The 115,343-nt window shown below is 32.3% G+C and carries 94 protein-coding genes and 1 pseudogene (1 of these 95 only partly in view); 51 read left to right on the top strand and 44 right to left on the bottom strand.

Features of this window, described 5'->3' with window-relative positions; all coding sequences use genetic code 11:
- From miaA to FHK87_RS22125, 8 genes are all read right to left on the bottom strand, one after another.
- A protein-coding gene (gene miaA, locus FHK87_RS22090) for a tRNA (adenosine(37)-N6)-dimethylallyltransferase MiaA (protein ID WP_140596865.1) crosses the window boundary here: on the bottom strand, window positions 1-883 show its 5' portion. Its footprint begins 23 nt before the window's first position; 883 of the gene's 906 nt are visible here — the first part of the coding sequence; the start codon lies at window positions 881-883; its stop codon lies off the left edge, out of view.
- Window positions 876-1,715: an ion transporter gene (locus FHK87_RS22095; RefSeq protein WP_140596867.1), complete on the bottom strand. Its 840-nt coding sequence runs from the start codon at window positions 1,713-1,715 to the stop codon at window positions 876-878. The genes miaA and FHK87_RS22095 overlap by 8 nt, the downstream gene beginning before the upstream one ends.
- 39 nt (window positions 1,716-1,754) lie before the next feature.
- Window positions 1,755-3,125, bottom strand: a complete 1,371-nt coding sequence (locus tag FHK87_RS22100; protein WP_140596870.1) for an exonuclease domain-containing protein — start codon at window positions 3,123-3,125, stop codon at window positions 1,755-1,757.
- A gap of 98 nt (window positions 3,126-3,223) precedes the next feature.
- The gene (locus FHK87_RS22105) at window positions 3,224-3,886 is read right to left on the bottom strand and encodes a YggS family pyridoxal phosphate-dependent enzyme (protein ID WP_140596872.1); all 663 of its coding nucleotides are present in this window, start codon (window positions 3,884-3,886) and stop codon (window positions 3,224-3,226) included.
- A gap of 114 nt (window positions 3,887-4,000) precedes the next feature.
- A complete protein-coding gene (locus FHK87_RS22110; RefSeq protein WP_140596875.1) occupies window positions 4,001-5,251 on the bottom strand; it encodes a DUF1015 domain-containing protein in 1,251 nt (416 codons plus the stop codon).
- A 64-nt stretch (window positions 5,252-5,315) separates the two neighbouring features.
- Window positions 5,316-6,203, bottom strand: coding sequence for a 3-hydroxybutyryl-CoA dehydrogenase (locus FHK87_RS22115; protein WP_140596878.1), 888 nt, complete (start codon window positions 6,201-6,203; stop codon window positions 5,316-5,318).
- Window positions 6,204-6,403: 200 nt separating this feature from the next.
- Complete coding sequence (locus FHK87_RS22120) at window positions 6,404-6,967, bottom strand: hypothetical protein (RefSeq protein WP_226294375.1); 564 nt, start codon at window positions 6,965-6,967, stop codon at window positions 6,404-6,406.
- A gap of 76 nt (window positions 6,968-7,043) precedes the next feature.
- A complete protein-coding gene (locus FHK87_RS22125; protein WP_140596882.1) occupies window positions 7,044-8,009 on the bottom strand; it encodes a Gfo/Idh/MocA family protein in 966 nt (321 codons plus the stop codon).
- 149 nt (window positions 8,010-8,158) lie between these two features.
- On the opposite strand from FHK87_RS22125, the gene FHK87_RS22130 reads away from it, so the two are divergent.
- Window positions 8,159-8,800, top strand: a complete 642-nt coding sequence (locus FHK87_RS22130; protein WP_140596885.1) for a protein-L-isoaspartate(D-aspartate) O-methyltransferase — start codon at window positions 8,159-8,161, stop codon at window positions 8,798-8,800.
- 15 nt (window positions 8,801-8,815) lie between these two features.
- Window positions 8,816-9,391 carry a GldL-related protein gene (locus tag FHK87_RS26420; RefSeq protein WP_226294376.1) on the top strand — a complete coding sequence of 192 codons (576 nt, stop codon included), beginning with the start codon at window positions 8,816-8,818 and terminating at the stop codon, window positions 9,389-9,391.
- Between the two features lie 3 nt (window positions 9,392-9,394).
- Here FHK87_RS26420 and smpB read toward each other — a convergent pair whose 3' ends face one another.
- Both smpB and FHK87_RS22145 read right to left on the bottom strand, forming a co-directional pair.
- Complete coding sequence (gene smpB / locus FHK87_RS22140) at window positions 9,395-9,862, bottom strand: SsrA-binding protein SmpB (RefSeq protein ID WP_140596888.1); 468 nt, start codon at window positions 9,860-9,862, stop codon at window positions 9,395-9,397.
- A gap of 90 nt (window positions 9,863-9,952) precedes the next feature.
- Entirely contained in the window at window positions 9,953-10,309 is a 357-nt protein-coding gene (locus tag FHK87_RS22145) for a DUF3887 domain-containing protein (protein ID WP_140596890.1), read from the bottom strand.
- A 204-nt stretch (window positions 10,310-10,513) separates the two neighbouring features.
- Here FHK87_RS22145 and FHK87_RS22150 point away from each other — a divergent pair, with 204 nt between their 5' ends.
- Window positions 10,514-11,272, top strand: a complete 759-nt coding sequence (locus FHK87_RS22150; protein ID WP_226294377.1) for a DUF6503 family protein — start codon at window positions 10,514-10,516, stop codon at window positions 11,270-11,272.
- A gap of 77 nt (window positions 11,273-11,349) precedes the next feature.
- Here FHK87_RS22150 and FHK87_RS22155 read toward each other — a convergent pair whose 3' ends face one another.
- The 6 genes from FHK87_RS22155 to clpB form a co-directional block, all read right to left on the bottom strand.
- The gene (locus FHK87_RS22155; RefSeq protein ID WP_140596893.1) at window positions 11,350-12,825 is read right to left on the bottom strand and encodes a hypothetical protein; all 1,476 of its coding nucleotides are present in this window, start codon (window positions 12,823-12,825) and stop codon (window positions 11,350-11,352) included.
- 255 nt (window positions 12,826-13,080) lie between these two features.
- Window positions 13,081-13,206, bottom strand: coding sequence for a hypothetical protein (locus FHK87_RS26555; protein WP_262711277.1), 126 nt, complete (start codon window positions 13,204-13,206; stop codon window positions 13,081-13,083).
- Window positions 13,207-13,260: 54 nt separating this feature from the next.
- Entirely contained in the window at window positions 13,261-13,743 is a 483-nt protein-coding gene (locus tag FHK87_RS22160; RefSeq protein ID WP_140596895.1) for an acyl-CoA thioesterase, read from the bottom strand.
- Window positions 13,744-13,791: 48 nt separating this feature from the next.
- Window positions 13,792-14,388 (bottom strand): TetR/AcrR family transcriptional regulator, encoded by a 597-nt coding sequence (locus FHK87_RS22165; RefSeq protein WP_140596897.1) that lies wholly within the window; start codon window positions 14,386-14,388, stop codon window positions 13,792-13,794.
- Between the two features lie 88 nt (window positions 14,389-14,476).
- On the bottom strand, window positions 14,477-15,124 hold the full coding sequence (locus FHK87_RS22170) for a hypothetical protein (protein ID WP_140596899.1): 648 nt from the start codon (window positions 15,122-15,124) through the stop codon (window positions 14,477-14,479).
- Window positions 15,125-15,332: 208 nt separating this feature from the next.
- The gene (gene clpB, locus FHK87_RS22175) at window positions 15,333-17,933 is read right to left on the bottom strand and encodes an ATP-dependent chaperone ClpB (RefSeq protein WP_140596901.1); all 2,601 of its coding nucleotides are present in this window, start codon (window positions 17,931-17,933) and stop codon (window positions 15,333-15,335) included.
- A gap of 217 nt (window positions 17,934-18,150) precedes the next feature.
- On the opposite strand from clpB, the gene ytxJ reads away from it, so the two are divergent.
- The 13 genes and pseudogenes from ytxJ to FHK87_RS26610 all read left to right on the top strand — a co-directional run bounded on the left by ytxJ (window position 18,151) and on the right by FHK87_RS26610 (window position 28,704).
- Complete coding sequence (gene ytxJ, locus FHK87_RS22180) at window positions 18,151-18,546, top strand: bacillithiol system redox-active protein YtxJ (RefSeq protein ID WP_140596903.1); 396 nt, start codon at window positions 18,151-18,153, stop codon at window positions 18,544-18,546.
- A gap of 434 nt (window positions 18,547-18,980) precedes the next feature.
- Window positions 18,981-19,604 (top strand): TerD family protein, encoded by a 624-nt coding sequence (locus FHK87_RS22185; protein WP_140596906.1) that lies wholly within the window; start codon window positions 18,981-18,983, stop codon window positions 19,602-19,604.
- A gap of 10 nt (window positions 19,605-19,614) precedes the next feature.
- Window positions 19,615-20,169 (top strand): TerD family protein, encoded by a 555-nt coding sequence (locus FHK87_RS22190; RefSeq protein ID WP_140596908.1) that lies wholly within the window; start codon window positions 19,615-19,617, stop codon window positions 20,167-20,169.
- Between the two features lie 11 nt (window positions 20,170-20,180).
- Complete coding sequence (locus FHK87_RS22195) at window positions 20,181-20,855, top strand: TerD family protein (protein ID WP_140596911.1); 675 nt, start codon at window positions 20,181-20,183, stop codon at window positions 20,853-20,855.
- A gap of 29 nt (window positions 20,856-20,884) precedes the next feature.
- Entirely contained in the window at window positions 20,885-21,562 is a 678-nt protein-coding gene (locus tag FHK87_RS22200) for a TerD family protein (protein ID WP_140596913.1), read from the top strand.
- Complete coding sequence (locus FHK87_RS22205; protein WP_140596915.1) at window positions 21,559-22,197, top strand: vWA domain-containing protein; 639 nt, start codon at window positions 21,559-21,561, stop codon at window positions 22,195-22,197. Before FHK87_RS22200 ends, FHK87_RS22205 begins: the two co-directional genes overlap by 4 nt.
- Window positions 22,198-22,218: 21 nt before the next feature.
- Complete coding sequence (locus FHK87_RS22210) at window positions 22,219-22,602, top strand: TerB family tellurite resistance protein (RefSeq protein ID WP_140596917.1); 384 nt, start codon at window positions 22,219-22,221, stop codon at window positions 22,600-22,602.
- Between the two features lie 6 nt (window positions 22,603-22,608).
- Entirely contained in the window at window positions 22,609-23,244 is a 636-nt protein-coding gene (locus FHK87_RS22215) for a vWA domain-containing protein (protein ID WP_140596920.1), read from the top strand.
- Between the two features lie 250 nt (window positions 23,245-23,494).
- Window positions 23,495-24,553 (top strand): TerY-C metal binding domain-containing protein, encoded by a 1,059-nt coding sequence (locus FHK87_RS22220; protein ID WP_140596922.1) that lies wholly within the window; start codon window positions 23,495-23,497, stop codon window positions 24,551-24,553.
- A gap of 2 nt (window positions 24,554-24,555) precedes the next feature.
- Window positions 24,556-26,007 (top strand): PP2C family serine/threonine-protein phosphatase, encoded by a 1,452-nt coding sequence (locus FHK87_RS22225; RefSeq protein WP_140596925.1) that lies wholly within the window; start codon window positions 24,556-24,558, stop codon window positions 26,005-26,007.
- Window positions 26,008-26,017: 10 nt separating this feature from the next.
- Complete coding sequence (locus tag FHK87_RS22230) at window positions 26,018-27,535, top strand: helix-hairpin-helix domain-containing protein (RefSeq protein ID WP_140596927.1); 1,518 nt, start codon at window positions 26,018-26,020, stop codon at window positions 27,533-27,535.
- A gap of 17 nt (window positions 27,536-27,552) precedes the next feature.
- Window positions 27,553-28,002, top strand: a pseudogene (locus FHK87_RS26605) (sodium:calcium antiporter); the annotation flags it as partial.
- Between the two features lie 168 nt (window positions 28,003-28,170).
- Window positions 28,171-28,704 (top strand): sodium:calcium antiporter, encoded by a 534-nt coding sequence (locus FHK87_RS26610; protein WP_394344950.1) that lies wholly within the window; start codon window positions 28,171-28,173, stop codon window positions 28,702-28,704.
- Window positions 28,705-28,884: 180 nt separating this feature from the next.
- On the opposite strand, the gene FHK87_RS22240 is transcribed toward FHK87_RS26610, so the two are convergent.
- Window positions 28,885-30,072, bottom strand: a complete 1,188-nt coding sequence (locus FHK87_RS22240) for a hypothetical protein (RefSeq protein WP_140596933.1) — start codon at window positions 30,070-30,072, stop codon at window positions 28,885-28,887.
- A 107-nt stretch (window positions 30,073-30,179) separates the two neighbouring features.
- The gene (gene fahA / locus FHK87_RS22245; RefSeq protein ID WP_140596935.1) at window positions 30,180-31,460 is read right to left on the bottom strand and encodes a fumarylacetoacetase; all 1,281 of its coding nucleotides are present in this window, start codon (window positions 31,458-31,460) and stop codon (window positions 30,180-30,182) included.
- A gap of 364 nt (window positions 31,461-31,824) precedes the next feature.
- On the opposite strand from fahA, the gene glyA reads away from it, so the two are divergent.
- Both glyA and FHK87_RS22255 read left to right on the top strand, forming a co-directional pair.
- Complete coding sequence (gene glyA, locus FHK87_RS22250; protein WP_140596937.1) at window positions 31,825-33,099, top strand: serine hydroxymethyltransferase; 1,275 nt, start codon at window positions 31,825-31,827, stop codon at window positions 33,097-33,099.
- 93 nt (window positions 33,100-33,192) lie between these two features.
- A complete protein-coding gene (locus FHK87_RS22255) occupies window positions 33,193-34,329 on the top strand; it encodes an MBL fold metallo-hydrolase (RefSeq protein ID WP_226294378.1) in 1,137 nt (378 codons plus the stop codon).
- A 38-nt stretch (window positions 34,330-34,367) separates the two neighbouring features.
- Here FHK87_RS22255 and FHK87_RS22260 read toward each other — a convergent pair whose 3' ends face one another.
- The 3 genes from FHK87_RS22260 to FHK87_RS22270 all read right to left on the bottom strand — a co-directional run bounded on the left by FHK87_RS22260 (window position 34,368) and on the right by FHK87_RS22270 (window position 37,327).
- On the bottom strand, window positions 34,368-34,901 hold the full coding sequence (locus FHK87_RS22260) for a GNAT family N-acetyltransferase (protein ID WP_140596939.1): 534 nt from the start codon (window positions 34,899-34,901) through the stop codon (window positions 34,368-34,370).
- A 270-nt stretch (window positions 34,902-35,171) separates the two neighbouring features.
- The gene (locus FHK87_RS22265; RefSeq protein WP_140596942.1) at window positions 35,172-35,765 is read right to left on the bottom strand and encodes an SH3 domain-containing protein; all 594 of its coding nucleotides are present in this window, start codon (window positions 35,763-35,765) and stop codon (window positions 35,172-35,174) included.
- A gap of 11 nt (window positions 35,766-35,776) precedes the next feature.
- Window positions 35,777-37,327, bottom strand: a complete 1,551-nt coding sequence (locus FHK87_RS22270; protein WP_140596944.1) for a hypothetical protein — start codon at window positions 37,325-37,327, stop codon at window positions 35,777-35,779.
- Between the two features lie 248 nt (window positions 37,328-37,575).
- Between FHK87_RS22270 and lpdA the strand changes: the two genes are divergently transcribed.
- Complete coding sequence (lpdA, locus tag FHK87_RS22275; protein WP_140596947.1) at window positions 37,576-38,982, top strand: dihydrolipoyl dehydrogenase; 1,407 nt, start codon at window positions 37,576-37,578, stop codon at window positions 38,980-38,982.
- Between the two features lie 63 nt (window positions 38,983-39,045).
- Here lpdA and FHK87_RS22280 read toward each other — a convergent pair whose 3' ends face one another.
- Window positions 39,046-39,756: a LytR/AlgR family response regulator transcription factor gene (locus tag FHK87_RS22280; RefSeq protein ID WP_140596949.1), complete on the bottom strand. Its 711-nt coding sequence runs from the start codon at window positions 39,754-39,756 to the stop codon at window positions 39,046-39,048.
- Complete coding sequence (locus tag FHK87_RS22285; RefSeq protein WP_140596952.1) at window positions 39,753-40,802, bottom strand: sensor histidine kinase; 1,050 nt, start codon at window positions 40,800-40,802, stop codon at window positions 39,753-39,755. The genes FHK87_RS22280 and FHK87_RS22285 overlap by 4 nt, the downstream gene beginning before the upstream one ends.
- Before the next feature lie 231 nt (window positions 40,803-41,033).
- On the opposite strand from FHK87_RS22285, the gene FHK87_RS22290 reads away from it, so the two are divergent.
- The 4 genes from FHK87_RS22290 (at window position 41,034) to FHK87_RS22305 (ending at window position 45,232) form a co-directional block, all read left to right on the top strand.
- Window positions 41,034-42,482: an alpha/beta hydrolase gene (locus tag FHK87_RS22290; protein WP_140596956.1), complete on the top strand. Its 1,449-nt coding sequence runs from the start codon at window positions 41,034-41,036 to the stop codon at window positions 42,480-42,482.
- Window positions 42,483-42,701: 219 nt separating this feature from the next.
- Window positions 42,702-42,932, top strand: a complete 231-nt coding sequence (locus FHK87_RS26425) for a MotA/TolQ/ExbB proton channel family protein (RefSeq protein ID WP_226294379.1) — start codon at window positions 42,702-42,704, stop codon at window positions 42,930-42,932.
- Window positions 42,933-43,332: 400 nt separating this feature from the next.
- A complete protein-coding gene (locus tag FHK87_RS26430) occupies window positions 43,333-43,854 on the top strand; it encodes a TlpA family protein disulfide reductase (protein WP_226294380.1) in 522 nt (173 codons plus the stop codon).
- Window positions 43,855-43,912: 58 nt separating this feature from the next.
- The gene (locus FHK87_RS22305; protein ID WP_140596964.1) at window positions 43,913-45,232 is read left to right on the top strand and encodes a serine hydrolase domain-containing protein; all 1,320 of its coding nucleotides are present in this window, start codon (window positions 43,913-43,915) and stop codon (window positions 45,230-45,232) included.
- Window positions 45,233-45,313: 81 nt separating this feature from the next.
- Here FHK87_RS22305 and FHK87_RS22310 read toward each other — a convergent pair whose 3' ends face one another.
- Both FHK87_RS22310 and FHK87_RS22315 read right to left on the bottom strand, forming a co-directional pair.
- Window positions 45,314-45,553, bottom strand: a complete 240-nt coding sequence (locus FHK87_RS22310) for a CDGSH iron-sulfur domain-containing protein (RefSeq protein WP_140596966.1) — start codon at window positions 45,551-45,553, stop codon at window positions 45,314-45,316.
- Window positions 45,554-45,642: 89 nt separating this feature from the next.
- A complete protein-coding gene (locus FHK87_RS22315) occupies window positions 45,643-47,019 on the bottom strand; it encodes a DUF3179 domain-containing protein (RefSeq protein WP_140596969.1) in 1,377 nt (458 codons plus the stop codon).
- Between the two features lie 246 nt (window positions 47,020-47,265).
- Here FHK87_RS22315 and FHK87_RS22320 point away from each other — a divergent pair, with 246 nt between their 5' ends.
- Both FHK87_RS22320 and FHK87_RS22325 read left to right on the top strand, forming a co-directional pair.
- Complete coding sequence (locus FHK87_RS22320) at window positions 47,266-48,087, top strand: carboxypeptidase-like regulatory domain-containing protein (RefSeq protein WP_140596971.1); 822 nt, start codon at window positions 47,266-47,268, stop codon at window positions 48,085-48,087.
- Between the two features lie 161 nt (window positions 48,088-48,248).
- On the top strand, window positions 48,249-48,854 hold the full coding sequence (locus FHK87_RS22325) for a M949_RS01915 family surface polysaccharide biosynthesis protein (RefSeq protein ID WP_140596974.1): 606 nt from the start codon (window positions 48,249-48,251) through the stop codon (window positions 48,852-48,854).
- A gap of 17 nt (window positions 48,855-48,871) precedes the next feature.
- Here the strand turns inward: FHK87_RS22325 and FHK87_RS22330 are convergent, their stop codons facing one another.
- The 4 genes from FHK87_RS22330 to FHK87_RS22345 form a co-directional block, all read right to left on the bottom strand.
- Window positions 48,872-50,635, bottom strand: a complete 1,764-nt coding sequence (locus FHK87_RS22330; protein WP_140596977.1) for an ABC transporter ATP-binding protein — start codon at window positions 50,633-50,635, stop codon at window positions 48,872-48,874.
- Window positions 50,636-50,822: 187 nt separating this feature from the next.
- Window positions 50,823-51,815, bottom strand: a complete 993-nt coding sequence (locus FHK87_RS22335) for a DUF1028 domain-containing protein (RefSeq protein WP_140596979.1) — start codon at window positions 51,813-51,815, stop codon at window positions 50,823-50,825.
- Window positions 51,816-51,886: 71 nt separating this feature from the next.
- Window positions 51,887-52,516 (bottom strand): hypothetical protein, encoded by a 630-nt coding sequence (locus FHK87_RS22340; RefSeq protein WP_140596982.1) that lies wholly within the window; start codon window positions 52,514-52,516, stop codon window positions 51,887-51,889.
- A gap of 10 nt (window positions 52,517-52,526) precedes the next feature.
- The gene (locus FHK87_RS22345; RefSeq protein WP_140597399.1) at window positions 52,527-53,888 is read right to left on the bottom strand and encodes a DEAD/DEAH box helicase; all 1,362 of its coding nucleotides are present in this window, start codon (window positions 53,886-53,888) and stop codon (window positions 52,527-52,529) included.
- 92 nt (window positions 53,889-53,980) lie between these two features.
- On the opposite strand from FHK87_RS22345, the gene FHK87_RS22350 reads away from it, so the two are divergent.
- On the top strand, window positions 53,981-54,514 hold the full coding sequence (locus tag FHK87_RS22350; RefSeq protein WP_140596985.1) for an NADPH-dependent FMN reductase: 534 nt from the start codon (window positions 53,981-53,983) through the stop codon (window positions 54,512-54,514).
- A 6-nt stretch (window positions 54,515-54,520) separates the two neighbouring features.
- Window positions 54,521-55,837 (top strand): aminodeoxychorismate synthase component I, encoded by a 1,317-nt coding sequence (gene pabB / locus FHK87_RS22355; RefSeq protein ID WP_140596988.1) that lies wholly within the window; start codon window positions 54,521-54,523, stop codon window positions 55,835-55,837.
- Window positions 55,838-55,882: 45 nt separating this feature from the next.
- Here the strand turns inward: pabB and FHK87_RS22360 are convergent, their stop codons facing one another.
- Window positions 55,883-56,398, bottom strand: a complete 516-nt coding sequence (locus FHK87_RS22360) for a hypothetical protein (protein ID WP_140596991.1) — start codon at window positions 56,396-56,398, stop codon at window positions 55,883-55,885.
- Window positions 56,399-56,661: 263 nt separating this feature from the next.
- Between FHK87_RS22360 and FHK87_RS22365 the strand changes: the two genes are divergently transcribed.
- Both FHK87_RS22365 and FHK87_RS22370 read left to right on the top strand, forming a co-directional pair.
- Window positions 56,662-57,783, top strand: coding sequence for a sensor histidine kinase (locus FHK87_RS22365; RefSeq protein WP_140596993.1), 1,122 nt, complete (start codon window positions 56,662-56,664; stop codon window positions 57,781-57,783).
- Window positions 57,780-58,514 carry a LytR/AlgR family response regulator transcription factor gene (locus FHK87_RS22370; RefSeq protein WP_140596997.1) on the top strand — a complete coding sequence of 245 codons (735 nt, stop codon included), beginning with the start codon at window positions 57,780-57,782 and terminating at the stop codon, window positions 58,512-58,514. Before FHK87_RS22365 ends, FHK87_RS22370 begins: the two co-directional genes overlap by 4 nt.
- 54 nt (window positions 58,515-58,568) lie before the next feature.
- On the opposite strand, the gene FHK87_RS22375 is transcribed toward FHK87_RS22370, so the two are convergent.
- Window positions 58,569-59,270 carry a hypothetical protein gene (locus tag FHK87_RS22375; RefSeq protein WP_140596999.1) on the bottom strand — a complete coding sequence of 234 codons (702 nt, stop codon included), beginning with the start codon at window positions 59,268-59,270 and terminating at the stop codon, window positions 58,569-58,571.
- Between the two features lie 149 nt (window positions 59,271-59,419).
- Here FHK87_RS22375 and tilS point away from each other — a divergent pair, with 149 nt between their 5' ends.
- The 6 genes from tilS (at window position 59,420) to FHK87_RS22405 (ending at window position 70,001) form a co-directional block, all read left to right on the top strand.
- A complete protein-coding gene (gene tilS, locus FHK87_RS22380; protein WP_140597001.1) occupies window positions 59,420-60,745 on the top strand; it encodes a tRNA lysidine(34) synthetase TilS in 1,326 nt (441 codons plus the stop codon).
- Window positions 60,745-62,727, top strand: a complete 1,983-nt coding sequence (locus FHK87_RS22385) for a protein-disulfide reductase DsbD family protein (RefSeq protein ID WP_140597004.1) — start codon at window positions 60,745-60,747, stop codon at window positions 62,725-62,727. Before tilS ends, FHK87_RS22385 begins: the two co-directional genes overlap by 1 nt.
- Window positions 62,728-62,827: 100 nt before the next feature.
- Window positions 62,828-63,472, top strand: coding sequence for a Crp/Fnr family transcriptional regulator (locus tag FHK87_RS22390; RefSeq protein ID WP_140597006.1), 645 nt, complete (start codon window positions 62,828-62,830; stop codon window positions 63,470-63,472).
- A 199-nt stretch (window positions 63,473-63,671) separates the two neighbouring features.
- Window positions 63,672-66,041 carry a spondin domain-containing protein gene (locus FHK87_RS22395; protein WP_140597008.1) on the top strand — a complete coding sequence of 790 codons (2,370 nt, stop codon included), beginning with the start codon at window positions 63,672-63,674 and terminating at the stop codon, window positions 66,039-66,041.
- A 202-nt stretch (window positions 66,042-66,243) separates the two neighbouring features.
- Window positions 66,244-68,094 carry a CocE/NonD family hydrolase gene (locus FHK87_RS22400; RefSeq protein WP_140597010.1) on the top strand — a complete coding sequence of 617 codons (1,851 nt, stop codon included), beginning with the start codon at window positions 66,244-66,246 and terminating at the stop codon, window positions 68,092-68,094.
- A gap of 26 nt (window positions 68,095-68,120) precedes the next feature.
- Window positions 68,121-70,001, top strand: coding sequence for a DUF885 domain-containing protein (locus FHK87_RS22405; RefSeq protein WP_140597012.1), 1,881 nt, complete (start codon window positions 68,121-68,123; stop codon window positions 69,999-70,001).
- Between the two features lie 66 nt (window positions 70,002-70,067).
- On the opposite strand, the gene FHK87_RS22410 is transcribed toward FHK87_RS22405, so the two are convergent.
- The 7 genes from FHK87_RS22410 to FHK87_RS22440 form a co-directional block, all read right to left on the bottom strand.
- Window positions 70,068-71,240, bottom strand: a complete 1,173-nt coding sequence (locus tag FHK87_RS22410) for a hypothetical protein (RefSeq protein ID WP_140597014.1) — start codon at window positions 71,238-71,240, stop codon at window positions 70,068-70,070.
- A 209-nt stretch (window positions 71,241-71,449) separates the two neighbouring features.
- Window positions 71,450-72,742: an HlyD family secretion protein gene (locus FHK87_RS22415; protein WP_140597016.1), complete on the bottom strand. Its 1,293-nt coding sequence runs from the start codon at window positions 72,740-72,742 to the stop codon at window positions 71,450-71,452.
- 19 nt (window positions 72,743-72,761) lie between these two features.
- Window positions 72,762-74,966, bottom strand: a complete 2,205-nt coding sequence (locus tag FHK87_RS22420; protein WP_140597018.1) for a peptidase domain-containing ABC transporter — start codon at window positions 74,964-74,966, stop codon at window positions 72,762-72,764.
- 197 nt (window positions 74,967-75,163) lie between these two features.
- The gene (locus tag FHK87_RS22425) at window positions 75,164-77,935 is read right to left on the bottom strand and encodes an alpha-amylase family glycosyl hydrolase (RefSeq protein WP_140597020.1); all 2,772 of its coding nucleotides are present in this window, start codon (window positions 77,933-77,935) and stop codon (window positions 75,164-75,166) included.
- A gap of 75 nt (window positions 77,936-78,010) precedes the next feature.
- The gene (locus tag FHK87_RS22430; protein WP_140597022.1) at window positions 78,011-79,105 is read right to left on the bottom strand and encodes a SusE domain-containing protein; all 1,095 of its coding nucleotides are present in this window, start codon (window positions 79,103-79,105) and stop codon (window positions 78,011-78,013) included.
- A 30-nt stretch (window positions 79,106-79,135) separates the two neighbouring features.
- The gene (locus tag FHK87_RS22435) at window positions 79,136-80,779 is read right to left on the bottom strand and encodes a RagB/SusD family nutrient uptake outer membrane protein (RefSeq protein ID WP_140597024.1); all 1,644 of its coding nucleotides are present in this window, start codon (window positions 80,777-80,779) and stop codon (window positions 79,136-79,138) included.
- Window positions 80,780-80,789: 10 nt separating this feature from the next.
- On the bottom strand, window positions 80,790-83,804 hold the full coding sequence (locus FHK87_RS22440) for a SusC/RagA family TonB-linked outer membrane protein (RefSeq protein WP_140597027.1): 3,015 nt from the start codon (window positions 83,802-83,804) through the stop codon (window positions 80,790-80,792).
- Between the two features lie 326 nt (window positions 83,805-84,130).
- Between FHK87_RS22440 and FHK87_RS22445 the strand changes: the two genes are divergently transcribed.
- The 9 genes from FHK87_RS22445 (at window position 84,131) to FHK87_RS22485 (ending at window position 96,513) form a co-directional block, all read left to right on the top strand.
- Entirely contained in the window at window positions 84,131-85,159 is a 1,029-nt protein-coding gene (locus FHK87_RS22445) for a LacI family DNA-binding transcriptional regulator (protein ID WP_140597029.1), read from the top strand.
- 126 nt (window positions 85,160-85,285) lie between these two features.
- The gene (locus FHK87_RS22450) at window positions 85,286-86,635 is read left to right on the top strand and encodes an MFS transporter (RefSeq protein WP_140597031.1); all 1,350 of its coding nucleotides are present in this window, start codon (window positions 85,286-85,288) and stop codon (window positions 86,633-86,635) included.
- A gap of 11 nt (window positions 86,636-86,646) precedes the next feature.
- The gene (gene pgmB / locus FHK87_RS22455; RefSeq protein ID WP_140597033.1) at window positions 86,647-87,306 is read left to right on the top strand and encodes a beta-phosphoglucomutase; all 660 of its coding nucleotides are present in this window, start codon (window positions 86,647-86,649) and stop codon (window positions 87,304-87,306) included.
- A gap of 85 nt (window positions 87,307-87,391) precedes the next feature.
- Window positions 87,392-89,698: a glycoside hydrolase family 65 protein gene (locus tag FHK87_RS22460; protein ID WP_140597036.1), complete on the top strand. Its 2,307-nt coding sequence runs from the start codon at window positions 87,392-87,394 to the stop codon at window positions 89,696-89,698.
- A 188-nt stretch (window positions 89,699-89,886) separates the two neighbouring features.
- Complete coding sequence (locus FHK87_RS22465) at window positions 89,887-91,752, top strand: glycoside hydrolase family 13 protein (protein WP_140597038.1); 1,866 nt, start codon at window positions 89,887-89,889, stop codon at window positions 91,750-91,752.
- Between the two features lie 33 nt (window positions 91,753-91,785).
- Window positions 91,786-93,183, top strand: coding sequence for an alpha-amylase family glycosyl hydrolase (locus tag FHK87_RS22470; RefSeq protein WP_140597040.1), 1,398 nt, complete (start codon window positions 91,786-91,788; stop codon window positions 93,181-93,183).
- A gap of 250 nt (window positions 93,184-93,433) precedes the next feature.
- Window positions 93,434-94,420, top strand: a complete 987-nt coding sequence (gene pfkA / locus FHK87_RS22475) for a 6-phosphofructokinase (RefSeq protein WP_140597043.1) — start codon at window positions 93,434-93,436, stop codon at window positions 94,418-94,420.
- 45 nt (window positions 94,421-94,465) lie between these two features.
- The gene (gap, locus tag FHK87_RS22480; RefSeq protein ID WP_140597045.1) at window positions 94,466-95,467 is read left to right on the top strand and encodes a type I glyceraldehyde-3-phosphate dehydrogenase; all 1,002 of its coding nucleotides are present in this window, start codon (window positions 94,466-94,468) and stop codon (window positions 95,465-95,467) included.
- 158 nt (window positions 95,468-95,625) lie between these two features.
- On the top strand, window positions 95,626-96,513 hold the full coding sequence (locus FHK87_RS22485) for a BadF/BadG/BcrA/BcrD ATPase family protein (RefSeq protein ID WP_140597047.1): 888 nt from the start codon (window positions 95,626-95,628) through the stop codon (window positions 96,511-96,513).
- Here the strand turns inward: FHK87_RS22485 and FHK87_RS22490 are convergent.
- From FHK87_RS22490 to FHK87_RS22510, 5 genes are all read right to left on the bottom strand, one after another.
- A complete protein-coding gene (locus tag FHK87_RS22490; RefSeq protein WP_140597048.1) occupies window positions 96,500-98,317 on the bottom strand; it encodes a sensor histidine kinase in 1,818 nt (605 codons plus the stop codon). The two genes, FHK87_RS22485 and FHK87_RS22490, sit on opposite strands and share 14 nt — an antisense overlap.
- A gap of 12 nt (window positions 98,318-98,329) precedes the next feature.
- Window positions 98,330-98,914, bottom strand: coding sequence for a DUF4202 domain-containing protein (locus FHK87_RS22495; RefSeq protein ID WP_140597049.1), 585 nt, complete (start codon window positions 98,912-98,914; stop codon window positions 98,330-98,332).
- 62 nt (window positions 98,915-98,976) lie between these two features.
- Entirely contained in the window at window positions 98,977-99,354 is a 378-nt protein-coding gene (gene nirD / locus FHK87_RS22500; RefSeq protein ID WP_140597050.1) for a nitrite reductase small subunit NirD, read from the bottom strand.
- Window positions 99,355-99,416: 62 nt separating this feature from the next.
- The gene (nirB, locus tag FHK87_RS22505; RefSeq protein WP_140597051.1) at window positions 99,417-101,933 is read right to left on the bottom strand and encodes a nitrite reductase large subunit NirB; all 2,517 of its coding nucleotides are present in this window, start codon (window positions 101,931-101,933) and stop codon (window positions 99,417-99,419) included.
- Window positions 101,934-102,103: 170 nt separating this feature from the next.
- On the bottom strand, window positions 102,104-103,411 hold the full coding sequence (locus FHK87_RS22510) for an alginate export family protein (RefSeq protein WP_140597052.1): 1,308 nt from the start codon (window positions 103,409-103,411) through the stop codon (window positions 102,104-102,106).
- Between the two features lie 393 nt (window positions 103,412-103,804).
- Between FHK87_RS22510 and FHK87_RS22515 the strand changes: the two genes are divergently transcribed.
- Window positions 103,805-104,488, top strand: coding sequence for a response regulator transcription factor (locus FHK87_RS22515; protein WP_140597053.1), 684 nt, complete (start codon window positions 103,805-103,807; stop codon window positions 104,486-104,488).
- Between the two features lie 26 nt (window positions 104,489-104,514).
- Here the strand turns inward: FHK87_RS22515 and FHK87_RS22520 are convergent, their stop codons facing one another.
- Entirely contained in the window at window positions 104,515-105,345 is an 831-nt protein-coding gene (locus tag FHK87_RS22520; RefSeq protein WP_140597054.1) for a type IV pili methyl-accepting chemotaxis transducer N-terminal domain-containing protein, read from the bottom strand.
- 412 nt (window positions 105,346-105,757) lie between these two features.
- On the opposite strand from FHK87_RS22520, the gene FHK87_RS22525 reads away from it, so the two are divergent.
- The 6 genes from FHK87_RS22525 (at window position 105,758) to FHK87_RS22550 (ending at window position 115,244) form a co-directional block, all read left to right on the top strand.
- A complete protein-coding gene (locus tag FHK87_RS22525) occupies window positions 105,758-107,152 on the top strand; it encodes a CmpA/NrtA family ABC transporter substrate-binding protein (RefSeq protein WP_140597055.1) in 1,395 nt (464 codons plus the stop codon).
- Between the two features lie 155 nt (window positions 107,153-107,307).
- Window positions 107,308-108,405 (top strand): ABC transporter permease, encoded by a 1,098-nt coding sequence (locus tag FHK87_RS22530; RefSeq protein WP_140597056.1) that lies wholly within the window; start codon window positions 107,308-107,310, stop codon window positions 108,403-108,405.
- Between the two features lie 13 nt (window positions 108,406-108,418).
- Entirely contained in the window at window positions 108,419-109,282 is an 864-nt protein-coding gene (locus FHK87_RS22535; protein WP_140597057.1) for an ABC transporter ATP-binding protein, read from the top strand.
- Between the two features lie 14 nt (window positions 109,283-109,296).
- Entirely contained in the window at window positions 109,297-110,121 is an 825-nt protein-coding gene (locus FHK87_RS22540; RefSeq protein WP_140597059.1) for an ABC transporter ATP-binding protein, read from the top strand.
- Between the two features lie 160 nt (window positions 110,122-110,281).
- Window positions 110,282-113,833 (top strand): nitrate reductase, encoded by a 3,552-nt coding sequence (locus FHK87_RS22545; RefSeq protein ID WP_140597061.1) that lies wholly within the window; start codon window positions 110,282-110,284, stop codon window positions 113,831-113,833.
- Window positions 113,802-115,244, top strand: coding sequence for a rubredoxin (locus FHK87_RS22550; protein ID WP_140597063.1), 1,443 nt, complete (start codon window positions 113,802-113,804; stop codon window positions 115,242-115,244). Before FHK87_RS22545 ends, FHK87_RS22550 begins: the two co-directional genes overlap by 32 nt.
- Window positions 115,245-115,343: the final 99 nt, after the last annotated feature.

Genomic DNA, 115,343 nt, shown 5'->3' on the forward strand with positions numbered 1-115,343 from the left:
GATCGATTATTGCAGAATCCTTTTCTGCATAGTCGAACCATTTTATTTCAAGGTCTTTTCTAAACCATGTAAGCTGTCTTTTTGCAAAACGTCGGGTATTCTTTTTTATTTCAGAAATTGCAAAATTCAGATCCCAGGTGGTATCAAAATGACAAAATAACTCTTTGTATCCTACAGTATTGAGTGCATTATAATTTTTAAAAGGATATAAACTCTTTGCTTCATCTATTAATCCTTCTTTGACCATTATGTCTACTCTCTGATTAATCCGGTCATAGATAATATCTCTTTGTGCAGATAATCCCACTTTTATAATATTAAAAGCTCTCTTGTCTTTTGGTTTGGTTAAAAAAGAAGAGTACGGTCTTCCACTACCAATACAAACTTCTAAAGCTCTCATAACTCTATGAGGATTTTGAATATCTACTTGATCATAATACCTTGGATCAAGGTTTCTTAATTGTTGCTGTAAACTTTCGATGCCATTAGTCTCAAATTCCCCTTGAAGCTTTTTTCTAATCTTAACATCAATATCAGGGAAATAGTTTAAACCTTTGGTAACTGCATCAACATATAAGCCTGATCCGCCTACCAGAATCACATAATCATTCTTTTTAAATAATTGTTCTATCAGTTTTAAAGCATCATCTTCAAAATCTCCTACTGTATATGGATCTTTTATACTGATATGTTGAATAAAATGATGTTTAGCTTGCTTAAGTTCTTCAGAAGAGGGAACAGCAGTACCGATATTCATTTCTTTATAAAATTGCCTGCTATCTGCCGATATGATTTCGCAATCAAAATGATTTGCTAGTTTTATGCCTAAGCTTGTTTTTCCTATCGCTGTAGGTCCTGCGATAACAATAAGATGTTTATTCATTATATAAATCTTCTCCGCATTTATAACAAAACTTAGCATCATCTTTATGCTCAGAAATATTACAATTAGAACACGTTTGCGTATTTAAATCGATTTTTTTTCCATGTTTTTTGTCTGATGCATATTCTGCTGAAACAATACCTGTAGGTACTGCTATAATACCATATCCTACAATCATAATTAACGCTGCTATAAACTGCCCTAGAGCAGTGGTGGGGGCAATATCTCCATATCCAACAGTAGTCATTGTAACAATGCACCAATATACACTAGTTGGGATACTTGTAAACCCACTATCTTCACCTTCGATAAGGTACATAACTGTTCCCATAATGATACAAAGCACCAAAACGGCAAATAAGAATACCAAAATTTTGGCAGCGCTATCTTTTATTGCTTTTGCTAATCTATTTGATTCTCCGATATAGCGAGAGATTTTAAGGATTCTAAACACTCGTAGTAACCTTAAGGCTCTAACAGTCAATAGAGCGCTGGTACCTGTTAGAAAGAAAGAAAGGTATAATGGTAATGTAGACAAAAGATCTATAATACCATAAAAACTAAAAATATACCTAAACGGTTTTTTGATTGCTATAATACGGGCAATATATTCAAAAGTAAAAAATATTGTTATCAACCATTCTGCATAATATAAATACTCATACGCAATATCAGGTAGGCCTTTAATACTTTCTAGCATTACAAAAATGATACTTAGTATAATCAGTATTAGTAATACGAGATCAAATAATTTACCGGCAGGAGTATCAGCTTCATAGATAATATCGTGCAGTCTGTTTTTAAAACTCCTATGTGATGAGTTAGTAGTCAAACGAAATAATTTTGGATTAAAAATACTAAAACTTAATAATTAGCTTTCTTTAAGGTGAATAATTTTTAATCTTTTGTGTTGTCTCACATAGCTTTGTATGATATGTTGAGCATCTCTGTTATGAGACATTGGTGTAATAATGGACCTTAAAATATCAATATTATTGATTTGATGATTTAGATTAAAATATCCAATCCCTTTAAATACTCCTTCTTCTATCAAAATAACACTCTGCTCATCTATATCTCTTCCTCTATCAAGTATGATCATATTTTTACTATCAAAAGAATGTTTCGCAATCAATTCCAGAACCCTTGTATTATATTCTTCTGCACTTTCATCCCCAATGCAAGCTCCGTAACATTGTTTTATTGTATAATTGAAACAATTACTTTTGCCCTTGTCTAAACCGGTAAACTTTTGGCATAGACCATATTTTTCAATCCATCTATGCATAAAAGATCTTGCTTGTTGACGATTAGTAAACGTTGTAATACTATTTTTTTTACGATCAACTTTTGCTATGGTAAGATTTATGTATCCATTTTGATCTGTAAATTGATATAAAGCTTGATCAAATTTACTTTTACGTAAAGCTCTGTTATATTTAGGCTTATTACGTTTGATTTCTTCACTTTCCTTTAAAAGTGCTACAAGTTCACTGCCTGTAATTTCATAAGTTACATCGGCTACTTCTTCTTGTATTCTTTTGGATTTAATATTATCGTTTGTGAAGTGTTGCGTTAGCCTTTTTTTTATGTTTTTACTTTTTCCAATATAAATAATTTTTCCATCTTCTCGATGCATATAGTATATGCCTGTCGCAGAAGGTGCCGCTTCAATTAATCTTAAAAGCTTATTATCGACTTGTTTTTTGGTTTCTGTTCTAACGGTTTCGGTAATAATCTTTTTTTCAAGATCTTTGGTAAGTAAAAGTTTAAAAAGTTTTACCGTGGCTTGCGCATCACCATTAGCTCTATGCCGATCTGATAATGGAATCCCTAGTCCTCGTACTAATTTGCCAAGGCTATACGATTCTCTATCAGGAATAAGTTTTTTTGAAAGCTCTACGGTACATAGAGATTTTCTTTCATACTCAAATCCTAATCTGGAAAATTCTGTTCTCAAAATTCTATAATCAAAACTTGCATTGTGGGCAACAACTACACAATCGGTAGTGATTTCAACAATTCGTTTTGCTACTTCATAGAATTTGGGGGCATTGCGTAGCATTTCTGTATTAATTCCCGTAAGATTAGCTACAAATGGTTGTATTGGGCGTTCCGGATTGATTAGGCTGATAAACTGATCAATAACTTCATGACCATTAAATTTATAAATAGCAATTTCTGTGATTCCTTCTTCATTATATTTTCCTCCTGTAGTTTCTATATCTAAAATTGCATACATATCTATTTATGCTTGGTAGCCTTTACTTAAAATTAAATCTTTACAATAATACTGCTTTACTTTGTGCTGAGCATGAGTTTCTAAACTTTAATCGTTGCTTAACTATAATTTCTAGCTCCAAAAATAGAACTTCCTATGCGTACCATAGTACTATTATGGTCAATTGCAATTTTATAGTCTCCGCTCATACCGATTGATAATTCCTTTAATTGAGGATATTTAGGTTGTAATTCTTTGAAAAATAGAGAGATGTTTTCAAATTCTTGATTGATCTGTTTTTCATCATTGGTAAAAGAGGCCATCCCCATTAATCCTACAATTTTTACATGATCTAGAGCGCTCAGTTCGTTATCAGCTAATATTTCGATAGTATCTTCTTTACTTAAACCGAATTTACTCTCTTCTTCAGCAATCTTTATTTGAAGTAAGCAGTTTATGATTCGATCATTTTTTTTTGCTTGTTTGTTTATTTCTTTTAACAGTTTCAAGCTATCTACAGCATGAATAAGATGTACAAATGGAGCCATGTATTTGACTTTATTGGTTTGTACATGACCAATCATATGCCATTCGATATCCTTAGGAAGCATTTGCCATTTTTCTGCCATTTCTTGAATCTTATTTTCACCAAAAATACGCTGTCCGCTGTCGTAAGCTTCTAAAATATCAGATGCTGGTTTTGTTTTGGAAACAGCAACAAGAGTTGTATGATCAGGTAAGGATTCTTTTATGCGTTGAAGATTTTGATAAATATCGCTCATAGTTTGCAAATATAATTTAAAATCATTGTATATCTAATTTGAAACGATTAAGATCAAAATCATGTAATGATATTAAAAAAAATGAAAACTATAGTTTGTTGAATTAGTAAATGTTTAAAAGGAATTTTCAAATTCGTATATAGTAATACCACTTCTCAACTTTGGTTCAATATAAGTACTCTTTGGAGGCATGGTTAGACCTTCTTTTGCAATATTTTTCATTTGAGATATTGTAGCAGGAAATAAACTAAATCCTAATGTAAAATTGCCTTTATCTACCTCATTTTTCATATACACAATATCATTTTTACCATGAGAATACTCAATTCTGGTATCTGTTCTCAAATCAACAATGTTTAGTATCGGATTTAATACCGCTTGATAAAGAATCTGAGCATCTAGTTCGTCTAGAGAGGTTTTAAACTGATATCTTGTTTTTCTCAAATACAGAGAATAAAATTCTCCATCAAGATACATACTAAAATGATGAGGTTTTGACGGTTTGTATACATGAGTACCTCTGTTTTCAATCCTAAACCATTCATCTAGTCTAATGAGAAACTCTTCTTTTGATAATCCGTTAAGGTCTTTGATAAGCCTGTTAAACCCATATATTTTCACATGAGATTCAGGAATGAGGTAACTCATAAAAAAATTATAAGCTTCTTTGCCACTATGATTATTATTTTCTTTTTCTAAATCTTTTGCAAGGAGATAAGAAGAAGCAGATCTATGGTGTCCATCTGCAATGTAAATAGTTGAAATTTCTGAGAATGCAGATTTTAATTTTTCTATAATAGTCATATCATCTATCTTCCAGAGATAGTGGGTATCCCTATATGTCGTAGTGAATTCATATTCTGAACGAGCTTGAGTTACCTTATCGATAACTTCTTTGATAGTACTATTATCAGGATAGGTGAGGAGCACAGGTTCTGCATTGAAACCAACTGTTTTAAGGTATTCTTTGAACGTATTTTCGCGATGTGTTATCGTGTCTTCATGTTTTTTAATATGATCAGCTTCATAATCATCAGCGCTTGCAGCTGCGATAATACCACAAAAAGACTCTTGATCTCTATTTACAATTTTATACACATAATAACATGGCGTTTGATCTTGTACAAAAATTTCATCCTCTTTAAACTCATGATACCGATTACGAACTAATTTATAACGTTCTTCGCCAGATATTTGTTTTTGATATTTGTATCCGGGATTTACAATATGTAAAAATGAATATGGATTATAATCCATTCTAGAATCTCTTTCAAAAGGTGTATAGCTTTGGTATGATCTTGATGCGACAAGACTCACTTTGTCTCTGGTAGGTCTAACTGCTTTGAAAGGATATATTTTTGCCATAAATGATCATTTGATAACAGATGTAGTAGTAATGCATTACTACTACATCTTTATTATCTATAGGTTAACTGAATTGTTTGGCAACTTTTTCTGCTTTTTTACTTTCGGAATAGTCGTAAAAGCCTTCTCCACTTTTCACTCCTAATTTACCGGCTCTTACCATGTTTACTAATAATGGGCAAGGCGCATACTTAGGGTTTTTGAAACCGTCATACATCACATTCAATATAGAAAGACAAACATCCAAACCGATAAAATCAGCCAATTGAAGTGGTCCCATAGGATGAGCCATACCTAATTTCATCACTGTGTCTATTTCTGATACTCCGGCTACATTGTTATAAAGTGTTTCTATAGATTCATTGATCATAGGCATTAGAATTCTATTGGCAACAAAACCGGGATAGTCATTTACTTCTACAGGAACTTTATCTAGTTTTTTAGAAAGCTCCATGATAGCAGTAGTCACTTCATCAGAAGTGTTATATCCTCGAATAATTTCTACTAGTTTCATGATCGGTACAGGATTCATAAAATGCATCCCAATAACCATATCCGGTCTCTTGGTTACAGAAGCTATTTGTGTTATCGATATAGACGAAGTATTACTGGCCAAAATAGTTTCTTCAGAACAAGCTTCACTTAATTCTTTGAAGATATTTAATTTTAAGTCAATATTCTCAGTAGCTGCTTCTACAACAAGTTCTGCATATTCAACACCTTCTTTTATAGAGGTAAAAGTAGAAATATTACCTAGTGTGTTATTTTTATCCTCTTCAGAGATCTTTTCTTTAGCGATCATCCTGTCAAGGTTTTTAGTTATCGTAGCAATACCTTTGTCCAAAGCTTTTTGCGAAATATCTATAAGTTGTACTTTGAAGCCTTTTTGCGCAAAAGTATGGGCTATACCATTACCCATAGTTCCTGCACCAATTACTGCTATATTTTTCATATGTGTATTGTGTTTTGAGATGTTATTTATTTAAATAAAATTGTGTTTGCAGTATGTTTATCGTCTTAGTTATAATGATTACACAAGTGAGTGCTTAAATTTGCAAAAGTGTACCAATTTTGAAATTCTGCAATAGTTTTCAAAGTAGATGAAGACACGCAATCATTTATAGCCATTGTTACTGCTGTTATATTCTTGTTTTATGCAATTTTTACTATTCGGCACTTTTCACATAATGGATATTCATTTAAAAAAGGTTCAATAATTTTGTGTATTTCATCAAAACTTTTTCCGTAAAGATATAATGCCGTTTCTTCTCCTTCCCAATAACTTTCGATACGTCCTAATTTCTCTTCTTCTAAAAGCTTCTGGATTTCATCATAAACGACATTTACATCACATTCTTCGTAAACTTTATCCTCTAAATCATTACTTAAATATAATCCTAATCCTTCGTGCTTTCCAAAATGAACTACTTTTGGATCAGTATTTTTATCCTCTGAAAAAATCGTGATTTTTGAACCATTTGGGGCAAGTATTTTTTCTAATAAATTAATAATTTGTTTAATCAATTCGTCAGAAAACTCCTCTAAATTAACTTCTAAATCACAATAAGCAATTTCCCCATTTCTTTCTTGTCCTGTTCCACCACCTGTAATTTGGGCTTTAATATTTTCTTTTTCAAAAATTTCATTCAATGCATCCTCCAAATCGTGTCGGTGCATAGGTTGTAATTTTGCATTTAATGTTATTTGGATATACATTTTCTTTTATAATTGATATTTATAATTTAATCTCTACTCTAATTTGCAGATATAAATAAAATATATGTACTTATTTTTAATTACTGAAACAATCAATAATTTTAAGAGCTACTTCAAGAGCTTTTTTTCCCTGATCAAGTGATACTATAGGAGTTGTATTAGTATATATTGCATTAGCAAAGGTATCTAACTCATCTAGTATTGCATTATTAGATGGAATTTCCGGATTGTCAAAATAGATTTGCTTTTTTACACCTTCGGCATTTTGTAGAATCATAGCAAAGTCATCAGGTTGTTCAGGAACATCTTTCATTTTTACGACTTCACACTTTTTTTCAAAAAAGTCTACAGAAATATAGGCATCTCGTTGAAAAAATCTTGTTTTCCTCATGTTTTTCAATGAGATTCGACTTGAAGTAAGGTTAGCAACACACCCATTATCAAATTCGATTCTGGCATTTGCAATATCAGGGGTTTCACTGATTACTGCTACACCACTTGCACTAATATGTTTTACTTCTGAATGTACAACGCTTAGTATTGCGTCGATATCATGGATCATTAGATCCAAAACTACAGGGACATCAGTCCCTCTTGGGTTAAATTCTGCTAATCGGTGAGTTTCTATAAACATAGGGTTGTCGATCTTTTCAGAGACCGCAGTAAATGCAGGGTTGAAACGTTCGACATGACCTACTTGCCCTTTTACATTATGTTTTTTTGCCAAAGCAATTAATTGCTCAGCTTCTTCTACAGTATTTGTAATGGGCTTTTCTATAAAAATATGTTTTCCCGCTTCTATTGCTTGTTTTGCAACTTCAAAATGAGCAAATGTAGGGGTTACAATATCTACAACATCAACAGCAGCGATAAGCTCTTCTACAGAATTAAATAATGTATAGCCAAACTCACTGGCTATTGCTTCTGCTTGTTGCTGATTGGTATCATAAAAACCAACTAGGTTATAATTTTCAGATTGTTGTAAAAGACGTAAATGGATTTTACCAAGGTGTCCCGCACCGAGTACTCCGGCTTTGAGCATAATTCGTGATTTTACACAAAAATAATACTATTTATAAATTTTAATATTAATTATCTCTAAAATCCCAAAAAATAGTCTTTGTGAAAAAAATATTTATTAATCTTTAAATTGTTTGTGTAATTTTATCCGCCTAAATAACCCTTAGAATCGTGAAAGATACCCTTAGACATGCTGGAATGAGAAAGCAATTGGTTGAAGTTTTAATCCGAAAAGGAATTAAAAACAAATCTGTATTGTCTGCAATAAATAAAATTCCCAGGCACTTGTTTATGGATTCAAGTTTTGAAGATCATGCTTATCAAGATAAAGCTTTTCCTATTGCAGCAGATCAAACTATTTCTCAGCCTTATACTGTAGCTTTTCAAAGTGAATTATTACAACTTAAAAAAGATGATAAAGTGCTTGAAATTGGCACAGGATCGGGGTATCAAACGGCAGTTTTGTGCGAGTTAGGAGCAAAAGTGTATAGTATCGAGAGGCAGAAAGAATTATTTAAAAAAACAAAGCTTTTTTTGTCTAAGCTCGGGTATAGACCTAAATATTTGTCATTTGGTGATGGGTATAAAGGTTTGGTAGAACATGCTCCCTTTGATTCTATTATTGTTACTGCAGGGGCTCCTTTTGTGCCGAAACCTTTACTGGGACAGCTAAAAGTAGAAGGACGCCTCGTAATCCCTGTTGGGGATGATACGCAAATTATGACACTTTTTATCCGTAAAAGCAAAACTGAATTTGAAAAGCACGAATTTGGAGAGTTTAGATTTGTGCCACTATTAGAAGATAAAAATTAGCAACATTCTTATAAGATGAGGAAAATTGAAATTCTGCTTCTTTCATTTTCGTGCTTAGGATTCTTAATGTTCATACTTAATTATCCATTTGGAAGTATAATACTAATTTTATCTCTTTTATCGCTATCCAGTATTTATTTCTTTCTAGGGTTTTGGCTATTTCATCATCATAGGTTCGGTTTAATATTTAATAAAAAATCTTCTTTTGCTAAAGTTATTGGAAGAATAGCCACTGGTATCGGAATTTCGATAGTAATATTAGGCATCATGTTTAAGTTATTTAGATGGCCATTTGCAAATCAGAATCTTATGATAGGGTTATGTTTTTGCACTTTGATAATGATATTAAGTTTAATAATGTTTATTGCAAAAAAAGATATTTTTTATAAGACTATTGCAATAAGAACCGTTTTCTATGTTTTAATTGGCCTTTTACTTCTGTTATTACCTTCTTATACGTTTATAAAAATAAAATATAGAGATTATCCTAAATATATAGAAGTGGTTAAAAAACTAGAAGCAGATCCTAACAACATTTTATTGCAACAGGAAGAAGAAAAAGAATATAATAAAATGAAATCTAGACAGTAGGATTTATTTATAGTTTTTTTTGAGTCGATCCAATGCTCTTTTATTATCTCGATCTTTAATTGTATCTCTCTTGTCGTAAAGTTTTTTACCTCTTGCTAGAGCAATATTTAATTTTGCAAGGCCATTTTCATTGACAAAGAGTCGAGTAGGTATTATAGTGAGACCAGTGTTTTTCACTTCTTTTTCAAGTTTTTTTAATTCTTTTTTATTTAGCAATAATTTTCGCTCACTTTTTGGATTGTGATTAAAATAGGTGGCATGAGAGTATTCTTCTACATGCATGTTAATCACGAAGAGTTCATTATTGTTAAATTCACAAAAGCTCTCAGCGATACTTGCTTTACCTTGTCGAATGGATTTTATTTCTGTTCCCGCAAGTTTAATCCCCGCAGTAAACTTATCTAAAAATTCATACTCAAATTTTGCTTTACGATTTAGGATATTGATGGTATTAGAACTCTTTGAACTCATTGATATTTTTAAACTTAAATAATAGTTTACAAAAATACAAAGCTTTCTTGAATAGAAAGCTTTGTAGAAAATTAATATTTTATAATGCAACTAAGGTTCCTGAAATTGAATCGTTGCAATTTTATTATCAGGACTTAACAGAAGTTCCATAACAAGGCTTATTTTGTCAAAATTTGCGGTATAACTACTTATACCTTCTGTAGTTTCGATAAATTCGAAACTCTTTAGGCTACCAAATTGTTTGTAGCATCCTGTAACAAATCGGGTAACACCTTCTTTTGTCATATTCTCTTGCATCTCTGTCGTATAAAGATCGAAGATTGCGTCTACATTTTGAGCATTAAAATTCTCTTGAAAAGTTTTGACCGCGTTATCATATGCCGCTTTATCCTGTGCCAAAATTATATTCGTCGTGAAACAAACAAATAATAGAATGATGTGTTTCATAAAATGTTGTATTTGGGGTTTTTATAGGGATGCAAAATAATTATCTTTTTCAAAAAATAAAAAATAAGTTTTAAAGCGTAGAAAAAACAATCTTAAAAAAGTAAGTAAAGTATAGGTTTGTCGTCATACATTTGTATAGCTGTTTATAAATAAGTTTTAATCATCACTAAATATTTATGCGAATAAATATTAAAATTTAAATTCATGATAAAAGAGTATAGATATATAATCATCATTTTAATAGTGTTTTTGTTTTCTGGTAATATTGAGGCACAACTTTCTGCACAACAAATTATTGATAAAACAATACACATGGCAGGAGGTGCAAAATATGATAATGCTTATTTGGACTTTACATTTAGAGGGAAACAATATTCGAGTATAAGAAAAAAAGGATTGTATCAGCTCGAAAGATATGTAAACACCACAAATGGATTGATACATGACGTGGTAACTAATTCTGGATTACAGCGAACTTTGAATAATTGCCCTACAAAAGTTGCTGATTCGTTGGTAACTAGAATTAGCGACGGTGTAAACTCGGTACATTATTTTGCTAATCTACCTTATGGTCTTAACGCACCTGCTGTAAAAAAAGAACTGATAGGGGAGTCAGTGATTAAAGGAAATTCCTATTATAAAATTAAAGTAACCTTTGATGAAGTAGGAGGAGGGACCGATTTTGAAGACGAGTTTTTGTATTGGATTCATAAAGATAATTTTACTGTAGATTATTTAGCCTACAAATATGCTGTCAATGGTGGTGGAGTTAGGTTTCGAGAAGCATATAATGTTCGTACGATTAATGGAATACGGTTTGTAGATTATTATAATTACAAAACTGACGTTTTAAAGACTCCACTTAGCGATTTGGATTCACTCTTTGAAAAGGGAAAATTAAAATTACTATCAAAAATAGAACTAAAAGATATAAGAGTTTATTTCGAAAGAGATTGTTGTTAATACAAATAAGATAGTATAAAAAAGAGTCAAACATTTATAATAACGTTTGACTCTTTTTTTATTGAAAACAATGTGTTCTAGTTATTTTGTTCAAAAATAATTGTATTTCCTATTCCATTTTGTGAAATAGTTTGCATTAGGGAAGTCCCAAATTGAGAAATATTAATACTGTTTTCTGAACCTATTTGTTGAGTGTTCATTATATTTTGATCTCCAACTTGTAAACTCTCCAAATTATTAGATATTCCATCTTGCAAAGCGCTAATGTAATTTTCAACTCCTCTCTGTGTTTGTGATATGGTATTATTTTTTGCTGAAGAATCTTGAAAATCCTGATAGGCAACTGCAACATTGTTTTGCCCTTTTTGTTGTTGAGTAATACTACTGTTTTGTGCATTATTTTGTAAAGCTTCTGTAGTGTTTTCATTACCTTCTTGATTCTGCTGGATGGTACTATTAACACTAGAATTTTGTATGGCAATCCCATTATTAAAGTCTCCTAATTGTTTTTGTGAGATAGTATTATCAAACAATGTAAAATTTTGCTCTGCATTAGCAATGTTATCTGCACCTTCTTGGTTTTGTGTGATTTGATTCCCGATTCCATCACGACCGGTTTGAGTAGCTTTTGAAATATTATTATCCCCGTTTTGAGTTATTGATACTTTTCCTTCGTAACTATTCTGTATCACTTCAATACTATTGTTTTTTCCGATCTGTTGTGTTGTAGACGAATTAAACTCTTCTGATTGTGTCACAGAAACGTTATTCTCTATACCTTCTTGTATTTGAAAACTTGTATTTAGAACTCCATTTTGTATTTTCAAAGCAGTATTGCCGGTTCCAACCTGATGCTGAAGAAGAATATTAGTGTTGTTATTTGCAATAATTGTAGCGTTATTATTATTTCCTTCTTGATGTTGTTTTACAAGATTATTGTTACCATTTAGATCTGTACGAGCAATATTAAATGACCCACTTTGTTCTTGTTCTATACTATTATCATCACCAGAAACATTTATGATAAGCGTATTGTTTTCATCATTTTGTAATTGTTGGACATAGTTATTTGAACCGTCAAGTTTGGTTGTAATGGTGTTTAAATCCCCGTTTTGATTTTGAATTATATTAGTATTTCGTCCAAATATTGAAATTTTAGCTTCTATAGTATTATTGTTTCCATTTTGTCCTTGAGTAATAGTGTTTGTTGTTGTAAAAAAGTCTTGTGTTGCTTTTGCTGTATTGGCATTTCCGGTTTGATTTTGTTCTATGATATTGTTTTTTCCTACCTGAAAAATGTATGCTTGGTTTTGATTGCCTTGTTGAGTCTGATTGATGCTTCCTTCTAAGGAAAGTTCATCAAATACACCTTGTTCTATATTAGAAATGTTATTGTTTCCTATTTGATTAATAATTAAAGAATTGGGAGCTCCGTTTTGATAAATGTTTAATTCGTTTTTCTCTCCTGATTGATTGATATCATTAATATTCGATTGTGAAAAACATAAAGAGTAAATGAATAATGAGAAGATACTAGAAAATACTTTTTTCATGATTTGATTTTAAAAGGTTAATATTATTGTTTAGTATTCTTTAATGAGTTGTTAAAGATATTTCTTTTGTATTTGGTAAGTATTTTCTTTTTGTAATTTTTGAGAGTTTTGAGTGTTGCTATTCCTGATGAAAAGAAATGGTATAATGCTGTTTTTGATTGTGACTTAAGCGTAAGAAGTTATACCCGAAAAACTTAAAAACATTATTAAGTCGGGTAAAAATAGATAACAGTGTATTTTACAAATAATTTTTAATTAATCAAGCATTCCCATTTTCCAGATAACGATAATCATTGATAAAATGGCAATAACAAAAAAACCAATGTAAATGTAAGAGCTTCTCTTTTTGTGAGAAGAACCTAAATCACCTGGGGGTTTCATAGGATTTTGGCATTAAGTTGTTGTTATCTATAAGACTTGTAATTAAAAGAAATGTTACACTTTTTGAGGTTTTAATTTTAAAATTCTTTCTTCAAAGGTTTTTTCAGTTATTGGTTTTTCGATAGCGTCGAATAATTTGATAAGTTCTTCGTTGTGATTCCATCTTTTTTGTTGTAACAAATTGAAATGTACAAATGTGCTCCACAATACTGCTTTTAATACCGTTTTATCGTGATTCCACATTCTTATTTCTACATGTAGTTCGTTTTCTGTAAATTTTCTTAATTGTGAGTCAATGATTACTTCTTCCATCAGTAATGCAGGTTTCAGGTAAGCAATCTGATTTGTGCTTACGACCCAACTTATACCTTGTGTTTTTGCCAGCTCGAAGATATCGAGGTTATAAAACTTGTCTATTTGATCTTCTCTGGCATTGATCATATAATTGATATAAGCAGCATTGTTTAGGTGATTAAAAGGATCGCAATCTTGAAATCTTATTTTGGCTTTACTCTCTAGTACTTTTAATAATTCCATAGTTTCTATGTTTTATACCATTTGGTATATTTTTAAGTAAAAAAATGATTATATTTTTAATTCTCGTATAATAATATTATCTATTTGATCCATCGTTTGTAGGATATAACTATTATCTTCCATCGTTTGAGACATAAAAATAGCTCCTGTAATCATGGTATAAAACTGATTTGAATATACAGAAGCATCTATATTAGCTGATATTTCTTTGTTATATTGGCCAGATACGATAATCTCTGCCAGATTTCCTTTAATTTTAGATATTGTAAATTTTACCCTTTTCATTAATAAGGGATTTTGATGTTTGGCATCTACTCCCATATTAAGAATCGGACAGCCACCTAACTCTTGACTAAAATCATAATAATTTCTGTAGAAATCTGTAATGAGTAATAGTTTTTCTAATGGTGAATTACTTTTTGATTGATGGTGAGCAATACGTCTAAGCACATTTTTTACAGTTTCGTTGAAAGCAGCAATTGCTAAATCCTCTTTATTTTTGAAATTACCATATATAGCACCTTTTGTTAAACGAGTAGCTTTTGTAATATCACTCATACTTGTAGCTGCGTATCCATTTTTATTAAAAATGGGTGCTACAGTTTTAATAATAAAATCTGTTGTTTGCTCTGATTTGGTTAACATGATGCTTACAAATTATTGTAAATATACTAAAAATATACCAAACGGTATTTTTTATTCTTGTTTGAATATCGTTAACTATGTTTTGAAGCTAATTTTGACCGGTTATACTATACATCATATCCAAAGGCTCTCTGTTTGTGATGCTTTTTGGTAGATTACAAGCGTTTTCGATATTTAATTTTTGGTAGTTTGAAAGGATAGTAAATTTTTCGAGAGCCGCTTGGGCTTGATCACAGTCTACGGTTATATTTTTTACGTAGTTGGTTTTAACTTTTTTTCGATAATTACTTCGGTTTTCAAAATCTTTAAACTGACATTTGATTGCATTTCCGTCTTTAAAATAAAAGCGTTCTTCAAATGTGAGGTTAACATTTACTAATTTGCGTTTTCCAGAAGATTTTTTTTCATAATCTTTATACCATATATCATGTATAGAGTATTGAAAGAACAATTGATCATCCCAGACATAAAATTCATCTCTATATTTCACGTGTCCTACTGTATAGGTATGTATGATATGCTTCAGTTCATTTCCATTATAATAAAAGCTAATGCTACCTTTATCAGAAGATTCATTACAAGAATATTCTGTATGGTGTTGTCTTAGTGTATTAGTGTCTACCAATTCTCTGATGAGTTGGTATTTATTTTTGATATCAAAAAATACACCTCTTTTGTTCTGTCCAAAAGAAAAAGAAGAGATATAGAATATGACAATAAAAATAATTGGTTTCATAATATGCAATGTAGCTAAAATCTGCTTTTTTCTATAAGTAAGTTATTAACTGTTTTATGGTTAAAATTGTTTATATGTACGGTTAAACCGTAAAAAATAAGATGATACAAAGATTATAAACCTTGTAAGTTTTGTTCAAAAAAATAGAGCAATTAACATAATACGTTGTTAATTGCTCCATTTGATATGTATTTTATGCTATTGTTGACTAAGAAACCAGATTTTCTTGGTTTCTAAAAACAATATTTCCATCAAATTCATCAAGTAAGATTATTTGATCTGTAGTAACAGTACCTCCTAATATTTCTTTAGAAAGTTTATTTAAAACTTCTTTTTGAATTGTTCTCTTTACAGGCCTAGCACCGAATTCAGGTTGAAAACCTTTTTCTGCAAGATGTTCAATTGCTTGTTCTGTGGCCTTGATAGTGATATGCTGTTGCGACAGCATTTTTGATACACTTTTGATTTGTAGTTGGACAATCTGTTTTATATTTGACTTAGTAAGTGGAGAAAACATAATGATATCATCGATTCTGTTTAAAAATTCTGGTCTTACGGTTTGTTTTAATAATCCTAAGACTTCGATTTTTGAACTCTCCATAGCGGTATCCATATCTTCAATAGCTTCAAATTTATCTTGTATGATATGGCTTCCTATATTACTGGTCATAATGATTATTGTGTTTTTAAAATCTGCAACGCGACCTTTGTTGTCTGTTAATCTTCCTTCATCAAGAACCTGAAGCAAAATATTAAAAGTATCAGGGTGCGCTTTTTCGATTTCATCTAGTAATATCACCGAATATGGTTTTCTTCTTACGGCTTCTGTAAGTTGTCCTCCTTCATCATAGCCAACATATCCGGGAGGTGCTCCTACTAGTCTGCTTACAGAGTGGCGTTCTTGATATTCGCTCATGTCTATGCGGGTCATAGCACTTTCGTCATTAAAGAGATACTCGGCCAATGCTTTTGCCAATTCTGTTTTTCCGACTCCGGTTGTTCCCAAAAATAAGAATGATCCGATAGGTTTTTTCTGATCTTGTAAACCTGCTCTACTTCTTCTTACGGCATCACTAATAGCTTGTATAGCTTCAAATTGTCCGACAACACGTTTTTGAAGTTCTTTCTCTAGTACCAATAATTTTTCTCGTTCACTTTGTAACATTTTGGTAACGGGTACACCTGTCCATTTGGCAACAACTTCTGCAATATCATCGTTAGTTACTTCTTCCTTAATCAACGATGTTTTACTTTGTTGTTCATTGAGTTGTTTTTGAAGTTCATCTAGTTTTTCCTGAGCTTCTTTGATTTTGCCATAGCGTAATTCTGCTACCTTACCATAATCGCCATTTCGTTCTGCTCTTTCTGCATCATTCTTGTATTCTTCAATATTGGTTTTTGTGTTTTGGATAGCATCTACAACCTCTTTTTCGCTTTGCCATTTAGAAAAAATTTCATTACGCTCTTCTTTTATATTTGCAAGGTCTGCATTAAGCGCACTAAGTTTATTTTCGTCATTTTCTCGTTTTATAGCTTCGATTTCGATTTCTAATTGCATTATTTTTCTATCCAGTACATCAAGTTCTTCTGGTTTAGAATTGATTTCCATTCGCAATTTTGAGGCAGCTTCATCCATAAGATCTATGGCCTTATCAGGCAAAAATCTATTGGTTATATAGCGTTGTGAAAGCTCTACAGCAGCAATAATAGCTTCATCTTTGATACGAACTTTGTGATGTGTTTCATATTTCTCCTTAATTCCTCTCAAGATAGATATAGCACTCTCGGTATCCGGTTCATCAACTATAACCTTTTGAAAACGTCTCTCTAAGGCTTTATCTTTTTCAAAATACTTTTGATATTCGTCTAATGTTGTCGCTCCGATAGCCCTTAGCTCTCCTCTTGCCAAAGCAGGTTTTAAGATATTGGCTGCATCCATTGCGCCCTGACCACCTCCAGCACCTACTAGCGTATGGATTTCGTCTATAAATAATACAATATCGCCATCACTAGTTGTCACTTCTTTAACTACGGCTTTAAGTCTTTCTTCAAATTCTCCTTTGAACTTGGCACCAGCTATAAGTGCTCCCATATCTAAAGAAAAAATTTGCTTGTCCTTTAGATTTTCAGGAATATCGCCTGCTATGATACGATGTGCTAGTCCTTCGGCAATTGCGGTTTTACCAACACCGGGTTCTCCTACCAGCATAGGATTGTTTTTGGTACGTCTGGATAAGATCTGTAATACACGTCTTATTTCTTCGTCACGTCCGATTACAGGGTCCAGTTTTCCACTTTCGGCCATCTCGTTCAAGTTTTTGGCGTACTTAGCAAGTGCTTGATATGTATCTTCGGCACTTTGAGAAGTTACTTTTTCACCATTTCTAATTTCGTTGACAGCTTCATTAAGATGTTTTTCTGTTACTCCCTGATCTTTTAAAATTTGGGCGATCTTACTTTTGGATTTAAAGATAGCTATGACCAGATGTTCAATGGAAACATATTCATCATCCATTTTTTTTGCGATGATAGTAGCTTCATTCAGAGCCGTTCCTGCTTCTCTGGATAATTGTAATTCTCCTCCGGATACTTTGGGAAAACTTTGCAATGTACTGTCCAAAACTTGCTGTAATAGATTAATGTTAACATTTAGTTTCTTTAATAAGAATGGAAGTACATTTTCATCTACATCAAAAATGGCTTTAAAAATATGCTCGTTTTCTATTTGTTGATGACCAAAACCTTGCGCAAGTTGCTGCGCTTGTTGTATGGTTTCTTGTGATTTTATAGTGAAATTATTAAAATTCATTTTACTGTTTATTTTGAGTTCGCTAGATCAAAATCAAATAATATTCCTATTGTATAAAAATGTCAAAATGTCTTGTTGGTGTAGAGTTTTGCTGACTTTTTGACTTGTTGTAAAGTTACGTATTTGTTTGCGACAAAATATGATATTTATCAAGTTAATAGGAATCTATTGACTAAGTTTGTAAAGAAAAAGATTAGTTTATCAGTATATTTTATATATGGGAATATTTAAAAAATTGTTTGGGTCAGAAGGACAAGAACATAAAGAAGAAAAGCAAGCATTGCCTTGGCAGGAATTAAAAACGATAGAACAGTTAGATCAAATATTAGATGCATCTAGTACTAGAACGCAAGCCATTTTTAAGCATTCGACAAGATGTGGTATTAGTAGAATGGTCATTCGTAATTTTGAAGATAGCTTCGATATACCAGAAGGGCAAGTTGATTTATATTATTTAGATTTATTAAATCATAGAGATGTATCATCTGAGATTTCTTCAAAATTTCAGGTTTTTCATGAATCACCACAATTTATTGTGATAAGAAATGGTGCTACAGTTCATCATTCATCTCATAGTATGATTACACCACAAGTTTTACATCAGTTTATTTAAATTATAAAAGCTTAAAAACAAAAGGCGGCAATTACCAGTAATTGCCGCCTTTTGTTTTTATTTGATCGACGTTTAAATGTTTTATCAATATAGAGAAAAATATTGAATGATAATATAAAACATAATTAATGATCAATTTTTGACAGTACGATTCTCCTTAAATAATTTTTTAAAAGGAAGTGTTTATCATTATAAGTTGGATGCCAAATAATAGTTCGATTAAATTACTATGATGATAACAAAAGTTAAAATAATGAACGATCATCGTTAATTTAATTTATTAAGAGACATCTTGTATTGTTTTTAAAAACATTTTTTTATATTGGATGCATATTTTTAAGATTATATTAATAAATACTAGATTTTTGTAGCATTTTATTGATAAATCTATCCCCAAATAAATTAGAGCTTAACAATTAATTAACATGTAAAATATGGCAATAAACTTACAAAAAGGACAAAAAATTGAGCTTGAACTGTCCAAACTAACTATCGGGTTAGGGTGGGATCCTAATGAAGGAACCGGACATGATTTTGATCTCGATGCTTCCGCATTTTTATTAAATGAAGATAGAAAACTATCTTCAGAATCTCATTTTATATTTTATAACAATTTATGTGGTCTAGGACATAACGAGAATAATCCTTGTGAAAAAAATGGCTGTACTAATGGCGAGTTTGGAGTTAGACATACAGGAGATGATCCAGATGGAAGTTCTAGTGACGGAGATGATGATGAAGCAATTATAGTTGACCTTAATCTTTTACCAGAAAGTGTTAACGAACTATTATTTGTAGTTACAATTGATGACTTTGAAACTAGAAAACAGAATTTTGGACAAGTGAGAAATTCTTACATCAGAATCGTTAATAATGTAACAAATGAAGTAGTAGCAAAATATGAACTTGATGAAGATTTTTCAATTGAAACAGCAGTAGAATTCGGGAGGTTATACAAAAGAAATAGTCAATGGAAGTTTGAAGCTTCTGGGATAGGATATAAGGAAGACTTAGGCTATTTTGTAAGTAAACATTATTCTGGAGAAGTAATTAAATAAATCTAAATAAATGGCAATCAATTTACAAAAAGGACAAAGAGAAACTTTATCAACCGGTAATTTTACAATTGGACTAGGTTGGGATACAAATGAAACATCAACAGGTGTAGATTTTGATCTGGATGCCTCTGTTTTTATTTTAGGAGAGAACAAGAAAATATTATCAGATCAACATTTTGTTTTTTATAATAATCTAAAATCTCCAGATGGTTCTGTTGAGCATACAGGAGATAATAGAACGGGAGAAGGTGATGGAGATGACGAATCAATTTTAATAGATTTATCTAAAATTGATGCTAATGCTGCCGAAATATGTATTGTTGTTACTATAGATGAATACGAAGCCAGAAAACAAAATTTTGGACAAGTAAGAAATTCATTTGTTAGAATTGTGGATAATAATTCTAATTCAGAACTCATGAAGTTTGAGTTAGACGAAGATTTTTCTGTTGAAACAGCTGTAGAATTCGGAAGGATTTATAAAAGAAACGGAGAATGGAAATTTGAAGCAATAGGTACAGGTATGAATGGTGGACTTCAAGCTTTCCTTGATAAATATAATTAATCCTGTTTTTTATGGCAATTAATTTATCAAAAGGACAGAAAATTGATTTAACCAAAAAAAACTCATCAGGAGCAACAACAGGACTCTTAAAATTTTGTGTTGGTGTCAACTGGGGAGCAATAGAAATTAGTTATCTTCAAGAAGTAACAAAAGGTGGATTTCTTGGTTTTGGAGGAACAAAAGAGAAGGTGACCAAAAAAATCAAAAAAGCAGTAGACCTAGATGCAAGTTGTGGTTTATTTAATTCTAAAAACGAACTTGTTGACGTAGTATTTTATAAACAACTCGTTTCAAAAGATGCTTCGGTTCATCATAGTGGTGATGATCTAGAAGGAGATATGGACGGAGATGACGGATTAGATAATGAAATTATCAGTGTAGAACTGAATAAGGTAAATCCATCTGTAGATAAAATAGTTTTCTTTTTGAATAGCTATAATAAACAAGATTTTGCAACAATACCCTTTGCATCAATTAGACTGTATGAAGGCACTCCTGAAAAAGTAACAAAAGTCTTTGCAAATTATGAGATCGCCTCAGATCCTAAATACAGCGGTTATGTTTCTTTAATTCTCGGATCTCTTCATAAAGATAACGGAGAATGGAAATTTAATGCAATTGGAGATCCTGTAAAAGCAGAAGATCTGAAAGAAACCCTTTCAGTTATAACACAAAACTATTTGTAAACACTAAATTCGATTAAAAAACGTAAAATATGGCAATTAATTTAACTAAAGGTCAAAAAATCGACCTAAGAAAATCATCTGGAGAACAACTTACTAACTTTTGTGTTGGTGTCAATTGGGGAGCAATTGAAACGATCAAAAAAGGATTGTTCGGAAAAAGAAAAGTAATAGAAGATGTTGATTTAGATTTAAGTTGTATTATGACCGATGCCAATGGTGAATTAGCTGATTGGATCTATTCTCCTGAGTATAATGGATTCTTACAACAGCATAACTATCCTCTAGGTAAGCTAATGTCAAAAGACGCTGCTCTACGACATAGTGGAGATGATAGACAAGGAGATGTTGGTGGAGATGATGGTCTCGATAATGAAATTATAAGCGTAGATCTAAGTAAGGTTGATAGTAATATCGATAAGATCTTTTTCTTTTTGAATATTTATTTAAACAAAGGACAAAACTTTGACTTTTCGCACATTCCTTTTGCAAAAATAAGAATGTATGAAGGAACACCATCACGTGTAAATAATGTACACTCTAGCTATGATATTGTTACAGATGGTTCTTATGCAGGAAAAGGTGCATTGATCATGGGAAAATTATACAAAAGAAACGGGGAGTGGAAATTTGATGCTATTGGAGAACCAACAGATGACAAAATGTTTCTTCAAACTATTCAGAAAATTTTACAAAATCACGCAAAATGAGAAGACTACCCGTATATCTCTTATTAGATACCTCTGGCTCTATGATGGGAGAACCTATAGAATCTGTAAAAAATGGTATGCAGGTTATGATAAGTTCACTCAGGCAAAATCCACAGGCAATCGAAACAGCATTTTTAAGTATCATTACTTTTGATAGCTCCGCAAGACAGGTTGTTCCTTTAACAGATTTAGCTTCTTTTCAAATACCGGAAATTAAAGCAACAGGAACAACTGCTTTAGGCGAAGCATTAAAACTAGTGAGTAACTGTATTGATAATGAAGTGGCCAAAACCACTGCCGAGAGTAAAGGAGATTGGAAACCAATGGTATTTATAATGACAGATGGTATTCCTACAGATGATGCACAAAGTGGAATTACAGAATTAAACAAAAGAAAAACGGCTTGTGTAGTCGCTTGTGCTGCCGGTAACGGAGCTGATACGAATGTTTTGAAAAAAATAACAGAAAACGTTGTAAGCTTAGATACTGCAGATAGTCAAAGTATTTCTAAATTCTTTGCATGGGTAACTGCATCTATAGGAGTTTCATCTTCCAAAGTTGAAGAATCAGGAGAGGAAACCTCAGGAATGAATGAACTTCCACCGCCACCATCTGAACTAAATATTGTTGTGTAATTTAACCTAAATAAAAATAAAATGAAATCTTTAGAAGTATTAAAAAAAGAAATCCTGGAAGATGGTGTAATTGATGCTGCCGAAGTAAAAGAAATTGAAGAAGTAATTTATGCTGATGGAACTATCGATCAAGAAGAAGCTGATTTTCTTTTTGAATTAAATGATGCCGTTTCAGGAAAAAGTAACGATAGCGCTTGGGAAGGGTTATTCGTAAAAGCAATTACTAGTTTTGTTTTAGATGATGATGGGTCTACCGGAGAGATAGACGCAGAAGAAGAAAAATATCTATTAGACCAAATTCAAGGAGATGGGCAAATAGATAATGTAGAAAAGGCTTTATTGGTAAACCTTAAAAATACTTTAGGTGAATCAATGCCACAAGCACTAAATAATTTATTAAACTAATATTTGATGAGAAGACTTCCAGTATATTTTTTATTGGATACATCCGGCTCAATGTTTGGAGAACCAATTCAGGCTTTGAATAATGCATTGAGTGGTATGATTAGTACTTTGCGTTCAGATGCTCAGGCATCTGAAACGCTTTGGATTAGTATTATCACTTTTGACAGAGAGGTAAAAGAAGTTATGCCGCTTACTGATTTACAATCATTACAACTCCCAGAAATAACCTGCCCAAGAAGTGGCCCTACTTTTACAGGAAAAGCATTAGAATTTTTATGCGAAAAAGTAAAAAATGATATCAAAAAAGGAACTCCCGATCAAAAAGGAGATTGGAAACCATTATTGTTTTTATTTACAGACGGAAAACCATCTGACCTACAACTTTATAAAGAAGTTATCCCAAAAGTAAAAGCTATTAATTTTGGAGCAGTGGTAGGGTGTGCAGCCGGAAACCTTTCGGATGATGAAAAGCTAAAAGAACTTACTGATACAGTTGTTCATTTAGAAACAGCAGATAGCAATACACTAAAACAATTCTTTTTATGGGTTTCAGATACTATCGAACAAGGGAATAAAAGTATGGGAACTTCAAGTACGGTAACTTTGCCTCCACCTCCGTCTGAAGATATTATAGTTATATGATACATATTATTAAACTAATAGTTTCTATTTCTATTATAGGGTTATTTGTTTATAGTAAGCTACATGTTCATGAAAATAGATTATCACCTAGTTTCATGAGAATTTATAAACCTTTTAAAGATATACTTTCGTCTATTTTATTGTTCTTGAATAAGTTTTTTAAACCTTATAGGGTAGGAAACGGCTTATTTATAGACATGTCCCAAATTGTTTTATTAATCGCATTACTTGTTATTTTAATGATTTAACCATGAGAAGACTGCCTATTTATTTTTTAATTGACGTTTCAGAATCTATGGTAGGAGAACCTATCGATAGGGTGCAAGATGGAATGGCAACTATTATCCAATCTTTAAAAACAGATCCGACAGCTTTAGAAACTGTCTTCATATCTGTAATCGTATTTGCAGGAGAAGCAAAAACAATTGTTCCTTTGCAAGATATTATAAGTTTTTACCCACCTAAATTTCCAATAGGTAGTGGTACTTCATTAGGAAAAGGCCTTGGTCATTTGATGTATGAACTAAGAAAAAATATAGTTAAAACCACAGCAGAACAAAAAGGAGATTGGAAACCAATCGTTTTCTTGTTTACAGATGGTGTACCAACAGATAATACCAGTAGTGTTATTTCAGAATGGAATAATAACTGGAGAAGAACAGCAAATCTTATTGCCGTTTCTCTTGGAGGGGGAGGAGATAAATCAATCTTAGGACAATTGACCGAAAATGTACTAGAAGTTGAAAACTCAACTGCCGAGAGCTATAAAGAATTTTTTAAATGGGTTACCGACTCTATCAAAACAAGTAGTGAGAGTGTCGAAAACAATAAGTCCGGTTTTGAATTAGCAAATATCAACTCTGATGAAATCAAAGAAGTTGATTTATCAACAGAAAATAACAGTTCGACATCATCATATGTAGATGATAATTTTGTTGTATTGGCAGGCAAATGCCAAAACACAAGGAGAACGTATTTAATGAAATATAAGAAAGACCTAAAACCAACAGATTTTGCCGGTATTCCTTTAACAACAAAATCGTATCGTTTAAATGGAGCTTTTCAGGTCGATGAAAGTTATGAAGAGCTTTCTGGCAATACAGAAACTAACTTTACAATTAATACCGAAGAATTAATAGGTGCACCAACATGCCCTTGTTGTGGAAATCAAATTGCATTTGCAGTTTGCCAATGTGGACAAATACATTGTATAGGAGAAGAAGAAATAAGTACTTGTCCGAGTTGTTTTAATAAAGGTAGGTATGGAGCAGGAAGTGGTGGATTTGATGTAAATCGTACACAAGGGTAGTAATGAATAGAGAAAAAAACTATGTAACAGAATTACTTTCTAAACAAGGAATAAATGTATCTAAAAATGAACAACTATTAGACGCATTTGTTTCAGATGATGAAATACAAGATTCAATCATATCAATCAAAAAACTACAGAAAAGAATTATGGAAAAGTGGAAAATAAAAACCCGAGTTCTGGATTTTAAAAATACTTCCATTATCATCCCAAATGGAACAGAAGGTTTTGACTATAATCATAATTTTGACTCTCAGTTTTTTATTGAGAAAGAAGTCATTTCCTATGCTTTTAAAGGTCTTGAAGAATTAGGTTTAACATTTGATCCAAAAGCAAATTCGATCTCTGGAAAACTCATTGCCAATGGAAGCTTTAAAATCCAAATTTTGTTTAAGGTTGAGGGAGAAGAAGACTCATCAGAACTGCATGAAAAGTCTATAAACTTTGTAATTAATCCGGATCCAAAATCATTGTGGAAAAATATACCTAGTGATAAAGAAGCGATTTATTGGAAAGAAGATAATAGATCTTCTGCAATGGATATAGGAGATAAAAAAATTGTAGTATCTTCAAAAAGAGGACGATCGCATCAAAACGTTGGTAGTTTTAGAGATGATGATTTTGCATATAAGCATTTTGAAAAAACAGGATGGACAGTTGTAACGGTAGCTGATGGAGCTGGGAGTGCAAGTTTGTCTAGAAAAGGATCAGAACTGGCTTGCCAGGAGTTGATTAATTATCTAGAAGAAGAAGTATCTGATGAAACTTGGAATCAATTTGATATAGAAATTAAAAAATTTATAACTTCAAAAGATGAACAAGCACTTATAAATGCAAAAGAATTAGGGATCCAATCTTTATATCAATCGGTACTTCATTCGCATAAACACATCAAAAAGATTGCAGAGGATACCTATGACCAATACCCTGAGATTTTTACAAATCCCAGAGCTAAAAATAATTTTGATTACTTTCATTCAACACTTATCTGTGCAGTTTTTAAAAAAATAGAAGAGAAATATGTTATTATAACCTTTAGTGTTGGGGATTGTCCTATTGGCATTGTTAATAAAGATAAAACAAAGGCAAAGCTTTTGAATTGGTTAGATGTTGGTGAGTTTGGTGGGGGAACTCGTTTTGTTACACAAGCCGAGATTTTTCATTCAAAAGAACGCCCTCCGGCAACAAGATTCAATTTACATATTGAAGAGGATTTTTCATATTTGTTTTTGATGACCGATGGAATTTATGATGCTAAGTTTGAAGTTGAAGCTAATCTGGAAAAAACAGAAAAATGGCTAACATTTTTGAATGATCTTGATGGAAATAATGAGGATAAGATAAAGGTTGATTTTTCTGAAGAACACGAGGTAGTCGAAGAACAATTAAATAACTGGATGGATTTTTGGAGTAAAGGAAACCATGATGACAGAACATTAGCCATAATATATTAGCATACATTATATGAGTTCAAGAACAGTAGTATCAATCATAGACTCTTCAAAAAAGTACCAATACATAGATAATGGTGAGCCCATGCGAGGCGGAATGAAAGATGTATATTTTAGTCCTGACAAATCCTATGTAGTTGCTATTTACAGAGATAAACAAGATCATAACTCTATCGAAAGACTTCGTAATATTTGCACAAAATATTATAATAGTTTCTTTAATAGAGAAGGAGGAGATTTTTACAAAGAACTTTATGCTTGGCCTACCGATGTGATTTCAGTCGATGGAAAAACAGGGATTATAGTACCTTGTTATTCTAAAAACTTTTTCTTTACTAAAGGATACAGTACCAATGATCTTCTAAAGGGAAAAGAAAAAGAAGGAAAATGGTTTGCCAGCGCCAAATTTAGAACAAGCTCTGCACGTCTTAAATTAGATAAATCCGAATTGGGAAACTGGCTTAGTTATTTTCAAGTATGTGTAAATATTTCAAGAGGGGTAAAAAGAATGCATGCAGCAGGTTTAGCTCATTCTGATTTGTCTTATAAAAATGTACTGATTGATCCTGTAAGTAAATCTGCGGCTATTATCGATATTGATGGTTTGGTAGTTCCGGGATTATATCCACCCGATGTAATAGGTACAGCCGATTTTATCGCTCCGGAAGTAGTAGCTACCAAACATTTGGACGCTAAAGATCCAAATAGAAATTTACCAAATCGATTAACAGATCTACACGCATTAGCTGTGTTAATTTACATGTATCTATTATATCGCCACCCACTACGGGGAGGTAATTATTTTGGAGCTATAGAGTCTGATGAAGAAGAAGATTTGTTAATGGGTAAAAAAGCTCTGTTTATTGAACATCCAACTGATGATAGTAACAGAAATTTTAAAAGAGAATACGGAGATAGTGTACAAAAATTTTATCCATGGACGGATTTACAATCTACTCCATACACGATCACCGGTCCTTATCTTAAAGAACTATTTGACCAAGCATTTGTAAAAGGTTTACAAAATCCTAGAGAAAGACCTCTTGCCGAAATGTGGGAACAAGCGTTGATCAAAACTAACGATTTAAAACTTCAATGTAGTAATTCTAGTTGTGAACAACAATGGTTTATTTATACGAATACAAAGGTAACTAAATGTCCTTTCTGTAATACACGCTATAATCATTCTATTCCTGTTCTTGATTTTTTCTATCAGTTCAAACCAGGAGTATGGAAACCCGAAAACCAAAGATTGGTGATTTGTAATAATACAACATTGCACAAATGGCATGTGAACCGAAATATTATTAGAAACGAAAAACTAACTGCAGCAGATAAGAAGCGACTTGGTTACTTTGTATTTCATAACAATAGCTGGCTCCTAATCAATGAAGGGTTAAAAGGACTAAAGGATGTAACGAATGATGTAGAAGTACCTAGAGGAGAATCTTTAGAATTAATAGACGGAAATAAAATCTTACTTTCTGATGATGAAAGCGAGAGAGTCATGACAATAACAATAACTAATTAACACCAAAATAAAATAATATGATATTACTTTCCATTTTACTGATTATTCTAACTTGTATAATTATTTGGCGTGCAAGTGATGGTTTTGAAGCAGCTTCAGAATATCTAGGTCGTAACCTAAGTGAAGGAGTAAGAGGTGCTACCATCAATGCCATAGGTTCTTCTATGCCCGAATTATTTACTACTTTGTTTTTTCTTTTTGTCTTAAAAGATAAAGATGGTTTTGCCGGAGGAATAGGAACTACAGCAGGAAGCGCCATTTTTAATGGAATGATAATACCGGCTGTAGTAATTTTGGTTGTAGTTTTAAAAAGAGTAACAACTCATGTCGAAGTATCAAAAAAAGTACTATTAAGAGATGGTATATCACTTTTGATATGTGAGTTTGTACTCATATTTCTTTTAGGGGGAGACTCCTTAAACTGGGTGCATGGAGTCGTTTTAATGGGATTGTATGCAGCATATTCGATTTATATGTTGACTTCAATGAAATCTGACGATACCGAAGAAGAAGAGGAAGAAGATGAAGAGGAGGAGGAAGATGACGAGAAAGGAAACCTATTTTTAAATCTTATCACATTGAACTTAGAACCGATCTTTGTTAAAGATGAAATCAATAATAAAAATGCATGGCCAATGCTAATTGTTGCAATGACAATCATTGGTGCGGCATGCTTGCTACTAGTAAAATCATGCGAATGGTTGGGAGATGAACTCAATATCCCTATTTACTTTATTGCAGTTGTTTTGGCTAGTGGAGCCACCAGTGTACCGGATACTATATTATCCATGAAAGATGCAAAAAATGGAAATTATGATGATGCGGTATCAAATGCACTTGGGAGCAATATTTTTGATATATGTTTTGCTTTAGGTTTTCCACTGTTTCTATTTACAATTATTTATGGTCCTATAGAGATGAATGCAGAGACAGTAGTAAATGTTGCAGAACTACGTATATTATTGTTCATACTTACATTTGTAGCGTTCTTAATATATATTATGAAAAGGAAGATGGGAATATTCAATGCGATCCTCTTATTATCCATATATATAGTCTTTACAGTTTATATTTTTGGAAGATCAATGGATTCTGAAACGGCACTACAAATTAGCAATTGGTTACATTCTATTAATGATAGCATTGATCAATTTAGATTTTGGAAATAATAAAGTAAGAATATGAATTTTTGATCATAAAAAAAATTATGGTTTTAAAAGAAAATACGCCAAGAAAATATTTATTTTCTCGGCGTATTTTTTGAATTTTAATTGAAGTCAAGATGACTTCACCGATAAAGAAATTGAATTGTTTTCAAGTTCTATTACTTTTTAATGAACATTGTAAACTTATTTGAATCGGTAGTTAACAATGATATTTTTTAGTTTGTTTTTTAAATCTTCACCAGAATCATAGACCATCTGTTCATTAGTAGGAAAAGAAACAGCTCTTAAACCTATAAAATCTAATAAGTTATCATCTAGAGCTCTTTTATCACCATTATAATTTGCATATACATGTTGAAAAACATACTCGCTAGATATAGGAAAAGTTTCTAATAATTGTCTTGTTCTTAGGTTTTTATATTTAACATTTCCTCTGACATTTACCGCTTTAAACTGTGTAAATTCATAATATTCACATTTTACGGTAACCATTTTATCTACTTTTACTTTTTCTCCTTTATCATCAATTACGATTTCATCATTCTCGTCCAAAAGATACTCCCAACCATCCTTTACGATTCTTTCTTTTTGTAATTGGCGCTCTTTTACCTGTTCTGGAGAAATATTGATTTCTCTTAATGAAACTTCCATCGCATAATCATAATTGATAGATTTTTGTGACTTACTGTGATAAACAGTCCAAAGATCATCAAGGCCATATGTTCCAAAATTAAGTAAATCACTCTCTAATCTTCGAGGGATGATAACGTTGGTATTATTAGTCATCGAAACTTTTACAAAGTCTGTTCCTTTTTGATGTGCTTCGTCTATCATAGATCTGGTATCACGATAATTAGGGGTGATTTTATCTAGATATACCAAATCATCATATACAACTCTATAATCTTGTTTTCTTTGTGCAGTAGACAACATTTTTTTTGCACTGTTATACAGATAATCAGACAGTTTTTCTTTGGTACTTAATATTTTTTGATCATAATTATTAAGTACAAAGTTTGCATTACGACCTTGTTCAGTAATATAAAGAGGCAACAAGGGTTTGATACGTTCCTGTCTTTTTTTTAGAGATACATAAGTATTATATATTTTATCCAAATTAGCCGGATTACCTTCATTTTCTAGATAGGTAACAGCGTTTTGATCTCTTTCTACAACCTTAACAAAAGCTTCTTCAAGCATCAAAATGTAAGGTTGTTTACCTTTCTTATTTTTATTTGTCTTGAGTTTATTTAAGGCAATATTAATTGCTTGATCATAATTTCCTGTATTAAGTGCTTTCTCAGTCTTTTTTACACTGCTACAGGAATAGCATATTGCTAAAATAAAAACGAATAGTAGTTGTTTTTGCATATTGATGGTATTATAGTTCTAGTAGTATCTTAGGGCAATTTTGATGCCAAAAGATATAAAAAAACCTCGAAATAATCATTTCGAGGTCTAAAAAATAGATGATTGCTTTACTTTTTAAAGACAGGAAGAAGTTTTGTAGAAACCTCTCCAAATCCTATTCTTACGTTCTTATTTTTACAATACCCTCTCATGATTACAGTATCATTATCGTCTATAAATTTACGGCTTCCTCCGGATTTTAATTGTACCGGTTTTTCTCCTCTCCAACTCAATTCTAGCATAGATCCATAAGAATCAGGAGTAGGTCCTGATATGGTACCGCTACCCATCATATCTCCAGAATTTACAGGACAACCATTAATAGTATGGTGAGCCAATTGTTGTGCCATATTCCAATACATATATTTGAAATTGGTTTTACAAACAATAGTTTCTTCTTCTTTTTCTGGTTGTATAGATACTTCAAGATTAATATCAAAGCTCTTATCTCCTTCATATTGAAGATAAGAAAATTGTTCTTTTATAGGTTTTGGGCTTTTAACTCTAAAAGGTTCTAAAGCATCTAAAGTAACAATCCAAGGTGACATCGAGGAAGCAAAGTTTTTTCCTAAAAATGGTCCAAGTGGCACATATTCCCACTTTTGTAAATCTCTAGCACTCCAATCATTAAAAAGAACTAATCCAAAAATATAATCTTCGGCTTCTTCTATAGGGATTGGTTCTCCCAAGGCATTGGCATCTGTTGTTATAAAAGCCATTTCGAGTTCAAAATCAACCAATCTTGATGGTCCAAATATTGGATCTTTTGCCCCATTAGTCAATTTTTGACCTTGCGGTCTGTGAACAGGTATTCCCGAAGGAACAATAGAGCTACTACGACCATGATATCCTATTGGCATATGTAACCAATTTGGTAATAATGCATTTTCCGGATCTCTAAACATTTTTCCAACATTGGTCGCATGTTCAATACTACTATAGAAATCGGTATAATCTCCAATTCGTATAGGAAGCTGCATTTCAATTTCTTCTAAGGTAAAAAGTACTATTTTTTTATGCTCTTCATTATTTTTAAGGGTATCATTATTAGCATCAAAAATTTCAGCGATTTTATTACGAACAAGTCTCCACGTCTTTTTTCCATCAGAGATAAAGTCATTGAGAGAATCTTGTAGAAAAATATCATCTGTGAGCGGGATACCTTCAAAATAACCAAGTTGATGTAGTGCTCCAAGATCAATAGCTGTATCTCCGATTCGTGTACCTATTGTTATAATATCATCTCGTGTTAAAAACACCCCAAAAGGAATATTCTGTATAGGGAAATCAGTATTAGAAGGGGTTTTGATCCACGTTTTTCTATCAGGATTATTTGCAGTTATGGGCATTATCGTTTTTTTTAGTTATTAGATGATTAGCTTGACCAAATATATAATATTCGAACGTTTAAAAGTTTTTTAATTTGTGAAAAATAATTAAAAAAGTAATTACATAGGATATAGAACTCTTTCGAATATAAAATTTTTATTCGATAATCAAAGTAGTAAAGGTTTTAAGGCTTGCCGTTAGACTTTGAAAATATGTATTGTTCAAGCTGAGGTATTAACTATTCTATCATATTTTATGTTTTAGACGATAAATCATCTATCTATAATCGCTGTGAACAAGTTGTTTATATTTATTAGGGTTTGTTTAAGGAAATATAAGGAACGGATTTCCTATTTTTGCGTTTTATTAACAAATTAAGATTACATGCAACGCGACAAACAAATTTTTGATTTGATTCAAGAAGAAAAAGAACGTCAAATCAATGGCTTAGAACTTATTGCTTCAGAAAATTTTGTAAGTGAACAAGTAATGGAAGCCGCAGGTTCAGTATTAACTAATAAATATGCAGAGGGATATCCGGGAAAACGTTATTATGGAGGCTGTGCGGTAGTAGATATTGTAGAACAAATTGCAATAGATCGTGCCAAAGAATTGTTTGGAGCAGCATATGCAAATGTGCAACCTCATTCAGGTTCGCAAGCTAATACTGCTGTATATCATGCTTGTCTTAAACCAGGAGACAAAATCCTTGGGTTTGATCTTTCCCATGGTGGACATTTGACTCATGGTTCTCCGGTCAATTTTTCTGGTAAATTGTATACTCCTGTTTTTTATGGAGTTGAAAAAGAGACAGGAACATTAAATTATGATAAAATACAAGAAATAGCTACTAAAGAAAAGCCACAATTGATTATTGCCGGTGCTTCTGCTTATTCTAGAGAAATTGATTACAAAAGATTTAGAGAAATAGCAGATAGTGTAGGAGCGATCCTTTTGGCAGACATTGCACACCCGGCAGGTTTGATAGCAAAAGGAGTTATTGCAGACCCTGTACCTCATTGTCATGTGGTTACAACAACAACACATAAAACGCTAAGAGGCCCCAGAGGAGGACTAATCCTGATGGGTAAAGATTTTGAAAATCCATTCGGGATTACTTTGAAAAATGGAAAAAAACGTATGATGTCTTCTCTTTTTGACAGTGCTGTATTTCCTGGTAATCAAGGTGGGCCATTAGAACATATTATTGCTGCAAAAGCTATAGCTTTCAAAGAAGCACTAAGCGATGAGTTTTTACATTATATCATTCAGGTAAAGAAAAATGCTGCAGTAATGGCAGAAGCTTTTGTGAAAAAAGGATATGAAGTAATTTCTGGAGGTACCGATAATCATATGATGTTAATCGATTTGCGTAATAAAAATGTAACAGGAAAACAGGCAGAAGAAGCATTGGGAGTTGCAGATATTACAGTTAATAAAAATATGGTACCTTTTGATGATAAGTCTCCTTTTGTGACTTCAGGTATTCGTATTGGAGTTTCTGCAGTAACGACAAGGGGTCTTAAAGAAGAAGATATGATACAAATTGTTGAATTGATCGATAGAGTAATTACAAATGTTGAAGATGAAGATGCATTACATCATATTGCTGATGAAGTAAATGCTATGATGGCAGATAAACCTCTATTCACAAAATAGAATTTCTTAATCTTTATATATTAAAACGTATTATCTTTTGCTAAAGCTGGATAGTGCGTTTTTTTGGCTTTAATAATTAATTCATTATTTATAATGAAACATAAAATCTTAAGATATACCAAACGTATGTTATTCATAATTGCAATCTTATTCGGTGTATTGCTACTAACAGCAATTGTTTTTATCAATTTTAGTCCTCAGTTTGGAGGTACTCCAGACAAAGAACAGAAAAAAATATACTCGCAGTCTGATAATTTTGAAGACGGTAAATTCATTATAAGAACCCCAATAAGTACTTCAGAAAACAGATGGGAAGCTATACAAAAAGTTTTTAAAAAGAAAACTCATCAAAGACCTTTAAAAGAAATAGAACCTTTGGTTTTGGATTCTACTGCTATTACAAGTTATTCTAGTGACGAAACAAAAGTAACATGGTTTGGACATTCTACTTTTCTTTTACAGATGCAAGGCGCAACTATTCTTTTAGATCCTATGCTAGGAGATTATGCTTCTCCGCTACCTATTAACATGACAAAAAGGTTTAATACAAAATTACCTATTGCTATAGAGAAGTTACCTTTCATAGATTTTGTAATTTTTTCTCACGATCATTATGATCATTTAGATTATTCAACAATTAAAAAAATAAAGGATAATGTAGGTAAGTTTTTTGTACCTCTTGGTTTAAGTGCGCACTTGACTTCCTGGGGAGTTGAGAAAGAAAAAATAGAAGAATTAGATTGGTGGGATATGACAAGTTTTGGTGATATTCAACTTGTTTGTACACCTGCTATTCATTTTTCTGGCAGAGGGTTGTTTGATCAAGGGGCAACTTTATGGGCTTCTTGGGTTATTAAGGGGAAAAATGATAAGATCTATTTTAGCGGTGATAGTGGTTATGGAAACCATTTTAAAACTATCGGAGATAAATATGGGCCATTTGATCTGGTTCTGATGGAATGTGGACAGTACGATAAAGACTGGAAAAATATCCATATGTTCCCCGAAGAAACAGTACAAGCAGCTGTAGATGTTAAGGGAGAAGTATTGGTTCCTATACACTGGGGAAGTTTTAAGCTGGCTAATCATATATGGACTGACCCTATTGAACGAGTTGTGAAAAAAGCACAAGAACTTAACATTAATATTAGCACTCCTAGAATAGGAGAGACTATTATCATTCATCATAAAACATATCCAGAAACGCGGTGGTGGGTAAATTATGATTAGAACTTATTTTGCTTGATGAATGATACTCCTGTAAATCATTACCTTGAAATTGAATAAAGGACACAATTTTTTAAGGCACTATACTTAAGTAATTTAGGATGTTCAAACGTTTTGAGGAATTTCATCCCAATTTTTTTCATGATAGCCTCTGATTTAGTATTTATTTCTGGTGCTACAGCGTAAATGGTCTTTAATTTAAGCGTATTAAAGGCAAAATCTATACATGCTATCGCCCCTTCGGTTGCGTATCCTTTATTCCAACTATTTTTATGTAATCTCCAGCCAATATCTACAAATCTATCAATATCATCAAAATATGTCTGCTCGCATATCCCTATAAAACCAATACATGTCTGAGTTTCTATAACTTCTACTGCAAAATAACAAAATCCTGTTTCGTCAAACATCTCTTGCATTCTGAAGATAAAATCTCTTGTGTCTTTTCTGGAAGGTTTAAATGGAAAAAATTCCATGACCTGATCATCGTTATTGATCTCTGTTAATATTTCTAAATCATCAATACTCCAGTTTCTAAATCCTAATCTTTGAGATCTGAAAATATAATTGTCCATGTAGTATACTATTAGAAAATATTTAATAAATTATTTAGTGATCAGTATCGAACATCTTTGGGATTTCGGGCACAAGTCTATTACCTTCCCAACGTAATTCAATTTCGAGAGTTTTAGTTTCTACCCAATTTACATCTTGATCAACAATCTCACTTTCTTCTCTTTTAAATATGATTCTGCCTTTTATACCATTATCATCATCTGGAAAAGTTAATGATTCTTCTGACCAATGTGGAGCATCTGCACTTTTTCCAAATCGAACTGCTGTAATTAGCTTTGTACCTGTATTAAATAAATAAAACCACCATTATTAGCAAAAGGATCAATAGGCATGTATTCTATCAAAAGCATATTTTTTATAGATTCTAGTCCTTTATTATCGTATGATTTTATAGAAAAATGTGTATTGAAGAACTCAGTTTCATTCTCTATATATGTTTTAGAATTCTCTAGAAGTCTGGTTTGTAAATAAAATCGTTCTCCTTGTACTTTGACTGCGATTAGATAGGTAGAATTGTTAAATGAAGTTTTGTGGATTGCAATTAGCCCTCCCAGAATATATCCTGTAGTGCTCTTATATTTAATTTTATACCAGGGTGAGTCTAAACCGTTATATTTTTGGGATTGATCTGTTTTTTCTAGAATTGTGATTTGAGTTCCTATTTTTAATAAATCAATAACCTCAGATTGCGTATTAGGAGCAGTTCTTAATTTGACGTTATCGCCATATAAATAAACAATTTGATTTTCTGTAAAATTATGATTTGGTTCGAATATCTCCTCTTGACTGTACAGAACTCTAAAACCTAAAAAAAAGATCAGAATACAAGCTTTTTGGCAAATATTGAATTGATACAGACTCATTTTTTTGATTTTTAATTCTCAAACGCAACACTTTCATATGCCCCAATATCAGGAGCACTAGTGTTTCTTGGAATTCCTAATATATCTGAATCGATAGTTGGAATAGAAGCTTGGCCATTAGCAGCCGATTTTTCTCCTATATTTAGAAGGTTATCAAATGGCGCTTGAAAATCAGGATCTTCATTGAATATCATATTTTCAAAAATAAGAGCGTTGCTAAAATCATATAATGGATTATCCTGAAATTCATTTTGTGGATCATCGAATTGAAGCAAACAATTTTTGAAAGAGAAGTTAAAGGCAGTACCATTTACTCTACTAAATAATAATTCTCTGGATTGGCTTCCAAAAATGATACAATTTGTAAAATTAGCAGATAATAAATCTGCGGTAACAACTTCAGATTCATTTACAATTAGATTGTTATCAATCAAAACCGCGGGAAACTCTCTAAAACCGGTTCCTATACTAGAATAATTTGTAAATGTACAATGATTAAAGTCGTAGGTTCCACCCAGAGAACAATTTAGAGCCACTTGTCCTGCATTATTGATGACTATATTTTCTCCGGATACATTACCGGTTCTTGCTAGCAGACCAACATTAGAACTATTGTAAATTTGGGTATTCTTTATTGTTAGCGTAGGCGTCGTACTACCATCATTAGAGTCCATAAATATACCAACAGTAGCATTTTTGATAGTAGCATGATTGATACTATGACCAGTGCTACCGGCAGTGAGCCAAATCGTACCCCATTGTCCGGGAACATCACTAAATGCACTTTCTAATCGATCACCTTCAAAAATAACTTCATTTTCCATACGTTTCGGATCAGAGCTTACTTCTCCATTAACAACTAGACTTCCTTCATTAGCAACAATAATTCCGGATTCAGCATGAAAATGTATCCTTGCACCAGCATCAATAGTAAGTGTTTTTCCATTTGGTACTGCTGCATATCCATAAATCACATAGGGTTTTTCGTTGGTAAAGTTGAGTTCATCATCATCTAATAAAAAACCTTCGATTCTAATTTCGTTATCTTCATTGTCTAGTCCCAATGTTATGGTTTCTACAGTACCAGTCATTGCATCACGTGACGGAAATAAAAATACAGCATCTTTAATTAAGGTTACTAAGTCTACATCTTGCTGATTACTTCCTATATCAAATAAAATTCTATCTGTGTATAAAAATTCGGTATCTGTGGTTTGATCAGTAATATCAGTAGTTGTCTCTACAAAAACAAAAATACTATCCTTTGCAAGTACCTGTATATTTTCAAAAGATTTTCCCGGTATCCCATCTACATTAAGTCTATAATTAGAGATCTCGCCACGTTCTAATGTAATGGTAGGAATAGTAAAGTCATCATCAGTGCGGTTATAAATTTTAAAGCTATAAGTACTTGAGCCAATATTTGTAAAAATAGTATCCAAAAACAAGGTATCAGTAGAAAATTCTAAATTCCCTACACTTGGTCTAGACTCAAAATCATTACGACAAGAACTCCATAAAACAATAATGATAATGAGAAAAATTGTAGATAAATAGCGCATCTATTAAGAAAAAAGCTTTGTATGTTAAAAAAAGAACTAATAAAACCGATGCATCCATTAGCACGATCTTGTTAGCTTTAACTAAAGTATAATTTTTAAAGTATTCCCAGCATTGTTTTTTCATAAAAATTTGATGATACCTTAAAAATTTCTTCTTTGTATAATTATTTATTAATTACTATCGAAAATTCTTTCAATACCTTTAACTTTGTTAATTAAATTTAATAAGCACAACATAATAATTTATTATGAGTACATATGATGTAGCCGTAATTGGCTCCGGGCCTGGTGGATATGTAGCAGCAATTCGATGCGCTCAACTAGGTATGAAAACTGCAATAATCGAAAAATACTCAACTCTTGGTGGAACTTGTCTTAATGTAGGATGTATCCCTAGTAAAGCATTACTGGATTCTTCTCATCACTACGAACATGCAGTAAAACATTTTTCAGATCATGGAATAGAAATTCCCGGAGATGTAAAAATTAATCTTGAAAAAATGATTGCTCGCAAACAAGCTGTGGTAGATCAAACTACTGGAGGTGTTGAATTTTTAATGAAAAAAAATAAAATTGATGTTTTCGAAGGTGTAGGAGCTTTTAAAGATGCGACTCATATAGATATTACAAAGACTGATGGAAGTCAAGAAACCATTGAAGCAAAAAATAGTATTATTGCTACAGGATCTAAGCCTTCTACATTACCTTTTATTACAATAGATAAGAAAAGAATCATTACTTCTACAGAAGCACTTAAATTAAAAGAGATACCAAAGCATCTTGTTATTATTGGTGGAGGAGTAATTGGTTTAGAGTTAGGGCAAGTGTATAGAAGGCTAGGTGCAGAAGTATCTGTTGTGGAGTATATGGATAGAATTATTCCTGGGATGGATAAGGCTTTATCAAGAGAACTTCAAAAAGTGTTGAAAAAGCAAGGAGTGAAATTTTATACTTCACACAAAGTAACTGGCGTAAAAAGCACAGCAAAACAGGTTACCGTTACGGCTGATGATAAGAAAGGAAATCCTGTAGAGTTCAAAGGAGACTATTGTTTGGTATCCGTAGGACGTCGCCCTTATACAGATGGGTTAAACGCAGAAGCAGCCGGAGTAAAAATAAATGAAAGAGGACAGGTTGAGGTAAATGATCATTTACAAACCAATGTATCTAATATTTATGCTATAGGCGATGTGATAAAAGGAGCTATGTTGGCGCACAAGGCAGAAGAAGAAGGTGTTTTTGTAGCAGAAACATTAGCAGGACAAAAGCCCCATATCGATTATAATTTGATTCCAGGAGTGGTATATACCTGGCCAGAAGTTGCAGCAGTAGGCAAAACAGAAGAAGAGTTAAAAGAAGCCGGAGTAGCTTACAAATCAGGACAATTCCCTTTTAGAGCTTTGGGTAGAGCAAGAGCAAGTGCAGATATAGATGGTTTTGTCAAAATACTTGCTGATGAAAAAACCGATGAGGTTTTAGGAGTACATATGATCGGGGCTCGTTGTGCAGATTTGATTGCAGAAGCAGTAACTGCTATGGAGTTTAGAGCTTCTTCTGAAGATATTTCTCGTATGTCTCATGCACATCCGACATTTACAGAAGCAATTAAAGAAGCTGCACTGGCAACAACGGATAATAGAGCATTACATGTATAGTGTTCTTTAAAATATATTATAAGTAGAAGCAGGAGGATATTTTTAATTAAATATCCTCTTGTGTTATATATTACTTAGTCTATTTAATACTTCACTCTTGTAGTTTCTGCTTATTGGGATTGATTTATGTTGTATTGTGATTTCTTCATTCGAAAAAGAATTAATATGTTCTATCGCAATAATATATGACCTATGAATACGCATAAATTGTTGCATAGGCAATTTAGATTCTATTGTACTTATAGATTCTCGAGTAACAACAGTTTCTTTAGCACCATAAATTTTAAGATAATCACTATAACTTTCGATATAATAAATATCAGAAAAGTTGATTTTTTTCATTCTGCGATCTGATCGAACAAAGATGAAATTATTTGTAGAAGTTTCTTTAATCTGGTTATTTGTAGGTTTATGATAAATCTCAACATAATTATTAACCGCATTTAACAGTCTTTCAAAAGAAATAGGTTTTAATAGATAATCTACAGCATGCAGATCAAAACCATCAATAGCATATTCTCGATATGCAGTGGTAAAAATTATTTTGATAGTAGTATTGATTGATTTTGCAAAAGAAATTCCGGAGATTTCAGGCATGTTAATATCAAGAAATATAAGATCAATTTGTTGTTTATTGATACAATTAAAAGCTTCTAGAGCGTTACCACATTTCGCAATTACCTGTATCTGATCAATTTTTGACAGATGACTCATCAAAATATCTCTTGCTGTTGGTTCATCATCTACTATGATACAAGAAATTTTAGTGCTCATGCTTCAGTTTTTGAATGTTTTAGAATAAGTTGAACCATATACCAGTGTTGATCTATTGTAATATTGAGATCATGCTGATCTTTATACAGTAATAATAATCGTTTTTTTATATTTTTCAATCCAATGCCTTCTTTATTTTTTTGTTGATCCAGAATAGAGTTTTTAATAGTAAATTTAATTTGATTATCAATAATTTTGAGCGTTATTACAATAGACAATTTCTGATTTCTTAATTGTCCATGTTTAAAACTGTTTTCTACAAAAGGAATAAAGAGCATTGGAGCTACTGATATGTTGGGGTTAATTTTTTCAATATCAATAGTGATATCGAGGGTATCTCTAAAACGCATTTTTTCTAAAGCGATATAATCTTCAATATGATGTATTTCTTCTTGCAATGCCACCGAAGGTTTATCTGATTGATATAATAAGTAATCCAAAAGATTTGATAGTTTAAGGATCATCTCAGGGGCCTCTTCAGATTTTTTGAGAGCAAATCCGTAAAGTGTGTTTAACGTATTAAATAAAAAATGAGGATGAATTTGCATTTTGAGGTACTGTAGTTCTTGCTCTTTTAATTTAAGTTGAGCTTCGAGGATCTTATGCTTGAGTTCTTGATTTGCAGCGTTGGATTTGTAATTATGTTGCACAAGACGAAAGACGCTCGCTACAATAACAACAAAATATACAGCAATAAATAAAAATAGGGGACTACGGGTCAGTGGAGCCATTTCTTCAAATTTCAAAGAAGACAAAAAGATAAGCCCATAAAAAAGAGAAATAATAATAAAAAGTGCTGATATAATAATGGTATAAATACAATATACTAAAAATGAAAAGTACTTTTTTTGCAATAAATATTTAGGAATCAGAAGATCTATTACAGTGTAAGTAGTACCTATGGTTACAGGCATTAAGAATAATGAAAATGAAAATACATAGTTGATATTACTTGTGTTATGCCCAAAAAAGTAAGTAAAGCAAAATAAAACAATACCCCAGAAAATAATATGTAATAGAATCTCCAGTATTTTTTTTACCATCATTTTTTTTTAAACTAATAGGTGTAAAAATAGGGATATAATATCTGTATAATTTTTATAAGATATAAGACTATAAAGATAAATAACTATATAAACAGGGTTTTTGACGTGTTTACGAAACTAAAATGCATAATCTTGCTATATAGAGTATTAATTCTGTACTTCATCGCAATGTGTAAAATGCTCAGGTATTTGTAATTAGTTTAGACTCAAAAATAAATCTTATTACGATATATGAGAGTTTTTGAGTATTTATACCTTGCATTACTTATTGGTAGTATTTTATCATCTTTTTTGAGAAGAAGGATTCTTCAACATTTCATTTTTTACAGTTGTATTTTAATCTTGTTGTTGCATGTATTGATAGAAGGGGTGAGATGGCAGATATACCTAGGCTATTTTGCTTTTGTATTGTGTGCGATATTGTTTATAAAACAAAACTTTATAAAATGGCAGAAAATAACATTATCAGCTTTTGGCATTATATCATGTCTCTTCAGTATCGCTCTAGGAGTAGCGATGCCGGTTATACAATTTCCTGAACCTTCAGGTTCTTTTTCTATAGGGGTAGAATCTATTTATCTAGAAGATAAAACTCGAAAAGAGATACTAACCAGGGATAACAAGGATTACCGAAAATTGACAGCGCATATATGGTATCCTTCTTACGATAAGATACACAAACCGGAGAAATATATGGATAACGGTGTTGCAGAAGCTTTTGCAACAAGTAAGGGGATGCCTTCATTTATAGCATCACACTTTGATCTTACCAAGATACATATAGAACATTCTTTACCGATTATAAAAGATAAAAAAATGCCAGTGATTATATTATCTCATGGATTACTTTGGAATAGTGAAATGTATGTTTCTATTATTGAAGAAATTGTAAGTCAAGGGTATATTGTCGTGGGGATTGATCATTTGTATGAATCCTTTTTTACAACACATAAAGGTGAAAAGATAAAATGGAATCAAGATAATATAGATCGTATGAATGTAGGTCTGGATTTTAAGTATATGAAAAGTAAAATGGATCTTGGTCTGAATGAAAAAAATGATAAAATTCGTACTCAAGCTATCGAAGAATTAATAGAATACTTACCATATTTTGAAAGTTTAGATAGATGGTCAGATGATATTTCTTTTGTCATTGATCAAATATTACTACTCAATACAAAACCAGAAAGTTTTTTGTATCAAAAAATTAATCAAGAACAAATAGGCTTGCTAGGACACTCATGGGGCGGTGCTGCCGTTGTACAACAATCAACTGCTAACCCAAAGATAAAAGCAGTAATTAATATGGATGGTGCACAATGGGGCAGGGCATCAGATAGTATATTGAAAACTCCACTCATGCTTATGCATGCCGATAGAGATTATAGTACATTTTTTACTCCTAATTTTTATGTATATCATAAGATAGCAAAAAATGATGTGTATCTGGCTACGATTACATCTGCTGACCATGCCAATTTTGGTGATTTGTCATATTGGTCTAAAATAAAATCCTTAACTCAAACAGGAACAATTCATGAAGAAAGAATGAGTCATATAACAAATAAATTGATACTTTGTTTTTTTGATAAATATCTAAAAGGTAAAGATGTCAAGATACAAGATAAATTTGTAGAACAGTATCCAGAAGTGGAGATAAATAGAACAATACCCTTTTAAAGAATAAGTGATCTTAATATGTTTAGTTTAATTTTTAGTAATACAATGTTTTTAATTCAAACAGAAACACCATCTTTCTTTACTCAACTTTTTAACAAAATTTATGAAGGAGGGTTGTTTTTTATGCTTCCCATAGTGATCATTTTTGCTTTAGTATTATCGATTACTATAAAAAATATATTTGTTATAGTTAAAAAAGGGCATTCTTCAGTAAAATTTATGAAGCTTATAAACTCAATAGGACTTTTAGCCTTGGTATGGGGTGTATTAGGACAGCTTATAGGATTAGTAACAGCCTTTGATAGATTAGAAATGTTGGGTGAAGTTTCTATAGAAGTACTAGCTAGAGGATTAAAAATCTCTGCATTGCCTACTATTTTTGGTTTTTTTACTTTCTCTATATCAAGAGCTATTACTATTATATTTCTTTGGATTCAAAAAGAACATTAGTCTTTAACTAGCAATTATGCAAAAACAGGTTTTCAATATCATTTTTGGTATTATTATAATATTACTATTGGTCTTTATAATCTTTTTTTCATTAAGATATATAGATGTTATTTACGAGTTTTCTAACCTAAAATGGATTGCAGTTTTTGCTTGTATTCTCAGTTATTATATTGCAGGAGTAATTAATAAAAATACTTCTATAAAATGGCTGTTTTTATTGATTTTGGGAGTACTAATATTCAAACCATTTCGATACCTATATTTTCCTTTCTTTTTCATTTTATTATTCTTTTCCATTAGTACTTTGATACTCACAAGAAGGCACGTCAAAAAGCAATATAAAATCTTATTGTCTTTAATAATGGTAACATTGTTTATGCTCATAATGTTTTCTCAACCGATGATACTGAAGAAAGAAAATTTTAAAAAACAGTATGACGGAAGTGTAACTAATACCATTGTCATTTGGGATTTTACCAAAGAAAAAAAGACTACAGCAATATTGTCTTATCAACAGTTTATAGATATTAATAAGAACACAGTCATGTTATCAGCGTTCGAAGGAAAAACAATGTTTGTGAGTTTTTGGGCTACTTGGTGTGCTCCTTGTCTGAGAGAGAAACCTATTTTGGATCAAATAAAAGAAAAACATAAAACCAAAAGCGATGTAGTATTTGTAGATATTTCAATTGATCATGATTTTGATGCATGGCAATCCTATCTGCAAAAATCAGATATGAAAGGAATACAACTCAATACAGATGGTAATGAAATTAAAATAATGAACGAATATAAATTTTCAGGAATTCCTTTTCATATTCTCGTCAGTCCAGATGGAGTATATAAACAAAATGATAGTTTGCAATTTGTAGATGAATTATTGCGAGATAGAGAGAAACTGAACTCTTTTATAAAAAATTAAAGTCTACCCGTAGAAAGCATACCATTAATAAATAACAATAATAAAAAAATAAAGAAAGATGATCAGAATAATGATTATTTGTATGATGCTAGTGTATAATTTAATGAATGCACAACTTAATGTGTCAAAATTAGATAGCTTGTTTACTTTAATAGAAGTAAAGAATAAAGGTATGGGGCATATTTTTATGACAAAAGATGGAAAAGAAATCTATCAAAAATCCATAGGATATGCAGATATAGAGAATCAAATACAATCAAATAGAAATACAAAATATCGTATAGGTTCTATAACAAAGACATTTACTGCAACATTGATTATGCAGTTGATAGAAGAAAAGAAGTTAAACTTGTCTGATCATCTCGATGAATTTTTTCCCGAAATACCCAATGCGAATAAGATTACAATAGAACATTTATTAAGGCATCGTAGCGGGATTTATAATATTACAGATGATAAAGATTTTAGAACCTGGATGGTTGTACCGAATACAAAACAGCAAATGCTCAATCGTATTGCTGGCAAAGAATCACAATTTGAACCTGGTGAGAAATCAGGATACTCCAACTCTAATTATATCTTGTTGTCATACATTATAGAGGCAATTGAAAATAAAACTTATGCCGAGGTCTTATCGTCAAAACTTATTATCCCCTATACTTTGAAGAATACTTTTTATGGTAGTAAGATAAACTCAAAAAATAACGAAGCGAATTCATATGCTCAAAAGGCAACATTAGAGTGGAGTAAACAACAAGAAACAGACATGAGTGTTCCGGTTGGAGCAGGGGCAATAGTATCAACAGCAGAAGATGTGACAATTTTTTATGATCATTTGTTTTCGGGCAAAATACTATCAAAAACATCTCTTTCTGCAATGACAACATTAATTGATAATCGAGGACTGGGAGTAGTTCAGTTTCCTTTTGATGGTAAAAAAAGTTATGGTCATCCCGGTGGTATAGATGGGTTTCAATCTATAGTGGTTTATATCCCAGAAGAAAATCTTTCTGTTAGTTATTTATCAAATGGCGTTGTTTTGAGCTTGAATGAGATACTAACAGGAGTATTAAAAGTATATTTTAATATAGAATATACTTTACCGGATTTTAAGCCAGCTATAAAATTAAAAACTGAAATATTAGATGAATATTTGGGTACATATAAAGGAGAAGAACCTCCTTTTGAAATAGAGATTATCAAAGATAATATCACTTTAATTGTAAAAGCAAAAAACGGTCCGACATTTCCCGTAGAATCTTATGAAAAAGACAAATTTAGGTCAGAGCGAGCAGGTGTTCATATCAAATTTTTGACAGAAAAGAATAAAATGTTTCTTCAGTTAGGAGGAAAAGAAATTGAGTTTATAAAACAATAATATATTTATTAGTATTGATGAATATATTGAGAATTATACCTTTACTAATACCCCGAACATGACTTGTATTCGTGGTTAAAATTAATTGTTATGTGATCCGTCGCAATATGGTGGATTACTAGTAAGTTTGCAAGTACATAAATAAGCTTCCTTATCTTGATCGACACTAAAGAGGGTAGGTGGTGTTCCTTTTGCTGTTTTGTGATTACCATCGCAAAATGGTTGCCCTTTGCTATGTCCGCAAGTACACCATGCATAATTTTTACCACCTTCTAATTGGCAGGCAATAGGCGCGTCTCCACCTCTGATATTATTTTCCATAGTTTTGATTTTTTGTTATCTAAAAATATCAAATCTAAGGTTAAGATTGATTTTAAATTAAATTGAGGATACAGAAATCAATAACATAATTATTTGATGAGTTTTGTTTTGGGAAAAGCAGCTTGATAACCAAACCAAAAAGCATTATGGGTAGACATACGAGTAAGCTTTTGATGGGTAGTTGCATGTTCCAGATGATTTTCTTTTACATGCCAAACCTCTCCATTACCATCTTTTGCCTTGGTATTTTGATCATAGAAAACAAATTCGATATCTTTTGTAAAGTATACCCGATGTGCTCCCGAAACATCTGTAAATACAGTAAAATTTTTATTATTGATCGTGCTTTGATATATTTTTTGTTTCCTTAAAAACTTAGAAGAAATAGCAATATTTTCATCAGTTTCTTCTGGTAGTCGTATCGCAAGGATTTCTTGTTTATTTTTTAATCTAGTGTCTACACCAGGCACAGAAAACATTAATTCATCAGTAGTAAAATAATCTTTATAAGCTTCGCCTTCATTATAGTTTCGAGTGTGACCGGTACGCAAAGAAAGTACTTTGGTTTCAGGATGGCGTTTTTTCCACTCCCCCCAAGTAGTAGTAACTACACTCAGGTATTCTAACTCAATACCCTGATTAACCAAAGGACCTATGACAGGTTTGCCCCAGAGAGTATTCCATAGCGATTGTGTTTTTTGATCATACATCAATTTATTAGAACGGTATAAAAATCCGCTAGTACCTAATTGATAGTTTACTCCATCTTTTTGTGTTTTATATAAAATTACAGTACCACACAATGTGCAATATACTCCCGCCACAGGAATATTACCAACCCGATCTGTAAACATTTCATGCCAAGCAAGGATTCGTTTAGGATAAGCTCTGATATCTCCCTGAACAGCAATGCCAAAAACGATATCAGTATCAGCTAGGTATTTTGCTTGTTTTGCAGAAATCATTTTTGGGTTTCTCAAAGGAGGAATTCCATCCTGAATCACACCACCCCAACGAACTTCATCTAATCGTATGGTAGATAAATCTTGTCGATCCAAAAAATAATGTTCAAATCTAGCATCTAACCCTTTGTGTAATGCAGCTTTAAAAGTATAATAGGATCCCTGATAAGTAGAATCTTTGTTCCAGATATATTCATACCACTTGTTAAAATCGTAGCGATAGTATTTCTTAGTATTTTTTTGAAGAATGTTAAGTAATTTTTCGGATGTAGAAGGATTTCTGAGAAAATATAACGACTCGATAGCGATTGCTTCAAAATGATCAGACCAATTATTTTTGATATAACTCAGTGATTTTTCATGCACTTGTTTATTTCTAGTGCTGAAGAAATCTAAAAAGTACTCATAATCTTGTTTGTTGTTTGCAATAACAGTGTTTTTCTGACTATATATAGAGCTGGTGGTTTGTACTATAAATAGCAGTATATAAAAGAGTTTTCCCATCTGTTTTTATCATTTGGTCGTATTAAAAACAGATTTACTACGTATGTGAGGTGAAAACAGAGAAATATGTTGTACAGATGTATTAATATGGTAGTGCTATATGTTACTGTATTACAATAGTTAAACATTTAATCATAGCACTTAAGTTTTAATACATATTGATTGAATCTAAAAATAGTTTGGTTTACGAATTGCAACACTCAGATAACAATTAGGTTTTTATAATGGAACTTATTGTATAAACGAATGAACCATAAGTACTTGTGTTGTGTTGTTAAATTATTCATTGTATTGTCCTCGTGTAATAGCAATGCTCAAGAAATAGAACTTATGGGAGTGATTCAAAGTTTTAGTAATGAGATTTCTGATGTATTGGTGATTAACCTCAATAGCAAAAAATCCACGATTACAAATGCCAAAGGAGGTTTTACAATAGCGGTTAATAAGAACGACACCTTACAATTTTCTGCAATTACATATGTAACTAAAAAGGTTATGATTACAGATTCAATTCTTGATCAAGGTATGATGATTGTGGTTTTAAAAGAAAAAACTATCAATTTGGAAGAAGTGGTTGTACGTCCTTATGATTTAACTGGTAATATAAACGGAGATATTCAGAAAATTAAGCTTTCTCCCGTAATAAAAGCATCGTCCTTGGGATTGCCAGAAGCAAAGCTAAAGGTAAAAACCAAAAATGAGCGGTTACTTTTTGAAGCTAATCACGGAAAAGCTGTCAAAATACAAGGAACTCCTTTTGGTGTAGGTCTTATCGTAAATGTACATAAAATCCTGAATAAGATTTCTGGTCGAACAAAATCCTTAAAAGGCAGAGTAGCACTTGATGAAAAAGTAAAAGTAGAGGATGAGATTATTAATATGTTTTCAGAAATTGAGATTGCAGAAGAATTGCAGATTCCTCAATCTCATGTAGAGCGTTTTTTACAGTATGCTATGAATCAGGAAGCGTTTACTGAATTAATAGATGCAAAAAATGCGTTTCAGGTTTGGGAATATATTAAAGACAGTAGTTTATCATATAAAAAAGAGCATGGATTGGGTGAATAAGCAATTTGATTCTTCAAATCATCTATATATAAATTTTATGAGGAATAGAGCTGATTGTAATTGGATGGATTAGAATCTTGTTGTATTGTTTAATAACAATATAAACTCTGCTAAACCGTTCTCAAGTCATTAACATAATACATATAATCCAAAAAAAGAGTATGCGAACAATAGTATACATTTTTATTTCTTTGATTCTTATTTCGTGTAATAACTCAGATAAAAACAAGAAAAATTCGTCTAATGAAATTAGTGGCAAGTTTGAAGTATTAGATACGTCAAATTATGATTTGAGTACGCTTGATGTTAAAGGAGATATTGTTACTAAAAAATTTTGGAAGGACTCCAAAGGTGAAAATATTGTACTATTTTCTAAAAAAGACCATGAAATTTTTGTTTATCACTACGCTATTGAGCCCGATAGTACAAAGCTAATTAGAAGAATTTATGATTTTACAGAAGAAGGTTGTGAGTATGATCTTTTTGCAGACTTTATTGATGAGTCAATTACGATAACAGATTTGGACAAAAATGGTCTAGGTGAAATTACTTTTGCCTACAAATTAGCTTGTATTTCAGATGTTTCCCCTTTAACATTAAAATTATTGATGTTAGAAAATGGAGAGAAATATATCATTAGAGGGAACACATTAATAAATATGGGGAACGAAGTATTTGGGGGTGATAAAAATATCGATCCGTCTTTTGAAAAAGCATCTCCTCTTTTTTTGCAACATGCTAATAAAATATGGGCAAGCGTGCAATAAAATTATGAATAGTTGATTTAGATTCTTGCCTGATACGTGTATAGGTCATGGTATCTACCCTTTGTATCAATAAGTTGATGATGAGTGCCTTTCTCAACAATACGCCCTGATTCGATAACGAGAATTTGATCTGCTTTTTTGATCGTACTTAATCGATGCGCAATAACAAAAGTAGTTCGCCCTTTCATCAGTTCATTAAGGCTTTTTTGTATTAGAGCTTCACTTTCAGTATCCAAATTAGAAGTAGCTTCATCGAGAATAATGATTTTTGGATCAGCCAAAATTGCTCTTGCAATGGCAATACGTTGGCGTTGACCACCAGATAGTTTTACACCACGTTCTCCAATAAGTGTATCAAGCCCATCCTCAAATCGATCTGTAAATTCATTTACGTAAGCGGCTTGAACTGCATTTTGTAATTCTTCTTTGGTAGCCTCGGGTTTGGGGAATAAGATATTGTCTCTGATCGTACCTTCAAACAAAAACTCATCTTGTAAAACGACTCCGAGATATTGTCTGTAGGAGTTTAGTTTTACTTTAGAAATATCTTGTTGATCAATAGTAATTCGTCCGGATTGTGGATTGAGAAAAGTAGCAGCAAGACCTGCAATAGTAGATTTCCCTGAGCCAGAGCTTCCCACCAGAGCTGTTACAGAACCAGAAGGCGCTTTGAAACTAATATTGTGTAACACTGGTTTATCTTTTTCGTAAGCAAAAGAAACATCATCAAAGATGATTTCTCCGGTGATAGCATCTAGGGTAATATCTCTATCTTCAATCTCATCTTCCGGAGTCATGTTCATTAATTCTTCAGTACGATCCAATCCGGCAAGTGCTTCTGTTAACTGGCTTCCGATGTTACTCATTTGAACAATAGGAGCAATCATAAATCCTAGTAAAAGGGTAAAAGATAGAAAGTCGCCAATTGTTAACTCATCAATCATGATTTTATATCCACCAATTCCCATAATACCGGTAGAAGCAATACCGAGTAAAAAGGTAGAAGAACTGGTGATCAAAGCGGTTGTGGTAAGGCTTTTCTTTACATTTTGAAACAATCGATCTACGCCTTCTTCAAAAATTTTGTTTTCTTGTGCTTCAGCATTAAACCCTTTAATTACACGAACTCCAGCTAATGTTTCGGTAAGCCGTCCTTTTACTTCTGCATTGATGACTCCACGTTTTCTAAAAATCGGGCGTATATATTTAAATGCTTTTAAAGCGACTACTCCAAATACAGATACCGGAATCAACACAAATAATGTCATAGACGGACTGATACGAATCAATAATATGAGTGATATAATAGCAGTAATAGTTCCTCCAACTAATTGAACCAAGCCTGTGCCAATAAGGTTTCTTACTCCTTCGACATCACTCATAATGCGAGAAACGAGTGCTCCTGATTTTGTATTGTCAAAAAAACTAATGGGAAGTGATAATACCTTTTTTTGTACTTGCGCCCTTAATTCAGAAATTAAAAATTGCGCCTGTACACTTAATATTCGAGTCAATAAAAATGAAGTAATGGATTGTATAAGAATGGCAATACCGACACCAATAAGAAGTGTTTTGAGCATATTGTAATCCTTTTTAGCAATTACATCATCCATAAGATATTTACTAGCCATAGGTAAGATCAGACTTGCAAGCCTACTAAGTACAATAAGAAACAATCCTATAAAAACAAGATTTCTTCTGGGCCAGATAATAGTTTTGAACGCTTTGCCAATACTAACTTTAGGTTTTTTTTTAGATGTTTTATCTGTAAATGTTTTCATATTGGTTCTCTATAATAACTCTTCAAAAATGTTAGGAATATAATTTCTGCATCTAGTGTCATAGCACAAATCTCGCTAAGAATCTAAATTTTTTAAGTAGTAAGCTCTTTGGGAAATCCTTTGCCAAATGCATAAGAAGTAAAAACATGAGCAAAAATTGAAGCCACTTGTATACGAATTATTTACTTTATAAACTTAAAATGGTGTTCAACTGTGCTTCAGAGATATTTAATAACCCAGATTTGGGTAATCGCTTTGTGAGTTCCCTCCAATTTTTATCTTTCTGAAAAATAGTTTTAAAAATTGGTAAAGCTTCTTTCAGCTTATTGTTATTTGCCATAGCAATAGCTTTCCAATATTTCATTTCTAAATTTTCCGGAAATAATTGCTCTGCAGCATTATATGCTGCAAATGCTTTAGACATATCGCCTTCTTCTATAGCAAGGTCGCCGTTATTCATAAACTGATACGCTTCATGTACTTTCAAAAGACGTTCTAATTCTACTAATGGAGTAGGATGATCATCTACTCTGAGATGAATTTTTTTGTCTTCCCATACATTTTTGGCAGGTGATCCATCAACAACAATTAATGCCGCAGATTGTTTTCCTCTGATATCACCTCCGGCTTCTTGGGCAGCCAAAAGTACTTTGACCACTCGTTGGGCAAGAGGTAGATCTTTATTTTTTTCAAAAGCTTCGGCCATTGCAGGTACTACCTTATCATTCAACATCATATTGGCTTGTACTGCAAAATTATCTCCTATGATATGATGAGCAGACGCTACGCATTTCTCTCCTGTAAAAGCAGCTGTATTTCCTTTATGATCTAAGAAAGCCACTTGTCTAAAGTCTTTTCCTTCGTCTTTTGCAACAAGAAGATCGAGTGCTTCTTTAGCAGATGTTCCTTTCTCTATAAGCGAAAGCCCCTCTGGACCATAAGCCGGATTTACAAAAGATTGTGTGGCTACAACGCCAACTCCGGATTTGCCCCATGATACAATTGAACCCACAGAAAACCAATGACTTTGTACACCCACAGCCATTTCGCCTGTGACTTTGTCTCTGGCAACAATAGAAAAAGTATGAGCAAATTGATCTTTATATACTTGTTGTGCGTTGATCTGATAAGAGACAAAAAAGAATAGAATTGGTAAAAACCGTATATCAAAACGTTTCATAGGATTGTTTTTTGATTTTAAATATAATCTGATAAGATTATAAAGCTATACAATATAGTCTAAAACTATCATTATTGTCTAACATATATTTTTAGTGCATCACTTTTTTGAAAAGCATAAGAGAGCTGCTTATTACTGAAAGATTTTTCGGGCTTATAATTAGAAAGTGATAAAACATACGGTAAACTCATTCCCCATGAGCCTGATTTTTTTGTTTCTCCCGGTACAATCATAACTACATGGCCATATGTTTTGGATGTATCGATAACAAGTGCTAATCCCCCTCTATTAGTATGCTCTAATGCCTGATCAATTGTTTTTTGACTAATCGTTCCTAATTGCAACCAATGTCTGGATTGCTCAACAATAAGTCTAATGCTATCATAAACAACATATCCTAATTTTGGATCATTGAACTCTGTTAACTCATACGTTTCGGCAATAACTTCAGTGATACTGTTTCTGCATTCATTACGTTCGGTTGCAGCTTTTTTGCAAGTAATGAAATTGTTTACAGCTTTTTCCAAATCCAGATCAATCTTTGCTTTAGTAATGTTATTATTATCGATTCGGTCATTACTTACACTTTCGTCACTTGACTCGGGATTATCTTGATATTCGTTATTATTTTGTTTTTGATTGTCTTGACAAGAAGTGATCAATGTTATCGCTAATACTATTGTGAGTAGTTTTTTGTTCATAAGGTTACTTTTATCGTTTTTTTCTTTTTTTATGTTTTTGATTAAAGGTTTTATCTCCTCTTGTTTTTGGTTTTTTGTACTTCTTTTTAATTTCCCGTTTATATTTCCCTCCTAGATTTACTTTTTTATTTTTTTCCTTTTTCTCATGAAAAGCTGCACCGGCCTCATCATCGTTGGTTCGTTTATTGGGATTATAAATTTCTTTGACTACAGGTTGCTCTTCTGGGGTAAGTTCTTTAGAGACTTCAACATGATTAGGGATATCCAGTTGCTCAACTTTCATTTCCATAAGTTCTTCTATAGCTTCCAGATATTCTTGTTCTTTTTCGGTCGCAAGTACAATAGCGGTTCCTTCTTTTTGCGCACGACCTGTTCGACCAATACGATGCATGTAATTTTCAGGATAAGCAGGAGTATCTACATTGATAACATGTGTAATATCATCTATATCCAATCCTCGAGCCATAACATCTGTAGCGATCAGGATATGATGTTCTCCACTCTCAAATTGTTCAATACTTCTGAGACGGTAGTTCTGTGTTTTATTAGAATGAATAACAGCACATTGATCAGGAAATGTTCTTTCGAATCTTTCAAATAAACGATCAGCCATACGTTTATTGCTAACAAAAAGTAATACTTTTTTGAATGCTTCTTTATCGTGTAAAAGATCTTCTAGCAGATTGACTTTAGTATAAAAATTAGCAATCTTATACCCGTATTGCTTAATGTTTTCTAATGGAGTTCCGCTTTTGGCAATAGATATTTTTTGAGGATTTGTAAATATTTCTGTGATGATGCTCTCTACGTCTTCAGTCATTGTTGCCGAGAACATAATGTTTTGTCGCTGCTGCGGAAGAATATCAAAAATATTCATCAACTGATGTCTAAAACCTAAATCCATCATTACATCAACCTCGTCGATGACTAACTTTTGAATGGATTTTAATTGCAATGCACGGCTCACCGCCAAATCGTATAAGCGTCCTGGTGTTGCTACTATAATATCTAGCCCTTGAGATACGACTTGTTTTTGCGTATTGATGTTAGTACCCCCATATACTCCTTCAATTCGTACATTGATATATTTAGAAAGCTTTTTTATTTCTTCTACTACCTGAACCACAAGTTCTCTAGTGGGAACAAGTACTAATACTCTTGGGTTTTGTTGTACAGAATATTTTAGCATCCGAAGTATAGGAAGCATATAAGCAAATGTTTTACCAGTACCTGTTTGCGCTATACCTACAACATCCTTACCTGACATTACAGGAGAAAATGCTTGCTCCTGTATAGGAGTAGGAGTGGAGATATGGATATCATCTAATGCGTTAAGAAGTTGAGTACTTAAATTTAAATCTCTAAAAGCCAATGGGTTTGTTTTTTCGTGATGATACAAAGGTAGCCTTATTTTGCGACTGTAAGCTTTTTGATTATTTTTGATTACTTTAATTAACAAAAATAATGAGCAAAATACTTGCCTTTGCAGGCTCTAATAGCAGTACTTCTATTAATCAAAAACTTGTGAAACATATTGTTTCATCAATAGAAAATCATGATACAAAACTTATCAACTTAATTGATTATCCTCTACCTATCTATGGTGAAGATGAAGAAAAAAAGGGATTTCCGGAAATGACAACTGCATTACAAAAAGAAATTTCAGAATCAGATGGACTCATCATTTCTGTAAATGAACATAATGGAAGTTGGAGCGCTTTTTTTAAGAATATAATTGATTGGCTATCAAGATTAGATCGTAATTTTTTAGAAGGAAAAAAAGTATTGTTATTAAGTACTTCTCCTGGCAAAAGAGGAGGGCTTAGCGCTTTGGAGTTTGGAAAGAGCGTTTTACCAAGGTTTGGGGCAGAGATTGTAGGGAGCCTTAGTTTTCCTTCTTTTTATGATAATTTTTCTGAAGAATCTAATACGATTACAGACAAAGAATTGTTACTCAATATCAAGCAAGTACTAGATATTTTTACAAAAGAAATCTGATATTAGGTGCGTAGCATTAAAAAATATACATTAAATCATCCAAAAAAATTCAAAGAACACTTACTGATTTGGGCTCAACAATTTGACGATGTTGCATGGTTAGATTCTAACGAACATTCGCAACAATATTCAAGTTATGATGCAGTGTTGGCCGTAGATGCATTAACATCTATTAGAACAGGTTATCATAATGCTTTTGAAAAATTATCAGAGTATCAATCACAAATCTCTGATTGGATATTTGGATATTTATCTTATGATTTGAAAAATGACGTAGAAGGACTCTCGTCAAACAATATTGATAACTTATGTTTTCCTGAATTATACTTTTTTCAGCCTAAAAAGCTTTTTTTATTTAAAGATAATATTATAGAAATGCATTATCTACGAATGGTAGATGATGAGATTGTTGAAGATTTTGATAAAGTATCCTTCTTATTTCATAAAATGGGAGAGAACACTCAAGCTAGTGATAATGATGATCCTTGTGATAAAATCAAAATCAGTTTGAGAATTACCAAAGATGAGTATAAAAGTCGAGTGAATAAAATGCTATCTCATATTCATAGAGGTGATATTTATGAAGCTAATTTTTGTCAGGAGTTTTTTGCAACGGATAGTTGTATTGATCCTTTAGAGACCTATAGACATCTTAATGAAATATCTAAAGCTCCGTTTGCTACTTTTTTTAAAACAGATCATTGGTACTTGCTAAGTGCTTCTCCTGAGCGATATCTTAGAAAAGAAGGTCAAAAAATTATTTCACAACCTATAAAAGGAACTGCAAAAAGAGCTGTAGATAAAAAAGAGGACAATGAATTGATAGATCATCTTAAAAATGATCCTAAAGAACGGTCTGAAAACATTATGATTGTAGATTTGGTTCGTAATGACTTGTCTCGAACAGCAACAAAAGGTTCTGTAATTGTAGACGAATTATGCAAAGTCTATTCTTTTGAACAGGTACATCAAATGATTTCGACAATTACCTCAGAAGTTAACAAAACTACTTCTCCTGTAGATGTGATCAAAACGACCTTTCCTATGGGAAGTATGACAGGAGCCCCAAAAATTTCTGCAATGCAGATCATAGAAAATCTAGAAATTACAAAAAGAGGAGTGTATAGTGGTGCTGTTGGATATTTTACTCCGCTTGGAGATTTTGATTTTAATGTTGTAATACGAAGTATTTTATATAATGAACAACAAAAATATATTTCATATACTGTTGGTAGTGCTATTACTGCAAAATCAAATCCAGATAAAGAGTACGAAGAATGTTTACTTAAGGCAAAAGCAATGAGAGAAGTTCTTGAAGCCTAAGAAAAGTAATATTTACAAACATTACTTTTCTTAAGTTATTGAATATTAGTGTATAGTATTAGTATCAATTTTTATATTTTTTACTTTGCTACCTTTTTGTAGTTGTACCTCGTATACTGTATTCAAATACTTTCTTTTTTTATATGAAGTAGAATATGTATTACCGATGACTTTCCAACCTTTATATTTTTCATAAATGGAAAAAATTAGATGTTTGGGTAGTGCCAGGTTATTAAAATGTTCTTCTGCCGCTATTAATGAGCCATTTTCATCATAGGTAGCTATTATTTGACCTTTGTTGGATTTGAAAGTGGCATTAAAATGTTCTTTAGATTTACCAAATTGATACACTTGTTTTTTACCCCATTTAGAAGCTAAATCTTCAAAATATTTTATGTGATTAGGAGTATTATTATTTTGAGTTTTTTCTTCAAAAGACAATGGAGTACTTTTTTTGATTTCAGTTTTATGAAATGTATTTTGTACCTCGGCGATCATATCTTGAGAATAGTTGATTGAGTTCGTAATGACTAGCATGATGGAGATGATTAACTTTTGCATTTTATTGATTTTTAATAGATTGATATGCTACAAATCAATAGTAAAAAGCAACATCTGTAAAATGAAATTGATTACCTGTCGTCAATACATGACTAAACCCCTATTCTTAGAAAGTTGAGTACAATTATATTTAAAAATAACTTAAAAAGCATCTTGTCAATAAAATCATACATCTCATCAATAAAAGTATACCTTTAATAATTGATAAATAGGTGTTTGTGTTAAATGTTGTACATTCGATTTAGGTTTTAATTAGGAATAATTTGAGTGTTGTTAAATCTATATATAGTTGGATAGTTAAATACAAAGTATATCACCTTGTATTTTGGTTTTTATATCACTTTTCTTGGTGGGTCGTTTTCAAAGGCGGGTTTACCAATGCATTTGATCAAATTAGTCAACCTTCAGGTTTTGTTTCGTTTACTTCATTTATAGTAATTCAAGCCATAGGAGTTTACTTCTGTTTGTATTATCTCATTCCTAAGTATTTAATTAAGTCAAAATACTTGATGTATGTTGTACTTGTAATCATTACTATAATAGTAATGGCTTCATTAATTTTAGTACCAAGTATTGTATGGTATTATTTTTTCCCATTAGAAGGGTATCAAAAGTTTCCTATAGAGGAACTATACAAAGTTTTTTTACACAACACACTTCCTTCTTCAATAGGATCTATGACGCTTGGTATGAGTATCAAATTAGCTAAGAACTGGTTGTCTTCTCAGAAAAAACAACAAATTTTAGAAAAAGAAAAATTAGAGACCGAATTAAAGTTTTTGAAATCACAGTTCAATCCACATTTTTTATTTAATACGATCAATTCAATTTTTGTTTTGATCAATAAAAATACTGATATGGCGACAGAATCTTTAGCTAAATTTTCTGAGTTATTGCGATATCAGTTGTATGAATGTAATGAGCATCAAATTTTATTATCCAAAGAAATATCATATATAAAAGGTTTTATAGAACTAGAAGAACTGAGACAAAATGATAATTTTATGATTCGATCTGAATTTTCTGTTGTAGCGTCAAATAATCTTTCTATAGCACCATTTTTATTAATGCCTTTTATAGAAAATGCATTCAAACACGTTTCGCAGTATACTGATAAGTCTAATATAATTGAAATAAAAGCTGATTTGATCGAAAATCAATTCATATTCAAAATTTCGAATACGGTCGATAATCATCACGAAGTTTCTAGAGATGCAGTAGTATATGGGGGCTTAGGTCTAAAAAATGTGAAACGAAGATTAGAATTATTGTACCCTAAATATTATGATCTAAAACTTAATCATAATGCCAACCAATTTTCAGTAGAACTTATATTAAATCTTGAAGAGTATGTTGCTCCTCAACTAACACCATACCAACTATGATAAGATGCGTCGTAATTGATGATGAACCTTTGGCAAGAGAATGTATAAATAATTATATTACAGAAATAGAGTTCTTAGAACAAGTTGGAGAAGGTACTAATCCAGTTGAGTTATCTAATATTTTGAATCAAAAAAAAGTTGATTTAATTTTTTTGGATATTCAGATGCCTAAGATCAATGGAATAGATTTTTTAAGAGACACTCCAAACCTTCCCATGGTAATTCTCACTACTGCTTATCCAAGTTATGCCTTAGAAGGGTATGATTTAGACGTGTTGGATTATCTGTTAAAACCAATTACTTTACAACGCTTTATAAAATCTGTAAATAAGGCTAATGATTTTTTTCAATTACAAAATGCCTCAAATAAATCTATGGTCGAAAATCATTCAGATGATTATTTTTTTATAAAGTGTGATCAGAAATTTGAAAAAATTTATTTTGATGATATACTTTTTGTTCAGGCACTACAAAACTATGTTAGTATTTATACTTATAACAGAAAATATATATCATTAATACCTCTTAAAAATGTAGAACAAAAATTAAAAGATAAATACTTTATCAGAACTCATAAATCCTATATTGTATCTATTCCCAAAATAAAATCTATAGAAAACCATGAAATCATAATTGACTCAAGTCGTATTCCTATAAGCCGACATTATCGAAAAGAAGTTAAAGAAAAAGTATTGCATGAGAAACTTTGGAGAAATGATGTAAAAGAATAACAAAACTATAAATGATTATAAAATATAAGTTTGTTTACATATTTGTTAATTTGATTATATTAAATTTCTTCTAAAACTCTTTCTTACATCAATGATAATTTCTTTAACGTGATTGGCGGACATGTCTTTGATTGTGGCAATCTCTTCAAAGTTTAATTTACCGAAAACAAAGAGATCAATAATTTTTGAAGTCTCAAGAGGTAGCCAGCTATAAAACTTACCAAGTAGTTTTTGTTTTCGAATATCTGATGATGGGACATCATGTACGGCTTTTAATATAGCAGAGTCGAGGTCGTCATAAACAAAGTTTTGTTGATTTTGTTCATCTTGATGATAACAAATATCATCTAACTCTTCTTTCATGATTAATTCGTTATCTGCTTCTACAGTGAAATTTTCTTCCAGTTTTTCGAGTTCATCTTTCAAAAAATGACTAGTACTAATACTTTTTTGATGCCAACCTTCTTTTACATGTAGTTCATCGATTTGTTCGTCTGCTATTTTAAAAAGTGTAAGTTCGAGAGATAAAGTATCTATATCTACATCTGGCTTATTATGATATAATTTTACTATAGCATCATCTATGATCCCATTAGAGCAATACATATTTTGTGGTAAAATTCCTATGCTTTCTGCAATATAAAGCCTATGCTTTACATATGGATGTAGATGCGGTACAATGGATAATAACTTTCTACCAAACTCTTTTTGATCATCATCGGTATAAAAATTCTGAAACTTGTCTATGTCATTCATTAGTGATTGATTTAAGAGTTGTTTTCTAAAAATAATCAAAACAAATCATATTTAGTGTTAAAAACTTGATAATCAGTAGTTGAAAGCTTTATTTTTAAAATTGTGATAGCCGTTCAAAATTGTATATTTGATGACACCAAAAAGATCTTATGCAGAATACGTTTTTACACGAGTTTAAAAACCATATTAATGATAGATTTTCTTTTCTTCTTAGGAGCAAATTGTTGATCGCTTGTAGTGGCGGACTTGATAGTGTAGTATTAGCAAAACTCTGTAATTTGCTTGGTCTAAAATTTAGTATTGCCCATTGTAATTTTAATCTAAGAGGTAAAGAAAGTGATGAAGACGAAGCTTTTGTGGCTCAATTAGCTTATGATTTAGACGTATCATTTCATAAGATACATTTTGACACAAAAAAATATGCCGAAGAACAAAAAGTTTCTATCCAAATGGCGGCTAGAACATTGCGGTATGATTGGTTTAAAAAATTACATACAGATAGTGGTTTTGATTTTATTTTGACGGCACACCACGCCGATGATAACCTCGAAACATTTTTAATCAATTTATCAAGAGGAACAGGAATAGAAGGTCTGGTTGGGATTCCTGAAGTTAACGATATTTTTATTAGACCTTTGTTACTGTTTTCTAGAGATCAGATACTAGATTATGCAACACATAATAACTTAGTCTGGAGAGAAGATAGTAGTAACTCGGACACAAAATACCTAAGAAATAAGATTAGGCATAAAGTTGTTCCTGATTTAAAGACACTTTCTCCTCAATTTTTATCTAATTTTAAAACTACAATAGGTAATCTTAAACAGACTAATGAATTTGTGAAAAGTCAGGTAAAAAGGATTAAAAATGAGATTTTACAAAATATTGATGACGATACACTCAAAATACCGATACATAAATTAAGAGAATATGGCCATCCCAAAACCTGCCTTTATTTTTTACTTAACGAATATGGTTTTAAAGCTTGGAATGATGTAGAACACATGTTAACTGCACAATCAGGCAAACAAATCTTTTCAGAAACACACAGACTCGTAAAAGACAGAGATTATTTGTTGATTACAAAAGTTAAAGCAGAAACTACCAATAGGGATTATAATATCCCTGAAGCAGAATGTATGCTTATGATCCCTTCAGGGACATTGAAAATCAAGCCTATAGAAGAGGTGGGAGAAAAAGATTTGAAGACTATTTATGTAGACAAAGAAAAGTTAAAATATCCCCTAACTGTAAGAAAATGGAAAGAAGGCGACTACTTTTATCCATTCGGTATGAAAGGTAAAAAAAAATTAAGCAAATATTTTAAAGATGAAAAATTATCTTTGTTAGCCAAAGAAAGAATCTGGTTATTATGCTCAGGAAAAGATATCGTTTGGATTATAAATTACAGAGCAGACAACAGATTCAAGATTATGCCTCAAACTAAACAAGTACTAAAAATTACAATAACCTGATGCGAAATTTAATATCAATATTAGCTCTTATACTAGTTTCTTTAGCCTCTTTTTCACAACCATTGGATCCAATAAAATGGTCTTCTAGTATAGAAAAAGAAAGTGAAAATGTTTATATATTATATTTTAAAGCTACGTTAGATTCTGGGTGGCATTTATACTCTCAAAATGAAGCAGAAGGAGATGAGATTGCGCCAACCCCTACAGAATTTACTTTTAATAGCACCTCAGATTCTTATGAATTAATAGGAGAAACTATCGAACCAAAAGGAATAGAAAAGTTTGACCCTATATTTGAGATGGATGTAAAGTATTTTGAAAATGAGGTTACATTTTCTCAAAAAATTAAAATCATAGATAAGAATATTAAAAGTGTAAATGCTGAGGTTTTCTTTTCAGTCTGTGATGATGAAAAATGCCTTGCACCAGATACAATAGAGTTTGCATTGAATCTTTCAGGGAAGAAAACTGAATCTGAAACAACAAATACAATTGTTTCTGCAGAAGATCAAGCAAAGTCAGAGGCACTATATATTGACATAAAAGGCAAAGAAAAATTTGTTTCAGATCAGGTAGAAGAAAAAAGCTACATTACCATTTTTGCTTTAGGTTTTTTAGGAGGTCTAATCGCATTATTGACTCCTTGTGTATTTCCTATGATACCACTTACTGTATCTTTTTTTACTAAAGGAGCAAAAGACCGTAAAAAAGGATTATTTAATGCAATTACCTATGGTTTTTTCATTTTTACAATTTATGTATTGTTAAGTTTACCTTTTCATGTACTAGATTCTTTAGATCCCGAAATACTGAACAATATTTCTACCAATGTCACTTTGAATGTTATATTCTTTGTCATATTTATCATTTTTGCAATCTCATTTTTTGGCTATTTCGAAATAACCTTACCGGCATCCTGGAGCACAAAGTTAGATAGCAAAGCAACCAGTGTAGGAGGAATTATAGGGATATTTTTTATGGCATTAACACTGGCGCTTGTATCGTTTTCTTGTACAGGTCCAATTTTGGGATCACTGTTAGGAGGCTCATTAAGTAGTGATGGTGGAGCGATGCAATTAAGTTTTGGAATGGGAGGTTTTGGATTAGCATTGGCATTACCATTTGGATTATTTGCTTTGTTTCCTAATTGGTTAAATTCTCTACCTAAAAGCGGTGGATGGCTTAATACTGTAAAAGTAGTTTTAGGATTTATAGAATTAGCATTAGCCTTCAAGTTTTTATCAAATGCAGATTTGGTAGAACATTGGGGATTATTAAAACGAGAAGTATTTATTGCAATTTGGATTTTTATAGGCTTAGGTATGGTATTATATCTTTTTGGAAAAATTCGTTTTCCACATGATAGCCCTCTGCAAAAACTAAGTTTAGGAAGAAAAACATTAGGAGTATTTACATTATTGTTTGTCATGTACTTGATTCCGGGACTTACAAATACTGCTTATGCCAACTTAAAATTGCTGAGTGGTTTTCCACCTCCATTATTTTACAGTTTATATGAAAAGGAAGCGCATGGCCCTTTAGGCTTGAATGCGTATACAGATTTTGAAAAAGGTATAGATGCTGCAAAGACTCAAAATAAACCGATCATGATAGACTTTACAGGATGGGCATGCGTCAATTGTCGAAAAATGGAAGAACAAGTTTGGAGTCATCCCGAAGTGATCGAAGTATTAAAAAGTAAATATGTGTTGATCTCGCTTTATGTTGATGATCGAGAAAAGCTATCAGAACAACAACAATTTAACTTCCTAAAACCAGATGGAAGAATCAAAAAAATAAAAACAATTGGCGATAAGTGGGCCACTTTTCAAACCCTTAATTTTCAGAATAATTCACAACCATATTATGTTTTAATAGATTCAGAAATGAATCTGCTAAATCGCACTACAGCTTATACACCAAATGCTGATGAATATCTTGATTGGTTACAAGAAGGATTGAATAATTATAAGGTAAAATAATTAATCTGTATTTTGGTATAGGTTTTTTTTTTATTATAAAATTGTAAATAACCATTAATTTTTCGACTTATTTAATAACGCAACCAAAATGAGTTGAAAAATGCGAAATGAAAAAATTGAACTTTCTAAATGTTTTCCATTTATAAAAAAAGAATTGGAGGAAGAAATTTTATCCTTTGGTCAACTTAAAATAATTCCAAAAGGTAAACATGTCGTCAAACAAGGAAGTTATTTAAACTTTCTACCTATAATCTTAGATGGTTTGATCAAAATGTATGCAGAAGAAGAGGAAGTAGAATTTTTGTTGTATTATATCCATCCGGGGCAATGTTGCATCCTAAGTTTTAATCACTTGTTTGGCAAAGAAGCAGTAAGATTCTCTGCACTAACTGAAAAAGAAACAACAGTGCTATGCCTTCCAATTGAAAAAGTCAAAGAATGGTTTTTTAAATATCCATCTTTTACGCAGATCATTTTAAAAGATTTTCAACGTAATTATGAAGACCTTTTACAAACAACAAAACAAGTAGTGTGTTATAAAATTGAAGATAGACTCGTAAATTATCTTACTAAAAAAGCAAAACTACAAAACTGTAATATGATACAGATGTCACATCAGCAAATAGCATCTGATTTGGGTACATCCAGAGAAGTAGTTTCACGATTAACAAAAAAATTACAATCAACAGATTTATTAATTCAGCATAAAAGACATATAGAACTTAAACCTTCTATTCTCACATAAATATAGATTCACTTTTATTCTTTTTTAGGCGCTATTTGCGCCTATTGGTGTTGATGTTATTTTGTTTTTAAGTATCTGTAAATCAATTAATTAAATAACATTTTTTTAACATTTTATAGTGACTTTTGTCACTGTAACTATGCATGTCTACAGATTACATTTGTGATATGTCTAAAAGAAACAAGCAAAATAAATGTTTATGAAAAAAATTAATTTTTACTTATTGTTAGGGGTATTAGCATTTGCCTCTTGTAGTGACGACGACGATGCTACAACACCTCCGGATGGAAACCCGGACGGAACTACCAGTAATGTGGTTTTAAACGAAGTAAGATATCAAGGGACAGATTTGGTTGAGATTTTTAACCGAGGGACCGAAGAGATTGATCTAAGTGATTATTGGTTATGTTTAGGGCCTGGTACTTATGAAAGAATAGGAACAATAACCCCTCAAAGCGGTAGTATTGTTCTTCCTGCCGAAGGATATTTGGTATTACCTTATGATTTACCAGATACAGAAGGTGGGATTGGTCTATATTCTTCTGACGAATTTACAAACGCAGATGCATTAGTAGATTTTGTACAATATGGAGCCGGAGGAAGTGCAAGAGAAAATGTTGCCGTACAAGCAGGTATTTGGACTGCAGGAGAATTTGTTCCCACTGTAACTAATGCAGATAATAGTATCATTTTTGATGGTGATGGTAATGGAGCAGGAAACTGGGCAGAGACGACTACAGTAACTTTTGGTGAAGAAAATGTACTTACGATGCCTAATAATGAAGTTCGTTCTATAGTGATTAATGAAGTGAATTATGGTGAAGATAAGAAGATAGAGCTATGGAATAATGGAACTGTTCCTGTTGATTTAGGACCTTACTGGCTATGTCTTGGTCCAGGTCAATACTTACAAATCCAAAATGCTACGACCGATAAAGAAACCTCAGAATTAGCACCTGGAGAGTTTTTAGTAATCGATTGGAATGAGTTAGGTGATAGTGAAGGATTAGGGCTATATTCTACAAATTCATTTACAAACCCAGATGCAATTATTGATTTTGTTCAATGGGGAGCCTCAGGTAGTGCACGAGAAAATGTAGCTGTTGATGCCGGGATCTGGACTTCAGGAGATTTTGTAGAGTCGGTAAGACTACCTAGCTATAGTATTGCCTATGATGGTGAAGGAGACGCAGCTTCAGATTGGTCAGAAGCAGTTAATCCAACTTTTGGGATGGGTAATGCAACTCCTGTTAATAGCACAACGTTTAGAGTAACGATCAAAAATACAGTAAATTATCTGAATGTACATGTGTTTAATACACCTGTTGGAGCAGGAAGTCCCGGTCCATTAGGAATTAATGGCGCACAATATCAAGTATCTTTTCAAGCTGTTCCCGGAACCAAATTTACTCCTGTAACAATGATGGGTAATAGTAATGATTGGTTTTTGGCACCAACAGATTTAGAAGGAATTGATTTATTTCCTGGAGGGGTAGCACTTAATAATGTGGATATTGCAGATCAACTGTCATTGTATGATTTAGGAACAGAAGCAGATGGAGACCCAAGTACTTTTCCTTCTGCAGGAACCAATGTAGGACCCGCAGATTCAAATACATCAGTACGTTTAGTACCAGGTAGAGGAACAGGAGACATTTATGTAACAGCCGTATTAAATTATACCAACGGTGATGGAAATTCAGCAGGAACTTTTACACTTACCATTACTGCAATTAATGCACCAGATTCTGGTATGGCAACCAGTCAAGATAATGGTTTTGTAGTAACTCCGGGAATGGTCGTACTACACGCACAGCCCGAACCATTATTTACAATTGGAGAAGCAGATAGAGGAGTAGGTTTAGAGCGAATTGCAGAGGATGGTATGCCAGATATGTTATATAACTGGTTTACCGAAACAGGTTCACAAGGTACACCATTAAGGCTTTCTTCTTCATTAACACCATTTTCTCCGGCTTTGATATATGCTTTCAATACCGATAGTGATCCTTGGTTTACACAAGGTGATACAGCAAAAGCCTCAAGTGGACTTGAAGAAATTGCAGAAGATGGTGATAGAATGGTTGCTTATAATTACTTAAAAGATTTAGGAATCCCGGTTGCATTACCAGCAGAAGATGGACCCATTGGTCCGGGAGGAACTTTTACTTTTACAATCCAAATACCAGAAGGACAAGATTATAAATTAGGATTTGGAACTATGTTTGTAAAATCTAATGACTGGTTTATAAGTACAAATAATATTGGTAAGAAGTTGTTCAACGATAACGGAAGTCCTTTTTCTGGTGTTGCCGAAAGTGCAAGAACTTATTTGTATGATGCCGGAACAGAAGATGATCAGCCTGTTGGATTTGGAGGTGATCAGGTAATGAATCAGAGTGGACCAAATACAGGAGCAGCAGATGCAGATACATCAATAAGAAGAGTTTCTGCTCTCGATGATGTTCAATTTGGAAAAGGGGTGATCAATAGTGGCCCTGGTGTAACATGGTTTGGTGATCCAAGAGGAGGGTATAATTTGATAGAAGTCGATATCCAACCTCAATAGTCAAATTCGTGATGCTAAAATTTTTATATCAAGGATATAAATAGAAACGTAAACAAGTAAAAACCTTTGACAATTATTGTCAAAGGTTTTTTTATGATATAATAAGTTTATCCAAATAAAGTACATTGTTAAAATATACTTAAAGGTGTCTAACTCACAATTCCATTTTTTTATCTTCCTAAACAAACTAAATTTAATCAAAATGCAACTTACAATTCGTATGCTTATCAAAAGCATATTATTTTTATGTACAATTTCGTGCTATTCTCAAGAGTCAAATTCCTATAATGTTAAAGAGCACTATACCAAAAAGGAAGTCGATATTGTAATGCGAGACGGGATCAAACTTCATACTACTATATATACTCCAAAGGACACTTCAAAAAAGTATCCTATTATCATGCAGAGAACTCCATATAGTTCAAAACCGTATGGTGAAGATCAATTCAGATCAAAAATAGGACCTAATGAATTTTTGATGAAAGAAGGTAATATAATCGTCTATCAAGATGTTCGTGGTCGTTGGATGAGCGAGGGAGTCTATGATAATATGAGAGCCTATATACCTAATAAAAAAGGAAAACAGTTTGATGAAGCTAGTGATACTTACGATACTATTGAATGGTTGGTCAATAATGTTCCAAATAATAATGGAAAAGTAGGTACTTGGGGAATTTCTTATCCAGGTTTTTATGCTACATACTCATTGCTAGATGCACATCCTGCGTTAAAAGCAGTTTCACCACAAGCTTGTATAGGAGATTTCTTTTTTGATGATTTTCATCACAATGGCGCTTATTTATTGAGTTACTGGAGAGTTACTGCACTTTTTGGTTACGAAAAAACAAAACCAATAGATAAACCATGGTACACATTTACAGAGTTACCAACCGAAGATCAATATCAATTTTTCTTAGATGCTGGTCCTCTCAGTAATCTTGATCAATATTATAAAGAAGATAATGTTTTCTGGACTCAACTCAAAGAACATCCTAACTATGATGAATTTTGGAAAAAAAGAGGAATTATTCAACACCTAAAGGATATAAAACCTGCAGTTATGGTTGTTGGAGGATTATTTGATGCTGAAGATTTATACGGACCATTTGAAACGTATGAAAATATTGAAGATAAAGGCGATAACTATAATATTATGGTTTTTGGTCCTTGGAGTCATGGGGATTGGGCTAGAACAAAAAAGCGCCAAGCTGTTGGTAATGTTTATTTTGGTGATGATATTTCGTTACACTTTCAAAAAAATATAGAAACTCCTTTCTTTAATCATTTCTTGAAGGGAGAAGGAGATGGAAAAACTGGATTACCAGAAATTCAAATTTTTGATACCGGAACAAAAGAATGGAATTCGTTTGCAAACTGGCCACCAAAGAATGTTGAAAAAAAGACATTCTACCTTTCTGAAAATCAAAAATTATCAACAACTAGCACCGAAGGATTTGAAACGTTTATTAGTGATCCTAAAAAACCGGTTCCTTATTCTGAAGATATTAAAATGGTATTTACACCAAGAAAATACATGACAGATGATCAGAGATTTGCAGCCAGACGTCCAGATGTATTGGTTTTTGAAACTCCGGTATTGACAGAAGACATGACATTATCCGGTGAAATACTTACAAAATTAAAAGTTGCAACATCTGGTACAGATGCAGATTGGATTGTAAAGTTGGTTGATGTGTATCCTGGTGATGCCAAAGATACTCAAGAAACACAATCTCATCTCAAAATGAGTAATTACCATATGATGGTGCGTAGTGAAGTAATGCGTGGACGTTTCAGAAATGATTTTAGCAAACCAGAACCGTTTGAACCAAATGCCAAGACAGATGTTACGATCAAGATGCAAGATGTTCACCATACTTTTAAAAAAGGACATAAAATGCAAATTCAGGTGCAAAGTACTTGGTTTCCTTTGATCGATCTAAATCCGCAAACATATGTTCCTAACATTTTTAAAGCAAAGGACTCAGATTTTAAAAAACAAACACATAAACTATATTATGACTCTTCTATAGAAGTTTTATTGTCAAAATAACTAATGAACCCTAATAATTATCACTCATGAATAACATAAAAACAATCATATTTTTATATCTATTTGTCATTGGATTAGTAGGTTGTAAAGAAGATCAAAAAAAAATCGAAGCAATTAATGCTACACCTACCCAGTCACTAGAAGAACATTCTAAAAAACTTAATGATTGGTTCGAAGCTCAATTTCAAGAAGAGGTTTCAGAATCTCCTATGAGACAAACCTATTTAGGGATGAAAACTGAAGATTATGGTAAGTGGGATGATATGTCTTCTAAAAAAGATGCAGAGAATCTATCAAGAGCAAAAAAACGATTAAGCTACTTAAAAGACTCTGTAGATACTTCTCAATTGGATAAAGCTACACTGCTAAGCTATACGTTGATGAAACAAAGGCTTGAAAATGAAATTGAGGATTTTAAATATAGATTTTATAATTATCCTGTAAACCAAATGCATGGGATTCAGGCAGAGATTCCTGCTTTTTTGATCAATATGCATAGAATAAGTAATAAAAGCGATGCAGAAGCCTATATTTCTAGATTAGATGGTATGGATGAGCTTTTTGCTCAGGTCATATCAAATATAAAAATTAGAGAAAAAAACGGAGTGCTACCTCCAAAATTTGTATTTACAAAAGTACTTAACGATTGTAAAAATATCATCAAGGGCAAACCTTTTGATACTTCTAAAAATGAAAGTACGTTATTAGCAGATTTTAAGAGTAAAATTGCAAAACTTGACTTTTCTGAAGAAGAACAAAAAGAGCTTGTGGCTAATGCAGAAAAAGCTTTGTTAGAAGGAGTGAAACCAGCCTTTGATAGTTTGATTACATTACTAAACGGGCAGCAACAAAGAGCCACAACAGAAGATGGGTGTTGGAAATTTCCTAAAGGTACTGCATTTTATAATAATGCTTTAAAACGTACTACAACAACTGACATGACAGCAGAAGAAATTCATCAGTTGGGACTTAAAGAAGTAGAGCGGATTCATAATGAAATGAAAGCAATTATGAAACAAGTTGCTTTTGACGGAACACTTCAGGACTTTTTTACATTTATGAAAGAAGATAAGCAATTCTACTTTTCAAATACCAAAGAAGGAAAAGAAGAATATCTGGGTGAAGCGGTCAAACTTATTGATAGTATGAAATCTAGACTTGACGAATTATTTATCACAAAGCCTAAAGCAGATATCATTGTAAAAGCAGTAGAGCCTTTTAGAGAGAAAAGTGCAGGAAAAGCTTTCTACCAAAGAGGTACCCCTGATGGTTCAAGACCAGGTACATATTATGCTAATTTGTATGATATGGAAGCTATGCCTCGATACCAAATGGAAGCATTGGCGTATCATGAAGGAATCCCGGGGCATCATATGCAAATTTCTATTGCACAGGAACTTCAAGGAATCCCTAAATTTAGAAAGTTTGGTGGGTATACTGCCTATACAGAAGGGTGGGGGTTGTATAACGAATTGTTACCCAAAGAAATAGGGTTCTATAGCGATCCGTATTCTGATTTTGGAAGACTGGCAATGGAACTTTGGAGAGCTTGTAGATTAGTAGTAGATACAGGAATACATGCTAAAAAATGGACAAGAGAAGAAGGAATTAAATATTATACAACCAATACTCCTAATGCAGAAAGTGATGTTATAAAAATGGTAGAAAGACATATTGTAATGCCTAGTCAAGCTACCGCATATAAAATTGGAATGAACAAAATTCTTGAATTACGTGAAAACGCAAAAAAAGAATTACAAGATCAATTTGATATTAGAGAATTTCATGATGTAGTTCTTACAAATGGTGCTGTACCTCTTAATGTTTTGGAAGAATTGGTTAAAGATTGGATTGCAAGCAAAAATGCTAAAGAAATTAGTGCTGTAGATACTTCTACTTCAAAATAATTTGAAGATATCAATATAGTATAAACCTTCAGGAATTATTTCTGAAGGTTTTTCTGTATAAAACGATTAGTTTTTAATACGATCAACTTTTTTGTTAACCAACAACTCTAATTTAGAACTTAGGTCAGTTCTCTGTGTATTGCGTAGTGTGGTTTCTATATCTAATTTCTTGTTGTTCTCAAAATTGGTTAGTAACAGTTCAAATTCTTGATCTCGTAATTCAACATAATGAGTCCAGTATTCTAAAACCTGATTGTAAAAAGAATCTTCTATAGGTTGTTGTATATATAATTCTATTTGTGTAATCGCTTTTTTAAGTGTGAGAATTTCTTTTTGATTTTCTTCCTTTAGATGTTGAATTTCATTTTTTATATCATTGAGAACGTCTGTTCTGTGTTTTTTGAATTTAGAGGCTCTTCCTTTTTTCACTTGTTCATTATATAAGAGCACGTTTTTTAAAAATGAATCATTAACCTCTTTATTTTCTATAATGTTTATACAATGATTTAAAAATACAGATAAGAAAGATAATTCAGATGTATTATCTTTATGATTTGATGTCGTTTCATTTTTGATATGATCTTGATACTTTTTAAGTGTTTTTGATTGGTCGGATATTGAGATGGTTTCATTTTTATGAATACTTAACCATGCCAGTGCATATAAACCTTCTTTTTTAGAAAGATAACCGGTAGTCTCTTCATTCTTAAATACAGCATACCAATAGCTGCCAAACCCTGTTGCCAAAACTAGAAGATCAGTTAGAGTTTCATCATTAAAAAAAAGTTCTTTTTGAGCTAATAATATATAGTGAGAAAGTTCATGAGCAAGGGTATATACCATTTTATCATGATCTCTTAAAACAGACATCTCTATTGATACAATATATTGATTTTCTTTTTTTTGATATGTTCCTAACTTTAAATTTTCTGTTTGATACAGGTCGGCTGTTTTAAAAGCAGTTGTATCATCATTTTCTTGATACTGTAACGGTTTTTCCCAGAAAAATTCTAATACAATAGGATCTTCTTGTAATCCTAAAACCACTTTTATATCATCAAAAATAGCTTGGCAATTTTCTTTTTGATCTACGTAAGATGCTTTGGTGTCAATAGATTCTATAATATTGAAACTACCAAAAGTATCTGCACCTAGCAACCTTTCTAAAAATAATAATTTGTGTGTGATGGTTACAATAGCCTCTTCTTTGGGTAAATGATTTTTTTTATTCCAGAACATTTTAAAATTACTTTGATGTTTTAGGGATACTTATAAAAAGTATTTATATAAGATGAATTAAGTATTAAAGATAGATGTATTTATCTTTAGATGTTTTACTGTTTTCAGTGAAAAACAAAAAAGGCTAGTATTTATCTAAAAGTTCCTTCTAAGTTATTTTCTTTTTTGAAAAGTTGTAAATATTCAAAAAGGATCGAAGTAAAAAAATATTACTTGTCCATTAGTGTTCTAAATTGATAGAAGAAACGTTCGATAAGCCTTAAGTCTTCTGTAATAATTTCTACTACACCTCTCATCTCTTGTTTAAAAGGGATTTCTTTGTCGTAGGTAGTTATCAATTTTTCAGGTAATTCTACATCGATTAAATATAATCCATCTTTATCAGGAAGTAGTGAAATATGTTTTACTTTACCTTTTAAAGTCCCAAACTCGTTATCTGGATAGTTTTCTAATTTGATATTAGCAACTTGACCTATTTTTATTTTCCCTGAGTTTTGCGATGGAGCTTTTATTTTTGCTAAATAAGAAGAATCTTCAGATGGAATAATAATAAATACAAGATCACCGGAAGAGACAGTTTGGTTTTCTGTCCAAAAATTAAGAAAAGAAACCCTGCCCTCTATATCCGATGTAATCACATATTGTAACTCCCAATCTTTGATACTTTTCTTAAGTTGTCCAAAGGATTGTAGTACCTTTTTGAATAAACTGACCTCTTCTTTTCTTTTGTTGATTTCTGTACCTTTTGACGTTTTGGTAGCATTACTAATACTTTCTTTTATTTGAGAAAGTTGAACATCATTGTTCTCGTAATTACGTTTGAATTGAAGGTATTCTAATTCTTTACTTTCATACTCTTGTGCAGAAATAACTCCTTTTTCAAAAAGGTTTTTTTGGCGTTGCAACTCTTTGTAATTAAAATCCAGTTCTGTCTTTGATAGCTTTTTTTGGGCTTTAACGCTTTCTAATCGCCGATATAATTCTGATAACGAGACTTGATTGGCAATAGCCTCATTAGAAAAAGGTTGCAATTCTTTATTTAGAATATATTCAGAATAACTATTTTCAAAAAGTGCATAGCTGGTTTCGATATCTCCCAAAAACAGTACAGGCAGTTTATCAATGGGAAAAACAAAAGAATCGCTATTTACTTTTATGGTATCTACAATTGATTTTAGTAAAAAAACATCTTTATAATTTGCACTACTTTCTAAAATCGCCAGTGGTGTGTTTTTAGGAATAATTTGATTGTCTTTGACCAAAATAGACTCTATTCTACCAGTTACTTTGGCATATTCTTTTTGAGGGGGAATTCTTGTTGTAATAATTGCTTCTGCGGGGATAACATCTGGATATTTAACTAGCCATGATAAGAATAGTAATAGTAAAACTAAAGCCAAAATTAATAGGTTTCCCCATCTAATCATCCAGTGTGGTACTCTAGTAAGTATTTCTTGTACTTCTTCACTACGTAATTGTATGTCGTCTAATGATTCTGGCATAATGTATTGTGGTTACCTGTTATTTACCCAGTTCTAACTGATTTTTTACCAAATGATAATAGTTTCCTTTTTGTTTGATTAATTCTTCATGATTACCTACTTCGATGATTTTACCTTGATCAAGTACAACAATTTGATGCGCATTTTTTACAGTACTTAATCGATGTGCGATCACCATTACAGTTTTATCTGTAAAAAATGTATCAAGTTTCTCCATTATTACTTTTTCATTGTTAGCATCTAATGCAGAAGTAGCTTCATCAAAGAATAAGAATTTAGGATTCTTATATACGGATCTGGCTATAAACAATCTTTGCTTCTGTCCTGTACTCAACCCAATACCTTCCATACCAATTTTGGTATTGTACGATAGGGGTAATGATTCTATAAAATCTTTGATATTAGCAACATCAACGGCATGTGCTAATTTCTTTTTATCTACATAGTCATCTCCTACAGCAATATTATTGGCTATTGTATCATTAAAGATATACCCTTCTTGCATGACAACACCAAAATGATCTCGCCAGGCTTTTTGTGAGACGTTTTTTAGGTCATGTGAACCAATAAAAATCTGTCCTTCGTCAGGATCGTAGAATTTGAGCAATAGCTTCATCAAGGTAGTTTTTCCGCTACCACTTACTCCTACAACAGCCGTTATTTTATTAGCAGGAATAGAGAGATTGAGTTCTTCTAAAACGGGTTTGTCTGATCCAACATATCTAAAACTTAAATTTTTTATAGTAAAGCCAGAACTTTCTGGGATTTCTTTTATTTTTTCGTCTCCTGCTTGTTCTTCATCTTCTTTATTATGGATTTCTCCTAAACGTTCTAATGAAATTTGAGCATCTTGTAATTCTCTCAAAAAATTAATCAATTGAGAAATAGGAGCATTCAACTGCCCTACAATAGCAGTAATGGCCAACATCATACCTAGTGTAATATCTCCATCAATTACAAGTTTAGCAGAAAATACGGTAATTAAAATGTTTTTAAGCTCATTGATAAAAGAAGAACCTACACTTTGATATTGTTCTAAAGCTAAATTTTCGATAGAAATCTTAAATAGTTTTGCCTGTACAAATTCCCAATTCCATCGTTTTCTCTTTTCGGCGTTATGTAGTTTAATTTCCTGCATACCGTTCACCAACTCGATCACTTTACTTTGCTCTTCGCTAATTTGTGAAAACCTCTTGTAGTCCAGAGTTTTTCGTTTTTTGAAGAAAATAAGAATCCAGACAAAGTAGAAAAAGCTACCAATAGCAAAAATTCCAAAAATGGGAATACTATAATACACTAGTACAATACTGAATACAACAAGATTTACCATAGAAAAAAGCACATTGAGTGAAGACATGGTAAGGATCTGTTCTATTCTTTTATGATCATTGATCCGCTGAAGCAAATCTCCTGTCATTTTTACATCAAAATATGATATTGGTAAATTCATCAATTTGATGAAAAAATCTGATATAAGAGAAATATTGATACGAGTACTTAGATGCAACAAAATCCAACTACGTAATACATCTATTAACGTTCTACCAACAAATAGAGAAAGCATTGCAATAAGTACAAGATATACAAAGTTTAAGTCTTGATTTTTAATACCTACATCTACGATGCTTTGTGTTAAAAAAGGTGTGATAAGCTGGAGAATACTACCGGCAGTTAATCCCAAAATAAGCTGAAAAATAAAAGCTTTGTATTTAAAAACATATTTAGAAATAAACTTGAAACCAAATTTCTCATCTTCTTCATCTAGGTTATCACTATAAAATTTTGGAGTCGGTTCTACAAGCAGCGCGACACCTTCTTCAGTATCTTTATTTGCATTATTACCAATCCAGGATTTTAAAAACTCTTCTTCGGTATATGTAATCAAACCATGTGCAGGATCAGAAACATAAATAGTCATCTCTCCTTTTCTATTGGTTTTAATCTTATACACAACAACATAATGAACTTTGTTCCAATGTACAATACAGGGTAGTGGTACTTCGTCTAGTTTTTCTAATGATAACTTGACTCCAAGAGATCTAAATCCTATCTGTTCTACAGCATCACTTAGCCCTAATAAAGAACTTCCTTCTCGTGTAGTTTCACTTAATGCTCTAAGATTTTGTATGTTTATGACTCTCCCGTAGTGTTTAGAGATAATTTTTATACAAGTAGGCCCGCAATCTTTGGATTCTGTTTGCTTATAAAAAGGAAATTTTGGCATTAAATACTATATCATTAATTTTTTTGTGTAAAAAACATCTTCTATTAAAGAAGACGTTCTACAAAGTAAAGTAATTCTTTTTAATTTTTGTATTGTTATATCGTTAATAGAGAATTTATATTGATATAACGATCAAAGGACACTTATTTTAAAGTGTCCTTTGATGGTCATTGTATTAAGGTATATCGTACAATAAATTACTTTATGCTAAGCTTTGTAACATAATTTTTAGTATTGTTTTCCACTTTTATAATGTAAAAACCTTTAGAAAGTTCGCGTACTGGGAATTGTTGATGAGGAGCAAATTTTCCTTCAAATTCCTTGACTAAAATACCTCGATTATTGAATATGGATATTTTTTCGGCTTTTTCTCTCAGCGCAAAAGTACTTCTAGTTGGGTTGGGATAGATAACAATACTTGGCTTTTTTGGTCTTCGAATACGAGGAAAATAAGGCCTATCTCCATAAATTTTGAACTCACCGGGTTGTAAAGTGATTTTTGCATTCACATCTCGTATAAAAATAGCTCTTTTTCTACCGTCTAAAAGATCAAACCAAAACCCTCTATTTTGAAATTCAGGATCAATTTCTATAGGTTCTACTCCAAAGTTTCCTATAATGGTTACATTTTTAATTCCAGGGTGATTGAAAGATGAGCTTGTAAGATGTATTGATTTTGCAGTATCAGAAGAAGTATTAAGTGTAAAGTTATTGGTCTGAAAAACAGGTTCATTCTTCTTTAATGCAATTAATTTTGAATATAACTCGTAAACAGCTTTTCTATTGGTATCCTCATAATAGTCCCAACGTATTGGTTTAGGACTTGTTCTACAACCATCGCTAATGCTATTGTCTTCGCAAGCATTAATACTAAAATCGTATCCTAATTCTCCAAATTGCCAAATCATTTTAGGACCTGGTATTGTAAAATAGAATGCCCCAGCCAGAGAAACTCTTTCTAAAGCGGTTGTAAGGTTTTTTACAGAATAGTCGGCATTACTATTACCAAATTGAATGTTTTTGTACATTAATCTTTCTTCATCGTGACTTTCCATGTAGCTTATGTTAGAAGGAGTATCCCAACCTCTTGATAGATATGAAACAGCACTAAAATCAGAATTATCATATCCCATTGTAGCTTGATTGTAATTAAAATTGTGATTACCCCAAACAAGCATTCCCTCGTTTATTAAGATAGTTTCCTCTTCATTTGGAGCAAAATGTTCTAATATTACATACGCTTCTGAGTCAATATCTTTGATTTGGGTATTCATGCGTTTCAAAATATTGATCCTACTTTGATCAAAAGCGCCACCATCACCAATTGTGTTGGTAAACCCTTTAGTAAAATCAAATCTAAAACCATCAATATTATATTCTTTTAACCAAAATTCATTTAATTGATCAACGTACTCTTGAGTTGCTTGAGATTCATGATCCATGTCATTAAAGAATGAAAATGAGGTATTTGTATCTCCTATATTAAAAAAAGGATTCTCAGAAGTTACTTTACCGGTATAACAACCGTTACAATCATTCCACATTCTGTAATACGGATTTTGGCCAGTAGCGTGATTATAAACTACATCTAATATCACAGCAATTCCTCTAGAATGACATTCATCTACAAATTCTTTAAAGGCAGTAGGGGAGCCATAATATTTATCTAAAGCCATATGAAATGAAGGATTATACCCCCAGCTAATATTTCCATCAAACTCAGAAACCGGCATTAACTCAATAGCATTGATACCGAGATCTTGTAAATAATCCAAACGATTTTTTACAGCTTCAAAAGAGTGCAATTCATCAAAATCCCTAATCAATAATTCATAGATAACTAAATCTGTTGTTTTTGGTCGGTTAAAATCTTTTACTTTCCAATCATAAGCATTTTCATTTGTTTTGAACCAAGAAACAGCATGCTGTGTCTTTCCTGTAGGGTAATCGGGTATGTCAGTAAACGTATTTTCATCTATAAAAACATCATTAAATTCTGAAAGAATTAATGTAGAATAGGGATCTGCAATTGATATACTTCCTTCTACAACATATTGAAAAAGAATATCAGAATTATTTGGGAGGTTATTTAGCGTAATCCAAAATCGATTTTGTTCAGTATCCTTATTGAGAAGATATTTATCATCCAAAGTCCAATTGTTATTATTGAAATTACCTTTTACATGAACAAAGTTTTTTTCTGGTGCATATAGGACTAAAGTTACAGAAGTAGGGTCTTCTGGATTGATATTTATACCATCTTGCATACCAATAGGAACAGGTGCTTCATTGATTTCTGGAGAGATTAATGCAGAAAACTGTTTTGATATTGTATTTGTAGTGTTAGGGTCATTTGCTGTTAATATAAACTCTGTATCGTCTTCTACTGTATATTCATAATCATAGTTGATAATTCCCTGTTGAATGTTTATGATTACACCATTGGCGGTCAATATGAAATCTGCTGGGATAGTTGTATTTGCTTTAATTGAAAAAGGAGAGTCTCTATCTGCAATAGTGATGTTTTTTGACGGTTGAATAAGTGATAGATCAAATGCACCGACATCTACAACATTGTCTTGTGTTTTTTTGTCTCCGGAACCATCTTTTGCCTTGGCTAACATTCCAATTCTATCAATTCCTGTTGTATTGTAGAATATCGATGGTGTAAAAGTAAAAGAGTACGTACCATCACCATTGTTTGTAAATTTGTTGGCTTCGTTAGAATTTATCCATTCTCCATTAGTTGGAGCATTATTAGCATTATTGCTTCCCTGCTCAAAATACCAAGCCCATAAATAAATGTCTGTTACTCCCCATATATTCGGATCAATATTAGAAACCGTTATGGTAATTTCGTCGTTTTCTTCAAATATATCCGGGGTAATTGTAAATGTTGCATTTTGCTGTTGAGCATTGATAATGTTTACTACAAAAAGTAGAAGAAATAAATGAATAGTTTTTTTCATGATTTGTGGTTTTAAATGAGAAAGGTTGCTTCTTGTCAGAAACAACCTTTTATTTTAATTAGCTAACTCATAATTTTAATTTTTAACTATGGTATACGTATATCTTCTTGGGTTACTAAAATCAACATTGATAGTATAATTACCGGCAACTCCAATCGGGATAGCATTATTCTCTTCGGTATTTAAGAAACCTCCAACACCTCCAAAGCTGATATCCCATGCATCGTTTGCTCTAAACATGATTTCTCCAACAGATAGATCTAGAGTTACAGACCATATTTTGGTATCTTTATCATAAACCATATCATGATCTTGGTCAGGCCCTGATTGTTCTGGTGCAAGACCAAGAGGAGTAGCAGATCCAGTTACAGCCCAATCTGTTTTGGTGAGTGAATATGTTAGATCTTTGGTATCAGCTTCTACTTTATAAAAACCAGCTTCAGCAACAGGTAAATTGTTTTCTCCATCTCCATCAAATAAGATACCCTCAGTAGATTGAAAACCATAATCTGTAAACACATTCCACTCCGGACCTTCTATAAGTTTAAATTGAGAGTCGTCGTTTGCAAAATAAACATATCCTTCATAATTAGTATCTCCTATTTTTGGAGCAGCAATAGTTGGGGTTTCTGGATCACCTGGACTCCAGTCGTTTCCATAACCACTTGCATTAGCATACCCGCCCGGTAACCAAAGCTTATTTGGTAATACAATGAGCACAAAATATGGAGTAGCAGTCAAGGTAATTGTATCGGATATAAGTTGATCAGCATCAGCACTTCCCAAAGACGATTTTACTCTCAATTCTATAACTCCCTCTACATCCCAGCTTAGACCGGCTCTAAGCATTTGACTATTCAGCTCTCCTAAATTCCATTTATATTCTGTGCCCGTAGTTTTTGTAACAAAAATTGGATTTGAGAAATCCGTACCCGGTAATGCTATTTCTATTGTATAGTTTACGGTTGTATTAATACCATAATCACTCTCATTCCACGAAATAGATATAGAGTCTAAAGCTTGACTTTCAGAAAGCTCTAATTTGATATCTGTGGTTGTTAATTGAACAGTTTCATTGGGTTGAGAGATAATTTTATCATCATCATTATCACAAGCAAACGATAACAGCGCTATAGTTGCTATGACCGAAATTTTAATTAAATTTTTCATTAGAGTGATTTTTTTAATTCATAATTTTGATTAGAATCCTGGATTCTGTTTAAGGTTTGGATTTGCCTGCAATGCTTCTAATGGAATAGGGAACAAGTTATAATTTGCCGGGATGGCTGTTCCTTCTGCAGTACCACCTTTCCAAGGCCATATATAAGCGCCTCCTGTAAATCTTTTAAAACGAATTAAATCCTGTCTTCTATGACCTTCGTAGTAAAGTTCGCGAGCTCTTTCGTCTATAATGAAGTCTAGGGTTAGTTCAGCATCAGAGATGTTACCAGAATCATCTCCATACGCTCTCCTTCTTAATTCATTAATTAAATTTAATGCAGTAGCTCTATTTCCTCCACCATTATTAAGATGTGCCTCTGCATACATTAAATATGCATCTGCTAATCTAAACATCGGGAAGTCTATGTCTGATGCATTCATCACCGGAGCTGTCCCTTCTGCATAGCTATTTCTAAATTTGGTAGTAGGATACCCATTATTCCATTCTCTGTAATCCCCCATTTCAAAACTATGTCCAGCAGTAAAGAAAATTGCTCTTTTATCATTATTTTCATCAGACTCATCAACACCTGTATCAAAACTATTATCATTAAGTGTTCCGAATAATCCGTATAACGCTTTTGTACATCGGTGACCAGCCCAACCATTTTGAGCACCTAAGTCAGCAATACTATATAATAGAGGACTATCATCATCATTTGGATCCGCTTTTACATTCATTGTCTCGGTATTATAGCTTCCATTTACCAAATAAGTAGTATTACCAAACGATTGAACATTGTTTCGATCTCCTATCAGTGGAAAAATAATTTCAGGAGAAGTGAAATTATCTCCTTGAAAAACAGATTGATAATTATCGTCTAGAGAGAAGTTAGAATCATTGATAACTTCTTCAGAGAGACTCAAAGCTTTATCGTATTGAGAAGTTCCTGTATATACTTCTGCATTAAGATAAATTTTGGCTAATACCATATTAATTGTAGCCTTGTTTGCTCTACCATATTCATTAGAAGCCGGGATTGTTTCCTTGATGGCTAATAATTCATTTTCTACAAACGTAAATACTTCTGCTCTTGTAGATTTTTCTTTTAAAGCACCACCAATACCATCTGCTTCTGTCACAAGAGGGATTCCCCCGAATAAATCCATACCATGATAATATGCTAAAGCTCTAAGAAATCTTGCTTCTGCTCTGATGATTTCTTTTTGTTCAAAATCTAACCCTTCAGTTTCAAGCATAAAATTATTAATCTGCCCAACCTGAAAATAAATTCTGTTGTACATGTATCCCAGAAATTTATTTGTAGATACCCAACCTGAAGTTGTCGTTAGAGGATCTAATCCATCATCTCCCCATCTATTTTTTACCAAGTCAGAAGTCATTTCCTGAAGATTCCAAAGGCTTCTAAGGTATACTGTTGATCCTGCATCATCACCAATAATATCGGTTAACTGATCATCTCCCTCAAGTGCACCAATACCATGTAGGACAAGACCTCCATATAGTTTAGCAAGAAGTCCTTTGATGGCATCAGGATCTTCTTCTAAAGCGGCACCTAGTGTTTGTTCTATTTCTGGTTCTGTATTAAGATCATCTGTACAAGATGTTATGATGAATACAGAAAGCAATACTAATATTGTCAAATTCTTTTTAATATTCATAGCTAAAATTTTAAAAATTAACATTTACCCCAAAAGTATATGTCCTTGGTCTTGCATAAGGGGATTCTTCAATACCTCCAAAATTTTCAGGATCTAGTCCATCATAATCTGTAATTACAAAGGCATTGTTTACAGAACCATATATTCGTAATCTAAATTCGTTATTAAAGAAATCGCTAAAGTCATATCCTATAGTCACATTGTCTAACCTTAGGAATGAAGCATCAGAAACAAAAAAGTCTGATAGCGCTTGATTATCTGATGGATTGGCGATAAATCCTGTATATGTTCCATTGGTGTCATTCAGATTCAATAAATTATTTAAATATCCAGTACCATCAGTAGGAATTGTTCCTTCAGCAAAACCTCTGTTAAGAAGGTTGGCATTGTAAATATTACCACCAATCTGACCTCTAAAGTTTGCAGAAAAATCAATTTTCTTGAACGTAAACAAAGTTCCAAAACCGTACGTCCATTTTGGATCATAAGGAATATAAATTCTATCGTCAGCATTGATTACATTATCTCCGTTCTGATCGACAAATGCATCTAAGATTGGGTTTCCATTTTCGTCATATACTTGTTCAAATAACCAGAAGTTTCTTGATCGTTCTCCAATGGCATAGTATCCTATATTAGAACCTGTTCCTCTTCCGATTCCTGTGTCTGATATAGGAACCTGAGTAACACTGTTAAGATCGGTAACAAAGGTTTCGTTAAAAGAGATATTTCCATTAAAAGAAAGAGAAAGATCTGCTTTATTAATTGCTTGAAAATTTAAAGAGACTTCAACTCCTTCACTTTCTGTACTACCTACATTTGATATAAACTCATTAATCAAACTTCCTTCTGATTGAGGGATTTCTGCAAGAAGATCCTCTGTATCAGTTCTATAATAGTCTACAGTACCTGACACAACACTATTAAATAGATCAAAATCAAGACCTAAGTTAAAAGTCTTTGCTTTTTCCCATGTTAAATCACTATTGTAGGGTTCTGCTCTATAGGTAGAGAAAAATTGATCCCCAAATTGATATTGTACAACTTCATTTCCGTTTCTATACAATGCAGTATAAGGAAAATACCCAGCGGTATCTGTTATATCTTGTTGACCGGTAACACCATAACCGACTCTTAATTTTAATTCGTTGATTGTTTCTGAATCCTTAAGGAAGTTTTCTTCGCTTAATTTCCAAGCTGCTGCAAAAGCAGGAAAATATCCCCATCTGTTATCTTCTGGAAATAGGGAAGAGGCATCAGCTCTAAAAGAGGCTGTTAAAAGATACTTGTCTTTTAAATTAATGTTCATTCTTCCGAAAAAAGATTGAAGATTAAGTTTATTTACGTAAGCAAAAACATCTCCAAGTTCTCTAAGTCCTTCGTCATTGATTTGAGTAGGGAATTTAACCCCACGATTGAAAAAGTTTTGATAAGAGTACCCTCCTTGTGCATCAATTCTCGTGATAAAACTATCAAAATCTTTTGCATATGATAGATAAGCTTCTAGAGTCTGATCTCGTCTTAATTGACTTTCTTCAAAAGATTTTCCTCCATTAAAAAGAGGATTATCTACATTGTTATTATATGCATCAATTGCATTATCATCAAAAGATTCTAATATATCTGATTCTGAGTAATCCATACCTAGGTTTAGTACGCCTCGTAATTCAGGAAGAAAAGGCAATGCATAATCAATTTCGATATTTCCTATAAATCGATCAGAATCTTCATCTCTTTCTCGCTGTTTTAACAGAGCAAGAGGGTTTTTTGGACCTGCTGTTATAATTGTAGATTGATTAGGATCTAGAGTTTGAAAAAAACCTCCAAAAAAGTTATCACCTGTAGGGTCAAAAACTGGTAGTGTTGGATTTGATGCCAATGCAGAACCTATTACAGCATCTTGATCAGGTTGTTGTTTACGAGACAATATCCCTTTTGCGTTAATTGTCACTTTTAAGCTATTATCAAGTAGTGTTGGTCTAAAGGTTAAAGCACCACTATATCGATCTAATTCAGATTCTTTTAGAATCCCTTGTGTGTTCGTATATCCTACAGATGCTCTAAATGGGATTTTTCCAAAAAGATTTGCTCTTGCACTAAAATTATGGTCTGTAGTGACAGAAGTACGATAAATTTCATCTTGCCAATCAGTATCATATATAGTACCATTAACTCCTAAGAAATTCGTTTGATCAGGAAAATTATTGGTAATAAAATTTACGAATTCACCAGAATTAAATACATCAAGTTTTTCTGATAATTCTCCTATTTGAATATTTGAATTGAATTCAAATTTGGCATCACCACTAGTTCCTGCCTTTGTTTTGATAATGATCACACCATTAGAAGCTCTAGAACCGTATATTGCAGTTGCAGAGGCATCTTTAAGAATAGAAAAAGATTCGATATCATTTGGGTTGACAAGACCTAGTACATTTTGTTGTCCTGCCGGATTGTTGTTAGAAATTGGTACTCCGTCAATTACAATAAGTGGACTATTGTTTGCACTTAAAGAAGAGCCTCCTCTAATTCTAATGTTTGCTGTGGCATCAGGTTCTCCTCCAGAAGTTACAACTCTTACCCCTGCAGTTCTACCATTCAATAACTGGTCTGCTGTAGTAATTGCACCTTGATTTAAATCTTCAGAAGTTAGTAATGATACAGAACCTGTCAAATCTTTTTTTCGAGAGGTACCATAACCAATCAGTACTACTTGTTCTAATTCTGAAGCATCTTCTATCAATGAAACATCAATAGTTGGTTGACCTGTGTAAGAAATTTCTTGAGTTACGAATCCAACGTAAGAGAATAAAATAGTTTCTCCTTCGTTAACATCACTTAATGTATATCTTCCATCAAAATCTGTGGAAGTTCCATTTGTTGTTCCCTTGACGATTATATTTGCCCCAGGAATTGGTTGCCCATTTCCTGCATCTACTACTGTTCCCTCAATAGAAGATTGTGCAAAAAAGCCCATTGGAATTAACCACAATAAAAACAATGTGCTTTTAGTAAATTTTTTCATAAATAAATCTAGTTTTGATTGTTTTAAATCACTTATATTTCCGCTTTCATCAACCAAAGTATGTAAATTTTGTGTTAAATTTTTATGATGATATTTAGGAGGTGTCACGAAAACGTTTGCGTGTGGAAAACTTTTTAAACTTTATGAAATTTTAGGTATAAATTTTTAGAGATGATATATTTTCGTGCCTAAATTTGAGTATTATGTAAAAAGTGAATACATATTTGAATTTAAAATCAGAAAAACACAAATTTTATTCTTTGTCTTGTTTCTAATATAAATAGAAGTCAAGATGACTTCATAATCAAGAATATTAAATAAAAGCTATGAAGCAGAAAATTACATTAAAACAAATCGCCAAAGAATTAGACGTTTCTATATCTACTGTTTCAAAAGCGTTGAAAGATAGCGAAGAAATCAGTATTGATACACGAGAAAAAATCAAAGCTTTTGCAAAATTCTACAACTATAAACCTAATAATATTGCTTTAAGTTTAAAGAATAAAAAAACAAAAACAATTGGAGTTATTATCCCCGAAATTGTACATCATTTTTTTACTACTGTAATCGGAGGAGTAGAAAAAATAGCTAATGAAAAAGGATATAATGTAATTATTTGTTCTTCTAATAATTCTTTTGATAAAGAAGTAATTAATATGGAAATGTTGGCTAGCGGAAGCGCAGACGGTTTTATCTTGTCTGTAGCAAAAGAAACACAGCTCAAAAAAGACTACCATCATATACAAGAGACAATAAATCAAGGAATGCCAGTCGTTTTATTTGATAGGGTGATAGATGAATTAGTTTGTGATAAAGTTATTATTGATGATGCCAAAGGTGCGCAAACCGCAACAAATCACTTATTGTCTTTGGGGTGTAAAAACATAGCAATTCTTACTACAGTCGATTACATTAGTGTAGGTAAATTGAGAACCCGAGGGTATTTTAGAGCATTACGAGGGTTTGATATTGAAGAAAAAGAAGAATTGGTATTAAAAATAGAAGATATTGATAACTGCGAATCTGAAATTGATGAATTTCTTAAAAACAAAAATGTAGATGGTATTTTTGCGGTGAACGAGTTATTCGCAGTTACCGCTGCAAAAATATTGAATAAACAAAACAAAAAAGTTCCTCAAGATGTGGCTGTAGTTGCATTTACCGATGGGATATTATCAAAACACTTTATACCAAGTCTAACAACAATAAGCCAACATGGAGAAAATATGGGAGAACGCGCAGCTATGTTGTTAATTGATAAGTTAGAAGATGATGAGACAGTTGCAGAAGAATATAGAACTGTAATCATCGATACGAGTTTGGTAGAGCGGCAGTCTACAAAAAAAGCCGATTAAGGTTTATATAGTTGAAAAATTATAATATATTTACCACCATAATCAAAACTTATATTTTCGCTTTCTACTAAATAAGTTTTGATAAGTTTAAACGCTTATCAGTGTAATAATTAAATATTTCACTTAATGAACAAGCGTAAATTAAGTTTCTGGGAGATTTGGAACATGAGTTTCGGTTTCTTAGGAATACAAATGGGCTTTGCTCTCCAAAATGCAAATGCCAGTAGAATTTTACAGATTTTTGGTGCAGATGTACATGAATTATCCTGGTTCTGGATTGTTGCTCCTTTAACGGGATTAATAGTACAGCCAATTATTGGATACTACAGTGATAAAACCTGGACTAGATTAGGCCGTAGACGGCCATACTTTCTTACCGGATCTGTTTTAGCATCATTAGGCTTACTTCTTATGCCTAATGCAGATATGTTTACAGCTTTTTTACCGGCTTTGTGGGTGGGAGCAGGAATGCTTATGATTATGGATGCTTCGTTCAATGTTGCAATGGAACCTTTTAGAGCTCTCGTTGCAGATAATCTACCCTCAGATCAAAGAACATTGGGGTTTAGTGTACAAACAGCATTGATTGGTTTTGGAGCAGTAATTGGATCTTGGTTACCCTATGCTTTTGTTAATTGGTTTGGGATTTCTAATGTTGCAGAAACAGGAAAAATACCCTTACATTTATTACTGTCTTTTATAATTGGGGCAATTGTTCTTGTTGGGAGTATTCTTTTAACTGTTTTTACAACAAAAGAATATACTCCAGAAGAACTTAAGGCATTTGAAACAGATACTGAAGAAAAAGTAGAAGAACAATCATCATTATTGAATATATTCTCAGATTTTAGAAAAATGCCTTTGACCATGAAACAACTCAGTTGGGTGCAATTTTTTTCATGGTTTGGTCTATTTGGAATGTGGGTTTTTTCAACACCCGCTATTGCACATCATATTTATGGGTTACCAATAGAAGATCATACGAGTAAAGCATATCAGGATGCAGGAGACTGGGTAGGTTTCTTGTTTGGTGTTTATAATGCAGTATCTGCTATATTTGCTTTTTTTCTACCCGCGATTGCCCTCAAAATAGGCAGAAAATTAACACACTCTTTATGCTTAGTAATAGGGGGACTTAGCTTTATTTCTATGTATTTTGTTTCTAATGAAACCTTATTGATACTACCGATGATAGGAATTGGATTTGCATGGGCAAGTATATTGGCTATGCCTTATGCAATTTTAGCAGGAGCAATCCCTTCTAGAAAGATGGGGGTATATATGGGGATATTTAATTTTTTCATTGTATTACCGCAAATAGTTAATGCACTAATAGGAGGTCCTCTAGTAAAATATTTTTATGGAGGTAATGCCATGTATGCACTTGTAATCAGCGGAATTTCATTTATAGTGGCAGCATTACTGGTAACAAGAGTTAAAGATGTAGATGATAAAGTAATTGTAAATAAAACCTAAGTAAAATAAACATGAAAAAAGGATTCATATTTGATCTTGATGGTGTCATTGTAGATACAGCAAAATATCATTTTCTAGCTTGGCAAAACCTAGCCAGCTCATTAGGGATTTCTTTTTCTGAAGAACAAAATGAACAACTAAAAGGAGTTAGTAGAGTAAGGTCTTTAGAAAAAATATTAGAATGGGGAAATACATCTATTTCTCAAGAAGAATTCAATAGACTCATGACAGAAAAAAATGAGGAGTATCTAGTTTATATATCAAAAATGGATGCTACCGAAATTCTACAAGGAGTTCCTGAGGTGCTCAATTACCTAAAATTAAAAGAGCAAGGTATTGCATTAGGCTCCGCAAGTAAGAATGCGAGAATAATCTTAGAAAAAGTACATCTTCAAAATATGTTTGATGTAATCGTAGATGGTACAAATGTTTCTAAGGCAAAACCAGACCCAGAAGTATTTGTCAATGGAGCTCAAGAGCTTAACATTTCTCCAAAAGATTGTATTGTTTTTGAAGATTCTGTGGCAGGAATTCAAGCTGCAAATGCAGCAGATATGATCAGTATTGGTATTGGCGATGCTACAATTTTACATGAAGCAGACTATATTTTTAATGATTTTACAGAAATAAAAGAAGAATTTATTAATCAATTAATTACAACCATAAAATAACCAGATATAAATAAACAAACCTAATCTATAAACTGCCAAGAGTATAGTATTAGTAGTTATTTATTGTACAATAAAAACGGAAAAAATGAATCAGGATTATATAAAACCAGATAACTGGTCGATTATTGAAGAAGGATTTGATGTAGAACGTGTTAAATCATCAGAAAGTCTTTTTAGTATAGGAAATGGAGCGATGGGACAACGTGCTAATTTTGAAGAAATGTACTCAGGCCAAACTTTTCAAGGGAGTTATATTGCCGGAGTATATTATCCTGATAAAACTAGAGTAGGATGGTGGAAAAATGGGTATCCGGAATATTTTGCAAAAGTATTAAATGCCCCAAACTGGATAGGGATCAATGTTAAAATAAATGGAGAAGAACTAAATCTTCATACATGTACAGCTGTAAAAGATTTTAGACGAGAATTAAACATGAAAGAAGGTTGGTATCAACGTTCTTTTACAGCAATTCTAAAAAATGAAATAGAAGTTAAGGTAAAGTCTACTCGATTTTTAAGCCTTGATTTAGATGAAGTAGGAGTAATCAAATATGAGGTGACACCTGTAAATCAAGATGCGAATATAGTTTTTACATCTTATTTGGATTCAGGAATTACGAACGAAGATAGTAACTGGGATGATAAATTTTGGGATACATATGATGTAGCACATAAAGAACATTCGGCCTATATTTTGTCAAAAACCATGAAAACTGAATTTCATGTTTGTACAGGAATGTTGAATCAGATATTTCTTGATGATACAGCAGAAGAAATCTTGCCCGTAGTTGATAGCAATGAAACATTTGTTGGATTATCGTATGAAGTGAATGCACCAAAAAATACAACTGCATCACTTGTTAAATACGCAGGGTACACAGTATCACTTAATCATAAAAAAGAAGATCTGGCAAGTGCAAGCAAAACTGTTTTGAAACAAGCTTCAGAATCTGGTTTTGATTCCCTTTTGGATTTACAGAAAAAAGCCTGGTCTCGTATTTGGGAAATGGCAGATATTGTAATAGAAGGAGATGTAAAAGCCCAACAAGGAATACGATTCAATATCTTTCAACTTAATCAAACCTATTTGGGTAAAGACGCAAGGCTAAACATTGGTCCCAAAGGATTTACTGGCGAAAAATATGGAGGGAGCACTTATTGGGATACCGAAGCATATTGTATTCCCTTTTATATGGCTACCAAAGATCAGCATGTAGCGCGAAGTCTTCTTACCTATAGATATAATCATCTCGAAAAAGCGATCGAAAATGCTAAAAAATTAGGTTTTGATAATGGAGCAGCACTTTATCCTATGGTTACTATGAATGGAGAAGAGTGTCATAACGAATGGGAAATTACTTTTGAAGAAATCCATCGTAATGGAGCTATGACATTTGCTATTTATAATTATGTAAGATATACAGGGGATTACAATTATATACCAGAAAAAGGACTAGAAGTAATGATCGGTATAGCTCGTTTTTGGCATCAAAGAGCTACATTTTCAACAGATAAAAATAAATATGTAATCCTTGGAGTTACGGGTCCAAATGAATACGAAAACAATATCAATAATAATTGGTATACGAATTATTTGGCAAAATGGTGTATTGAATATTGTGTAGAACACCTTAAAAAAGTTGAAGAAGAATATGCTTCTGATCACAAAAGAATTATAGAAAAAACAAAGCTTACTCAGAAAGAAGTTGAAGAAATGCTAGTGGTAGCAGAAAAGATGTATTTTCCATATTCTGAAAAACATCAAGTATATTTACAACAAGACGGATTTTTGGATAAAGAACTAATCACAGTATCAAACCTTGATGCATCCCAAAGACCTATTAATCAAAAGTGGAGTTGGGATAGGATTTTACGATCACCATATATCAAGCAGGCAGATACATTGCAAGGCTTCTATATGTTTGAAGATCATTTTACAAAAGAAGAATTAGAACGTCATTTTGATTTTTATGAGCCTTTTACAGTTCATGAATCATCACTTTCACCATGTGTACATAGCATTCAGGCAGCATCTTTGGATAGAATGGAACAAGCATACACATTTTATTTAAGGACATCCAGATTGGATTTGGATGATTATAATAAAGAAGTAGAAGAAGGACTTCATATCACTAGTATGGCAGGAACCTGGATGAGTATTGTAGAAGGTTTTGGAGGACTTAGAATTAAAAATGATACCTTGTTTTTTACACCACGTATCCCAAAAGAATGGAAAGGATATTCTTTTAATGTTAATTTTAGAAATCAAATTCTAAAAGTAAATGTTTCGCAAGAAGGAACGTCTTTTAACCTCGAAGGAGATCAAGAACTATTAATAGTTGTTGATAATAAAGAAGTGAAAATAACACCAAATCATTTGGTAACTGTTTAGCGTTTAAATATAGATCATTTTTTTGGGACACTTTAAATAACATAAGGTGTCCTGAAAAATGAATTATATAGTCGTTTATTTCACTTCGATTTTACGTCAATTTGTTTTTGTACTTCATACTCAATAGTACAAATTCCTATTTTTCTTTTATTCAAAATTACCTTTTAGTTAATAAATAATTACGTATAATGAAAAACCAACATTTTTTTGTAATATTTATAATTGCTAGTTTTTATTTTTCATTGAGTTACTCACAAGTAGAGAAAATAGAACCCCCATTTTGGTGGAGTAACATGCACCATCAAGAATTACAATTAATGTGCTATGGAAAAGATATATCCAAGTACGATGTAGAAATTGATGGGGTAACTATTACAGAAACTACTAAAACAGAAAATCCAAACTATATTTTTATTACTATAAATACCAAAGATATTACATCCAGTAATATCGTAATTGATTTTAAAAATCAAGGAAAAGTTGTCACCTCTCGAGAGTATGAGTTTAAAGATAGGAAAGCTAACTCTAAGTATAGAAAAGGTTTTGATAGTAGTGATGTCATTTACCTTTTGATGCCTGATAGGTTTTCTGATGGAAATTCTAAAAAACATTCGCGGTCAGATATTGCAGAAAAAGAAGATCGAACAAATCCGGCAGGACGACATGGGGGTGATATACAAGGTATAATTAATCATTTAGATTATATAAAGGATCTTGGTGCTACCGCTTTATGGAGTACGCCCTTATTAGAAGATAATGAGCCCGAATACTCATATCATACATATGCTCAAAGCGACTTATATAATATTGATCCCAGATATGGAAGCAATGAAGAGTATAAAAAATTGGCTCAGGAGTTGCACAAATTGGATATGAAATTGATCATGGATTATATTACAAATCATTGGGGGTCAAAACACTGGATGATCAAGGATTTACCTACAAAAGACTGGATACATCAATGGCCCGAAGGGTTTAAAAGAAGTAATTATCGAATGACAACACAGTTTGATAATCATGCATCACAGATAGATGCCAAAGGTTGTATGAATGGATGGTTTGATGTTTCTATGCCTGATATCAATCAAAATAATCCGTTGGTGCTTCAATACATTATTCAAAACGCTATCTGGTGGATAGAATATGCAGATTTAGATGGGCTTAGGGTAGATACCTATTCTTACAATGATAAAGAAGCGATTGCACAGTGGACAAAAGCAATTATGGAAGAATACCCGAATTTTAACATTGTAGGAGAGGTTTGGATGCATGATCAGGCACAAATAGCGTATTGGCAAAAAGATAGCAAAGTAGGAGCAATAGGCAATTTCAACTCTCATTTGCCTTCTGTCATGGATTTTACGTTATATAATACGGTAACAACAATGTTTAATGAAAATGATGATGTATGGGATAAAGGTATGATAAGAGCCTATAATAATTTTGCCAATGATTTTTTATATCCAGATATCAATAATATCTTGATTTTTGCCGGTAATCACGATACAAATCGAATTAATGAAGTTTATCAAAGTAATATTGATAAATATAAAATGATAATGACATTAATTTTGACTACTCGAGGGATTCCACAGATATACTATGGTGATGAAATAGGAATGCTTGGTAATAGAGATAAAAGTGGAGATGGCGATATTAGAAGAGATTTTCCCGGAGGTTGGGAAGAAGATGAACAAAATGCATTTCTGCCTTCATCTGTGAAAAAAGGAAGAACAAACAGTCAAGAGGCTTTTCATACGTTTACAAAAAAAGTTTTGAATTGGCGTAAGCAATCTCAGGCGATTCACAGAGGAAAGCTATTACAGTATATTCCATTTCATAATGTATACGTATATTTTCGATACACAGAAGAAAAAAGTGTTATGGTCATTATCAATAATAACAAAAATGATCAAACAATTGACGTTTCTCGTTTTACAGAAGGTGTAAAAACATTCACCAAAGGATTAGACATTCTAACAGGTACTACTATAGATACCACCAAAGATTTTCAGGTTTCATCACAGACTTCGATGATACTAGAATTACAATAAAACACCAACATATTACATTCAATTTAAAAATTCATGAAAAAAATATTTATAAGCATATTATCATTAGGAATTGTTTTTTCTTGTGGAAAAACCGAAAAGAAAAATACTGCTGAGAAGGCAGACCTAGTTAAAGAAGAAGTAAAAGAAACAGAAACAGAAACTATTCTTTCTGTAAGTGACGCAATGATGGAAAATGCTGTCATTTATGAAGCAAATATTCGTCAATATTCTGAAGAAGGATCTTTTAATGCGTTTACCAAAGACATTCCGGTTTTAAAACAATTGGGAGTTAAAATTCTTTGGATCATGCCTATTTACCCAATTTCTACAACAAAAAGTAAAGGGTCATTAGGTAGTTATTATGCGATATCGGATTATAGTAAAGTTAATCCAGAATTTGGAACTATCGAAGATTTTAGAAACCTCGTGAAAACGGCACATGATCATGGTATTTATGTTATTCTGGATTGGGTAGCTAATCATACAGGATGGGATCATCATTGGATAAAAGAACACCCAGAATATTATACAAAGGATAAAAAAGGAAATATCACACATACCGTTGATACAGACTGGACGGATGTGGCAGACCTTAACTATGATAGTAAAGAGATGCGAGAAGAAATGAAAAAACATATGATGTATTGGGTTAAAGAAGAAGGAATAGATGGATTTCGATGTGATGTAGCTGGTATGGTACCTATAGATTTTTGGAAAACAACAACAGAAGAACTCAATAAAATTAAACCAGTATTTATGCTTGCAGAAAGTTGGGAACCCGAACTTTTAGCAAATGGATTCGATATGGGGTACGCTTGGGATACACATCATAAAATGAATGATATTGCAAAAGGAAAAGCAAATGTAATTGATTGGGATAAACGAATGAAACAAATCGATTCATTATATACAAAAGAAGATATCCTAATGAATTTTACATCCAATCATGACGAAAACTCCTGGAATGGAACTGTAAAAGAAAGAATGGGAAATGCTTCAGAAATGTTTGCTGCTTTGTCTTATGTAGCTCCCGGGATGCCTCTCATATATTCCGGACAAGAATATGATATGGATAAAAGACTTTTGTTCTTTGAAAAAGATACTATTCTTAAGAATAAAGGTAAATTCTTCACGCTATATGAAAAATTAGGAAAACTTAAAAATTCGAATCCTGCTTTGCATGGCGGTAAAAAAGCAGCTTCTTATCACAAGATTTCGACATCAGAAGATGACAAAGTTTTAGCATTCAGAAGAGAGAAAGACAACCACCAGGTTATCTTTTTAGCTAATATGACAAAAGAAACCTTAAAATTTACCATTGAATATGAAGGTGTTTTTCAAGATTATCTGTCAGGAGAATCAGTAGGAATTATCCCTAATGAGAAACTACAATTTTCGCCATGGCAATATAGGATTTTGATTAAGAAATAATCAATATAAAGAATTACTTATTACAAAAACGACTTGTTTCTACAGGTCGTTTTGTTTTTTATGCAAATTTTGGGAGTAAAAAATGCAGGGAGTGGTATTTTTAATGAATTACTTTAATCTTAACGTAATAAATGAAAAAGTGTTAGAATAGAGGCTTTTTCGTTTGTAAATACGAAATTTATCAACCGAAAACGTTTTAGTTTTTTGACAAATTAGGTTATTGTCTGTAATAACGATAGCTTTGGTTACAATGACAAAAAAAGTTGAAAATATAGCAGTCTTAACCTCGGGTGGTGACGCCCCTGGAATGAATGCTGCAATACGATCTGTAGTTCGTGCTTGTAGCTATTATAAATTAAATTGTTTCGGAGTTTTTAAGGGATATGAAGGTCTTATTAATAATGAAATCGAAGAGCTAAATGCCAGATCAGTACGTAATATTATTAATAAAGGAGGTACTTTTCTTAAATCTGCCCGTTCACAAGAATTTAGAACCAAAGAAGGTCGTGAAAAAGCATACAAAAACCTTTTGAAAAATAATATTGATGCACTCGTAGTGATAGGAGGAGACGGCAGTTTTACCGGTGCATTAAAATTGTCAGAAGAGTTTGATTTTCCTGTGGTAGGAATCCCGGGTACTATCGACAATGATATCAATGGTACAGACTATACAATAGGGTATGATACGGCATTAAATACGGTAGTAGATGCTATAGACAAAATTAGAGATACCGCTAGTTCTCATAATCGATTATTTCTTATCGAAGTAATGGGAAGAGATGCCGGAGATATCGCTTTGAATGCTGGTATTGGAGCAGGTGCAGAAGAAATTCTTATTCCTGAAGAAGATATGGGAGTAGAGAGGCTTTTGGATTCATTAAGAAAAAGTAAAAAAACAGGTAAGACTTCTAGCATTATCGTAGTTGCAGAAGGTGACAAATCTGGTAAAAATATTTTTGAGTTAGGAGAGTATGTAGAAGAAAACCTTGATGATTACGAAGTGAGAGTTTCTGTACTCGGACATATACAAAGAGGGGGTGCCCCTAGTTGCTACGATAGAGTACTCGCAAGCAAACTGGGAGTAGGAGCAGTAGAGGCGCTCATAGAAGGAAAAAGAGAAGTGATGATTGGTATAGTTCATAAAGAGGTTACCATAGTTACTCTCAAAACCGCATTAGAAAAGAGAACACATAAACATGATAAATTGATTAAGGTAGCAGATATTACCTCAGTTTAATCATTATGATCTTAAATTATAAATTAAACACTTAAATTATTAAATATGAGTACGTTAAAAGTCGGAATTAACGGTTTTGGTAGAATAGGAAGAATCGCTTTTAGAATTGCTTCTGGGCGAGAAAATATAGAGATTGTTGCAATTAATGATTTGTTGGATGTAGAGCATTTGGCTTACTTATTAGAATATGATTCTGTTCATGGCAAGTTTGATGGTGAAGTTGAAGTAAAAAACGGAAACTTAATAGTTAATGGAAACGAAATACGTGTTACAGCAGAACGTAACCCTGAAGAACTTAAATGGGATGCTGTAGGAGTAGATGTAGTAATGGATTGTACAGGTATTTTTACAACGCTAGACAAAGCCGAAGCACACTTAAAAGCCGGAGCTAAAAAAGTAGTTATTTCTGCGCCATCCAAAGATGCTCCTATGTTTGTGATGGGAGTTAACCATCATGAGGCTAAACCAACAGATACAATTGTTTCTAATGCCTCTTGTACTACAAATTGCCTTGCTCCATTAGCAAAAGTAATCGATGATAATTTTGGAATAGCAGAAGGATTAATGACAACTGTACATGCTTCTACAGCTACTCAATCTACTGTAGATGCCCCTTCCAAAAAGAATTATAGATTAGGACGTAGTGCTTTGAATAATATTATTCCTTCTACTACCGGAGCAGCTGTAGCTGTAACAAAAGTAATTCCATCTTTAAAAGGTAAATTAACAGGAATGGCATTTAGAGTACCAACAGCAGATGTATCTGTAGTTGATCTTACTGTAAAAACAGATAAATCCGTTTCATATGATGATTTAAAAGCAGTTATTAAAAAAGCATCAGAGAATGAATTAAAAGGTATTCTAGGATATACAGAAGAAGCAGTAGTATCTCAAGATTTTGTTGGAGAATCAATGACTTCTGTGTTTGATGCAAATGCAGGGATTGCTCTTAATGATAACTTTTTTAAACTTGTATCCTGGTATGATAATGAGTATGGATATTCTGCAAAACTTGTTGATTTATCGCTTCATGTAGGAAGTTTATAAAAGAAATGCTATAAGAATTAAACTAATTCATAATACATATAGCTAAGTTTATAGATTGATTACAAGTTATGATTACTATATGTATTATGATTAGTATCTAAGATAGATTAAAGAATATTCAAAATTACTCTCTTTACAAACCAATAATAAAGATTAAAATGATTTTATTAGCTGATGGTGGTTCCACAAAATGTGATTGGATTCTTCTAGATGATTCAGGAGATATTGTTTTTAAAACCCGTACAAAAGGTTTAAATCCTGCTGTATTTGAAAAATCCCTTCTCGAAAAAAGAATTGAAGAGAACGATGAACTTTCTTCTTATAAAGAAAAAGTAGATACCGTTCACTTTTACGGGGCAGGTTGTGGAACACAAAAACCAGCAGCAATGTTAAAAGGTGTCTTCGAAGCATTTTTTGCAAATGCAGATGTTGTTGTAAAAGAAGATATGGTTGCTGCGGTATATGCAGCGACAACAGAACCAGGAATTGTTTGTATACTCGGTACAGGGTCTAATAGTTGTTATTATGATGGTGATGATATCCATATGACAGTCGATTCTCTAGGATATATATTAATGGATGAAGCTAGTGGTAATTATTTTGGGAAAAGATTAATACGTGATTATTATTATAAAAGAATGCCACCTGAAATAGCATCTGAATTTGAAAAACGTTTTGATCTCTCTTCGGATTCAATTAAAGAAAATCTTTATAAAAAAGACAATCCAAACACGTATTTAGCTTCTTTTGCAGAGTTTATTTTTACGAGTATTCGTAACGGGTATTTTTATAAAATTTTGACCGAAGGAATTCAAGAGTTTGTAGAAAATAGAGTTTTATGTTTTCCAGAAGCTCAGAATGTGCCTATTCATTTTATAGGTTCTATCGCTCATTTTAGCGAAGATATTATTAGAGCTGCTGTATGGCCATATCATCTTACCGTAGGTAATATTGTAAGGAGACCTATTGATGGAATCATTGATTATTATCGAAACGAAATCATAAATAAAAATAAAACTATAGGTTCAAAATCTACTCAGGAATAGTATAATTGAGAGTAACTCGGCTGCCTTCTCCGGGTTTAGAATTGATGAATATTCTGCCATTGATATAATTCATTCTTTCTTTCATAAAAAATAATCCCATACCTCCTTTTGCATTATTATCAGGTTTGGCAGGTATTTTATCGGGATCAAACCCTTTACCGTTGTCAACTATGGTAATACTTAGTATAGACTCAGATAAATTGACGGTCACTAATATATAATCTGAATCAGCATATTTTATTGCATTATTTACAGCTTCTTGAGTAACTCTATATAAATTTGTTTCTACTAAGCTGTCAAATCTTTGATGTAATTCAGATTCTTGTTCCAACACAATACGCTTACCGGTAAGCTTAGAAAGTTCTGTAACCATCTTTTGTAAAGCGATGAGAATACCATAATCTTTTAATTCGGGAGGGGTTAAATTGAAAGTAGCAATTCTGATACCTTGTATCAAGTCATCAGATAATTGCTTTAATCCTTCAATTTTTTGTTCGGTTCGTTCTTGATTTTTTAAGTTGATAGATTCTATATTAAGCTTTAGTGCAGTGAGCATTTGGCCAATACTATCATGTATTTCTTTAGCAATTCTTTTTCTTTCTTCTTCCTGTGCTTCGACTATTTGACTTGCATTTGATTTTTGGATTTCTTGTTGTTCTTTATATCGAACGGCATTTAGTCTTTCAATCTCTTTTTGAGCTTCTTTCCGTTTAGAGATATCAGAACATAATACTAATTTTTCTGAATCTCCAGATATTTTAAAAATAGTATAGATCGACACATCAAGCCAAATTTGTTCACCTTTATTTGTTTTGATAGAGAACTCTTCGTTAAAAATATTTCCTTTATTCTGTTTTAATAACTGAAGCAGTCTATTTTTTTGGACTTCATTTAAGTTGATGAAATCTGCCAGATTCTTTTGCTTAGGATTGTCTTCTGCATTTAAAATTTGAGTAAAACGTTCTCCCAGATTTATGATAGTACCCTTATGATCTACTCTTGCATATAATAGTGTCTGATCTATAGCCTTGGTAAGTGAAATTAATTCTTGAACATTTTGTTCCTGTTTTTTTCTCAACTCTTCAGTTCTATGAGCCATATCTTCAGTTCTCTTCTGCGACAGCATCAAATCCGATATTGTCTTCTTAATCGTAATGGTAGCAGGTCTGAATAATAGGAAAAATTCAAAGATTAATATCAAAATAATAATGATAAAAAGAATATACTCGATTCTTTTTAAACTGGATACTTTTTGCTTAGCCTCTTTATCATATTGAAAAACAATTGCATCCATTTGTTTTAAAAAGAGCGGCTCGTATTTTATAACTCTATTTAAATGAGATTTAAAATCTTTTGTGTTTTTTGAATCACTTTTGATTACATATAATGCTTCAACAGTATTTTTATAGACTTCCTGAAAATAAGGATCAAGTGCCGCAAACATTTTCATGATTTCTGTACTGTCTTTATGTTTTTTCTGAACAGATTCATTGTATTGTGTTAGTATTTCTTGGGCTTCTTTCCATAAATCTACAGTAACCTCTAGATGATTGATATGTTGGTTTTTTAATTCTTCGTCTGTGAAATACTCAATTAATAATAACTCTTTAGCTATTTTCTGACTGAGCATTCTTTGTTTTCCGGAGATATTGATGATTCTGGAGTCATCTATTTGAGTATTTAAATACTTTTGAATAAAAAACTGAGCGCCTATTGTAAAAAGAGCAATTGCTCCTAAAGCAATAATATAAATTTTGCTTAAACGGCTAAATGTTTGATGATCTAAAGATTCTTGCTTGTTCAATGTAAAAAAGATTTATTGCAATGCTTGTTTGATTAAAGATAACCCATCCTCTGAATACGATAACTCCAAGGCAGCTTCATGACCCTTTTCAGACATTTTACGCCATGTTTTTTGTAAAATATCGATAACTTTTTCATCAGTATGTTTTTTAGAAAATTCCTCGTAATAATAATTGAGAAAAACTAAACAAATTACATCTTCTAGCGTTTGTGTTTCTTTGTTTTTTTTTAGTTTTTTTTTCTGAAGCAAAAATGAAACATTATCTATAGTACTATTATCATATCCAACTTCTTCAAGAATTTTTGCAGTGGTAGTTGCATGAAATTTTTTCAGTTCTTCGCGCCATTTTAGATATCCTACTCTATTCATAGGGTAGGTGTCTCTAGGAATTTTCCATCTACAAATGTGTTGCGCCCTTGCCGCTATTTTTAAAGCTTCTGAAGCATCGGGCTCAAACGTAGTAATCATTTTGGTCATTCGTTGACCATAGAGGAGTTCTTTGGCAATCGATTCACCATCTACTTTTTCTTTATTTGGATCTTCTGCATTGGCTTTATCAATTAATGAATAAGCGTTTGTAAGTTTATCATCGATCATAAGAGTGATTTTGATATACTAACAAAGTTAATATTTTTAACTTAGTTTTTTATATGTTTTCTTTATTCAGAAAAGCCTATATAAACATTATTGTTTTTAATCTTTACGGGATAAGTAGCAATAGGAGGGAGGTCACCGTTTAGATTTTCCCCATTTTCTAAAGAAAAAGTTTTTTTATGCATGGGGCAGGCAACTTTAGGAATACCATTTTGATCACCAATCATTCCTCTGCTTAGTACCATCTCCATTTTATGCGGACAAACATTTTGACAGGCATACCATTTATTTCTTCTGCTAAAATTAAATACAGCTATTTGCTTTTCTTTATATTTTATGCATGCGCCTCCATTAACAGGAAAATCGTCTACTGATGCTGCTTTAAACCAAACTTTTACTTCTTCGGTATCTATTTTTTTATAAATTTCTAAAATTTCTTGCATTGCTATTAACTTTTTTAGGGTTTTTGTTTGAATTTTGTATTAGAAATGTGTTCTTATTAGTGTTATTGCCATGGTTGAGGCATCTTTTGCTCCCTTAATGGAACAAACACCAGGCTATCATCTGTATCATCACTATTCACAAAGTGATTAAATCGCTTCATGATTTCTTCATTTTGAATCGCCTGTGTCCACTCACATTGAAAATGATTAACTAGTTGTTGCATTTCTAATTCTAGTTCATCTGCTAATCCAAGTTTATCATCAATAACTACTTTTTTTAGATACTCAATACCACCATCTAAATTGTCTAGCCATTTAGCCGTACGTTCTAGCGGCGCTGCAGTTCTTATATAAAACATTAAAAATCTATCTATATATTTGATAACATTTTCATTATCAATTTTTTCAGCTAAAAGTTCTGCATGTCTTGGGTTTGCACCACCATTACCACATACATATAAATTCCATCCTCCTTCTACTGCAATAACACCAAAATCTTTGCACCTCGCTTCTGCACATTCTCGTATGCAACCGGAAACACCACCTTTGATTTTATGAGGCGATCTAAGGCCTTTATATCTGTTTTCTAATGCTATTGCAAAACTTACACTTTCATCCATACCATACCTACACCATGTTGATCCTACACAGCTTTTTACAGTACGCAATGATTTACCATAAGCATGGCCACTTTCAAAGCCATGATCTATAAGTTCTTTCCATATTTTTGGAAGCTGATCTAATCGCGCTCCAAAAAAATCGATGCGTTGCCCACCCGTAATTTTGGTATACAAGTCATATTTTTTACCAATCTCGCCCAATACGATTAATTTTTCTGGTGTAATTTCTCCTCCCGGAATTCTTGGAACAACAGAATATGTTCCATTACGTTGGATATTGGCCAAGAATCTATCATTTGAATCTTGAATAACTTCTTCTTTGTTTGCAGTATCGGCATAAATACTTGCCATAATAGAGGCAATAATAGGCTTACAGGTTTCACATCCATCACCTTTACCATAATGATTCAGAACTTGATCATACGTTCTGTATCCCTTTAGTTTTATGATATCAAAAAGTTCTTGTCTGTTTAAGTCAAAATGTTCACAAATTGTATCTTTAATTTCTTTTCCAAGGGATTTTAGCGTTTCATTTACCAAGTCTTTTACCATTGGCTTACAGCCTCCGCAACCTGTTCCTGCTTTGGTACACGATATAACATCTTCTAGAGTATCACAAGTACCATCTTGAATAGCGGTACATATTGTTTCTTTTGAGATGTTTTCACAAGAACAGATCTGTGCACTGTTTGGTAAATCCATCACATTGCCAAGTGGAGAAACATCTCCTCCCTCACGATTTCCTAAAATTAAATTTTCAGGATCTTCGGGTAAAGAAATATTATTATGATAAAGTTGAAACAATGCATTATAATCTGAAGAGTCTCCTATTAGTATTCCTCCTAGTAATTTTGTCTTGTCTTCTGATATATTTATTCTTTTATATATGCCTTTGCATTTGTTTTCATAGACTATAGAGTGAATATTCTCATCTGTAGATAAAGCATTTCCAAAACTTGCTACTTCGGTACCAATAAGTTTTAGTTGGGTAGACATATCTATGTCTTCTGCCATTACGGTATCTGTTTCTCCTGTGATTTGAGCTACAGCTACATTTGCCATTTCGTATCCAGGAGCTACAAGACCATATATCATATTATTATAGAGTGCTACTTCTCCTATCGCATAGATACAATCATCTGATGTTTTCATCTTGTTATCAACAATGATTCCTCCTCTAGGGCCTATTGCGAGTCCACTATGCTTAGCTATCTCATCTCTTGGTCGAATTCCTGCTGATATTACGAGCATATCAACTAAAAGATGATCATGATCTATATATTCTAGCCCTTCTATAGCATGTGTTCCTTTGATATTTTTTGTTTGTTTATCCAAGTGAACCGTTAATCCAAGTTCTTCAATTGTTGCTTGGAGCATATCACTTGCTCCTTTGTCTAACTGTCTTGGCATTAATTTAGAAGCGAATTCTACTACATGTGCTTGTAATCCGAGTTCTTTTACCGCATTAGCAGCTTCTAGACCTAATAAGCCTCCTCCTAAGATTGCAGCTTTTGTTTTTCCTTCAGATTTTAGTTTTGATGCATAGGATTCGATTGCTTCTAGATCTTCTATAGTTCTGTATACAAAGACTCCTTCTTTTTCTATCCCTTCTATTTGAGGTACAAATGCAGATGATCCAGTAGCTATCACAAGATAGTCATACGCATATTTTACACCTCTATGATTCGAAACTGTCTTTGCACTTCTGTTAATTTCTGTAATCATTTCTGAGGTGTGAAGATCAATATTATGATCGGTATACCATTGTAAAGAAGATAAACTTAAATCTTCAGAGTTCTTTCCGGTGTAGTATTCACTAAGATGCACTCGATCATAAGCATGTCTAGGTTCTTCTCCAAAAACAGTTAGACTGTAATGTTCATATTTTTTGGAAGCCACAAATTTTTCGCAAAACTTGTATCCTACCATACCATTGCCAATAACAATTACCTTTTTCATAAACTACGTATTAAAACGATAAAATTAAGTATTAATACTTAATTTTTAAGTAAGAATTACGTAATTATAGATACGGTTAATTGAGAATCTAAAAAAAATAAACAAAAAAACCTGCGAAATCATTTCACAGGTTTTTGATAAATATTGTTTTTGATAGTTTAATACTTTTATTAATTTACTTCTACAGGTTTTGGTTTAGGACTCCATTTTAATAAATTTGGTTTTACGACCAACATAGCCCATCCCCAATATTGAGCATCTTTTGGGTTGCTTACATTTTTTAATACTTCCATTGTGTCTGAAGCAAACATATGAGAGTATCCAACTTTTAGCGTAGCAAAGGGTAATACTTTTTGAGTAAATACTATATCTATTTCTGTACCGAGATAATCATCCTCATCTCCTAAATCTTCTGCAGTTGCAAAATAGTGAGCGCTTACTAATAGATTAGACTTTTCTCCGGTTTTGATAACAGTTTTTGCATAGATGTCATTTAAACCAACATTATTTGCATGATTCCCTACATAAAAATAATCCATATACCCATTGAATTTATGGTTTGTACCAAAAATAGGGAAGAAAGATTCTATTTCTCCATCTGCAGCTCCGTTTTCATCACCGCTTAGCGTCTCAAAACCTAAACCAAAAAGTGTGTTACCTGGTTTGTAATTTACTTCTAATAATCCATTATAGGCAGATAAATCTACTTCTTCTGTAAATTCACCTGTTTGAGCATATAAATTTGCTATTATCGATAAACCTTCCGCAGGTTTACCCACAAGATGTGCACCAAAGGTCTGACGATTTACATTACCATCAACGGGTACTTGATCTTCAAGATTTTGATAAGAATTATTTGCAAAAAGAAGACTACCAGAAAATTTTTCCCAATCTTTATGTAACCATGCATATACCATTCCTTTGTAATCGAAAACGGCTCTGGCATTTCCTGCATTGTTTGGGTCGAAAAGTGTATTTTCATTACTAACACCATTTTGATTAAATGCAAAACCTATGTCTAATTTTAAACTTCCTTTTTCATATTTTAATAAAGCAGCATCATGAAATCTTCCTTGCATAGCCCAATCTAATCCTCCAAAAATCCTTTGATCATCATACGATAATGCCTGTCGACCTAATTTGGTAGACCAACCATCACCAAATTTAAAATTGATCCAAGCTTGAGCTAATGAAAAACTGTTATTACCATCTACAGGAGAAATTTGTGGAGTGTCTCCCCATACACTTACATCCTGTACGCTCATAAAAGCAGAGAATTTTTCAGCTTTATATCCAAACTTTAGGCGTGAACGTTGTTGTACAAACGTTCCGGCATCTGTATTCTCGGGGATTAAAGTCCCAAAACCATTAAGATATTCTGCACGAGGCCTAATATCTGCATCGATACTAAGCTCTTGAGCTGCGCCATTCAATACTCCTAATACAAAGAGTAAAATAAAATACGAAGTGTTTTTCATTTGAATAATTTTTGGTTAAATAATAGTAGCAAATTTTTTATTGCTATGATTAGCTTTTTAATTGATTTAAAATTTAGTTACAAGAACAAATCTAAGTATTAATACTTGTTTATTTTAATTTTTATAGATAAAAATACTTATTTTTGTTTAAAAAATTGAATTTTAGATTCATCAATCACTTAATATTTTATTAGGAACATTAAAAAGTTTTTTTTGCTAGGACTGTGAAAATTATTTCAATTGATTTTACAATTTTTAACTAGAATAAAACAACTTAATTTAACAATTTTTTCACAATTATATGATTTTTGTCATAGTTTTTGAAATATTTTTATTTTTGAAGTGGGAAAATTTTACTCGTAAAATAACGTAAACACACAATAGTCAAAAATCATGATTAAAATAGTATTGGTAGATGATCATTTTATGGTGAGGGATGGTATTCGTGCTATTCTAGAAGATGAAGATCGATATAGTGTCATAGGAGAGGCATCAAATGGAATAGAGGCAATTGGCTTGATAAAATCCCTATCTCCGGATATAGTTGTTTGTGATATTAGTATGCCTGAAATGTCAGGAATCGAATTAGTGCAAAAATTAGCGTCTTTAGGATTGTCGACACGAACAATCATGTTGTCTATGCATGATTCTGATGAATATATTCTTCAATCAATTAATGCCGGTGCAGAAGGGTATTTGCTTAAGGGCGCTAGTAAACAGGAATTTCTCAAAGCGCTCTCTATAGTTAGTAATGGAGAAAAGTATTTTAGTGGGGATGTGTCTTCAATTCTGGTAAAGAAAATACGTAATAGAGAATCTGAGGAATCATCGAGTAAATCGAGCAAGAGTAAAAAACAAATACAATTATTGCTTAATAACCCCTTTGATCTTACAAAACGCGAAAGTCAAATATTGCACTTAGCGATTTCAGGAAAAACAAATAAAGATATAGCTTCAGAGCTTAATATTAGTAAGAGAACGACAGAAGTACATCGTTTTAATTTAATGAAGAAAATGGGGGTGAAAAATGTTTTAGAGCTTAGTAATAAGGCTAGAGAACATGGAATGTTACCCTAGCCTTCAATGATTTTACAAATATTGTGTTAGTTACTTGTTAATCCTTCATAAATACCTGTTATTTTATTGAAGCTTCTTGTTAGTTGATTGGTGGTGGTAAATACTTCTTCTAAAGGAAAATCACCATTGGTAAATCCTCTTTTATTGGTTTGAAACTTTTCCCAAATAGACATTACAGACCCTAATTCTTCTTCTAGCTCGGTAGTATTGTGATTACTAATAAGTAGGTTGCCAATCACACTGTCAAATTCATCAAATACTTGATTAAGAACTTTTTTGTATTCAGTTTTTTCATTAGGAAACATTGTAACCGCGGTATAGTATAAACATAATCGTTGTGATAGCATACGCTGTTTGCCTGATGTATTTATGATCTTAACTAGATCTTGATTTTTGTCTTTAAAAAATTGATTATTATAATTTGAGCTTTGTTCTATACTTAAAACTAATTCGTGGCATGCTTTTAATAAAGTGGTATTTAATCTCATTACATCTCCCGAATTCGCAAAATTAGGTTGTGAACTAATGATAGTCTTAAATTCTGACCAGATTTTTTGAACATTCTTTATTGATAATTTAACATTTGAAGTAGAGGCATTTTTTGTTAATATCTCTAATTGTTTTTCAAAAATAAATTTACTGGAATTTAATTCTTTCTTAATTTCATTATTATTAATTCCTTTAGTTAATAATAAGTATGCTTTAGACATTTTCTGAGAAAGCATTCTTTGTTTACCTGAAATGTTAACTGCTTTACCATAAGAAATAGAGCCATAATTTTGGGATTGTGATATGGCGTTAGGAGCAGATAATATAATGGTAAATATTACCAATATCAAAGGGGCTTTTATCTTCATTGTCGAATAATTTAAAATAATTTAGATTAGTAAATCTTTAACACTGTGATAAGTAAAGATACTTAATTTTTGACAACTACCAAATCATTGTTGTTGTTTAATATCAGGCTAAGTATTTACCGCAATTAACTACTATCATTTCAACATTAAGAATAACGGTAAAACCCTTTTTTGTATAGGTTAACGCCTTATTTTATTGATGGTTAAAGAGTTTTTTATTTTCAAATGATTATCGTATTATTAGTTTTTATTTCAAGAAATTACATAAATAATAATTATTGTATCAAAATTTTCCACAATACGTAATAATAATTTTAACACAAAAATTTATGAATAATTATAGAAATAAATAAGTAATAATACTTAGTTTTGAAAAGTATTAAGTAAAGAAATACTTAAAAATATTTGGATTATGAAAAAAACACATCTTAGAATTACCCTAATAGTTTCGCTGATATTGATAGTTTCTTGTACGGGAGGTAAGAAGAAAAATATTGCATCAAGTATTACTTCAGAAGAAGAAAACTCACAGCTTCTTATTGAAAAACCGCAATTGACTTTTGGTTTTATAAAATTAACAGATATGGCTCCTTTGGCTATTGCTAAAGAAAAAGGTTTTTTTGAAGATGAAGGGCTTTTTGTTTCTGTAGAAGCGCAATCGAACTGGAAAAATATTTTAGATAGAGTTATTGATGGTCAATTAGATGGTTCTCATATGTTGGCAGGGCAACCTATCGCTGCAAGTGTTGGTTTTGGAAGGCAAGCAGAATTGATTACTCCTTTTTCTATGGATTTAAATGGAAATGGTATTACAGTTTCTAATGATGTTTGGTCTAAAATGAAGTCTAATGTGCCTGTAGGTGAGGATGGAAAATTAATACATCCGATATCTGCAGAAGCGCTAAAACCTGTCATTGATTCTTATAAAAATAATGGAAAACCTTTTAAAATGGGGATGGTATTTCCCGTTTCTACACATAATTACGAATTAAGATATTGGTTGGCTGCTGCAGGAATTCATCCCGGGATGTATTCAAAAAGTAATATACAAGGGCAGATAGATGCAGATGTACTATTGTCTGTTACACCGCCACCACAAATGCCGGCTACATTAGAAGCAGGAACAATTCATGGATATTGTGTAGGAGAACCATGGAACCAGCAAGCAGTTTTTAAAGGGATAGGTGTTCCGGTAGTGACAAATTATGATATATGGAAAAATAATCCTGAGAAAGTTTTTGTAATGACAAAAAAGTTTGTTGAGCAATATCCTAATACAGCTGTTGCGGTAACTAAAGCTTTAATAAGAGCAGGGAAATGGTTGGATACTCCGGGAAATAGAGAAGAAGCAGTTGAAATTTTATCGATGTCGGAGTATGTAGGAGCTGATGAAGTAGTGCTGGCAAATTCTATGACAGGAACATTTGAATTTGAAAAAGGAGACAAAAGAGATATGCCTGATTTTAATGTTTTTTATCGCCATCATGCGACATATCCGTTTTATTCAGATGGAATCTGGTTTTTAACTCAAATGAGAAGATGGGGACAAATCCCTGAGAGCAAACCTACAGAGTGGTATGATAGTAAAATTAAAGAAATCTATAAGCCTGATATTTGGACAAAAGCGGCTGATATTTTGGTAGAAGAAGGTTACTTGGAAGCTTCAGAATTACCAAAAACAGATGGGTACAAACCTGCCACAACCGATTTTATTGATGGTAAAAAGTATGATGCAAAAGACCCACTGGGCTATATCAACAGCTTTTCGATAGGCAATAAAGATAATAAGACCTCTGATGTTCAATAGTACAGATAGTACTGTTGCGATAATGATAGATATACTATAGTAAACCGGATACCTAAGCAAATAAAGAAGATTTACTATAGATTTTAATCCCCAACATACCATGATTAATCTCTTTAAACAGTGATGATCATAAATAACAATGTAAAAATATACTTATGAAAGACAGATCAATTCATATCCTGAATTTTGTAGGCTTAGGTTTTTTTGAGCCAGCTATTAGACTTGCAACAGGAGAAGAAGTAAAGAAAAATTTAATAGGATTATTTAAGAAAATACTATTACCGATATTATCGATCAGTTTATTTTTAATACTATGGCACTCTGGTGCAGCTTATCTCTACAATGTAGAAAAAAGTGCAAGGATAGAAAAGGCATTGAGTGATCGTGGAGAAACCGCGGCACTCGAGATGAAAACATGTATAGAGTCAGGCGATGTAAGTTGTCAGCCAAATACTTTACCTTCTCCAGCTCAAGTGTGGATGGCATATAAGTCACTTTTGGCAGACCATAGAATTATAACAGAGAAGAAAGCTGCTTTTGCAGAAAAAGTAGCGACTACAAATGCAAAGCGAGAGGCGCAGGGACTTAGTCTCATAGAATATACCGGTAGGCCTTCGTTTGTAGATCAGATCTTAACAAGTTTAAAAACAGTATTTGCCGGGTTTTTGTTAGCGCTATTTATAGCTGTACCGATCGGTATCATGTTAGGATTGAGCCCAACTTTGCGATCATCAGTGAATTGGTTGATACAAATCTTTAAACCTGTTTCGCCCGTAGTGTGGTTACTTTTGGTTTTTATGATTGTAAAGACACTTACAAGAGGGTCAGATGCAGATAGCGCCTTTATTATATCTTTTATTAGTGTTGGGTTGTGTTCTATGTGGGCAACTCTTGTAAATACTAGTATGGGAGTTTCTTCTGTTGATAAAGACTATATAAATGTAGCAAAAGTATTACAGCTCAATGTAGGGCAAAAAGTATTCAAAATTATTTTACCGTCTTCTTTTCCTTTAATTTTTACAGGCCTTCGAATTACATTGTCAGTGGCTTGGATGGTATTAATTGCTATAGAATTGTTAGCTCAAAGCCCAGGATTAGGGTCGTTTGTATGGGAAGAATTTCAAAACGGAGCAAATGATTCAAACTCAAAAATTATTGTAGCGATGTTTGTAATAGGTATCATCGGGTTTTTGCTAGATAGAATAATGCTTACAATTCAAAAATTTGTAACATTTACAGAAGAAACTGCTTAAAAAATAAAGAGTTATGGCATATATAGAATTAAAAAACGTATCCAAGTCCTTTGGAAGCGGAAAAGATAGAACTCAAGTATTGTCTAATATAAATCTTGAGATAGAAGAAGGAGAGTTTGTTGCCATTGTTGGTTTTACAGGAAGTGGAAAAACAACATTAATAAATCTTATTTCAGGACTTATTCAACCAGATGAAGGGCAGGTTTTGTTCAAAGGAGAGCCTGTAAACGGTCCTAGTCATGAAAGAGGTGTGATATTTCAGAATTACTCGTTGCTTCCATGGTTGAACGTGAGAAACAATGTTGGTATGGCTGTGAAAGAAGCTTTCAAAAAAATGACTAAAAGAGATAGGAATAATCGTGTTGAAAATTATGTTGATATGGTAAATTTATTACCTGCTATCAATAAAAAACCAAAAGAACTCTCAGGAGGAATGCGTCAACGGGTATCAGTAACAAGAGCTTTGTCAATGAGCCCAGAAGTTATTTTGATGGATGAGCCTCTTAGTGCTTTGGATGCATTAACAAGAGGGAATTTACAACAAGAGATTCTTAAAATTTGGAATAAGGACAAGAAAACCGCATTGTTGATTACAAATGATGTTGATGAAGGAATTTTAATGGCGGATCGTATTATTCCTCTTAAACCCGGACCCAAAGCAACTCTAGGACCTGAGTATAAAATAAACCTTGAACGTCCCAGAGATAAAACAGCTCTTAATCACAATGATGAATATAAAAAGTTGCGAAACAGTATTATGGAATATCTGATTCAGATTGGTGAACAACGTGCTTCAAAAAAAGAAACAAACTACGTGTTACCAGAAATCAAACCCCTAATCAAGCCAGCTACTTTTAGAAGAATGAGTTTTAGATAAAAAAAGATTGTGTTATGGATGAAATATTAGAAAAATCGAAAATAAGACGTACTGATAATGGATTGTTTGAAGATAAGTACATGTTGGATATTACTGGACTTACAAAAATTTATCCAACACCAAAAGGAGATTATGTAGTTTTAGATGACTTAGATTTAAAGATTAAGCATGAAGAATTTATTTCTATAATTGGGCATTCAGGATGTGGTAAATCTACATTGTTGACGATGATTGCCGGACTAAATCCTATTTCAAGAGGAACTATAATTGTCAATAATCAAACGATAAAAGGACCTGGACCAGACAGAGGTGTTATTTTTCAGTCTCCTAGTCTTTTGCCTTGGATGACCGCTTATGAAAATGTTATGCTTGGTGTAAAACAGGTTTTTAGTCACGGTACTAAAAAAGATAGGGATGATATTGTAAAATATTATCTTTCTAAAGTTGGATTAGAAGATGCAATGCATAAAAAAGCAAAGGAACTATCTCAAGGTATGCAACAACGCGTAGGAATTGCGAGAGCATTTGCTCTAAAACCTAAAGTACTACTATTAGATGAACCTTTTGGAATGTTAGACTCACTAACAAGAGGAGAATTGCAAGATGTATTAATTGAAGTCTGGAACCAAGAAAAAATTACGGCTATTATGATTACTCATGATGTTGATGAATCTATTTTTTTGGCAGATAGAGTAATTATGATGACTAGTGGTCCAAGAGCCAAAGTAGGTGATATTTTAGAAATTGATTTTGATAGGCCAAGACTTCGAAAAGAAGTTTTGGATCATCCGGATTACTACAAATACAGAGAACATTTGATTAATTTTCTTGAACATTAGTGCCTTTATATAATTAACTATTCGATTTTAATTATTTATCATGTAGAATAATTTTGATACACTGTATTCTACATGATAATTTGTATATTAAAACTAGATACTCGCTGAGCAGTATTATGTAAAAGATTATAAGGAAACTGGCAAAATATAATAAATTTTAATGTCCGCATTCAAAACATATAAAACGACATGCTCTTATTGTGGGGTAGGTTGTGGGATCATTGCAAAGAAAGATAGAAGAGGAGTTATCACTGTAGAAGGGGATCCTGATCATCCTGTTAATAGAGGTATGTTGTGTTCTAAAGGAATGAACTTGCATCATGTAGTTCAGGATAAAGAAGACAGGATTTTATATCCAGAAATGCGTTGGAGTAAAGAGCATGCAAGAGAAAGGGTTTCTTGGGATCAGGCATTGGATAGAGCAGCTAAGGTATTTAATACAATTATAAAAAAGCATGGTCCTGATAGTGTAGGGTTTTATGTTTCTGGGCAATGCCTTACAGAAGAATATTATCTCGTTAATAAACTTACAAAAGGTTTTATTGGTACAAACAATCTTGATACAAATTCACGATTATGTATGAGTTCTGCCGTAGTGGGATATAAACAAGCTTTTGGAGAAGATAGTGTTCCAATTTCTTATGATGATATCGAATTGGCAGACTGTTTTATGATCGCAGGAGCAAACCCTGCTTGGTGTCATCCTATTCTTTATAGAAGGATAGAAGCTCGAAAAGAAAAAAATCCTTCAACCAAAATAATAGTTGTAGATCCCAGAAAAACGCAATCTTGTGATATAGCAGATTTGCACTTACAAATTCTACCGGGAACAGATGTTGCGTTGTACAATGCAATCGCAAAGAGATTAATTGATAGAAAAAAAATAGATAAAAGTTTTATACACGGTCATACCGATAACTTTAATGCTTTAAAGGAGTCAGTATGTTCATTTTCTTTAACAGAATATGCTAAAATTTGTGGGATTACTGTAGCAGAAATTAAAAAAGCAGCATCCTACATTTCAAATGCAAAGGGATTTATTACCCTTTGGGCAATGGGGCTTAATCAAAGTTCTATAGGAGTTAATAAAAACAATGCTTTGATTAACCTATCGCTACTTACCGGTCATATTGGTAAACCGGGTTCAGGTCCCTTTTCTCTTACAGGGCAACCTAATGCTATGGGAGGTAGAGAGGTTGGGGGCATGGCTAATCTTCTTGCAGCTCACAAAGATTTAGCTAATGACCATCATAGGAGAGAAGTAGCAAATTTTTGGGGTGGAAAAGAGATTTCTTCTAAACCCGGACTTACAGCAACAGAAATGTTTGATGCTCTCGAAAATGGTAAACTGAAAGCTGTTTGGATTATATGTACAAATCCTCTGGTAAGTCTTCCAAATGCAAACAAAGTAGAAAAGGCATTAAAAAACGCAAAATTTGTAGTGGTTCAGGATATATCCAACCGATCAGAAACTATAGAACATGCAGATTTAGTACTTCCTGCTGCTGGATGGGCAGAGAAAGAAGGTACAATGACAAATAGTGAAAGAAGAATTACATATTTAGATAAAGTTGTGGATCCTCCCGGTGAGGCGCTACCGGATGTAGAAATTTTGTGGCGTTTTGCCAGAAAAATGGGATATAAAGGATTTGATTATAATTCTGCTGAAGAAGTTTATAAAGAACATTGCTCACTTACAAAAGGAACTAATATTGATATTTCAGGGCTGAATTATATAAGACTCAAAACAGAAGGTAGTTTTCAATGGCCGGTTCCAAAAAATAATCATGCCGGAACAGAAAGATTATTTGAAGATAAAAAATTCTACACCGACACAGGAAATGCAAAATTTGTAGTTCCTAAGTTTATAAAACCAACATCAGAAATATGTACAGAAAAATACCCTTTGATTTTAACAAGTGGTAGAATTAGGGATCAATGGCATACGAGAACAAAAACAGGAAAAGTCAATAGGCTTTTAACACATATTAGAGATCCGTATATAGAAGTAAATCAAGTAGATGCTTTCTTAAGAAAATTAAATGATGGCGATATTGCAATAGTAGAAAGCAAAAGAGGTAAAGTTCGAGTGAGGGTAAAAGTATGTGATACTTTAAATAAAGGCGTGGTTTTTATGCCAATACATTGGGGTAAAGTTTTTGGAAATGATTATGGTAGAGTAAATAATCTTACTACGAATATTGTTGATCCAATGTCAAAAGAGCCTGATTTTAAATTTTCTGCGGTTCAGGTTTCAAAATATGTTAAATCAAAACAAAAAATATGTGTTATTGGCGCGGGTACCGCAGCTTATCGATTCATCCAAACGTATAGAGAATATAATACAGATGATGAAATTGTAGTTTTTTCAAAAGAATCACATCCATTTTATAATAGAGTACTACTTCCAGAGTATGTGAGTGAGGAGTTAAAATGGGAGCAATTGCAAAAAATGAGAGAGGGTAGTATGGAGTCTCTAGATGTAAAACTATATACTGATAATCCTATTAATGAAATTAATAGAGAAGAGAAATACATAATTGATAGTAAGGGCGTACAGCATGATTACGATGTTATTTTGATGGCTACAGGCAGTCGGGCTTTTATTCCAAAAGAAGTACCCCTGCATCTACCGGGACGTTTTACAATGCGAGATAGAGGAGATGCAGATAGGTTAAAAACATATTTGGATCAGACAGGACTACCGGATCACCATCAACATGTAACTATTGTAGGAGGAGGATTGTTGGGGTTAGAACTAGCAGCAGCTTTACGAAAGAAAAAAGTTAAAATAACTATCGTGCAACGTGGTAATCGTTTGATGGAAAGGCAATTAGATGAAGTTGCTAGTCAATTGCTTGCAGAAGATGTAAGAGAAAAAGGGATTATAATTCATTTTGATAATGAAGTTGATACGGTATTAAATCAAGAAACAGGTGAATTATTAGTTAATCTTAAATCAGGAAAATCGTTTCAATGCCATGCGGTTGTATATGCAATAGGCACAATACCTAATATAGATCTGGCTAAAAAAGTAGATATAGATTGTAGAAGAGGTATTTTGGTAAATCAATACATGCAGTCATGTGATAAAGATATTTTTGCTATTGGCGAGATTGCTGAATTTAATGGTAATTTATATGGTATAACAGCAGCAGCAGAACAACAAGCAGATATCGTAGCAAAATATTTACTAGGGGACTTTAGTGCGATATACAGAGGGTCTGTGTTTATGAATATTTTGAAGTTTGAAGACTTAGATTTATGTAGTATAGGTAATATTGATATGCCCAAAAATGACTTGTCTTACGAAGAGGTTGTTTTTACAGATGTGAGAAAACGTTTTTATAAGAGATGCATCATAAAAAATGATAGGCTTGTGGGGGCAATACTTATGGGGGATAAAAGTGAGTTTGCCGAATTTAAGAGATACATAGAAGAAAAAATTGAATTGTCAGAAAAAAGGGAAGAACTACTTAGATCTTCAAGATCATCAGAGCCGGTAATTGGAAAATTAATCTGCTCTTGTAGTCAAGTTGGAGAAGGAAATTTACAAAAAGCTATCAAATCAGGTTGTACTGATTTTTCAGAACTTTGTAACAGAACAGGAGCAGGACTAGGATGTGGTAGTTGTAAACCCGAAGTAAAAGAAATATTGAATAATTACGAACAACGGGGGAATGAAAAAAGAACAAAAATTATACAGAATTGATGTAAAAGGGGGAGTTTTATCTACATTAGAATTACAACAGATTATAGAATATGCAATAGAGTTAGAATTAGAATGTATTCATTTTGGCTCTAGACAAGATATTATCTTTCCTCTAAAAAACAATAAAGAAAAGTTTATATCACAACACCCATCTTTTGATCCGGGAATTTTTGCAAAAACAGAGAATCAAAACATTAGCAGTTCTTATGTTTCAATGGATATTTTTGATGCTACTGTTTGGCTTAGAGGTACAACCTATCTCTATTTGTTAGAAGAATTTACATATGATCCAAAATTTAAGATTAATATAATTGATCCTAAACAACAGATTGTTCCATTATTTTCTGGAGACCTTAATTTTATTGCCTCATCTCATGAGAACTATTGGTACCTATTTTTAAAATTACCAAATTGGGAAGAAGTCTATTATCCTGTTTTGGTATATACATGGGATATTGCAAAAATAGCAGAGGGCATAGAAAACATTTATGAAAAAGTTAATAATGTCGAAGAGCTTTTTCAGTTTTTGAATGAGAGCCTTGATACAAATAATAAAGTAATAGAAAAGCCACTTCATACTGTATTTCATCCTTTTCCGTATTATGAAGGGATGAATAAAATGGGAATTGATCAATATTGGTTAGGGTTATATTGGAGAAACAATAGATATGATTTAAAATTCCTAAAAGCATTATGTGAATTTTGCGTTGAACATAGAATAGGAAAAATATGTTTAACCCCTTGGAAATCTTTTATTATAAAGGGGATAGCAAAAGAAAATAAACTAAGTTTAGAAAAACTTCTTGGTCGATTTGGAATCAATATAAGACATTCTGCATTAGAATTAAATTGGTATTTGCCAGTTAATGATCAAAAAGCATTGCAATTAAAAGAATATTTAGTTAAAAAGTTTGATCAAAATGACATTAGTACTTATGGTCTTACTTTTGCTATCACCTCGAAACGAAATCAAAAACGATATTTTACCTCGATTGTGATTGAAGAGAATATCAAATCTTTAGCTTTTGATGATATGGTTGTAGTGTCTGGGTACAATGTTTTGTATGCTAAGAATTTTGATCCAAATTCTAAAACATATCTTCTGTATGCACAGGATGTTGGGCAAACAGATTTACCGGATTTACTTCTAGAGCTTACCAAAACATATTTTAAAAATTTAGGAACAGAACAAACAGGACTATTTTTTCAGTCTTCCTCAAAAAAAGAAATAGTAACAAAGGAAGTATATCAATGCAGAGATTGTGATACTATCTATGATTCTACATTAGGAGACAGGGCAAACAAAATACCTAGAGGGATTAAATTTAATGATCTGCCTGCAGACTACTGCTGTCCACTTTGTGAATCTCCAAAAGAAAATTTTAAAAAATCTTCGCTGTCGTATACTTAAAAGTAATAATCAATAAAAGGGTATTTTTAGAGCTATTAAATTAATAAATAATTAATTTCTACTATTTCATTTTTGTTTTTTGATAATAATTTAGGCTTC

It is taken from the genome of Aquimarina algicola, from assembly GCF_006443095.1.
Classification (GTDB): Bacteria; Bacteroidota; Bacteroidia; order Flavobacteriales; family Flavobacteriaceae; genus Aquimarina; species Aquimarina algicola.

Bases quoted from the DNA above. Each gene is read 5' to 3' on its own strand.
- nirB (WP_140597051.1), bottom strand. From the start codon at position 101,933: ATGAAAAAGGTAATTGTTATTGGCAATGGTATGGTAGGATACAAGTTT.
- FHK87_RS22450 (WP_140597031.1), top strand. From the start codon at position 85,286: ATGAACAAGCGTAAATTAAGTTTCTGGGAGATTTGGAACATGAGTTTC.
- FHK87_RS22360 (WP_140596991.1), bottom strand. From the start codon at position 56,398: ATGCAAAAGTTAATCATCTCCATCATGCTAGTCATTACGAACTCAATC.
- ytxJ (WP_140596903.1), top strand. From the start codon at position 18,151: ATGGGAATATTTAAAAAATTGTTTGGGTCAGAAGGACAAGAACATAAA.
- FHK87_RS22190 (WP_140596908.1), top strand. From the start codon at position 19,615: ATGGCAATCAATTTACAAAAAGGACAAAGAGAAACTTTATCAACCGGT.
- FHK87_RS22220 (WP_140596922.1), top strand. From the start codon at position 23,495: ATGAGAAGACTGCCTATTTATTTTTTAATTGACGTTTCAGAATCTATG.
- FHK87_RS22550 (WP_140597063.1), top strand. From the start codon at position 113,802: ATGAAAAAAGAACAAAAATTATACAGAATTGATGTAAAAGGGGGAGTT.
- clpB (WP_140596901.1), bottom strand. From the start codon at position 17,933: ATGAATTTTAATAATTTCACTATAAAATCACAAGAAACCATACAACAA.
- FHK87_RS22510 (WP_140597052.1), bottom strand. From the start codon at position 103,411: ATGAAAAACACTTCGTATTTTATTTTACTCTTTGTATTAGGAGTATTG.
- FHK87_RS22425 (WP_140597020.1), bottom strand. From the start codon at position 77,935: ATGAAAAAAACTATTCATTTATTTCTTCTACTTTTTGTAGTAAACATT.
- tilS (WP_140597001.1), top strand. From the start codon at position 59,420: ATGCAGAATACGTTTTTACACGAGTTTAAAAACCATATTAATGATAGA.
- FHK87_RS22445 (WP_140597029.1), top strand. From the start codon at position 84,131: ATGAAGCAGAAAATTACATTAAAACAAATCGCCAAAGAATTAGACGTT.
- FHK87_RS22340 (WP_140596982.1), bottom strand. From the start codon at position 52,516: ATGAACAAAAAACTACTCACAATAGTATTAGCGATAACATTGATCACT.
- FHK87_RS22435 (WP_140597024.1), bottom strand. From the start codon at position 80,779: ATGAATATTAAAAAGAATTTGACAATATTAGTATTGCTTTCTGTATTC.
- FHK87_RS22205 (WP_140596915.1), top strand. From the start codon at position 21,559: ATGAGAAGACTACCCGTATATCTCTTATTAGATACCTCTGGCTCTATG.
- FHK87_RS22105 (WP_140596872.1), bottom strand. From the start codon at position 3,886: ATGAGCGATATTTATCAAAATCTTCAACGCATAAAAGAATCCTTACCT.
- FHK87_RS22200 (WP_140596913.1), top strand. From the start codon at position 20,885: ATGGCAATTAATTTAACTAAAGGTCAAAAAATCGACCTAAGAAAATCA.
- FHK87_RS22150 (WP_226294377.1), top strand. From the start codon at position 10,514: ATGATAAAAGAGTATAGATATATAATCATCATTTTAATAGTGTTTTTG.
- FHK87_RS22395 (WP_140597008.1), top strand. From the start codon at position 63,672: ATGAAAAAAATTAATTTTTACTTATTGTTAGGGGTATTAGCATTTGCC.
- FHK87_RS22420 (WP_140597018.1), bottom strand. From the start codon at position 74,966: ATGCCAAAATTTCCTTTTTATAAGCAAACAGAATCCAAAGATTGCGGG.
- FHK87_RS22335 (WP_140596979.1), bottom strand. From the start codon at position 51,815: ATGAAACGTTTTGATATACGGTTTTTACCAATTCTATTCTTTTTTGTC.
- FHK87_RS22410 (WP_140597014.1), bottom strand. From the start codon at position 71,240: ATGTTCTGGAATAAAAAAAATCATTTACCCAAAGAAGAGGCTATTGTA.
- FHK87_RS26610 (WP_394344950.1), top strand. From the start codon at position 28,171: ATGCTAATTGTTGCAATGACAATCATTGGTGCGGCATGCTTGCTACTA.
- FHK87_RS22485 (WP_140597047.1), top strand. From the start codon at position 95,626: ATGATTTTATTAGCTGATGGTGGTTCCACAAAATGTGATTGGATTCTT.
- FHK87_RS22545 (WP_140597061.1), top strand. From the start codon at position 110,282: ATGTCCGCATTCAAAACATATAAAACGACATGCTCTTATTGTGGGGTA.
- FHK87_RS22215 (WP_140596920.1), top strand. From the start codon at position 22,609: ATGAGAAGACTTCCAGTATATTTTTTATTGGATACATCCGGCTCAATG.
- nirD (WP_140597050.1), bottom strand. From the start codon at position 99,354: ATGCAAGAAATTTTAGAAATTTATAAAAAAATAGATACCGAAGAAGTA.
- FHK87_RS22520 (WP_140597054.1), bottom strand. From the start codon at position 105,345: ATGAAGATAAAAGCCCCTTTGATATTGGTAATATTTACCATTATATTA.
- FHK87_RS22440 (WP_140597027.1), bottom strand. From the start codon at position 83,804: ATGAAAAAATTTACTAAAAGCACATTGTTTTTATTGTGGTTAATTCCA.
- FHK87_RS22315 (WP_140596969.1), bottom strand. From the start codon at position 47,019: ATGGGAAAACTCTTTTATATACTGCTATTTATAGTACAAACCACCAGC.
- FHK87_RS22515 (WP_140597053.1), top strand. From the start codon at position 103,805: ATGATTAAAATAGTATTGGTAGATGATCATTTTATGGTGAGGGATGGT.
- FHK87_RS22385 (WP_140597004.1), top strand. From the start codon at position 60,745: ATGCGAAATTTAATATCAATATTAGCTCTTATACTAGTTTCTTTAGCC.
- gap (WP_140597045.1), top strand. From the start codon at position 94,466: ATGAGTACGTTAAAAGTCGGAATTAACGGTTTTGGTAGAATAGGAAGA.
- FHK87_RS22185 (WP_140596906.1), top strand. From the start codon at position 18,981: ATGGCAATAAACTTACAAAAAGGACAAAAAATTGAGCTTGAACTGTCC.
- FHK87_RS22265 (WP_140596942.1), bottom strand. From the start codon at position 35,765: ATGAGTCTGTATCAATTCAATATTTGCCAAAAAGCTTGTATTCTGATC.
- FHK87_RS22210 (WP_140596917.1), top strand. From the start codon at position 22,219: ATGAAATCTTTAGAAGTATTAAAAAAAGAAATCCTGGAAGATGGTGTA.
- FHK87_RS22350 (WP_140596985.1), top strand. From the start codon at position 53,981: ATGAGCAAAATACTTGCCTTTGCAGGCTCTAATAGCAGTACTTCTATT.
- FHK87_RS22330 (WP_140596977.1), bottom strand. From the start codon at position 50,635: ATGAAAACATTTACAGATAAAACATCTAAAAAAAAACCTAAAGTTAGT.
- FHK87_RS22405 (WP_140597012.1), top strand. From the start codon at position 68,121: ATGAATAACATAAAAACAATCATATTTTTATATCTATTTGTCATTGGA.
- FHK87_RS22540 (WP_140597059.1), top strand. From the start codon at position 109,297: ATGGATGAAATATTAGAAAAATCGAAAATAAGACGTACTGATAATGGA.
- FHK87_RS22390 (WP_140597006.1), top strand. From the start codon at position 62,828: ATGCGAAATGAAAAAATTGAACTTTCTAAATGTTTTCCATTTATAAAA.
- FHK87_RS22230 (WP_140596927.1), top strand. From the start codon at position 26,018: ATGAGTTCAAGAACAGTAGTATCAATCATAGACTCTTCAAAAAAGTAC.
- FHK87_RS26420 (WP_226294376.1), top strand. From the start codon at position 8,816: ATGAGGAAAATTGAAATTCTGCTTCTTTCATTTTCGTGCTTAGGATTC.
- glyA (WP_140596937.1), top strand. From the start codon at position 31,825: ATGCAACGCGACAAACAAATTTTTGATTTGATTCAAGAAGAAAAAGAA.
- FHK87_RS22145 (WP_140596890.1), bottom strand. From the start codon at position 10,309: ATGAAACACATCATTCTATTATTTGTTTGTTTCACGACGAATATAATT.
- FHK87_RS22465 (WP_140597038.1), top strand. From the start codon at position 89,887: ATGAAAAACCAACATTTTTTTGTAATATTTATAATTGCTAGTTTTTAT.
- FHK87_RS22255 (WP_226294378.1), top strand. From the start codon at position 33,193: ATGAAACATAAAATCTTAAGATATACCAAACGTATGTTATTCATAATT.
- FHK87_RS22270 (WP_140596944.1), bottom strand. From the start codon at position 37,327: ATGCGCTATTTATCTACAATTTTTCTCATTATCATTATTGTTTTATGG.
- smpB (WP_140596888.1), bottom strand. From the start codon at position 9,862: ATGAGTTCAAAGAGTTCTAATACCATCAATATCCTAAATCGTAAAGCA.
- FHK87_RS22290 (WP_140596956.1), top strand. From the start codon at position 41,034: ATGAGAGTTTTTGAGTATTTATACCTTGCATTACTTATTGGTAGTATT.
- FHK87_RS22125 (WP_140596882.1), bottom strand. From the start codon at position 8,009: ATGCTCAAAGCCGGAGTACTCGGTGCGGGACACCTTGGTAAAATCCAT.
- FHK87_RS22115 (WP_140596878.1), bottom strand. From the start codon at position 6,203: ATGAAAAATATAGCAGTAATTGGTGCAGGAACTATGGGTAATGGTATA.
- FHK87_RS22525 (WP_140597055.1), top strand. From the start codon at position 105,758: ATGAAAAAAACACATCTTAGAATTACCCTAATAGTTTCGCTGATATTG.
- FHK87_RS22165 (WP_140596897.1), bottom strand. From the start codon at position 14,388: ATGTTAACCAAATCAGAGCAAACAACAGATTTTATTATTAAAACTGTA.
- FHK87_RS22325 (WP_140596974.1), top strand. From the start codon at position 48,249: ATGCGAACAATAGTATACATTTTTATTTCTTTGATTCTTATTTCGTGT.
- FHK87_RS22260 (WP_140596939.1), bottom strand. From the start codon at position 34,901: ATGGACAATTATATTTTCAGATCTCAAAGATTAGGATTTAGAAACTGG.
- FHK87_RS22195 (WP_140596911.1), top strand. From the start codon at position 20,181: ATGGCAATTAATTTATCAAAAGGACAGAAAATTGATTTAACCAAAAAA.
- FHK87_RS22110 (WP_140596875.1), bottom strand. From the start codon at position 5,251: ATGGCAAAAATATATCCTTTCAAAGCAGTTAGACCTACCAGAGACAAA.
- pgmB (WP_140597033.1), top strand. From the start codon at position 86,647: ATGAAAAAAGGATTCATATTTGATCTTGATGGTGTCATTGTAGATACA.
- FHK87_RS22470 (WP_140597040.1), top strand. From the start codon at position 91,786: ATGAAAAAAATATTTATAAGCATATTATCATTAGGAATTGTTTTTTCT.
- FHK87_RS22375 (WP_140596999.1), bottom strand. From the start codon at position 59,270: ATGAATGACATAGACAAGTTTCAGAATTTTTATACCGATGATGATCAA.
- FHK87_RS22320 (WP_140596971.1), top strand. From the start codon at position 47,266: ATGAACCATAAGTACTTGTGTTGTGTTGTTAAATTATTCATTGTATTG.
- FHK87_RS26555 (WP_262711277.1), bottom strand. From the start codon at position 13,206: ATGAAACCCCCAGGTGATTTAGGTTCTTCTCACAAAAAGAGAAGCTCT.
- FHK87_RS22415 (WP_140597016.1), bottom strand. From the start codon at position 72,742: ATGCCAGAATCATTAGACGACATACAATTACGTAGTGAAGAAGTACAA.
- FHK87_RS22535 (WP_140597057.1), top strand. From the start codon at position 108,419: ATGGCATATATAGAATTAAAAAACGTATCCAAGTCCTTTGGAAGCGGA.
- FHK87_RS22285 (WP_140596952.1), bottom strand. From the start codon at position 40,802: ATGATGGTAAAAAAAATACTGGAGATTCTATTACATATTATTTTCTGG.
- FHK87_RS26425 (WP_226294379.1), top strand. From the start codon at position 42,702: ATGAAGCTTATAAACTCAATAGGACTTTTAGCCTTGGTATGGGGTGTA.
- FHK87_RS22310 (WP_140596966.1), bottom strand. From the start codon at position 45,553: ATGGAAAATAATATCAGAGGTGGAGACGCGCCTATTGCCTGCCAATTA.
- FHK87_RS22370 (WP_140596997.1), top strand. From the start codon at position 57,780: ATGATAAGATGCGTCGTAATTGATGATGAACCTTTGGCAAGAGAATGT.
- fahA (WP_140596935.1), bottom strand. From the start codon at position 31,460: ATGCCCATAACTGCAAATAATCCTGATAGAAAAACGTGGATCAAAACC.
- FHK87_RS22280 (WP_140596949.1), bottom strand. From the start codon at position 39,756: ATGAGCACTAAAATTTCTTGTATCATAGTAGATGATGAACCAACAGCA.
- FHK87_RS22530 (WP_140597056.1), top strand. From the start codon at position 107,308: ATGAAAGACAGATCAATTCATATCCTGAATTTTGTAGGCTTAGGTTTT.
- lpdA (WP_140596947.1), top strand. From the start codon at position 37,576: ATGAGTACATATGATGTAGCCGTAATTGGCTCCGGGCCTGGTGGATAT.
- FHK87_RS22240 (WP_140596933.1), bottom strand. From the start codon at position 30,072: ATGCAAAAACAACTACTATTCGTTTTTATTTTAGCAATATGCTATTCC.
- FHK87_RS22495 (WP_140597049.1), bottom strand. From the start codon at position 98,914: ATGATCGATGATAAACTTACAAACGCTTATTCATTAATTGATAAAGCC.
- FHK87_RS22160 (WP_140596895.1), bottom strand. From the start codon at position 13,743: ATGGAATTATTAAAAGTACTAGAGAGTAAAGCCAAAATAAGATTTCAA.
- FHK87_RS22400 (WP_140597010.1), top strand. From the start codon at position 66,244: ATGCAACTTACAATTCGTATGCTTATCAAAAGCATATTATTTTTATGT.
- FHK87_RS26430 (WP_226294380.1), top strand. From the start codon at position 43,333: ATGATACTGAAGAAAGAAAATTTTAAAAAACAGTATGACGGAAGTGTA.
- FHK87_RS22460 (WP_140597036.1), top strand. From the start codon at position 87,392: ATGAATCAGGATTATATAAAACCAGATAACTGGTCGATTATTGAAGAA.
- FHK87_RS22225 (WP_140596925.1), top strand. From the start codon at position 24,556: ATGAATAGAGAAAAAAACTATGTAACAGAATTACTTTCTAAACAAGGA.
- FHK87_RS22170 (WP_140596899.1), bottom strand. From the start codon at position 15,124: ATGAAACCAATTATTTTTATTGTCATATTCTATATCTCTTCTTTTTCT.
- pfkA (WP_140597043.1), top strand. From the start codon at position 93,434: ATGACAAAAAAAGTTGAAAATATAGCAGTCTTAACCTCGGGTGGTGAC.
- FHK87_RS22430 (WP_140597022.1), bottom strand. From the start codon at position 79,105: ATGAAAAATTTAATTAAAATTTCGGTCATAGCAACTATAGCGCTGTTA.
- FHK87_RS22305 (WP_140596964.1), top strand. From the start codon at position 43,913: ATGATCAGAATAATGATTATTTGTATGATGCTAGTGTATAATTTAATG.
- FHK87_RS22100 (WP_140596870.1), bottom strand. From the start codon at position 3,125: ATGTATGCAATTTTAGATATAGAAACTACAGGAGGAAAATATAATGAA.
- FHK87_RS22120 (WP_226294375.1), bottom strand. From the start codon at position 6,967: ATGTATATCCAAATAACATTAAATGCAAAATTACAACCTATGCACCGA.
- FHK87_RS22155 (WP_140596893.1), bottom strand. From the start codon at position 12,825: ATGAAAAAAGTATTTTCTAGTATCTTCTCATTATTCATTTACTCTTTA.